Genomic DNA, 115,343 nt, shown 5'->3' on the forward strand with positions numbered 1-115,343 from the left:
GTCGGCGCGATGGTACTGCTCGAGCTGTTCAAGAAAAACCGGGCCGAGCTGGCGCTGATCGTCGACGAGTACGGCGACATCCAGGGCATGGTCACGCTGTCGGACGTCATGAGCGCGCTGGTGGGCGACGTCACCGTGAACGGCGAAGAGACCGATCCGGACGCCGTCCAGCGCCAGGATGGCAGCTGGCTGCTGGATGGCGGCGTGGATCTCGACCGCTTCCGCGACGTCTTCAACACCACGGAGCGCTTCCCGGACGAAGAACTGGGCGCGTACCACACGCTGGCCGGCTTCGTGCTGTACCAGTTCGGGTATATCCCGAAAGCATCCGAGTCGTTCGACTGGAACGGCTATCGCATCGAAGTCGTCGACATGGACGGCAACCGCATCGACAAGCTGCTGATCGAACAGCTCGCGCTGCCCGAACCAACGCCGGCCGAAGAATGATCCTGGCGCGCTGAAGCCAATGGATGCCATCAGGCTGGGCCCGCTGTACCTCCCGATCGCGGTCGCCCTGTCGCTGGCGGCGGTGCTGGCGGCCACGCTGGTTGCCGAATGGTTCCGGCGCCGGCGCGGCATCGACCCGGGCGGCGCGCTCTGGAACATGATCGTGGCCGGCTTCGTCTCGGCCCGTCTCGTGTTCGTCCTGAAGCACCATGCGATCTACCTGGCGGCGCCATTGAGCGTGTTCGACATCCGTGATGGCGGCTTCTCGTCGGTCGCTGGCCTGATCGCAGCGTGCGTGGTCGGGGCCGAGCTGACGCGCCGCCAGGCGGCGCTACGGCGGCCTGTGCTGGCCTGCATGCTGGCCGGCTGCGCCGTCTGGTTCGGCGGCACGTTGCTGAACCAGGCATTCACGCCACCCCATACGCCACTGCCGGACGTGATGGTGCGCCAGCTCGACGGCCGCGAAGTCGCGCTGCGCAGCTTTGCCGACCGCCCGGTGGTACTGAACCTGTGGGCTACCTGGTGTCCGCCCTGCCGGCGCGAAATGCCAGCCTTGATGGCGGCGCAGGCGAAGCATCCGGAGATCGCGTTCGTGCTGGTCAACCAGGGTGAATCCGCCGCCACCGTGGCAGCTTACTTCGAGCGCGAGCGCCTGCCGGTGCAAGCGCAGTCGACCACCGTCGTGCTGGACCCCGGCAGCCAGGTCGCTGCGCGCCTTGGCGCGGCCGGCATGCCGACGACGCTGTTCTACGATGCGGCGGGCCGCCTGCGCACGCGCCATGTGGGCGAACTCTCGCCGGCGACACTGGCCGACAAGCTGGCCGCGATCCGGCCCTGAGTCACGTTTGTGGTACAACATGGCGCTACCGAGGAACCCATCATGCAACTGAACCCGATCCAGCTGTTCGACGCCGAGTCGTCCACCTTCACCTATATCCTGGCCGCGCCCGGCGCTGTCGACGCGGCCATCATCGATCCGGTCGACCGCCATTTCGAACGCGACCTGGCGCATCTCGAACGCCTTGGCCTGCGCCTGACGCATGTGTTCGAAACGCACGCGCATGCCGATCATGTCACGTCGGCCGGGCGCCTGCGCGCGCACACGGGCGCGAAGGCCTGCGCGCCGAGCGGCTGCGGCATCGCACCAGCAGAAATCCAGCTGCAGGATGGCGACCGGATCGGCTTTGCCGACGGCGAAGAGCTTGCAGTGATTCACACGCCAGGCCACACGGCCGGCAGCATGTGCTACCTGTGGCGCGGCAACCTGTTCAGCGGCGACACGCTGCTGATTGGCGGGTGCGGCCGCACCGATTTTCAGGGCGGCAGCGCGGGCGACCTGTATGACAGCGTCACCGGTAAATTGTTCACGCTCGACGCCGCCACGCGGGTGTGGCCGGGCCACGACTACAAGGGTCAGTCGGTCTCGACGATCGGCTGGGAACGCGCGCACAATGCCCGCCTCGCCGGCCGCGAGCGCGCTGACTTCATCGCGCTGATGGCCGCGCTCGACCTGCCACGCCCGGGCCTGATGGATGTCGCCGTGCCAGCCAATCGCAATCTGGGCCTGGCGCACAGCGTGTAATTGCTACAGGCGAAAAAAAGCGCGGCCGAAGCCGCGCTGTTCCAACCGTCACCCGATGAGTGACAGTTCTTGCATCAGTACTTAGTAACGCCAGGTCTTCTTTTGGGCGACCGGCCGTTTCATGACCTTGGTCTGAAACTGTTTCCACAGCAGGCCCGCCAGGGCCATCATGATCATCTTGCGCATGCTTGTCTCCAGTGAGTGTCGGCGAATTGCCATCACCATCAGCATAGCGTGACAAGCAAAACCGTGGCGCGAGTTTGCCGCGCCCGGCCGATGCAGTAGAATCCCTGTCTTTATAGCAAGATCAAGAAACCGATGATGGACGACGGGCACCACCAACTCAAGCGCGGGCTCAAGAACCGCCACATCCAGCTGATCGCCCTGGGCGGCGCGATCGGCACCGGCCTGTTCCTCGGCATCGCCTCGACCATCCAGATGGCCGGTCCATCGGTGCTGCTCGGGTACGCGATTGCCGGCGCGGTCGCCTTCCTGATCATGCGTCAGCTGGGTGAAATGATCGTTGACGAACCGGTGGCCGGCTCGTTCAGCCACTTCGCCGACAAGTATTGCGGGCGCCGGGCCGGCTTCGTCTCGGGCTGGAACTACTGGGTCATGTACATCCTGGTCAGCCTCGCGGAACTGACGGCGCTCGGTATCTATATGCAGTACTGGTTCCCGGAGCTGCCGACATGGGTCTCGGCACTGGGCTTCTTCGTGCTCGTCAACCTGCTCAGCCTGTTGAACGTGAAAGCGTTCGGCGAGCTGGAATTCTGGTTCGCCGTCATCAAGGTCGCGGCCGTGGTCGGCATGATCGTGTTCGGTCTTTACCTGCTGATCGGCGGCGGCGCCGGCCCCGAGGCGGGCGTGTCCAATCTGTGGCGCCATGGCGGCTTCTTCCCCAACGGCGTGGGCGGTCTGGCGATGGCCATGGCGGTAATCATGTTTTCGTTCGGCGGGCTGGAGCTGATCGGCATCACGGCCGCCGAGGCGGACGACCCGTCGCGCACGATTCCGCGCGCGACCAATAACGCGCTGTACCGCATCCTGATCTTCTACATCGGCGCGCTGGCCGTGCTCTTGATGCTGTTCCCGTGGCAGAAAGTCGTCACCGGCGGCAGCCCGTTCGTGCTGATTTTCGCCGCGCTCGACAACGGCTGGGTCGCCAACGTCCTGAATCTGGTCGTGCTGACGGCCGCGCTGTCGGTCTACAACGGCTGCGTGTACGCCAACAGCCGCATGCTGTTCGGTCTGGCCGCGCAAGGCAATGCGCCGCGCGCGCTGATGCGCACCAACGCACGCGGCGTGCCGCTCAATGCCCTGGCCGTGTCGGCCGTGGCCACCGGCTCGGCGATCCTGATCAATTACTTCCTGCCAGAAGAAGCGCTGGGCATGGTCATGAGCCTGGCCGTCGCCTCGCTCGTGATCAACTGGGCGATGATTTCGTGGAGCCACCTGCGCTTCCGGCGCAGCAAGGACCAGGCGGGCGAAGCGACGTTGTTCCGCAGCCCGCGGTTCCCGCTGTCGAATTACGTGTGCCTGGCATTCGTCGCCATCCTGCTCGTGATCATGGCGATCACGCCGGGGCTGCGCATTTCGGTGATCCTGATCCCGATCTGGCTGGCGCTGCTGGGCCTGGGGTTCTGGCTGCGCGAGCGGCGGGATGCAAGCACCCGTGCGTCCTAACCGCGCTAAGCTGCATGTCAGCGCTGGCCATCATTGATGGCGCCTTTAGCAATGAGGCAATCGCGAGATGGCATAATAACGACATCGTGCGATGAGATTGCCGACTCGATAACACAATGCGCCGCTCGTTTGACGATGCCCAGTTCATATGAGTGCAACGAGTCGATTTGCAGGTATGCCTCGTGTTCGGTCAACCTGCCTCTGCTGGAGTTCTTGTTGCGTCACATGCAAGCTCTTCGGAGATGCCAAGAGACACCAGTCTGTCGCTAGCAATCGCCAATTGAAGCAGACCCGCGCTGCTTGAATGGATTTGCTGCTTAGAAAATGTCTTTTTCAGTTCCGCCATGGTCATACTGAAGATATTCGTCGCTTCTGAGCTACCGAGAATCGGATACTTGCTGTACTCGGGATCATCGATCACAATCAAGAATGACAACTCATGGCGCAACACCGTTAAATCCGTGATTACGCCCAAAAATTCGATACTGGCTTTATTCGCGTGAATCAAGCGAACCAAGTGCTCAACGTGCGGTTCAGATAAAACACTACCAGAATCTCTTCCGTCGCTTCGGAAATCTAGTTCCTCGGCTCGGTAAATCTCTTCCGCATATTCCCTTAACAAAGCCATGCTTACATCGAAGCCTTGCGTCAGATGCAGGTCGAGATGGTCATCCTGGTCTCCATACACCTCGAAACCGCCAGCAGGATGAATTTGCCACAACTCAGGCTTTATGGCCACATTTTTACCGCGCTGAGCAACGATTGCCTTCCACTTCACATCGTTGGGAGACTTGTAGTCTTTGTAGATCACAAGCGCCTGTACGCTAATCAGCGGGTAGGCATTGGATGGTTTCAAGATGGCCTCATTGGGAGAGTTGCCACCGTGATAGGCAGAGCGTAGCGCTAGTTTTGAGAGAATATCTCCACTAATCTCCTTATTCTTTTCGTATAGCTTGAACAACTCCCATTCCAAGATGTTAGCTGTCACAACGTTATGCTGATATATTGTCGCTCTGGCGCTGATAGCTATGACCAATCCCGCTGCGTCCAAAACAATTTCCTTCGTTGAAAATCCCCGCATCTTGGGTCGTTTCACTGTATCACGCAGAAACCAAAGATATTCTTTTTGCACACGAGTCAGACGCAACTCGCCGATCTCCGTAGATTCCAGATAGCACAAATCCGAGAAGGGATAGCGAAAATCTTTTCCGGGCCTGAAAATAACGGCTGGATAATTCTTTTTATAGATCGACACAAATTCTGAACCTGCATAGATCGTTTTCAACACTTGCCGCGACCACTCGATATAATCCGGGTCGTTCATTTTCTTTACAATTTTCTCTCGCCTTTTTTTACCATACATGGCTACTAATTTCTTCACCAATTCTACAACTATCTTAATACTCAGCAATACTGAGACAATGGTTACGAGATTGGCGAACCATCCCAAATCATTCAAGAACGCTTTAGAATTACTGATAAGCTCGACCATAATGAGATGATATGTATGTGTTAATCAAGCAATAATAACACCGCAATTAATAGTGACAAACTTTTTCGCGTTTTAACTGCAGCTTTTCCACAATATTGTTTCCGCCTGCCACATGGCTTCAAGACTCCATGCGGACAAACGTATAAGTCGGGTGCGCGGCGATTCGTCTTCCGGCAGGCCTCGGTCAACGTACGCCAGGATCAAAATGCTGCACGGCATCAACGCAAAATTGACATCCGCAACTCATAACGGACTCCACAGAGACCCTAGCTCGTACACAAACTTGGCGCCCCTATGCTGCATAGCAATATGAAAATAACTTGCCGCAGTTGACGTAAACGTCAATCAGCACGTTATGATCTTCATGCTGCACAACACCTCACAAGGGAAGCACATATGAGCCAGAGCAATCCTCTGTCGCTGCACGTACCGGAGCCTACCGGCCGTCCGGGCTGCAAGACCGATTTTACGTACCTCCAGTTGACCCCTGCCGGCGCTGTCCGGCGCCCGCCCATCGATGTGGCCCCGCTCGAGACGAGCGACATGGCCCAGCAACTCATCCGCGTGCTCGACGAGCATGGCAACGCCGTTGGCCCATGGGCCGAAGCGCCCGACCGCGAGCTGCTGCGCTTTGGCCTGCGCACGATGATGAAGACCCGTATTTTCGATGCGCGCATGGTCATCGCCCAGCGCCAGAAGAAAATGTCGTTTTACATGATCAGCCTCGGCGAAGAAGCGATCGGCACCGCCCATGCGCTCGCACTGCAGGACGGCGACATGAATTTCCCGACCTACCGCCAGCAAAGCCTGCTGATGGCGCGTGAAGTGCCGCTGGTCGACATGATCTGCCAGCTGCTGTCGAACGAGCGCGATCCCCTCAAGGGCCGCCAGTTGCCCGTGATGTACTCGGTGCGCAGCGCCGGCTTCTTCACGATCTCGGGCAACCTCGCCACCCAGTACCCGCAAGCAGTCGGCTGGGCCATGGCCTCGGCCATCAAGGGCGACACCAAGATCGCGTCGGCCTGGATCGGCGACGGCGCTACCGCCGAATCCGACTTCTCCACCGCCCTCACCTTTGCCCACGTGTACCGCGCGCCGGTCATCCTCAACGTGGTCAACAACCAGTGGGCGATCTCGAGCTTCCAGGCGATTGCCGGCGGCGAGAGCGTGACCTTTGCCACCCGTGGCGTCGGCAGCGGCATCGCGTCGCTGCGCGTCGATGGCAATGATTTTCTGGCCGTGCTGGCCGCCTCGCGCTGGGCCGCCGAACGCGCGCGCAGCAATCTGGGCCCGACGCTCATCGAATGGGTCACCTACCGCGCCGGCCCGCACTCGACGTCGGACGATCCGGCGCGCTACCGCCCTGCCGACGATTACGCCCGCTTCCCGCTGGGCGACCCGATCGCCCGCCTGCGCCAGTACCTGACCAATCTGGGCTGGTGGTCGGACGAAGAGCACGACGCGACGCACACGGCGCTCGAAGCCGAGATCCTGGCCGCGCAAAAAGAAGCGGAAAGTTTCGGCATCCTGGGCGACGAGCGCGCGCCGAGCGCCGCGACGATGTTCGAGGACGTTTACAAAGACATGCCGGAGCACTTGCGCCGTCAGCGTCAACAGCTGGGGGTATGACCATGGCACGCGACGATTTACCAAAAGATGCGGCCACCGTGCCGATGACCATGATCCAGGCGCTGCGCTCGGCCATGGACGTGATGATGGAACGCGACGACAACGTCGTGGTGTATGGCCAGGACGTCGGCTACTTCGGCGGCGTGTTCCGTGTAACTGACGGCTTGCAGGCGAAGTACGGCAAATCGCGCGCGTTCGACGCGCCGATTTCCGAGGGCGGCATCGTCGGCACCGCGGTCGGCATGGCGGCGTATGGCCTGCGTCCCGTGGTCGAAATCCAGTTCGCCGATTATTTTTATCCGGCGACCGACCAGATCGTGTCCGAAGCGGCGCGCCTGCGCTACCGCTCGGCCGGCGAATTCACGGCCTCGATGGTGATCCGCATGCCTTGCGGCGGCGGCATCTATGGCGGCCAGACCCACAGCCAGAGCCCGGAAGCATTCTTCACGCACGTGTGCGGCCTGCGCACCGTGATGCCGTCGAATCCGTACGACGCCAAGGGCCTGCTGATCGCGTCGATCGAGAACGACGATCCGGTGATCTTCCTGGAACCCAAGCGCCTGTACAACGGTCCGTTCGACGGCCACCATGACCGGCCTGTCGTGCCATGGTCGGGCCACCCGAAAGGCGACGTCCCGACCGGCTACTACACGGTGGAGCTGGACAAGGCGGCCATCGTCCGCCCGGGCAACGATGTCACCGTCATCGCCTACGGCACCATGGTCTGGGTGGCGGAAGCGGCCGCCCGTGAATCGGGCGTCGATGCCGAGGTGATCGACCTGCGCAGCATCTGGCCGCTCGACCTGGACACGCTCGTCAAGTCGGTGCAAAAGACGGGCCGCTGCGTCATCGTGCACGAGGCCACGCAGACGAGCGGCTTCGGCGCCGAACTGGCCGCACTCATCCAGGAACACTGTTTCTACCAGCTGGAAGCGCCCATTGGGCGCGTGGCCGGCTGGGACACCCCGTATCCGCATGCGCAGGAATGGGCTTACTTTCCAGGGCCCGACCGTGTCGGCGCGGCCCTGAAACGCGTGATGGAGGGTTGATCATGGGGATTCATGTCATCAAGATGCCGGACCTGGGCGAAGGCATCGCTGAAGTGGAAGTCGTTGCCTGGCACGTGCAGCCGGGCGATACGGTGCGCGAAGACCAGGTACTGGCCGACGTCATGACCGACAAGGCGACGGTGGAGATTCCATCGCCGGTCGCCGGCACGATCACGAGCCTGGGCGGCGCCATTGGCCAGTCGCTGGCCGTCGGCGCTGAACTGATCCGCCTCGAAGTCGCCGGTGCCGGCAACGTCAGCGCGGACAAGGCGCGCAAGGAGCCCGTGCAATCGGGCGCCGCGACGGCGCCAGCCGAAGAAGTCGCGGAACCCCAGCTCGAGGCCGTGGCGGCACATGCCGCAGAAACATCAGCGCCGGTCGCTGCGCCAGCCAAGCCGGCAACCGCTCCGGCAGCCAAGCCAGCACCAGCCAGGGCCGGGTCCGGGTCCGGAGTCGGCGCACCATTGCGCGCCGACGGCGAAAAACCGCTGGCCCCGCCGGCCGTGCGCCAGCGCGCCTGGGACCTGGGCGTCGAACTGCAGTTCGTGCCCGGCAGCGGGCCTGCAGGACGCATCACGCACGCCGACCTGGATGCTCACGTGGCCGGGCGCCGTGGCGGCGCGGCCAATGGCGCGATGGACGAGCGCTACGCCGAACAGCACGGCGAACACGCCACGCAGATCATCGGCCTGCGCCGCAAGATCGCCGAGAAGATGCAGGAAGCCAAGCGCAACATCCCGCACTTCACCTACGTCGAAGAAGTCGATGTGACCGAACTCGAAGCGCTGCGCCTGCAACTCAATGCCCGCTATGGCCAGGAGCGCGGCAAGCTCACGCTGCTGCCGCTCCTGATGCGCGCCGTCGTGCTGGCGCTGCGCAGCTATCCGATGATGAGCGCGCGCTACGACGACGAGGCCAATACGCTGACGACCTACGACGCCGCCCACATCGGCATCGCGGCGCAGACCGAGTCGGGCCTGATGGTGCCGGTCGTGCGTCACGCCGAATCGCGCGATCCATGGTCGAGCGCCGCCGAAATCGCGCGCCTGGCCGAAGCCGCCCGCAGCGGCAAGGCCACGCGTGACGAGCTGACCGGCTCGACGATCACGATCACGAGCTTGGGCTCGCTGGGCGGCATCGTCACGACGCCTGTCATCAACCGGCCCGAAGTCGCCATCGTCGGTGTGAACCGCATCGTCGACCGTCCCGTCATCCGTGACGGTGCGATGGTGGCGCGCAAGATGATGAACCTGTCATCCTCGTTCGACCACCGCGTCATCGACGGCATGGTGGCCGCCCAGTTCGTGCAGTCGATCCGGGGCTACCTCGAATTTCCTGCCACCCTGTTCGTGGAGTAAGCGATGGAGACGATCAATACGACACTCCTGATCATCGGCGGCGGCCCGGCCGGCTACGTAGCGGGCATCCGCGCCGGCCAGTTGGGCATCCCTACCGTCCTCGTCGAAGGCGCCCAACCCGGCGGTACCTGCCTGAACATCGGCTGCATTCCGTCCAAGGCGCTGATCCATGCAGCCGACGAGTACGCAAAGACCGTACATTACGCGGCGCAAACGTCGCCGCTGGGGATCAGGGTCGACGCGCCCAGCATCGATCTCGAAAAAACAGTGGCCTGGAAGGACGGCATCGTCAAGCGCCTGACCGGCGGCGTGGGCGCGCTGCTCAAAAAACAGGGCGTGCGCGTGATACGCGGCTGGGCGCGTGTCCTCGACGGCAAGACCGTCGAAGTGCAGCCGCACGAGGGCAGCGGGCAAGAGCCGGTGCGTATCCGCTGCGAACACATGCTACTGGCCAGTGGCTCGCATGCGGTCGAACTGCCGTTCATGCCGTTCGGCGGCCCGGTGATTTCGTCGACCGAGGCGCTGTCACTGAGCGAAGTGCCGCGCCGCATGGTCGTGGTCGGCGCCGGTTATATCGGGCTGGAACTGGGTACGGCGTTTCGCAAGCTGGGCAGCCAGGTCACGGTCGTCGAGGCGGCCGAGCGCATCCTGCCGGCCTATGATGCGGACCTCGTCAAACCGGTTGCCAGTTCGCTCGAGCGCCTTGGTGTCGAGGTGCGCCTGGCCACGTCGGTGCTCGGTATGGAGGGCGAGCGGGTCAAGGTGCGCGACGCATCCGGCGTGGAAGCCTATCTCGAGGCCGACCGCGTGCTGGTGGCCGTGGGCCGTAAACCGGCAACCACCGGCTGGGGTCTCGAACACCTGATGCTCGACATGAACGGGCGCGCAGTCAAGGTCGACGAGCAATGCCGCACGTCGATGCGCAATGTCTGGGCGATTGGCGACCTGACCGGCGAGCCGATGCTGGCGCATCGCGCGATGGCGCAGGGCGAGATGGTGGCCGAGATCATCGCCGGCAAGCGGCGCTGGTTCCATCCGGCGGCGATTCCGGCTGTCTGCTACACCGATCCCGAGATCGTGGTGGCCGGTATGTCCCCTGGCGAAGCGGCAGCGGCCGGCATCGACGCCATCAGCGCGAGCTTCCCGTTCAGCGCCAACGGGCGGGCGATGACGATCGAGAGCACCGACGGTTTTGTCCGCGTCGTCGCGCGCAAGGACAATCACCTGATCCTGGGCTGGCAGGCGGTGGGCGTCGGCGTGGCCGAACTGGCAGCGGGCTTTACGCAGTCGATCGAACTGGGCGCGCAACTGGAAGACGTGGCGCGCACGATCCACGCCCATCCCACCCTCGGTGAAGCGGTGCAGGAAGCAGCGCTGCGTGCGCTGGGCCACGCACTGCATATCTGACGCAGGGCGTCGTCCCGTCCAGGGACGGCGCTTCAGCCCCATTCCCTTTTATTGCCGGTAACTGATTACGCACTGGTGGCCGGCGCGACGCGGGGCCGCTTGGACAGCGCGGCGCCAAGGCGCAGCGCCGCCGCGACGGCCTCGTCGATCGGCGGCTCGTAGTTGCATGCGATCCAGCGCATCGCAATATGGATCACACCACCGATCACGCCTGCCTGCAGCAACTCATCGTCCAGCACATCCGGCGCCACCAGGCGCGTGACAGCCAGGCCAAATTCACGCAGCGAATCGTCGAAGGTACGGTCCACGGCAGCACTCACACCACGGATTTCGACGAGGAATACGCGTGCCGAACGGGGGTCGCGCTGGATCGAAGAGAAATAAGCGTAGAGCATGGCTCGCGAACGCGCCACTCGGCCACCGCGCGCCGATTCTCCGGCCAGCAGGACTCTTTCACGCACCAGATCGGTGATGAAATTGTAGCTGTCAATCAGGAGCATTTCGCTGTTCGCGAATGATTCGTAAAAGTAGCGCTCGGTGAGACCCGCGGCGTCGCAAACAGCCTTGACGGTCGCGTTGTGATAGCCCCGCTCGCCATATACGCTGATAGCGCCGGCAATGAGGCGGTTACGCCGGTCGGCGCGACGCTGCTCGGGCGTCTGTCCGCGATAGGAGCGAGTGTTTGATATCTCTTGAGTCATTGCAACATTCTGACACATTATCACTAAAAATGATGACAATCTGCCATGTCAGTCATTGCAACAGGGTCAAGGGTGTGACACTCCCACGGGTATCGGTTTTTCCCCCGCAGAAAGCAGTCAATTGACACGCCTGCTGTTCAATTTCTCTATGCAAACAGGGTACTCGCACCAGTTTCGATGGGCTAACCTGAGTCAATCCGACTGAAGCTGCCAACCGTTGGCATCATGCTCTCGGCGATGGCCGAACACCGTTATCTGGCAGACAAGGTGACCACATTCATTCTAGTCCACCTATGTCACTTCGGCGAGGCTTTACAAAGATCAGACATGGAGGCGGCGGATGCTGTAACGCGATCCGCCGTCCCCGGTCCTGCAGCAGGTCATTGCTTATTTGCTGTCCGCACCTTTGCCAGCGCGGTCGCTGGAACCGGCAGCGGCGGCCTGGCTGCCTTGCGTGCCATTCTCGTCGGTCTTGCCCTGGAAACCCTCATCGGTCTGCTCTTCGGTCGAGCCACCGGCCAGGAGGTCGTCGGTGCGACCAAGCTGTTGCAGTCCGCCGCCGGCCGTCTCGGCCTCGCTCTCGCTATTGGTTCCCGGCGCTGCCTGCTTGCTGCCGCTGCCGGCCACGTCACCGGTCGAGCCAGCGCCCATGGTGGCGACACTGGTCGTGCCAGTGGTGAGCTGGTCCCAGTTACGGCCCTTGACGTCCTGATCCTTGTTGTCGTTATCGATTGGCATGCGGTGCTCCTGATGTGTGATGAATATAGCCATCTTAGGCCGATCGTGCGCCGCCGCCATAGGCGTGTGCGCCCGTTTGCTGTAGGACTGGGAGCGCACTGCATGCATCTTCCAGACCGCGTGGCAATCAGCACCACTACGGAGTTGCGGTTTTGCCTCATAGAAACATCTATGCCATTTGTCGCGTTATACTGGCGATCAACCGCATGCCCGGCGCCGCCCGTGCGAGCCTCGTTTGCGCATTTCATCATCCGCAGCCCGGTCGCCGGCGCTGCACCACTGATTTTCAGGACCATCCCCATGAAGAACCTACCATTAGGCGCCCGCCTCGGGCTGGGCTTTGCCATTGTGCTGGCGCTCCTCGTCGCACTAAGCGCAACCGCCCTCACCCGCATGGACGAAGCAGGCAGCAAGACCCACCGCCTCGTCCACACCAGCATGAAGAACCAGCGCAATATTGCCGAATGGCGTCGCAATATCGAAGTCAACACCGCGATCAACGACACCGTCTACCACGCGCCGGACGCGTCGATCCTGGACGTCATCGAAGAGCGCCGCGCTGCCATCACGGCGCGCTCGAACGTTCTGCAGCAGGAGATTGACGCTGCCCTTGCCAATCCGGGCGTGCGCGAACAGTTCAAGACCGTCAAGGCAGAGCGCCAGGCGTATATTGGCGCGCGCGATGCGCTGTTTGCGGCCAAGCGCGCGGGCGACCAGACCCGGCTCGAGGAACTCTACCGTACCCGCCTGACCCCGCAGACGGATTCGTACCTGGCAACGGTACGCAAGTTTGCCGATATGCAAAGCGCGGCCACCGGCGTCATTGCAACGACCATCCTCGATTCGTACGCCAGGACCAGGGTCATCCTGTTCACGCTGGCCGGGGCTGCGCTGCTGCTGGGCATCGGCTGCGCCTGGTGGATCACCCGCTCGATCACCCAGCCGCTGCGCAGCGCAGTCGCAGTGGCCGAGCGCGTTGCCGCGGGCGACCTGACCAGCAGCATCGAGACGGGCCGGCGCGACGAAGTCGGCCAGTTGCTGGACGCGCTGGGCCGCATGAACGGGAACCTGGCCGGTATCGTCGGCCAGGTGCGAGACGGTACCGCGACCATTGCCCACGTCTCGGGCGACATCGCCAGCGGCAACCAGGACCTGTCGGCCCGCACCGAGCAGCAGGCCGGCTCGCTCGAAGAAACGGCCGCCTCGATGGAAGAACTGACATCGACCGTGCGCCAGAATACCGAACACGCGCACCGCGCCAATAGCCTGGCCGCCACGGCTGCCGGCGTGGCCGGCGACGGCGGGCGCATCGTGGGCGACGTGATCGGCACGATGGGCCGCATCGACGCGTCGTCGCAGCGCATCGTCGACATCATCGGCGTGATCGACGGCATTGCGTTCCAGACGAATATCCTGGCGCTCAATGCCGCTGTCGAAGCGGCGCGCGCCGGCGAGCAGGGCCGCGGCTTTGCCGTGGTTGCCGGTGAAGTGCGTACGCTGGCCCAGCGGTCGGCGGCCGCGGCCCGGGAAATCAAGGGGCTGATCGATGATTCGGTTGCCCAGGTACGCGAAGGCACGCGCCAGGTCGACCTGGCCGGAACGACCATGCAGCAGATCGTGCACAGCATCGGCCAGGTCACGGTGATCGTGAGCGAAATCGCCGCCGCCAGCGAAGAGCAAAGCGCCGGCATCGAGCAGGTCAATACCGCGCTGGTCGAGATGGACCGCGTCACGCAGCAAAACGCCGCCCTCGTCGAAGAAGCCGCCGCAGCGGCCGACGCGATGCGCGAGCAGGCCAGCCAGCTCGCGTCGGTCGTGGCCACGTTCCGCCTGGAACCAGCACCGGCGCGCGCCGCGCGCCTGGCGCCACCGGCGTCCCGTCTCGCTTTGGCAGCCTGAGCCGCTGCTAGAATGCCCGGCTGACGGGATCACGGGAAGGAACAGGCATGGGTATCGGTGTGTTGTGCGGCTTGCTGGCTGGCGCCATGTGGGGCATCGTGTTTATCGCGCCGGCCTATCTGTCCGCGTTCACCCCGCTGCAACTGACCGTCGGGCGCTATCTGGCCTACGGCGTCATCGCCCTCGTGCTCCTGGCCCCGCGCCTGCGCGCCCTCCTCGCCAGCCTGTCCCGGGCCGACCTGTACGCGCTGGTGCGCCATGCGCTGGCCGGCAACCTCGTGTATTACGTGCTGCTGGCGTATGGCGTGCAGTATGCGGGGGTCGGGCCGACCTCGCTGATCGTCGGCATGGTGCCGCTGGTGGTCACGCTGCTCGGTCGTCATGACCATGGCGCCGTGCCGCTGCGGCGCATGCTGGCTCCACTGCTGCTGGTCGCGGTCGGCATCGCCTGCATCAACATCGACACCTTCATGCATGCCCCGGTGGATGCCTCCGGCATCGCCATCGCCGGCGGCGTGCTGTGCGCCACCGGCGCCTTGCTGTGCTGGAGCTGGTACGCGCTCGACAATGCGCGCTACCTGAAGAACAACCCGCGCTTTGGCAGCAGCGAATGGTCGGCGCTGTACGGCCTGGCCACCGGCGTGCTGTCCCTGGTGCTGGCACCGTTCGCGTTCTGGGACATCAGCGGACCCGTAGCGGGCGAGCGCGACTGGACCGTGTTCTGGGCCTGCAATGCCCTGCTGGCGCTGGGGGCGTCGGTCATTGGCAACCATTTCTGGAACGTGGCCAGCCGCCGCGTGCCCGTCACGCTGACGGGCCAGCTGATCCTGTTCGAAACATTGTTCGCGCTGCTGTACGGCTGCATCTATCGCGGCGCCGGGCCACGGCCACTTGAACTGGCAGCAATCGCGCTGTTGATCGCCGGCGTGGCCTGGTCGGTCAGACTGCACGGCGCCGTTGGGAATGACAAAATCATCAGTCCTGGTGCCGAGCTTCATTGACAGACTATTCAGTCAACGCGCTGACCGTTGCGTACAGGTGTCATTTTTGTTCAATTAACTTCCCAGGACTATTTCGCCTCGGTATGTACTGCTAGACTCTCGGGCGTGGAATTGCCTAGCGCAATTTAATTTGCCACAAAGAACAACATTGGACATGCCTTGCCCAGGACGGGCACGCTTTGTCCCACCGGGAGTCTTCGCAATGACAGCATCACCAGTCCGCCCAGCGCACACGCTGCTGGCTGCGGCCGTATCCAGTATGGTCTGCAGTATCGCCACGGCGCAAACCATGCCCGCACACGACAGCGGCCTGGCCGTGCCGGAAGTCGTCGTCACTGCCCAGCGTACTGAATCGCTGGCGTCGCGTACGCCGCTCGCGATCAGTGTCCTGTCCGGCGAAGAGCTGCGCGACCTTGGCGCCGACAGCCCCGGCACCATCGGCCCGCGCCTGCCGAACTTGTATATCGATCAGGCCTTCTCGGGCCTGCGCCTGACGATCCGTGGCATCAGCAACAGCGATACCACCGACAAGGGCGACCCGTCTGCCGCCTTCATGCTCGACGGCGTGTATATCGCGCGGCCTGCCGGCCAGAGCGGCAACTTTCTGGACGTCGACCGCATCGAAGTGCTGCGAGGCCCGCAGGGCACGCTGTATGGCCGCAACACGACCGCCGGCCTGGTCAACGTGATTTCGAACCTGCCGACCGACCGCTTCGAGGGCGCCATCGGGTTCGAGGCGGGCACCTACGACCGGCGCAAGGTCGACGGCGTCATCAATGTGCCGGTCAACGACATGCTGGCGCTGCGCGCTGCCGTGAGCAAATTGACGCATGACCCTTACCTAAATAACGGCCAGGGCACGCTGCTGCGCCCCGGCATGGACCAGGACGACCGTGACGCGCGCCTGAGCGCGAAGCTCGCAATGGGCCGCGACGCCACGCTGGTGCTGCGCTACGATCATGGCCAGGCCAAAGGCAATAACGACCGCTTCGTGCCGGACACGAACTTTTACACCGGCGTTGCCAGCGGCACGCCCGTGTACCGCGACAGCACGACCGACGAACGCCTGACCAACAGCTTCCGCCCGCCGAACATGACGCCCGTGCAGGGCTGGCAAGACCGCGTGGCACAGGGCTGGTCCGCCGACCTGCGCTGGGATCTGGGGCCCGCCACCCTGTATTACCTGGGCGCGCGGCGCAAGCTGGACCAGGAGCTGCGCCAGAATTACTACTACCGCGTGGCCCCGCGACTCGCACTTGGCGTGATCAACAACTACGACAGCCACAACGAGCAGGATTCGCACGAGCTGCGCCTGGCCACCAATGGCGCCAGCCCGCTCAGCGCCCAGGGCGGCTTGTACTATTTCAGCGAAACGTCCGACACGTCGTACGCGTTCCAGGGCCTGCAAGCGGTCGGCCTGCCGCCGTACTACGCGTTTCCGCTCGTAACCGAAGCGCGCAGTCGCGCCGTGTTCGGTCAGCTGACCTGGCGCGTGGTCGACGGCCTGCGCCTGACCGCCGGCGCGCGCCGCACCCAGGACGACAAGGACCGCGTCGGCTCCACCGATTTCCGGCAAGGGCCCGTGTTCAACGCCGCCACCGACCGGCGCCTGCTCAACGCAGCCGAACTGAACACCGCGCGCACGACCTGGCGCCTGGGCCTTGACTACGACCTGCTGCCTACGACGCTGCTGTATGGCAGCCTGGCCACCGGTTACAAGGCGGGCGGCTTCAACGACGGCTGCATCGCCGGCAGCACCGCGCTGGGCATCGCCTGCCCGGCGGCCGTGGCTGTTTCGGAAAGCGCGCTCTACTACCAACCGGAAGAACTGCGCGCCTGGGAAGCCGGCGTCAAGTCGCGCCTGTGGGGTGGCCGCGTCACCGTCAACGCCGCCGCCTTCGTGTACGACTACACGAATCTGCAACTGAGCGGCACCGCCATCGTCTCGGGCGCCCCGCGCATCCTGACCGGCAATGCCGGCGTTGCCCGCTCGCGCGGCCTGGAACTCGACGGCGATATCCGCGTCGGCAGCAACGGGCGCCTCAGCTACGGCGCGACCGCGCTCGACGCGCATTACGTGACCTACAACCCGACCCCCACCGCGTCATGGGCCGGCCGCAAGCTCGATCGCGCGCCGAGCCATGTCTATACGCTCGGCTACGAACACCGCTTCGGCGTGTTTGGCGGGCAGCTGTATGCGGGCGTGTTCTCGCGCCGCAGCGCCGAGTATGTGATCACGATCCCGAGCCAGCTGCTCGAATACCGGATCCCGGCGCACACGACCACCGATGCCACGCTGCGCTACGCCCCGGCCGGCGGCGCCTGGAGCCTGCTGGCGCGCGTGCGCAACCTGGAAAATTCGGTGCGCCCATCGCTGATCGACAGCTTCGGCATGACCACGCCGACCGCGCCGCGCACCGCCGACGTGCGCCTCGATCTGCGCTTCTGATCCGCACAGCCAGCCCCCTTACGCCAGAAGGAACGCCGATGGACCGCATTGCCCCCGAGTTGCTGTCTCCAACCCTGCGCGCCGACCCGCCCGCCGATGACACCGTGGCGCGGATGCTGGCCGGCGCTAGCGGGCCGGCCGAGCTGTCTGCGCGCATCGCGCAGATCAACGCTGAACTGGCGCGCTGGCAGACCAATGGAGCGCTGGCGTCCTGGCGGCCCGGGCCCGGTCTCGATCCGCGCGCGGCCGAGGCGTTGATCGACTACCTGGCCGCCTGCCAGCACTTGCCGGCGTGGACCGACCGGGCGGCCATCGCACGCGCCGAGATGCTGTTCATGGACATGAGCATGCTCTCGTGCACGCTGCTGTTCTGCGCCAGCCTGCCCGAATGCTATGTGCTGCCCGACCTGTCGGCCGTGCTGCACGCGGCCGGCCAGCTCGAGGCGCATACCGATTACCGCGTGCGCTCCACCGCCGCCATGATCTTCCCCGTCATGCTGGCCGGTGGCCTGACCACACCCGAAGGGGGCGGCGTGGCCCAGGCCCTCAAGGTGCGCCTGATCCATGCCACCATTCGTTACCTGATCCTGCGCGGCACCCCGCGTGACGCCATAGACGCCCCACCGGTGCCGCCACTGGCGCCGGCCGGCAGCGGCATCTATCACACGCTGTACGCGCACGGCTGGGACACGTCCGTCAACGGCTTGCCGTGCAACCAGGAAGAACTGGCCTATACCCTGCTCACGTTCAGCTACGTATTCGTGCGGGGCCTGCGCACGCTGCGCCTTGCACTGGCGCCGCAAGATGAAGAGGCCTACCTGCACACCTGGAACGTGCTGGGCCATGTACTGGGCATCGAACAGGGCCTGATGGCGACCACGATGTTGCAGGCGCAGCACGACTTCGAGGCCATCCAGGCGCGCGCCCGCCTGCTGGTGCGCAGCCCCGATCCGCGCCCGCTGCTGGCGGCGGACCTGATGAAGGCGATGGAAAACGAGATCCCGATCCGCCTGCTGAAACCCGTGCCGACGCTGCTCACGCGCCTGCTTTGCAAGGGCGATGCCACGCGCGACCTGGGCCTTGACGCGCGCGTGCCTCTGCTGGCGCGGGCCGTGTTTGCGCTCGGGCTGGCAGGGGTGCGCTGCGTCGACGCCGTGGCGCGCGTGTTTGTGCCTGGGTTTTCGCTCAGCCGCATGCTCACGCGCGCGCTGGGCCAGCGTTTGGTGACGCACTTCCTGCTCGACCAGACCCGGCCGCTGCGCCTGCCCGACGCGCTGCTGGGCAACGTGAATGCCACCGCCACTGCCTGGCGCACGGACCCGAAGGCATCGCACTGGATGCGCCGCCTGGAAGCCCGTCTGGCCGGACGGGCTGCGAGGCCTGATCAGCCCTGATAGCCCTTGTCGCCCTCGCAGCCCGGGAGCCGGCATCATCGGCGCAAACCCGGGCGTGCAAAAATGTTACATTCAAGAATTATAATATTGTTGCTCTCAGGGACGACCTGCTAGACTGTCAATACCGCAACATCCCGTCAACACCCGGGCGCTGACGTCATTTCGACCAAACAGTTCGCGCCTCGCACCGATGAATCCGAAGATGATGCTCACGCCAACTGTCCTGTCCCGTCTCGCTGCAGCTCTCGGCGGCGCCGCACTGCTGGCGCTGCTGCTACGGGGCTGGAGCGCCGGGACCCAGTTGCTGGTGGCCAGTTCGGTGTTGATGTTCCTGGCCTGCCTGGCCAGCGCTGCGCGCGTGCTCGGCCCGCGTCCGGCCCTCTCCCTCGTGCTGATCGCGCTGCCGATCGGCTGGTTTGCCGAAGAAATGGGCGCGAACTATGGCTGGTTCTTCGGCAGTTACGATTACACGCCCGTTCTCGGCCCGCAACTGGGCAGCGTGCCCGTCGTCATCCCCCTCATGTGGTTCGCGCTGTCGTACATCGGCTATGTGATGGCCAACCTGATCGTCTGGCAAGTCCCGGCCGATGGCGCGACCTCGATCCGCCGCAGCATCGTCATGGCCCTGCTTGCTGCACTGATCGTGACCGCCTACGACCTCGGCGTGGATCCGTACATGGTCTACAAGCTCAAGGCCTGGATCATGGTGAAACACGATGGCTGGTGGTTCGGCGAGACGCTGCAGGGTTTTGCCGGCTGGATGCTGGTGGCCTGCAGCATCGTCCTCGTGTTCCGCCTGTTGCTGCGTCTGTTGTCAGGCCAGACGGGAACCCGCCCGGCGCCGGCCACGCGCACCCGCGATGTCCTGGTCCCGCTCGGCCTGTACGGCGCCTTGATGCTGTTCGAAGCCACCCAGGGCGTGCCGGTCGAAACCCGCACCATCGCCCTGTTCGTGATGGGCATGCCGCTGTTGTGCGCCCTGTGCGGGCTGTATCGCTGGCAGCTGGTCACTGCAGTCCGGGGTGCGGCATGACGCGCTCGATGCGGCGCGCCATGTGCGCGCGGATGGCGTCCTTCGCCTGCCTGATGGCGCTGCTCGTGCTGGGCATGATGGCCGCGACGCCAGCCGTAGCCCAGACTTTACAGCTCACGCGCGAGGCTAACGTCGTCGATGCCTGGCCGGCCGTGACGACCCTGGCCGATCCCGCCAATGCGCTCGACGCACCCGCCGCACTGGCCGCCGGGGCGCGCTTTGCCCGACCGGCGACCGCCGACGCCAGCCTGGGCATGCAGCCGGGGACGACCTGGGTCCGGATCCCCGTTGCGGTGGCGCCCGATGCCACCAATGGCTGGGTGATGCAGATCGATTTTGCGCTGCTCGACGAGGTCGACGTCTGGGTGCGCTTTCCGGACGGCCTGCGCAAGGTCGCCAGCGTCGGGCGCATGCAGCAACAGTCGGGCGACGCGCTCAAGGGCCGCGTGCCCGGCGCGGTGCTGCGCCTGACGCCGGGCACGGCCTATACCGTGCTGCTGCGCGTGAAAACCGTTGGCCCCAAGATCCTGCCGATCAGCTTCATGCAGCCCGACGCCGTCCTGCCGGCCGAACTGGGCGAGCAGCTGATGCAGGGCATCCTGCTGGGCCTGCGCCTGACGCTGATCCTGTACGCGCTTGGCCAGTGGTATGCGCTGCGCGAGCCGCTGTTTGGCAAGTACGCGCTGCAGGCCACCGGCGTCACGCTGTATTCGGCCGCCTGGTTCGGCACCGCCGGCCAGTACCTGTACCCGGGCAATGCCTGGCTGCTCGAACACGGGGCCGGCCTGGCCTCGATCATGGCCTCGTGCGGCGCCTACCTGTTCGTCGAGCAGTCGCTCGCGCGGCCCGGCCAGGACCGCATTTTCAGCCGCATGATGAAAACGCTGGCCGCGCTGTGCCTGGTCACAGCGATCGGCTTTGCCGCCGGCGTCATCAACCACAAATACCTGGTCCTGATCGTGGGCACGCTGGGCATCATGCCGATGCTGCTCGGTCTGCCCGGCGCCTACCGGCGCGCACGGGCTGGCGATGCGGTCGGCATTTACTTCCTGGTCGGCTGGGCGGTGGCATTCGCGGCCGCGTTCACCACTGCGCAGCTCATCAACGGCAAGCTCCCGGCGAACTTCTGGACCATGCACGCACTGGTCTTCGGCAGCACCTTCGACATGCTGGTGTTCATGCGCATCCTGGCCCTGCGCACCGAGGCGATGCAACAGGCGATGCTGCGCGCCGAAGCCAGCACCCGCATGAAGTCGGAATTTCTAGCCAATATGAGCCATGAAATCCGTACGCCGATGAACGCCATCATCGGCATGAGCCGGCTGGCGCTGATGAGCGAGCCGGCGCCGCTGCTGCGCAATTACCTGAGCAAGATCCTGGGCGCGAGCGAGCACCTGATGGGGATCATCAACGACATCCTCGACTTTTCCCGCATCGAAGCGGGCAAGCTGCAGGTAGAAGCAGTGCCGTTCGACCTCGACGAGATGCTCGATCATCTGGCGAGCCTGACCGGCGTGAAGACCGACGCCAAGGGCATCGAACTGATCTTCCGGGTCGGCCCCGGCGTGCCGCAGCGCCTGATCGGCGACCCGCTGCGCCTCGGCCAGATCCTGATCAACCTCACCGGCAATGCTGTCAAGTTCACCGAGCGCGGTGAAATCGTGGTGGCCGTCGAAGCGCAGCAGGTCGACGACAGCAGGATCGTGCTGGCGTTTACGGTCAGCGACACCGGCATCGGCATGACGCCCGAGCAGCTGGCGCGCCTGTTCGTCTCGTTCAGCCAGGCGGACAGCTCGACCACGCGCAAGTACGGCGGCACGGGCCTGGGCCTGTCGATCTCGCGCCAGCTCGTCGAATTGATGGGCGGCGAGATCGCCGCGCGCAGCACGCCGCACGTCGGCAGCAGCTTTACCTTCACCGTGCAGCTGGGGATCGCTGAAGGCCATGCGGCCGCCAGTGCGGTACGCAAGGCGCTGTTGCTGGACGTGCGCGCGCTGGTCGTCGACGACAGCGCCACCGCGCGCGACGCGCTGGCCGAAATGCTCGCCGGCCTGGGTGTGCACGCCGATACGGCCGCCTCGGGCGAAGAATGCCTGGCGCTGCTGGCGCGCGCCGCGCGCGACGGGGCGCCGTACCAGATCGTGCTGATGGATTACGTGATGCCGGGCCTGGACGGCATCCAGACCATCCACCGGATTCACCGGCATGCCCACGAACAGGGCGACATGACGCCGCCACCGGCAATCCTGATGATCTCGGCCTGCACGCGCGAGACCGTGATGCAGGAGCAAGGCCAGGGCGACCTGCCGATCGATGCATTCCTGCACAAGCCGGTCGGCCCGGCGCTGCTGTACCACAGCCTGTTGCAGGTACTGCACCCGCAGCTGGGCGCCGTGGAAACGGTCGACAACTACCTGCCGGCGCTGGCCGACCTGCCGCGCCTGGATGGGGCGCGTATCCTGCTGGCCGAGGACAACGACAACAACCGCGAAGTCGCCCTCGACTTCATGGCCGCCGCACGGATGCAGGTCGATGTCGCCTTCAACGGCGTCGACGCGGTGCGCATGGCACGGGCCGGGGATTATGACCTGATCCTGATGGACATCCAGATGCCCGGGATGGACGGCTTGGCGGCCACGCGCGATATCCGGCTCGACCCGCGTCTGCGCGCGTTGCCGATCGTGGCCATGACGGCGCATGCGCTGGCCAGCGACCGCGCCCAGAGCCGGCAGGCCGGCATGAACGACCATGTCGTCAAGCCGATCGACCCCGACCTGCTGTTTTGCACGCTGCTCAAATGGATCGATCCGGTGCGCCTGAAGGGCCGTCCGGTGCCGCAGGCCACCCGGCCCGCCCCGTCCGCCCCGTCCGCCATGCAGCAGGTATCCGGCCGGCCGCTGCCGGCAGTGCCGGGCATCGACTGGCGCATGGCGCTGGAGAATGTGGATGGCCAGCGCAGCCGCCTCGAAAAGCGCGCCGGCAGCTTCATCCGCGAATACGCGAGCGCCCCGCGCATCCTGCGCGACGCCCTGCAGGCGGGCGACCATCCGCGCCTGCAGGCGCTGGCGCACAACCTGAAATCGAGCGCCGCCTATGTGGGCGCGTTTGAACTGAGCAGCGCGGCCGCGCGTCTCGAGCAGGACCTGCGCGCGGGCCAGTTCGACCGCGTCGGCGTCCAGGTGCCGGCCCTCGTCAACGCCGCCGACACGGTGCTGTCCGGCCTGGCCCAGATGGCGGCGCTGGCCTTGCCGCAAGCGGGCGACCCGGAAGCGCTGTCGCAGGTGATCGCGCGCCTGGACGGCTACCTGCGCACCGACGATGCGCGCGCCGAAGACGCCCTGGCGCAGCTCGAATCGCTGCTGGGTGCGGGGGCGCACGCCGATCCCGTCGAACAGGCGCTGGGCGCCGTGCGGCGCGCTGTGGCCGAGATCGAATATGCTGCGGCACTGGGGCCACTGGCGGCCCTGGGCGCGCAACTCGATCCGAGCCTGGAGGAGACCCGATGAATATCGATCAGCAGCAGAAGGTGCTGGTCGCCGATGACGACGCGATCAACCGCGAAGTGCTGGGCGAACTGCTCAAGCCCGACTACACGGTGGTGCTGGCCCGTAACGGCGCGCAGACACTGGAACGCGCCGGACGCCATCTGCCCGACCTGATTTTGCTCGACGTGATGATGCCGGACATGGATGGCTACGAAGTGCTGCGCCGGCTGCGTGGCGATCCGCAGACGGCGCACATCGCCATCATCTTCATCTCGGGCCTGGACCGGCCAGAAGACGAAGCCAATGGTCTCAAGATGGGCGCGTCGGACTACATCGTCAAGCCGTTCAACCAGACGGTCGTGATGGCGCGCGTGGCGCTGCATCTGCAGGTGGTGCGCCAGCGCCGGATGCTCGAGCGCCTCGCGAATATCGACGGCCTGACCGAACTGGCCAACCGGCGCCGCTTCGACGAAGTCTATGAGCAGGAATGGCAGCGCGCCTGCCAGAGCGGGCGGCCGCTGTCGCTGGCCCTGCTCGATATCGACGCCTTCAAGCAGTTCAACGACCGCTACGGCCACCCGGCGGGCGACCGCGCGCTGCGCTCGGTGGCGCGCACCACCGGCGCGGCCATGCACCGGCCGGGCGACCTGGCGGCGCGCTATGGCGGCGAGGAGCTGCTGCTCCTGATGCCCGAGACCGATGCCCAGTCCGCGCATGCGATAGCCGAAGCGCTGCGCGCGGCCATTGCCGGCCTGGCAATCCCGCACGAAGCGTCGAGCGTTGCGCCGGTGCTGACCGTCAGCATCGGCGGCGCCACGTTCGACCCGGCCGGCAACGAGCAACCGTTCGAACTGTTCGAAGCGGCCGACGCCCAGCTCTATCGCGCCAAGCAGGCCGGGCGCGACCAGGTGTGGTGGCGCGCGCTCGCGCTGGTGGCGGCGTCCGCTTAACCGGCTGGCAGCTGGACCGGCGCGTCGACGGTGGGAAGCGCGAGATCGACGCCCACCGTCGTACCGCGCGAAGTGCTGGCGATCGTGAGCGCACCACCGGCCAGCCGCGCGCGTTCACGCATGCCGGGCAAGCCCCAATGACCCTGGCGCGCGCCGCGGGCCAGGATATCGGGCGGGATCCCCTGCCCGTCGTCGCTCACGGCCAGGCGCAGGTTGCCGCCCTGGCACGCGAGTTCAAGCACCACCTGGCGCGCGCCGGCATGGCGAAATGCGTTGGACAAGGCTTCGCGGCCAATGGTAAACAGTTCTTCCTCGACGTCCGGCGCCAGCACGGGCAGCACGCCGCTGCTGCGCACGACGAAGCGCACGCCGGCCGGCGCCGCAAACTGCTTGCCCACCTCGGCCAGCGACTGCGCCAGCATCCCGTCGCGCACCGCCGGCCGCCGCAATTGCGTGAGCCGCTCGCGGCCTTCGTCGATCACGTTTTCGGCGCGCACCAGGACGTCCTCGACATCGGCGCGCAAGCTGCCTTCACCCGGCAGCTTGCCCATCAAAACGTGCATGCGCAGCACCAGCGCCTGGACGCTTTGCAGGAACGTGTCATGCAGCGTGCGGGCGATGCGTTCTCGCTCGAGCATGCGCACCTTGACGTCATGGTGCAGGCGCCGCGCGACCAGCCGCAGGCGCCAGCGGTGCAGCGCCCAGCCGATGGCCAGCAGCACGAACCCGCAGGCCAGCTGGAACGGGAGCGTCTGCGTGAAGGCGGCCTCGATGCGCAGCGCCGCGCGCGCCGGCGTGGGACTCCAGACGCCGTCTTCGTTGGCAGCGATGACCTCGAAGGTGTACGCGCCCGGCGCCAGGTTCGTGTACACGGCCTGGCGCACGTTGCCGGCGTCGCGCCAGTCGCGGTCTTGCCCCAGGAGGCGATAGCGAAAGCGCACGCGCTCGGGCATCGACAGCGCCGTGGCGGTGAAGTCGATTTCCAGCCGCGGCGTGCGCGCCGGCAGCACCACCGGCGCGCCGGCAGGATAGCTGCGTTCGTCCGTGCGGATGATGCACACCAGCACGGTCGGCGGGCGCGGGTTGCGCGGGATGGCGGCCGGGTCGATGTGGCCGACACTGTTCGAGGTGGCGTACCACAGGCGGCCGTCGGTCGCCTCGACCAGCGATGGCAGCGGCCGGATCTGCGCCGGCATCCCCAGGTGGCCATCGAGATGGTCGAACCGTTCGGCCGCGACGTCCGGGCGCAGCCGGGCAGTTGCATCCCCCAGCGCCCGCGCGTCGATGCGCGCCAGCCCGCCCGTGTCGTGCAGCCACAGTTCGCCGCCGGCGCGTTCCACGATGCCCGAGACGCCGTAGAAGGCGCCGCGCCCCGTCTCGGCCAGCGGGACGAAGCGGCGGCCATCGAACCAGGCCAGGCCACGGTCGCCGCCGACCCAGATCCGGTCGCGCCCCTGGACGATGGCCAGCGTATTGCCGACGGCCAGGCCATCCTTGTCAGTGAAGCGCCGTACCTGTCCGGCGTCCAGCACGGCGATCCCGTTATCGACATAGCCGAACCAGATGCGCCCGGCGCGGTCAGTGGTGAGGGTGATCGCGGTCGGCATGCGCAGCTCGGCATGGCCGCCACCGGCGCGCCAGACGCCGTCCTGCAGCACGTGCACCCCCTTGCCTGTCACCGACATCCACAATGCGCCATCCGGCGCCACGGTGATCGCCTGGATGACCTGCGCCGCGAGCTCGGGCGGCAGCGGCGTACGCGTGGTTGTGCCCTGCGCGACGCGCCACAAGCCGCCATCGGCGGCAAACCAGAGCGTGCCATCGGCCTGGCGGTGCGTCGCGCTCGCACGGTAGATCGGCACGTTACGGCGCCCGCCCTGCCGGTCGACGACGAAGGTAGATACCGGGAACGCGTTTTCGTGATGGCGGTTGATGACCCATACGGCGCCGTCGTCGCCCGCAATCACGCCCGGCAGCCCGGTCTGCCCCTTCGGCAGTGTGATCGTCGACAGGCGCGGCTCGCGTACGCGGTCGATGCCATTTTCGGTGGCGAACCACAGATTGCCTTCACGGTCCGTCAGTGAGCTGGTCATCGACTTGCCCGAGAACCCGTTGGCCGGCATGAACTGCTGCACGGGCTTACGTTCATCGTCGAGCAGCTGCAGCGCATCGCCTGCATTCACCCACAGTCGGTGGCGGCGATCGATGGCATACGTCAGCATCGGCAAGCCACCGTTGTTCAGCGTGAACGGGATTACACTGCCGGTATCCGGGTCAAACAGTTGCAGGCCGCGAGCGCGGCTGTTAATCAATACCTGACGCTCGGTCAGGAGGTCGCCCCCATCGACGCCCGCCTGGTCGAGCACACGCCTGAATGTGTAGACGCGGCCCGATGTGCTTTGCCTGCTTTGCTCACCACGTTCGCTCCGGTAGACGCCATCGGCGCCATACACCAGCATGCTGCCGTCGCGCAGAACGGTATGGAATCGTTGCGGGCCCTCGGGTAAGCCCTCGGCCGCCGTGACCAGACGCCAGTGTTCTCCATCGAACGCAAACAGGCCGCGGCTGCCGGTGGCCCAGAAGCTGCCGTCGGGCAGATGGATAAAGTAGTACACCGCACCCTGCGGCCCGCCGCTGCCCGTATAGTGCTGCACGGCGCCAGGCGTGAAGCGGCTGATGCCGCCGAACTGGTAGCCGACCCAGATTGTGTCGCCGACCGCCTTGACAGCGGTGATGGCCGGCGAATGGAGGGGGTGGCCATACACGGCGCGGTTGCGCACGAAGCGCGCGCCGTCGAAGCTGTACAGACCATCGGTGGCGGCGAACCACAGGAGGCCATTGCCATCCTGGGCCATCGAAAACACGTTTGCTGGCGCGCCATCCTTGCGGGTCCAGCCGGTGTGCTGCAGATCGGTGCGCCACGGGGTGCTGGCGGCTTCTAACTGGGACCGGGACGTTGATTGGGACTGAAGTGCATGACTGACGGGGGCATGCGCCAACGACGTGGCGGCCAGCGTCCATGCAACGATACGTAGGCAAAGCGGGGCCATGCGGGCTTTTCGTCGATGTGCGTTCTTTTTATTGGTCGTACCGCACAATCATAGCTGGCGTGGCATAAAAAGCAAGTGCTGCCGCTCGCTTGGCGGCAGCACTGGATGTTTCAGGTCTTGCTGCGCGACTTGAACGTCACCACGCGGTACAGATACCAGCCCAGCAGGCCGATCAGCACTGCCTTCGACACCGGATCGACATACTCGGCCACGCGCTCGTACTGGCTCTCGAGTGCATAGCCGGCGCCGGTCAGGATGCCCGTCCAGATCAGTGAACCGATCGTCGAGAACAACAGGAACTGGCCCATCGACATCTTGGCCAGGCCTGCCGGCACCGAAATCAGCGTGCGGATCGCCGGAATCAGGCGCCCCAGCAGCACCACTTTCTTGCCGTGCTTTTCGAAGGCGTCCATCGCATGCTCGATGTCGCCGTGGGTAACGGTCATCCAGCGTGCGTGCTTGTCGGCGAAGGCTTCGAGCCGCTCCTTGCCATACACCTTGCCGGCGTAATACCAGGGCAAGGCGCCGGCCACCGAGCCGGCGGTACCGGCCAGCAGTACGCCGATCACATTCAGCTCACCGCGCGCAGCGACGAATCCGGCAAACGGCATGATCAGCTCGGACGGAATCGGCGGAAAGATGTTTTCCAGCGCCATCAGGGCAAAGACGCCCAGATAGCCGCTCTTTTGCATGAACTCGGTGATGAACTCGAACACGGGACGTACTCCATATCATTGGGCAGCCTCTACGATACCAAGATTCAAAAAAGACATCTGTTCTGCTGCGCGCGCCAGACGTGAGGTGACAGGCCGATGACATCGTGAAAGCTGCGGGTGAAGTGCGACTGGTCGCAAAACCCGTGCGCATGCGCGATCGTCGTCAGCGGCGTGCTGGACGCGACCATGGCGTCGCAGGCGGCTGCCAGCCGTCGCCGCAGCACATACACGCGCGGCGGCACGCCGACGCTGTGCTTGAAGGCGCGCGTGAAGTGGCTCACGCTCAGGCCAAGGGTGGCGGCCAGGCGCTCGGTGCGCAGCGTGGCCGCGAGATTGGCGTCGATGTAATCGGTGACGCGCTGGATCTGCCAGTGTGGCAGGCCGCCATGCTGGCGCGGCGGCGGCGAAGACAGCTGCATGAAATCCCTCCGGAAAGTTCGGTGACGATCCGGATGGTGCAATGGCGTAGCCGATGGCGACAGACCACGATGGGGCGCTGCTACCCCCCACGAAAGTGGGGGTGCGGCAGAAACGTGCCGCGCCTAGATCTCGAGAAACCCGCGCTCGATGCCGATCGTCACCGCATGCGTGCGGTTGTTCGCGCCCAGCTTGTCCATGATGCTGCGCAGGTGGCCCTTGACCGTGTCCTCGGACAGCGTGAGCAGGCGCCCGATCTCCTTGTTGCCATTGCCGCGCGCGGTCAGCTCGAGCACCTGCAGCTCGCGCACGGTGAGCGTTTCGTGGCCCAGGTGGCGCGCCAGCTCGCCGGCGATCTCGGCCGGAATATACCGGTGGCCGCCCGCCAGCACCCGGATGGCATCGGTGAGCTCCTTGCGCAGCGAGCTCTTGAGCAGATAGCCCTGCGCCCCGCTCTTGATCGCCTGCATGGCGCGCGCATCACCGCGGAACGTGGTCAGGATCGCTAGGCACGCCTGCGGAAACTCGGCGCGGATCGCGACAATCGCCTCCATGCCGTTCAGATTCGGCATCTGCAGGTCGATCAGCGTCACATCGGGGCGCAGCGTGCGGTACAGCGCTACGGCCTCATTGCCATCGGCCGCCTCGCCCACCACCTGCATGTCGGCCTGGCTGTGGATGACGGCGGCGATCCCCTCACGCATGAGCGGATGGTCGTCGGCGATCAGGATGGTGATCGGGGCGGTTCGTTGATGCACGGCGGTCCTCTTCTGGTTGTGGTCACCCGGATGATGCCGTCACCCTGCGGGGGCGTCCAGTCATGGCGTGTGGGGCGCGGTACGGTCCGGCGCCAGCCACATCGCCGCCAGCACGACATGCAGCACGGCGGCGAGCGGCGCAGACCACGGCGAGACCGCGATGGCCAGCGCGTACAAGCCCACCGACACCTGGTTTTTGCGCGCGTGCCAGGCTGGCGCATGGGCCGCGCCATCGCTCGCACCGAGCCGCCACGACAGCAGCAGAAACGACAAAGAGCACAGCAGCAGCACGACACCGTACAGCGCGACCGGCGCCGGTGCCATCGGGTGTTCGCCGGCCCAGGCCGTGACGAACGGAATCAGCGACATCCAGAACAGCAGGTGCAGATTGGCCCACAGCACGGCCCAGTCCACGCGCCCGACCCGTTCCAGCAGCGCGTGGTGGTTCACCCAATAGATCCCCACGTACAGAAAACTCAGCGCATAGCGCAACCAGCCCGGGATGACGCCGGCCACGTCGGCCAGCGTCGTGCCATGCGGCGGCTCGAGCTCCAGCACCATGATCGTGATGATCACGGCGATGACACCGTCGCTGAACGCTTCGAGCCGGGCTTTGTTCATGCAACGGCCTCAAGCGACGGCATGCACAGGTGCAGTACCAGGATCGCCAGCGGCACGGTCAGCGCGACAAAGCCGAGCGCCAGGAACAGCCAGGCGCCACCGGCGCAACCGGCGGCAAACCCGCACAGCGGCCAGAAGAACTTGCTGCAGCGGGCCGCCGTGGCGGCATCGCCCGCGCCGCGCAGGCGGTCGACCGTATCGATCACCAGTTGCGTGACGTTCCCGGTCATCATCGACGTGGGCGCGAGATGCGCCAGCAGCAGCTTGCTGGCAGCGCTGTGCGCGCCCATCGCCGCCGCGCCGAACAGGCCGGCCGCCATCGCCAGCGCTGACATCGTGCGCGCCACCGGCTCGGCCAGCATGCCGCATACCATGAAGCCAGCCAGCAGCGCCAGTTGCAGCAGGTACGATGGCCGGTGCGCGCTGGTGCCACGCCGCTCGCACGACGCGACCAGCAGCCGCGCGGCAACGATGCCGGCGATGAAGGCCGGGAACGCCAGGATCTTCAGCAGCGACGGGATCTGGCCCGGGTCGGCCAGTGACGCGCCCAGCAGCACGAAGTTGCCGGTCACGTGCGCCGTGAACAGGCCGAACAGCGCCATGAAACCGAGCGTGTCGACGTAGCCGGCAAACAAGCCCATATTGAAACCATGCAGCCGGGACGGATGTGGCGGCGGCATGTCAGAACGCGAAGCAGCTGCAACCGAGCGCGCCCCAGAAGCCGCTGTAGCTCGATACGGGAATCGTCGATTGGCGCGCATGATCGTGGCTGTGCGCATGCACGCCGCACGGGCCGCTGCACTGATGCGGCAATGCCATGGTTGGCTGTGCCGCCGTCTTGCGCCAGTGCCCCGGCACGCTCGCCACCGGCGACCAGTCGGGCAGCACGGGAATCGGCGGCAAGCCAAGATCGCTGAACTCGGCTGCGCCGTAGACGATCCGGCCACCGACCACCGTCAGTACCGATTCGATGGCCTTGATGTCTTCGGCATCGACCGTGAAGAAATCGGCCGACAGCACCGCCAGGTCGGCGAACATGCCTTCGCGGATGCGCCCCTTGCCTTCCTGCTCGTTCGAGAACCAGGCGCTGCCGGCGGTCCACAGTTCGAGTGCGACCTGGCGCGGCAGGTAGCCGGCGCTGCCGTACAGGGCCAGGCCGCCGACCGTGCGGCCGGTGACCAGCCAGTACAGCGCTGTCCACGGGTTGTAGCTGGCCACGCGCGTGGCATCGGTGCCGGCGCCGACCGGCACGCCGGTCGCCAGCATCTGCTTGATCGGCGGCGTGGCGGCCGCTGCTTCGCTGCCGTACCGGTCGACAAAGTACTCGCCCTGAAACGCCATGCGGTGCTGGATCGCGATGCCGCCGCCCAGCGCCGCGACGCGGTCGATATTGCGCTGCGTGATCGTCTCGCAATGATCGAACATCCAGTGCAGGCCATCGAACGGGATGTCGCGGTGTACTTTTTCGAACACGTCGAGCATGCGCGAGATCGATTCGTCGTAGGTCGCGTGCAGGCGAAACGGCCAGCGCTGCGCCACCAGGTGGCGCACGACGCGTTCCAGCTCGCCCTCCATGGCCGGATCGAGATCGGGGCGCGGCTCGAGAAAATCTTCGAAGTCGGCCGCCGAGAACACCAGCATCTCGCCGGCGCCGTTATGACGGTAATAATCGCTGCCCTGCCCTGGGGTCACCATGCCGGTCCAGCGCTGGAAGTCTTCCAGCTCGCCGCCCTTGTGTTGCGTGAACAGGTTGTAGGCGATGCGGATCGTCAGCTGGCCGGCCGCGTCGAGCTGCTCGACGACGGCGTAATCCTCGGGATAATTCTGAAAGCCACCGCCGGCGTCGATGGCGCTCGTGATCCCCAGGCGATTGAGTTCGCGCATGAACTGGCGGGTCGAGTTGACCTGCAGGTCGTGCGGCAGTATCGGGCCCTTGGCCAGCGTGGCGTACAGGATCATCGCGTTGGGCCGCGCGATCAGCATGCCGGTCGGGTTGCCGGCGCTGTCGCGCACGATCTCGCCGCCCGGCGGATTGGGCGTGTCCTTCGTATAGCCAACGGCGCGCAGTGCGGCCCGGTTGAGCAGCGCGCGGTCGTACAGGTGCAGGATGAACACGGGCGTATCCGGCGCGGCCATGTTGATTTCGTCCAGCGTCGGCATGCGCCGCTCGGCAAACTGGTATTCGTTCCAGCCGCCCACCACCCGCACCCACTGCGGATTAGGGGTACGGTCGGCCTGCGCCTTGAGCATGCGCAGCGCATCGGCCAGCGATGGCACGCCTTCCCAGCGCAATTCGAGGTTGTAGTTCAGGCCACCGCGAATCAGGTGCAGGTGCGAGTCGTTCAGGCCGGGCACGACGGTGCGACCGTTCAGGTCGATGACCTGGCTGCCTTCTTCGCGGTGGCGCATGACGACATCGATGTCGCCCACCGCAATGAAGCGCCCGTCGCGAATCGCCACGGCAGAGGCTTGCGGCTGTTCACGGTCGACCGTGTGAAAGCAGCCGTTGATCAGGATGAGGGCCGGCGACGCGGCGCGTGGGGTGGCCATGGTCGTTACGCCGGTACGGGCGCCAGGACCTCGTGCGTGCCAGCCGCCCGCGCCGGCGCGTTGTGCACCATCGTGTAGGCATAGTCCACGCCCATGCCATAGGCGCCCGAATGCTCGGTGACGATCTTGATGACGGCGTCATAGGTCTCGCGGCGCGCCCAGTCGCGCTGCCATTCGAGCAGCACCTGCTGCCACGTCACCGGCACCACGCCGGCCTGCACCATGCGCAGCATCGCCATGTCGTGCGCTTCCTTGCTGGTGCCGCCCGAGGCGTCCGAGACCATGTAGATCTCGTAATCGCCTTCGAGCATCGCGCACAGCGCGAACGTCGTGTTGCACACCTCGGTCCACAGGCCCGCGACGACGACCTTCTTGCGGCCATTGGCCGCCAGGGCGTCGCGCACTTTCTGGTCGTCCCACGAATTCATCGACGTGCGCTCGAGGATCGGCTGGCCCGGGAACACGTCGAGCAGCTCGGGATAGGTGTGCCCGGAGAACGAGGTGGTTTCGACCGTCGTGAGCGTGGTCGGGATGTTGAAGACCCGGGCTGCCTTGGCCAGCCCGACCACATTGTTCTTCAGGACCTGGCGGTCGATCGACTGCACGCCGAAAGCCATCTGCGGCTGGTGGTCGATGAAGATCAGTTGCGAGTTCTGCGGGGTCAAAACGTCAAGTTTGGGGTTGGTCATGGTGGTCTCCCTGTGATGGTGGATGGTTCGTCGAATCTGGTTCAGCCCTGGCCCGTGGCGGGCGGCTCGTCGGCTCCCGGCGCAGGGCTCGGCGCTAGTCCTGGCGCGGGCGCCTTGGCCGCAACGCCCGTGATGCGCGGGGTGCACTCGCTGGCGAACCACCCTGCAGTGAGGGGGGCGCCGTCGAGCAGGCGCTTGGCGACCGGCACGATCTGCTCGCCGATCAGCATGCCCAAGAGGCCGATCAGCGCGATGGCGGGCGGCGTGGGCGAGCGCACGTTGATCAGGCCATACAGCAAGCCGGCCAGCACACCGGCGCCCAGCGATATCAGGTACATGGCCTGCTCCTTGACGTACATTGGGTTGTGACCGGGCCGGACGCGGCGCCTGACGGGATGAAGTATCGCTACCCGCCCGACCTGGCGATAGAATCAGACTGCTATTTTTCGCGCCCGGGGCTTGGTGGCGACCGCGCTTGCCGCTACCATGGCTGGATACCGATTCCAGGATGCCTACTTGCTCAAGCTCAGCCTCGACGCCCTACAGATCATCGACACCATCGCCCGCCGCGGGTCATTCGCGGGCGCGGCCAAGGAACTGTTTCGCGTGCCGTCCACCATCTCGTACACGGTGTCCAAGCTCGAGGACGACCTGGGCGTGCGCCTGTTCGACCGCTTCGGGCCGAAGGTCACGCTGACGCCGGCGGGCCAGGCATTGCTCAAGGAAGGCCGCTACCTGCTGCGCGCCGCCGGCGACCTGGAGTCGCGCGTGCGGCGCGTGGCCTCGGGCTGGGAAACGGACTTTGCGATCGGGATGGATTCGGTGCTGGGCGCGGGTGGCCTGCAGCCGGATATCGAAGCGTTCTACGAAGTGGCCGACCACACCCGCCTGCGTATCGTGCGCGAGTCGCTGGGTGGCACCTGGGACGCCCTGCTCGACCGCCGCGTCGACCTGCTCGTGGGCGCTGCCGGCGACGGACCGTCGGGCGGTGGCTACACGGCCGAACCGATCGGCACGAGCAGCTTCGTGTTCGCGGTGGCGCCGCACCATCCTCTGGCAGCGCTGGACCACGCGCTCGACAAGGCCGATCTGCTGCCGTATCGGGCAATCACGGTGTCGGATTCGGCGCGCGTGTTGGGCGCGCGCACCGTGGGCATCCTGTTCGGACAGGCCACGCTGGCCGTGCCCGACATGCGGACCAAGTACGAATTCCAGGTGCAGGGGCTGGGCTTTGGCTTCCTGCCCGAGGCCTGGGCCAGACCGGCCATCGCACGCGGCCAGCTCATTGAAAAACAGGTGGTTGAACCCAAGCCCGACGAAACCTTTTACCTGGCCTGGCGCAGCGCCGAGGATGGCGCGGCGCTCACCTGGTGGATCGACCGGATGCGCACGAGTTCACCGTTCGCCCGTATGGCCGTCGATCCGTGTGCGGCTGCCTGAATCACACGCACACGACACGCCGCCCCGGGTTCGGGACGGCGTTGCTGCCTGAGCGTGTTACTGCGGCAGATCGAACACCAGCACTTCAGCCGCCTCGGCCTGGCCCAGCGTGACCGCCGGCTCACCCGTGATCTTGAGCGCATCGCCACCGCTCAGCGCCACGCCGTTGACCGTGATCTGGCCACGAATCACGTGGACATAGGCCTGGCGGCCATCGGCCAGCGCATGGGTCGCCCCATCGGTGCCGCTGAAGATGCCCGCATGGATCGATGCATCCTGGCGGATCGAGACCGAGCCATCGCGGCCATCGTTCGACGCTACCACGCGCAGCTTGCCGGTCTTCGAGGCCGTGTCGAAGTGCTTTTCTTCGTAGCGCGGTTCGGCGCCGATCTCGTTTGGCTCGATCCAGATCTGCAGGAAATGCACGCCTTCGGTTTTCGAACCATTGAACTCACTGTGCACGACGCCTGTTCCGGCGCTCATGACCTGCACGTCGCCGTAGCGCAGCACCGAGCCGTTGCCCATGCTGTCCTTGTGCGCCAGGGCGCCTTCGAGCACATACGAGATGATTTCCATATTACGGTGACCGTGCGAATCGAACCCGCGGCCTGCCTCTACATGGTCATCATTGATGACGCGCAGCGGGCCAAAACCCATGTGTTTCGGATCGTGGTAATGACCGAACGAAAACGAGTGCTGCGAGTTCAGCCAGCCAAAACTGGCGCCACCACGTTCATTGCTTTTACGGACGTTCAACATCATGTGCTCCTTTCGTGATTGGATCATCGAGCTGCTCGAATCTTGATACCGTTGCGGGCATTTGCTGATTCTTGCCTTGTTCCCGATGCGATGACGCTATTATGCGCGCCACCGGCCATGATGAAAAACGAGTTATCTGCCGTCGTATGATCGATATTTTCGATTATCGAATCCCCATTCCGGATTTGATCGAACCGATAGCGGCAATCGAGCGGCTGGCCAGCAACGGCCAGCCGCCCGACGTTTGACGTGGGGTGCCGCGGATCAGAACTTCACGGCCGCGCGCGCATAGTAGTAACCACCGTTGATGCCATATGGCGAGAACCCCGGGTAGATCGTCACCGCACCGTTGTCCAGATTGGCGCGCTGCTCGGCCAGCGTCAGTGGGTTGACCTTGTCCGGGTACTCGTTGAACAGGTTGTTCGCGCCCAGCGACACGCTCCAGGCCTTGCTGATCTGGTAGCTCACTTCCAGGTCGGTCAACAGACTGGCCTTAATCCGGTTTTCGCGATACACCGCGCCGTCCGTCGAGAACTGTTCGGACGACTTGCCGAAGTAATTCTCGCGCAGGTTCACGGTCCAGTCACCCATGCGCCACAGGCCACCCAGATTCAACCGCACCTTGGGCGAGGCCGTTTCGAGGTGCGAGATCGCGGTGGCGTCGAGCAGCGTCTGCGCGCCCAGCTGCGTCGGCGCCTGGTTGATCTTGATGACCTCGACCTTGTTGTAGTTGGCCGCGGCCGACCAGTCCACGCGGCCGTAAGCGCCGTAGTTGCTGCTCAGGGTGGCGACGATTTCGGCGCCGCGGCTGCGGGTGTTGACCGCATTGGTGAAGATGTTGATGCCGGTTTGCACGACGGTCGGATCGAGCACATTGCCATTGGCCAGGATTGCGGCCGTGACGGCCGGCGAATTGATCGCACCGCCCGAACCGTACAGCGAACCGCTGCCGACGATGCGGTCGCGGATCGTGATCTGATAAGCGTCGAGCGTGACGGACATGCCGGCCACCGGATTGAGCACCAGACCCGCGCTGATATTGGTCGACGCTTCCGGCTTCAGGCCGTCGATGCCCACCAGCCGGGCGCCTGGCGAATTCGGCGCCAGTTGCACAAAGGCGCTGCGTGGCGACACGTTGGTGGCCGAATAGAACGATTCGGCCAGTGTCGGCGCCCGAAAGCCGTTGCTGTAGGTGGCCCGCACGGCCACGTCCGGCGTGAAGTCGTAGCGGCTGGTGAGCTTGCCGACCTTGGCGTTGCCGAAGTCGCTGAAATCCTCGAAGCGTCCGGCGATGTCGACCGTCCAGCCGGTCACCGGCTGGACGGCGATATTCGCGTAGACCGCCTTGTTGTTGCGGCTGTGTTTTCCGGCGTCGGTCAGCGAGAAGCCCGGGAACGATTGCGCCCCTTCCTTGTAGCGCGATGCGGCGTCGCCCGCAACGATCGCGTAGGTGTCGCGGCGATGCTCGAGGCCCAGCGCCAGCGTCAGCGGTGTGGCCATGCCGGCGTCGAACTCGCGCCGCAGGTCGAGGTTGTTGGTCCACTGGCTGGCCTGGAATTCACCTGCCTTGAAGGACAGCGACGTCGCGCGCGTATCGGCAAACAGCGAGATATTGGCCGAATTGGCCACGCCAAGCTTGGCCACGTCCTTGCCGTAGGTGCTGGATACATCCCAGTTCCAGTTGCCGAACACCTTGCCCTTGATGCCGAACGTGAACGCATAGTCTTCTTCGTCGAACGTCTCCTGCGGGCTGAAGCCCAGCGGGTAGATGGTCGGCAGGCGGTTGGGCATGCGGTAGTTCTCGAACGCGCGCGCTTCCTTCTTGCCGTAGGTGGCAAAGCTGTACAACTCGGTGTCGCCGCCCAGGTCCACGCCGAAATTGGCGGCGAAGATGTGCTGGCGGTACTGGGCGTCGCCCTGGATCTTGTTCAGATACGGGTAGCCCGGCGCATTGACGAGCGACGGCATCGCCGCCATCGTCGCCGGATCGACGACACGCGGATCGATCCCGCCACGCTCCGAGAAGCCGTGGTACTTGGTTTCCGCTGTCAGCGACAGGTAAGCGTTGGTGAATGGGGTCAGGCCGATATTGGCCATGCCGTCGCCCGTGTGCCCGCCGCCGTCCATGTAGCCACCGCCATTCACGTTGGCGCTGCCGCCACGGTAATTGGACTTGAGGATGATGTTGATGACGCCGGCAATGGCGTCGGTGCCGTACTGCGCGGCCGCGCCGTCCTGCAGCACTTCGACGCGCTCGATCGCCGCCACCGGAATGAAGTTCAGGTCGGCCGCGGCGCCGCCCTGGAAGGCGCCGGCCAGCACGGCCAGGTTGGCGGTGCCGTGGCGGCGCTTGCCGTTCACCAGCACCAGCGTGTTGTTCGGCGACAGGCCGCGCAGGCGCGCCGACAGCGTCATCGCCGCCATGTCGCTGCCGAAGGACTGGGCATTGAGCGACGGCAGGTTCTGGGCCAGGGCCTGGATCAGGTCGGGCTGGCCGGTGCGGGCCAGCGACGACGCGTCGAGCACCTGGATCGGCGAGGCGCTGTCCTCGACCGTCAGGCCGGCGGCGCGCGTGCCCGTGACGATCACGACGCCGGTACTGGCAATCGCGGGGGCATCGGGAGCGACGGCCGCCGCCGCCGCGGTGTCGACAACTGAGTCGACAGCGGGATCGACCGCCTTGTCGGCGGCGTGGGCCGCCACGCCCCACGACAGCAAAGCGGCTGCGACACTGGTATGAATGATGGTCTTGTACATGGTGGTTCCCTGTTGGCGTAGTTCGTTATTGGTCTGGTTGGCGTGCCCGGCGCGGGCCGCGCCGCTTACTTCTTCGCTGCCACGACTTCGATTTCCACGAGCCAGCCGGCATTGCTCAGGCCCGCCACCTGCATCACCGCGCGCGCCGGCAGGTTGGGCTGGGCGCCGCCGAAGAACTGGGTGTAGCCGGCCATGAAGCCGGTGACGTCGGCGCGCCCTTTCTGCGCCGGGTCCCCCACCAGGAACACCTGCATCTTGACGACGTCGCCCATGCCGAGCCCCATGCCGGCGAGGATCTCCTTGATCTTCTGGAGCACGCCGACCGTCTGCGTTTTGGTGTCACCAAAGGCTGCGATGGTGTCGGGGCCGGCCGCCTTGTCGACGATGGGCGGCACCTGGCCGCTGATGAAGTGGATCGTCGCGCCGGGCGGCACCGACACGGCCAGGGCAATGGGAAAATCCGAGTTCGGGATCTTGTGGCGCACGATGTCGGTGGCTGCGGCGCTGGCGATAACGGGCGCCAGCAGCAGCGCAGCAGCCAGGCACGAGGTGGAGCGGAGAGCGGCAAAGTTCATTGGATCGTCTTTCATGGACATGGGAAGGAAAGGAAAGGAAGAGCCTCAGTGCTTGTTGCCGAAGCGGCTGTCGCCCGCCGGTGCGACCTGCAGCGCCGCGCGCCGCATGGAGACCTCGGTGCCGGTAATCGGCGGCGCGTGGTTGCCCCAGCTGCTGCGCGCATAGGTCAGGACGGCGGCGATATCGGCGTCATCCAGGCTGGTGCTGAAATCGGGCATGCCCCCGCGCCCCTTGAGCAGCACCTCGGCCACGGCATCGGCCGGCCCGATGGCGACCGGGCTGGCCACGAGCGCCGGGAACGCGCCGGGAATGCCACGCCCATTGGCCTGGTGGCAGGCCGCGCAGTTCTTGGCGAACAGCGTCTTGCCGTCGGCCGGCGCGGGTGCCTGGGCCTGAGCCTGGACCGCACCGGCCCACAGAACGGCGCTTGCGAGTGCAACGATCGGGGTCTTCATGCGCTGGCCCTCCGGTGCAGCGTCTCGACCTGCTGCCATGCCGATTCGATGGCGCCGGCCTGCCAGCCCGTCAGGTAGCTCAGGTGTTCGCCGGCCAGCAGCACCCGGCGCTCGCCGTCGAGCAAAATCGGATAGGCGCTCTTGCGCGCGGCGTCGGTCCATTCGGCCCAGCCGCCCAGGCTGTACTGCACGCGGTGCCAGGCAACCGAGAAGCTGCTCTCGTAGCTTGCGCGGTAGGCAGGAAAGATCTTTTCGCCGGCCGCGAGGGCAAACTCGGTCCGCTCGCCAGGGGTCATCCCGCTGACTTCAATGGCGTCGAGTGCGTAGTGGTAGTAGCCCAGCACGACACCCTTTTTCTGCTGCCAGCCGCCGGACGGCAGCGAGATCGTGTTGATCCCTTTCAGGTCGGTCAGCACGTGCCCGCCGTAGATGTGGTCGTCTTCTTCCCAGAAGCGGCGCCCCATCTGCAGGCCGATCTTGCCGACCGGCGCGTACGGGACGGCCTTGATCGCGGCCTTGAATCCGTCGGAGAAATCGGTGTCGATCATGCGCAGCACCGACAGCGGCACCGTGCACACGCAATAATCGGCCGTCACGCGCGAGAGCGCGCCGCTGGCCGTGTCGCGCACGTCGATCGTGACCTTGTCGTCGCCCTGGCGGATGCGCTGGACTTCGGCGTGGTAGCGGATGCGGCCGCCCAGACGGCTGGCGAAGGCGCGCGGGATCGCGTCCATGCCGCCGACCGGCTGGAACATCGTGGCGTGCATCGGGAACTCCTGCACCGCGCTGTAGACCTTGCCGACCCGGGCGGCCAGCAGATCGTGAAACGCCAGCGGATCGGACGGCGTACCGGCGCCCGGCACCAGCCCCGCGCCGGGGTTGGTGGCAAAGCCACGGCCGCTGCGGCCCTTGTAGGCCAGGTCGCCGGCGTCCAGCGCTCCTTCGTGCTTGAGGTAGTCGAGCAGCAGGCGCTGGTCGTCGCCCGTCAGTTGCGTGTCGAGCGCGTGGCCGGTGACCGATTTGGCCAACAGTTCGGCGACGTGGCCGCGCATGTCGGCCTTGATCTGGGCGCCGCGCAGGCGCTGCTTCGACAGCGGCCCGCCATCCTCGAGGTACACGTACGCATGGTCATTCTCGTTGACCATCACTTCGAGCGGCACCTTGAACTGGCGCGCGTAGTACAGCGTGGACTGGTGATCCAGCGGGATGCGCCACGGGCCGTGGTTGATGTACTGGCCGACGTCGAAGCGGCACTGCTGGGCCTCGCCGCCCAGTTCGTGCAGCTTGAAGTCCTTGCGCGCCGTCTGGCAGCGCCCGCCCGCATAGGGCCGCGCCTCGAGCACCTGGACTTCGTAGCCCAGCTTGCCCAGTTCGTAGGCTGCCGTCAGGCCGGCCAGACCGGCGCCCAGCACGACGACTTTCTTCCCCTTGCCAGAGCCAGCGAGCACGGGCGGCGTCGTAGTCCGGGACGCGATCCCCATGCCCCAGGCATTCATCGAGCCCATCAACAGCGCCGAACCACCAACGGCAGCGGCGCGGTACAAAAACTCACGTCGGGTCAACGACGGTGTCAAACGTTTCATTCCTACCTCCACTTGGCGTTACTGAAAGACCGTGCAACTAATGGCCTATCAGCAATACCTGTGCCAAGTGACCGATGAAATCGTCAATACAGAAGAAATTAAAATAAAGTACAGCGCCAGTTATGGCGAACGTAAGCCCGGCGTAAGCGCAATATTTCGAACAAGATTCAGATAACGCGATTTTCCATTCGTATTTACAATCGTGACGCAGCTGGCGGGATGCACGTCGCATGCCGCGCCGATACTTTATTTATCCTGACCGCCCGGGATCCTGCTCGGGCAGCGTATCGGTCCCACGCACGTGCCAGGAGCGTGCCAAATCATCACTGCACCGTTGTGGCGTAAATACGCACTTCATTGGGTGCGATCAATGTCGTCGCGTTCCAGCCAGTAGTTGAACTGGCCATAGCTGGGAATGGCGCCGGGCGCGCAGTCGGCGAAGTGCTCGCGCAGCATCTGGCGATACGCAGCCGGCCGTGAGAAGCGCGGATGATTGGCGGCAAACTGTGCAGCGGCGGCCAGGAACAGCGCCCGCAGCGCGGCATCGGTATTGGTGCCCGCATTGGCGCTGCCCGTCGCACCGTTGCGCGGGCGGCCGCGCTTGACGCCGGCGCTGGCCGCCCGCGTCTTGCCACGCGCACCGGAGTTGGCGTAATCGGGCAGCGACGCGTCGATCGTCTGGCCCCGCTCCCAGTAGCGGCGCAGGTAGCGCATGAGGCTGGCGACGGAGATCCCGTGCGCGCGACTGTAGGCACTGAGCAAGGCTGCGCGCGGGCGCGGCAAATAGAGTTGCGGCAGGTCGTGGTGCAGGGCCGTGACGGCATCCCACGCCTTCATCTGCAGCAGGTGGTGTTTGCCGGATGGGGCGTCGACGCGCGGTGCGCGGCAAGGGTCGGCGAGCAGCAACCGGGCGCGCCGCGTCGACACGTCCGCCACCAGCACGTGCAGCGGCGTGCTGCGCGGTGTCGCGCTTGGGCGCCGCAGTGCAAAGGTATAGGCCACGGAATGCGTGACGTCGATCCACAGGATCCGCACCAGATGGCCCGGGGGATCGCGGTATTCGAGGACATCGTTCTGCAAGAACATCAGCCGCTCCTGGCGTTGAGTTCATTGCTTATATGCAAAGAACGCGCCAGGCACGGTCATGGCGGCCCGCGCCGGGGCCGCCGGTCAATCATTTCTGCGCCAGGATCCATTTCGCCAGCACCTTGGCTTCGGCGTCCGTCACCTGCGGATTGGCCGGCATCGGGATCGGGCCCCAGGTGCCGCTGCTGCCTTTCTGGATCTTCTGGATCAGGCGCGCTTCGGCGCCGGCATCCTTCGCATACTTGGCCGCGACGTCCTTGTAGGCCGGGCCGACCAGTTTGGTGCCGACGGCGTGGCAGGCCATGCAGGCCCGGGCCTTGGCCAGGTCGGCGTTCGCCTGGGCGGCAGGGACGGCGGCGACGGCAAAGGTCGCTGCCAGGGTCAGGGTCAGGTATTTCTTCATGATGCTCCAGTGGCTGGGTTGATCGTAAGGCGCAGGCGCCCTGGCGGGCACCACCTGACATCATAGCGGGAAACCCCATTGGCATGGGCGGCGCGCGCTGCGTGACCAGCCTCCGACACGCTCGTCAATAAATTTGAATGGGAATGATTCGCATTAACGATTAGAATGGCGCCGTTCCGCGACATTTACCTGTTTTTAGGTATTGACGCAGAAATTTGCTTTGAATGATAAAAAAGGACGCCTGAAGAATGACCGATCGTTTGCCTGCCCTCCAATTTGCCCGCACCCTATTGAGCCTGGCCATCGGCGCGCTGCCGCTTGCCGCTGTTGCCGCTGACCCGATTGCTGACGATTTGCCGGCAACTATGCCGACTGTGGTCGTGACGGCAGCCGGCTTCGAGCAGACGATCCGTGAAGCGCCCGCCTCGATCACGGTGCTGACCCGTGAACAGCTCGAGAAAGAGCGCTTCGGCAATCTGGCGCAGGCGCTGGAAAGCGTGGAAGGCATCGACGTCGGCGCGGCCGGTGACAAGACCGGCGGCATGAATATCAGCATCCGGGGCATGCCGAGCGACTACACACTGATCCTGATCGACGGCCGGCGCCAGAACGCGGCCGGCAACGTCACGCCAAATGGCTTTGGCGGCACCTCGACCAGCTTCATGCCGCCTGTCAGCGCCATCGAGCGCATCGAAGTCATCCGCGGTCCGATGTCGACGCTGTATGGCTCGGACGCCATGGGTGGCGTGATCAACATCATCACGCGCAAGGTCGGCAAGCGCTGGGCCGGTTCGGTGGCAGCCGACTACACGCTGCAGGAAGACGACCAGTTCGGCGACGTCAAGGGCGCCAAGTTCTACCTGAGCGGCCCGCTCAAGACCGACGTGCTGGGACTCTCGCTGCGCGGCAGCACCCTGCGCCGCGACGAGGCGAATATCTCGTACGACGAGATCAACCCGGCCCGGCCGCTGGTCCAGAACGCCAACCCGGTCAAGCAGAAGATCGACAACGTTGGCGCGCGGCTGGCGTTCACCCCGCACCGCAACCACGAACTGGTGCTCGACGCCGACAAGACGCGCCAGACCTATGACAACACGCGCGGCCAGCTCGGCACGCTGGGCACGGGTGGCTACGGGCCAGAGCAACAATACAACCGCGAGCAAACCACGCTGTCGTACAAGGCGCGCCTGCCGTTCGGCACCTGGGACAGCAGCTATATGGTGAACAACACGGAAACCATCGGCCGCACGATTCCGCCGGGTACGCCGGGCGCGGTGCCGGGCACGCCCCGCACGCTGGAAGTCGAGAGCAAGGTGTTCGACACCAAGCTCCTGCTGCCATGGGGCACGCACCTGACCACGATCGGCGCCCAGCACTGGGATGCGGAGATGATCGACGGCGTTGCGCCGCAAGCGTTCGCGTTCACGCAAAAAGCCCTGTTCGTGGAAGACGAGTGGCGCCTGCACGAGCGGGTGTCGCTGACGATCGGTGCGCGCTACGATGACCACAGCATCTTCGGCGGCCAGACGAGCCCCCGCGGCTACCTGGTCTGGAGCGCCTCGCCCCGCTGGACTGTCAAGGGCGGCGTGAGCAAGGGCTACAAGACCCCGCGCGTTGAACAGCTCACCCCCGGCATCAACGGCTTCGGTGGCCAGGGCACGATTCCGCTCGTGGGCAGCCCGAACCTGCAACCCGAAACCAGCGTCACCACCGAACTGGGTGCCTATTTCGACAATGGCGCCGGCTGGAGCGTCAACGCGACGGTCTTCAACAACGATTTCAAGGACAAGATCACCAGCGGCACTGGCCTGATTAATTGTACCTTCCGCCCGGCGCCCAACCGGCCGGGCTGCGTCAGCTTCGGCAACTGGCCGAACGTCGACGCCTTCGGCCAGTCGATCAATGTCGACGAGGCGGTCACGCGCGGCGTTGAATTCGCCACCCGCTTCCCGCTCGCGGCCGGCTGGGCCGCCAGCGCCAACTACACGTACACCGACAGCGAACAGGAAAGCGGCGAGAATGCCGGCAAACCGCTGTCCGACACACCGAAGCACGCGTTCAATGCGCGCCTGACCTGGGACGTGTCGCCCGACTGGAATGCATGGCTGCGCGCCGAATACCGCAGCGAGCGCTTCCGCGATCCGGGGACGTCGGCCGCCACCCGCGCGGCGCGGGATGCGCTGGGCGACTTCAAGGGTTATTCGATGCTGCACCTTGGCACCAGCTACCAGGTCACGCCGGCCATCACGCTCAATGCCGCGATCTACAATCTGCTGGACAAGGACTTCATCGACTACCGGCCGTATCGCGCGACGCCGGCGGGGGCGCCGACCTACAGCAGCGTCTACGTCAACAATCTTGACGGGCGCCGCCTGTGGCTGTCGATGAACGTGGACTTCTGAGCGGCGGATGAAGTGGCGCTAGGTATCCGCCAGGCGCAGGTCGGGGTCGGCTTCGAACACCCCGGCCAGCCAGCTGGCAAATGCCTGCAGGCGCGGATTGGCGATGCGCCCGCGCGGATACAGCAGGGACACCGGCATTGGGGTCGGGCACATGGCGGGGAGCACGACGGCCAGCGCGCCCTGCGCCACGTGCGTGCGCACCTGGTAGCGCGCCAGTTGCGCCAGTCCCAGTCCCTGCAGCGCGCACAGCAGATTGGCCTCGGCGTCGTTCACGGCGATGCCGCCATCGATGGCCACCCGGACCACGCTACCCGCGCCGGCTCCCTTCTCTTCACCCGCGAGCGTCCATTCAAAGGCTCGGCCAGTGCGGCCCGAGAAATGCACGACTGCATCGTGCTCGGCCAATGCATCGACGGTTGCAGGCGTGCCCCGCCTCGCCAGATAGCCGGGCGTGGCGGCGATCACGAAGCGCATCAGGCCGATCCGGCGTGCGACCAGGCTTGAATCGGGCAAGTCGCCCACGCGCAACGCGCAATCGATGCCTTCGGCGGTCAGGTCGACCAGGCGGTCGCCCAGGCTGATGGTCAGATCGAGCGCCGGATACGCCTGGCGAAACTCGCCAATGCGCGGCAGCACGATCGCGCGGCCCAGCGAGCCCGGCAGATCGACGCGCAGCCGGCCCTGCATCCGGCCCGCGTGCTCGCCCAGAAAGTCGGCTTCGGCGTCGTCGATGGCGGCCAGGATAGCGTTGCAGTGGGCGTAGTAACGCTCACCCTCGGGCGTCAGTGACAACCGGCGCGTCGTGCGTTGCAGGAGCTGTGCACCCAGATAGCGCTCGAGATTCTGCAGCGTCGCCGTCAGTGAGGCGCGTGGCAAGTCCAGCGACTCGGCCGCGCGTGTAAAACTGTTCGCCTCGACGATGCGCACGAACGTCTGCATCGCTTTCACCTTGTCCATGATTGTTCATATAAAGTGAATGGTATAAGCGTATTATGCCCTGATTATCTTCGCCGGCGAACTGGCTACCATGGCGTCATTCCCTCACTCAATTCCATGGAGTTCGCCATGAACACCCCCAGGTCATCATCCATCTCGTCCGGCATGGTCATGCTGCTGGCCGCTGCGGCCGGCATCATCGTCGCCAACCTCTATTATGCGCAGCCGCTCGTCGGCCCGATCGGCGCCGCGCTGGGCTTGCCGCCCGCAGCGGCCGGGCTGATCGTCACGCTGACCCAGATCGGCTACACGCTGGGCCTGCTGTTCATCGTGCCGCTCGGCGACCTGGTGGAAAACCGGCGCCTGATCGTCACCGGTCTGCTTGTCACCAGTGCTGCCTTGCTGGTCGCGGCCACCGCCACCACCGCGTGGGCGTTCCTGCTGGCCGCGCTGACGATCGGCCTCGGTGCCGTGGTGGCGCAGGTGCTGGTGCCGTTTGCCGCGCACCTGGCGCCGGAAGCCACGCGCGGCCAGATCGTTGGCAAGGTGGTCAGCGGCTTGCTGCTGGGGATCATGGTGGCGCGGCCGGTCGCGAGCGTGCTGGCTGGCCTGGGCGGCTGGCACACCGTGTTCGGGATCGCCGCCGCGCTGGTCGCCGTGCTGGCCGTGGTCCTGCAGCTGAAGTTGCCGCTGCGCCAGCCCACGGCGACACAACCGTACCGGCGCCTGATCGGCTCGCTGTGGCCGCTGCTGGCCACGACCGTGGTGCTGCGCCAGCGCGCGCTGTATCACGCTGGCCTGTTCGGCGCCTTCAGCCTGTTCTGGACCGTGGCGCCGCAAGCGCTGGCCGGCCCCGCCTTCGGCCTCACACAGAACGGGATCGCGCTGTTTGCCCTCGTCGGCATGGCCGGCGCCGTGGCCTCGCCTGTCGCCGGGCGCCTGGCCGATGCCGGTCACACGCTGAAAGCCACTGCCGTCGCCCTGGTCGTCGGCGCGCTGAGCTTCCTGCTGCCCCTGTTTGCACCGGCGTCAAAACCGGTCGCGCTTGGCTTGCTGGCCGTGGCCGCCATCGCGCTGGATGCTGCGGTGGCCGCCAATCTGGTGCTGGGCCAGCGCGCGCTGTTCGCGCTGGGCGCCGACATGCGCAGCCGGTTGAACGGTCTGTACTTCGCGCTGTTCTTTGCGGGCGGCGCGGTCGGTTCCGCGCTGGGCGGCTGGGTGTATGCGGCGTATGGCTGGCATGCGGCGCTGCTGGTCGGCATGCTGCTGCCAGCGCTGGCGCTGCCGGTCTGGATCCACGAAGCCACCAGGCATGCGGCCGCACGCCAGAGCGCATAGACCACGCGCCGGATTGAGATGTGTTTTAATCAACCTTTATCCTGATCTGGAGCACGCAATGCACACCAACGACCAAGCGGCGACGCCGACCAAAGCCGAACTGGACGAAGCCGCGCTGAACATGGCGCGCAATATGTTCCAGTACGCGCGTTCAGGCGACGCCGAGCATCTCGCCGCCTTCCTGTCGCGCGGCCTGCCGCCGAACCTGCGCAACGAAAAAGGCGACAGCCTCTTGATGCTGGCCAGCTATCATTGCCACCTGGACGCGACGCGGGTCTTGCTCGAGCACGGCGCCGATCCGCACCTGATCAACGATGCCGGGCAAACGCCGTTGCACGGCGCGGCGTTCAAGGGCGACCTGGCGGTCACGACGCTGTTGCTCGACAAGGGCGCGCTGCCGGACTTTGCCGGCCCTTCCGGCCGCACGGCGCTGATGTTTGCCGCGATGTTCAACCGGGTCGCCATTGCCAAGCTGCTGATGGAACGCGGCGCCGATCCGGCGGCGCGCGATGGGGCCGGCACGACCGCCTACGATGCGGCAATCAAGATGGGCGCGGCCGACACTGCGGCCCTGCTGGCGCCGGCCAAATGACGGCGCCGACCGTACCCCAGGCGCTGCGCATCAGGCGCTGCTGCGCGCCGGCCGCTGACGACGGCGCGCGCACCAGGCCGCCACGAGGCCGAGGCCGACGATCGCGCCCGTGGCCGGTTCCGGCACCTCGCTCGCTTCCTGCGCCGCAGACACCAGCATGCCGCTGGCGCCGCTGCAGTCGGGGTACTGCCAACCGCAGCCATACGGTTCGTCACTGTTGGCAGTCACCACACTGAACAGTGCGCCCTCGCTCACCATCTGGAAATCGGAGTTGCCGTCCGAAGCGAAGATGCTCCCCCCGAGGAGGCCGCCCGCCAGGAAGGTCACGTCCATGACGATGCGGTCATAATAATTGCGCGGCTGGGCGCGGTAGCCGTAGTCGATCAGGTTGTGCTGGCCACCGATGTACGGGTCGTCGAACCAGTAGCGCATGGACAATAGACTGGACTGAGGGTCGAGGCACGGCGGCCCCATGTGGCAGTCATTGCTGATATCCAGTGACAACGCGCCGGCGGTGACAGCCTCGTCGGAGAACGCCAATTCCAGGTTGAGACCGGTCGGCATCGAACTGGATGTACTCACTTGCTGCCAGCTGAAGGTGACTGCAGCTTGCGCCGGCAGCGCCAGGGCGGCGGCCAGCAATAGGGCGACAGGGGCAATGCGCGTCATTACAGATCTCCTCGGAAAGTTCCTACAATACGTCAGCAAGAATCGCGCCCGTGGATATAGTGCCAGCATCCCATTGATTCTAAACAACATTTATGTTGGGTGCTTAGCCGTCGCAGACAAGGTGTCAAGTTCTTCGACAAAGCATGTCACCTTTGCAATGCGCTGCACCGCCGCTGCGGCGACCTGATGTGTCAGCCACGACGCCCGGTACATCCCCTATAATCGTGAGCGCCCTGACGCCAGGGCGCGATTCCAACTACCCGAAAGCCCCCGATGAAAGCCCTGTCCCTGCCCGTCCTCATGGTTGCACTGCTGACTGTCAGCGGCACCGCACTTGCCGACGATGCCGCGCTGCTCAAATGCCGCACCCTGAGCGACACCGCCTCGCGCGTTGCCTGCTACGACGCGATTCCCGTCGGCATTGCCGGTCCGGCTGCCGCTACCGGGACGGCTGCCGCTGCGCCAGTCCGTACGCCGGAACAGAATTTTGGGATGGAAGCGGTCAAGCAACGCGAAGCGCAGCCTGCGTCGATCCGCAGCACGGTCGTGGGCGACTTCGATGGCTGGGGTCCCGGCTCGCAGATCCGCCTGGCCAATGGCCAGGTCTGGCGCGTCATCGATGGCAGTGACGCCGTCCTGCCGCCCACGAAGGACGCGGCGGTGACCATCGAGCGCAACGTGTTCGGCACGCTGTTCCTGAAAGTCGATGGCGGCAACAGCTCGGCCAAAGTGCGCCGGGTGCAATAAACGCTAGGCCGGCGTACGCACCATGTACAGCGCGCCGGGCGGATAGGTCTGCAGGCCGGCGCACTGCGTCGAGGCGGCGCGCCAGCCCAGTGCATGCCAGAAGCGCTCGCTGTCCTGCACCGATACCAGGGCCGCATGGGCCAGTCCGAGCGTGTGCGCGCGACGCAGTGCGTCGTCCACCAGCGCGCGCCCCATCCCACGTCCCAGTGCGCATGCCTCGATTGCCAGGTCATGCAGGTACAGGGTGTCCGGCTGATCCGATACGGCAAACGGGGCGTTCAGGTCCGTCACCAGCCCCAGACGCGACTGATAGGTGAACAGGTAGCCGCACACAACGCCCTCGTGAAGGCCAACCAGACAGGTGCCGTGCGCCGCCGCTATCCGGCTTGCGACTACCGCGGCCGGCTCCTGCATCGCGGCCGGATAGCAGGCGGCCTGGATGCGCAGCGCGGCCTCGAGATCGGTGGGTAGCATCGGACGCAGGGAGATCGGCATGAGAGATGGTCGGGCGAAAAAACGCGCATCGTAGCATGCGCTTGACGCCCGTCGTGGCATCGCGCATTCTAGCTGTCTTGACAACATCGCCTCATCACCGACAGGAACCAGCATGCGCAGCACCAGCGAAGCCACGCCGCCAGCCCGCCCCGAATACATCCTCCACGCCAGCTGCCCGGCCGGCATCGGCATCGTCGCGGCCGTTGCGACCTTCCTGGCCGAACGCGATTGCTATATCTGCGCGCTAGAACAGTTCGACGATGATTCGACCGCACGCTTCTTCATGCGCGCCGTATTCCGCCAGCAAGACAAATCGCCGGCCATCGACGCCATCCGCGCCGAATTCGACAGCACGGTCGCCACGCGCCTGGACATGGGCTGGAAAATCTACGATCCGCTCGACCCGGTGCGCACCGTGATCATGGTCTCGAAGACCGACCACTGCCTGGACGACCTGCTGTACCGCCGCCGCACGGGCGAACTCAATCTGTCGATCACGGCGGTTGTGTCGAACCATCTCGACCTGCGCCCGATGGTCGAGCGCGAAGGCATCCGCTTCATCTTCCTGCCGGTGAACAAGGACAACAAGGCGCAGCAAGAGGCGCGCCTGCTGGAAATCGTCGACGAGACCGACTCCGAACTCGTGGTCCTGGCGCGCTACATGCAGATTTTGTCGGATGGGCTGGCGCGCCGCCTGGCCGGCAAGTGCATCAATATCCACCACTCGTTTTTACCCGGCTTCAAGGGCGCCAAGCCGTACCAGCAGGCGTTCGACCGGGGCGTCAAGCTGATCGGCGCAACGGCCCACTACGCCACGCCCGACCTGGACGAAGGCCCGATCATCGAACAGGTGCTCACGCGCGTGGACCACAACTACCGGGTCGACCAGCTGACCCGCGTGGGGCGCGACAACGAATGCCTGGCGCTGGCCACGGCGGTCAAATTCCATATCGAGCGCCGTGTGTTCGTCGACGGCAACAAGACGGTGGTGTTCCGCGGGCCGTAATGACACTGACAACAACGTTGGCTTATACCTAACGTAGGTGCGTTAGCTAACCGTCGCAAATGTAACAGGACGTTATGTTCATACCTTCTCACAGAGGGGAAGAACATGGAACATCAACAGCAGCATCCGGTGCGTCTGCGCATCAACGGCCAGGACCGCGAATTCAACGTCGAATCGTGGGTAACGCTGCTTGACCTGCTGCGCGAGCGCGCAGGCATGACCGGCACCAAAAAGGGTTGCGACCAGGGCCAGTGCGGCGCCTGCACCGTGCTCGTCGACGGCAAGCGGATCAACTCGTGCCTGACGCTGGCCGTCATGCAGGACGGTCGCGAGATCACCACCGTCGAAGGCCTGGCCACCGGCGACGACCTGCATCCGCTGCAGCAGGCGTTCATCGACTGCGACGCGTTCCAGTGCGGCTACTGTACGCCGGGCCAGCTGTGTTCGGCCGTGGGCCTGATCAGCGAAGGCCAGGCTACCTCGCGCGACGACGTGCGTGAACTCATGAGCGGCAACCTGTGCCGCTGCGGCGCGTACCCGCAGATCGCCGATGCGGTCATCAAAGTTCTCGACATGCGCGACACGAAGAAAACCACCGAAGGCTTCACGACCGGGGCGGTGCTGTCATGAACCCGTTCGCCTTTACCCAAGCCACGGACGTCGACGCCGCGCTGGCCGCCCTGCTCGACCCTGACACCCGCCCGATCGCCGGCGGCACCAATCTGCTCGACCTGATGAAGGAAAGCGTGATGAAGCCGTCACGCCTGGTCGACATCAACAACCTCGGCCTGGACCAGGTCGAAGAAAAAGACGGCGGCCTGCTGCTGGGCGCCCTCGCCCGCAACGCGGACACGGCCTACCACCCGGTGGTGCGCGAGCGCTATCCGCTCTTGTCGACGGCCATCCTGGCCGGTGCCTCGCCGCAACTGCGCAATATGGCGTCCAACGGCGGCAACCTGATGCAGCGCACCCGCTGCGTCTACTTCTATGACGTCGGCACCGCCTGCAACAAGCGCGAACCCGGCACCGGCTGTCCGGCGCGCGAAGGCCTGAACCGCCAGCTGGCGATCCTGGGCACGAGCGAAAGCTGCATCGCCACCCACCCGTCCGACATGTGCGTCGCCCTGCGCGCGCTCGACGCGACGGTCCACGTGCGCTCGATGAGCGGCGCGCGCGACATCCCGTTCGCCGACTTCCACCGCCTGCCGGGCGACACGCCCCAGATCGACAACACGCTGCAGCCAGGCGAGATGATCACCCACATCACCGTGCCCGAAGCCGACCGTTTCATCGATCACAGCGCCTATATCAAGGTGCGCGACCGGCTGTCGTACGCGTTCGCGCTGGTGTCGGTGGCTGCTGCGCTGGATCTCGATGCCGACGGCACGATCCGCGCTGCGCGCATCGCGGTCGGTGGCGTGGCCCATAAGCCATGGCGTGTCGAAGCGGCCGAAGAAGCGCTCGTCGGCCAGGCCGTTGGCGAAGCGGCCTTCCTGCAGGCCGCCGAGACCATCCTGCAAGGCGCCCAGGGCTTTGGCCAAAACGACTTCAAGCTGCCGCTGGCGCGCAACGCCATCGTGCAAGCCTTGACCACCGCCGCGCGTGGGACCGACCACGCGCGCGGACTCGATGCACAAGGAGAACAAGCATGACCGACCTGATTCCTGAACTGCGCGCGCCGAGCGCGCCGGCCGGCACCGGCCGCGTGAAAAGCGGCATGGCGGTCTCGCGCATCGATGGCCGAGCCAAGGTCACCGGCGAGGCGCAGTACGCCGCTGAATACTTTGCCCCCGACCTGGCGTACGGCGTGGTCGTGAGCGGCACCGTGGCCAAGGGCCGCATCACCAGCATCGACACGGCCGAGGCGCTGGCCGTCGCGGGCGTGCTGTCCGTGATGACGCACGAGAACCGTCCCAAGATGCGCTCTTTCGACCTGGCCTGGAAAGACATGACGGCCCCGGCCGGCTCGCCATTCCGCCCCCTGTTCTCGGACGAGATTTTCTACAGCGGCCAGCCGGTGGCGCTGGTGCTGGCCGAGACCTTTGAATCTGCGCGGTACGCGGCGACGCTGGTGCGCGTGCATTACGATGTCGATGCACACGAAACCAATCTGCTGGAAAGCCTCGACCAGGCTTATGAACCGCGCAAGATGAAGGCGGGCTTCGTGCCGCCAAGCTCGATCGGCGACGGTAAAAAGGCATTCGAGGCAGCCGAAGTACGGGTCGACTCGCAGTACTACAACGGCGTCGAGCACCACAATCCGATGGAGATGTTCGCCTCGACCGTGATTCGCGCTGAAAACGGCCACCTGACCATCTACGACAAGACGCAAAGTTCGCAGAACAGCCGCTGGTATGTCTCGCATGGCTTCGGCCTGTCGAGCGACGAAGTCACGGTGCGCAACCCGTACGTGGGCGGCGCCTTCGGTTCCGGCCTGCGCCCGCAATACCAGCTGCCGCTGGCCGTGATGGGCGCGCTGCAACTCGAGCGTTCGGTGCGCGTCGTGCTGACGCGCCAGCAAATGTTCAGCTTCGGCCACCGTCCAGAAACCTGGCACCGCATCCGCCTGGGCGCAGCGCCGGACGGCACGCTCAAGGCGATCTGGCACGAAGCGATCCAGGAAACCTCGCGCCTCGAGGATTACGTCGAAGTGATCGTCAACTGGTCGGGCCAGCTGTATGCGTGCTCCGACATCAAGCTCGGCTACCAGGTGGTGGCGAACGACCGCTTCACGCCGCTGGACATGCGCGCCCCGGGCGCCGCCCACGGCGTGCACGCCATGGAAGTGGCGATGGACGAGCTGGCCTACGAACTGAAGATGGATCCGCTGGCGCTGCGCCTGAAGAACTACACCGACGTGTCTCCGATCGAGGACAAGCCATTCTCGAGCAAGGAACTGCGCGAGTGCTACCGCCAGGGCGCCGAGCGCTTCGGCTGGGAAAAGCGTCCGCTCGAGCCACGCTCGATGCAGGACGGCGACGAGCTGGTGGGCTGGGGCATGGCAACCGGCATCTGGGATGCGATGGTGATGGTCGCCCGCGTCAGCGCCGTATTGCACAGCAACGGCCGCCTGGTCGTGAGCAGTGCGGCGACCGATATCGGCACCGGTACCTATACCGTGATGTCGATGATTGCAGCCGAGGCCATGGGCTTGCCGATGGAACTGGTGACGTTCCAGCTGGGTGATTCGACGCTGCCGATGGCGCCGATCGAAGGCGGCTCGTCGCACGTGACCACGGTAGGTTCGGGCGTGTTCGGCGCCTGCGAAAAGCTCAAGAAGTCGGTGCTGAAGATGGCAACGAAGATGACCGATTCGCCGCTGGCCAAGGCGCGTCTGCGCGACGTCGAATTTGGCGACGGCGCGATCTTCCTGAAAACGGATCCGTCGCGCCGCGTCGAACTCACGCAGGTTCTGGCCAATGCGGGCGTGGATCAGGTCGAAGAGAAATACTTCATGACGCCGCAGATGCTCAAGCAGCGCAAGTACGCGCGCGCCGTGCACTCAGCCGTGTTCTGCGAAGTGCGCGTCAACGAAAAGCTCGGCATGGTGCGCGTCACGCGCGTGGTCAGCGCGATTGCGGCCGGGCGCATCATCAGCGCCAAGACGGCAGCCAGCCAGATCAGCGGCGCGGTCGTCTGGGGCATCAGCCAGGCACTGCATGAAGAAACCCATACCGATCACAAGTACGGGCGCTTCATGAACCACAATTTCGCCGAGTACCACGTGGCGGCCAATGCCGACATCCACGATATCGACGTGATCTTCGTGGAAGAAGACGACCGTATCGTCAGCAAGCAGCTGGGCGCCAAGGGTGTGGGCGAGATCGGCATCGTGGGTGTGGCAGCGGCGGTCTCGAACGCCATCTTCCATGCCACCGGTACGCGCCTGCGCACGACACCGATGACGCCGGCGAAATTGCTGCTCGGGGATCGGGAACTCCCGGTGCAGCCGCCGGTCTGATAGTTCGGCGCTGCAGCGACCAAAAACGCCATCTTCGGATGGCGTTTTTTGTTTTCGGATGGGCGTTTTTGGTCCATTCGTTCTTGCCGAAAAAGGCGTCATGCATACCACATACGTATTTCCACGTAGTTGCACAACAATATGTTTGCTGGTAAAACATATGGTGCGTAAGACAACGCCACAAGGGAGCACGGCACAGTCATAGTGCCGGTTGCCAAACTAAACCAAAAATGAGATCCGAGGACGACACCATGAAGCTCAAGATGCTGTGCGCAGCCGCCTGCCTGACCGCTTTCGGCACGGGCCTGGCCCATGCCCAGGCCTACCCGACCAAGACCATCACCATGATCGTGCCGTTTGCAGCCGGCGGCCCGACCGACACCGTCGCACGCCTCGTCGCGCAATCGATGGGCACCACGCTCAAGCAGCAGATCATCGTCGAGAACGTCGGCGGTGCCGGCGGCACCATCGGCGCCGCGCGCGCCGCCAAGTCCGCACCCGACGGCTATACACTGTTCCTGCACCACATCGGCCAGTCGACCGCGCCAGCGCTGTACCGCAAGCTGCCGTACGACGCGATCACCAGCTTCGAGCCGATCGGCCTGATCACCGACGTGCCGATGACCGTCGTCGCCAAGGCGAACTTCCCGGCCAAGGACATGAAAGAGCTGATCACGTACGTGAAAGCCAACAAGGACAAGGTCACCTACGCGCACGCTGGCCTGGGTTCGGCTTCGCACCTGTGCGGCATGCTGCTGCAGACCGCGATGGGCGTCGAGCTGACCACCGTGCCTTACAAGGGCACCGGTCCGGCAATGAATGACCTGCTGGGCGGCCAGGTGGACTTCATGTGCGACCAGACCACCAACACCACCAGCCAGATCAAGGGCGGCAAGATCAAGGCCTACGGCGTGACGACCAAGACCCCGGTCGCCTCGCTGCCGAACCTGCCGACGCTGGACAAGGCTGGCCTGCCAGGCTTCGAAGTCGGTGTCTGGCACGGCCTGTACGCGCCGAAAGGCACGCCGAAGCCAACGGTCGACGCGCTGTCGAACGCCCTGCGCACCGCACTGCGTGATCCGAACGTGGTCAAGCGGTTCGCCGACCTGGGCACCGAACCGGTCCCGAGCAATCAAGCCACGCCGGAAGCGCTGCGCACGCACCTGAAGCAGCAGATCGACCTGTGGGGTCCGATCATCAAGAAAGCCGGCGCCTTCGCCGACTGATGCCCTGTTGACGACCTCGCGCCGCGCCGGCCTGTCCGGCTGCGGTGCGGCGTTGTCGCATCTGGAGCCCGGCCGCCGTCGTTGTCATCGTCTTTGCGCGGGGCGCCATCAGTGATCCGCATTCACGCTTTTTCGAACCACTGCATCTGCATCACCGCATCTGCAACACCATAAAGGGGACCACCACCGTGCCAGCATTTATCCGCCATCCGAAAGACTTTTGGAGCGGCATCGTCTTTCTCATCTTCGGTCTGAGCGCCGTGATCATCGGCCAGGAGTATGAGCTGGGCAGTGCCGGCCGCATGGGTCCGGCCTACTTCCCGATCGCGCTGGGCATCCTGCTGTCGCTCGTCGGCCTGGCGTCGTTCGTGCGCTCGTTCTTCCGTCCGGGTGAGGCAATCGGCCGCATCTACTATCGCGAGCTGACTATCGTACTGGTCGCCGTGCTGCTGTTCGGCTTCCTGGTGCGCAATGCCGGCCTGGTGCCTGCAGGCTTCCTGCTGATCCTGATCAGCTCGTACGCCAGCGATAAATTCGAATTGAAGAAGTCACTCGCGCTGGCCGTGGGCATGACGTTGTTCGCAGTTGGACTGTTCGTCAAGCTGCTTGGCTTGCCGATGCCGATCATTGGCCCTTGGCTCGGTGGGAATTAAATCATATGGAACTTTTCAGTAACCTCGCACTGGGCCTCGAGACGGCCCTGTCCATGCAAAACCTGTTCTACTGCCTGGTCGGCGTATTCGTCGGCACGGCAGTGGGCGTCCTCCCGGGCCTGGGCCCGATCGCCACCATCGCGATGCTGCTGCCGGCCACGTTCGGCCTGCCACCGGAGTCGGCGCTGATCATGCTGGCTGGTATCTACTACGGCGCGCAATATGGTGGCTCGACCACCGCCATCCTGGTCAATCTGCCGGGCGAATCCTCGTCGGTGGTGACGGCACTGGACGGCTACCAGATGGCCCGCAACGGCCAGGCCGGCAAGGCACTGGCTACTGCAGCAATCTCGTCGTTCTTCGCCGGTACCGTCGCCACGATCCTGCTGGCCGTGGCCGCGCCACCGCTGGCCGACCTGGCGCTTGAATTCGGCCCGGCCGAATACTTCTCGCTGATGGTGCTGGGCCTGGTGGCCTCGGTCGTGCTGGCCAGCGGCTCACTGCTCAAGGCCATCGGCATGGTGCTGCTCGGCCTGCTGCTGGGCGTGGTCGGTACCGACGTCAACTCGGGTTCGGCGCGCTATACCTTCGACATGCCGGAACTGGCTGACGGCATCAACTTCGTCATCGTCGCGATGGGCATGTTCGGTATCGGCGAAATCATCCGCAATCTCGAGCACAACGAAGACCGCAACTTGGTGATGAAGAAAGTCACCGGGCTGATGCTCAACAAGGAAGACTTCAAGCGCATCATGTGGCCGGTGATCCGTGGCACGGGTCTGGGCTCGCTGCTGGGCATCCTGCCGGGCGGTGGCGCCATGCTGGCCTCGTTCGCGTCGTACTCGCTCGAGAAGAAAGTGTCGAAGAACTCGGCCAACTTCGGCAAGGGCGCCATCGAAGGCGTTGCGGCGCCGGAAGCGGCCAACAATGCTGGCGCGCAGACCTCGTTCATCCCGATGCTGACGCTGGGCATTCCGTCGAATCCCGTGATGGCGCTGATGATCGGCGCGATGATCATTCAAGGCATCCAGCCTGGTCCAGCCGTCATGACCGAGCAGCCTGGCCTGTTCTGGGGCCTGATCGTCTCGATGTGGGTCGGTAACCTGTTCCTCGTCGTGCTGAACCTGCCGATGATCGGTATCTGGGTGCGCATGATCATGGTGCCGTACCAGATGCTGTATCCGGCCATCCTGATGTTCTGCGCGATCGGCGTGTTCAGCCTGAACAACAGCACCTTCGACGTGTATCTGATGGCGCTGTTCGGTCTGCTCGGCTACCTGTGCGCCAAGCTCGAACTGGAGCCCGCGCCGATGCTGCTCGGCTTCATCATCGGCCCGATGATGGAAGAATACCTGCGCCGCGCCCTGCTGCTCTCGCGCGCCGATCCGATGGTATTCATCGAGCGCCCAATCTCGGGCGTCATGCTGGGCTTGGCCGCTGCCGCGATGATCGTCGTGCTGCTGCCATCGCTGCGCAAGAAACGCGAAGAAGCCTTCCAGGAAGACTAAGGCCCTAGCCAAGGTCGACCCGCACCACCCGCGCCGCCCGGCGCCGGCCCAGGCCGGCCCGGGCGGTCGCCGTTTACGCCAGGGAGCATGCTTCACCCCCGTCCCCACGCAGCCACCAGATACTGAACAATTAGGGTCAGAGTCGATTTATTGGGCAATTCCTCAATGTTGTCAAACAATCTGACTCCGACCCCAATTGGAAAGCAATGGCCGCGCGGAATGCTGCCTGAGGGCATTGCAAACAGGCCATGGACGGAGATTTATTGGTCAATAATTCGACTCTGACCCTAATTGGCGGGTCGGATCGGGCGGCGCCAGGCGGTTACTCGCGGCGTTCAGTGTGCAGAGGGAGGAGGACGGTGAAGGTGCTGCCGTGGCCGTTACCGGGGCTGTGGGCGGTGACGGTGCCGTCGTGGGCTTCGACCAGGTTCTTGACGAGGGCCAGGCCCAGGCCGAGGCCACCGCCGGTGCGGTCGGCTGATCGTTCGGCCTGGACGTAGAGGTCGAACAGGCGCGGCATCAGGTCGGGCGCGATGCCCATGCCGTTGTCGGTGATCCGCAGCGCTGCCATCCGGCCCCGTTTTTCGAGAGCGACGTGGATGATGCCGCCACTGTCCGTGTAACGAATCGCGTTGGTCAGCAGATTGCTCACCACCTGGATCAGGCGCGTGCGGTCGCCCAGCACCAGCAGGCTGGGCATGCCCGCTGCCTGCTCGATGCGGTGGCGTTTCTGGTTTGCCGCCGATTGCACCTGCTCGAGCGCGGCGGCAATCACGTCGGCCAGCTCCACCGGCGCTTTTTCCAGTTGCACCAGGCCGCGACTCACGCGCGAGACGTCCAGCAGATCCTCGACGAGGCGGCTCATGTGCGTGACCTGGCGCCGGATGAGTTCACCCATCTGATTGGCGCGCTGCGACGTGACGCCCTCGGGCAGCAGCATGCTCGCCGCCATGGCAGCGGCCGACAGCGGCCCGCGCAGTTCGTGGCTCAGCGTGGCGAGAAATTCGTCCTTGCTGCGATCGGCTTTCTGCAGCGCAGCGGCCTTGTCGTCCAGCAGGTCATTCAGGGCTTCGATATTACGGTTGCGCTCTTCGAGGCGGGTCGAGACGAGTTGCAGTTCTTCCTGCCGCGCCTGGAGCGCGCCCAGTGCGTCGGCCAGTTCGCGGTTCTGGTGCCGCGCTTCCGACAAGGCCGCGTGATTGGGCAGCGTTTCGAATTGCGCAACGAGCGGGCTGAACCCGTCGGCGCTGATGAAACCCGTATTGGCCGGAAAACGCTTGCCGACCGTGATGCGGGTGCCGGAGGGCCCACTGTCGATGTCGAACTGGTCCATCAACCGGCGCGCCGACAGGATGCCGACGCCCATGCCTGATGTCGACCGGTATGCGCCCGACAGCACGTGCCCGACATCGGCGATCCCGGGTCCGCGGTCGGCAAACGTGATGCACAGATGCTGCGGCGCCACCGCACCTTCGGCCACAAACGAGACCGAACCGGCACCGGCATAGTTAATGATATTGCGAGCCAGTTCGGACACGGTCGTGCCGATACGCGCCTGGTCGACCGAACCGAATCCGCACGCGCCCGCAATCTGGCGCGCACGCTGGCGCGCGGCGATCACATCGAATTCGGTATCGACATTGAGCGTCAGGATGGCCTGCGTCATGCGCGCTGGGGAAAGATCATGGTGTCGCTCTACAGAGATAAGTGGCATCTGGAGAGCGCAGAAGCCGGTGGCGGGCCGAATTATACCCCGCCACCATGGCGCATTGTCCTACAAATTGTTACACGCGATCTCGCCGCAACGCGACACTGCCAATTACACGCCCACCATCGAGACGGCCTTCGTATTGAGATACGATTCCAGCGCTTCCGGGCCGCCTTCCGAGCCGTAGCCCGAATCCTTGATGCCGCCAAATGGCAGCTCGGCGCTTGGCGTGGCGGGCTGGTTAATCCACAACATGCCCACTTCGACGCGGTTCATCAGCAACTGCGCGTTCTTGATCGAGCGCGTGAAGGCGTAACCGGCCAGGCCGTATGGCAGGCGATTGGCTTCCGCAATCATGTCTTCCAGGCTGTCAAAGCCGCGGATGCCGGCGATCGGGCCGAATGGCTCGTCGTTGAACATGCTGGCGTCCAGTGGCACGTCGGCCAGGATGGTCGGTGCGAAGAAGTTGCCGCTGGTGCCCACGCGTTCACCGCCCGTTGCCACCGTCGCGCCGCGCGCACGCGCATCGTCGACCACCTTGGCCATCGCATCCAGACGGCGCGCATTGGCCAGCGGCCCGAGCGTCGTGTCGTCGGCCATGCCGTCGCCCAGCTTGAGGCTTTCGGCGTGCTGCACGAGTGCGCGCGTGAATTCGGCCTTGACGGCGTTATGCACGAGGAAGCGGGTCGGCGAAATGCACACCTGGCCGGCATTGCGGAACTTGGCTGCGCCCGCCGCCTTGACGGCCAGCGCCACGTCGGCATCCTCGGCGATGATGACCGGCGCATGGCCACCCAGCTCCATCGTCGCGCGCTTCATGTGCGCGCCGGCCAGCGCGGCCAGCTGCTTGCCGACCGGTGTCGAGCCGGTAAACGTCACCTTGCGGATGATCGGGCTCGGAATCAGGTAGCCCGAAATCTCAGCCGGATCGCCGAACACCAGGCCGACGACGCCCGGCGGCAGGCCGGCATCGACGAAGCACTGCAGCAGCGCCGCTGGTGAAGCTGGCGTTTCTTCCGGCGCCTTGCACAGGAACGAGCAGCCGGTCGTGAGCGCTGCAGCGAGCTTGCGGACGATCTGGTTGATCGGGAAGTTCCAGGGCGTGAAAGCGGCGACCGGGCCGACCGGCTCTTTCAGCACGAGCTGCTGGGCGGCCGGATTGCGCGACGGGACGATGCGGCCATACACGCGCATGCCCTCGGCGGCGAACCAGTCGATGATCTCGGCGCCGGCCAGGGCCTCGCCCTTGGCTTCGGCCAGCGGTTTACCCTGCTCCTGCGTCAGCAGGCGCGCGATGTCGCCGGCGCGCTCGCGCAGCAGCGTCGCGGCGCGACGCATGATCGCGGCGCGTTCGGCAGCAGGCACGGCGCGCCAGGTCTCGAAGCCTTTCTGGGCGGCGGCCAGCGCGCGATCGAGGTCGGCGATGCTGGCGTGGGCGACCTTGCCGATCGGCTGGCCGGTGGCCGGATTGATCACGGGGATGGTCTTGCCGCCGCTGGCGTCGTGCCATTCGTTGGCGATGAGGAGACGGGTATCGGGGTAGCTGGAAGTCGTCATGGTAAGTGGTCCTGTGGTAAGGACGACAATCTTACCGTGGATGGCGACTCCCTGCAGAGGACCCCACCGCTTCGACGGCGCCCGCCTCGGCCATCGAACGGATGCGCGCGGCCATCGCCTCCATCGAAAACGGCTTGGTGAGCACCGCCATCCCCGGATCGAGGTAGCCGTTATTGAGCACCGCATTCTCCGCGTAGCCGGTGATGAACAAGACCTGCAGCCCGGGCCGGACCGCGCGCCCGGCATCGGCCATCTGGCGTCCGTTCATGCCGCCGGGCAGCCCGACATCCGTCACCAGCAGGTCGATCCGCGCATCCGATTGCAGCATCTTGAGACCCGTCGCGCTGTCGGCGGCCTCGATCCAGCCGAAGCCGAGATCCTGCAGGATGTCGATGACGAGCATGCGCACGGTCGGCTCATCGTCGACGACCAGCACCGTGGCCACCTGCCCCGACTGCGTCAGCGCGGTGGGCGCGGCGACATCGGGTTCCAGCTCGGTGGCGCCAGCCCCGTAATGCCGCGGCAGATAGATGCTCACGGTCGTGCCCTGCCCCACTTCGGAATAGATGCGGACCTGGCCGCCCGACTGCTGCGCGAACCCATAAATCATCGACAGCCCGAGGCCCGTGCCCTGGCCGATCGGCTTGGTCGTAAAGAACGGCTCGAACGCGCGCGCGACGACATCCGGCGCCATGCCCACCCCGGTATCGCTGACGGACAAGGCCAGGTACTGGCCCTCTGCCATATTCTGCTGGCGCGCAACGCGCTCGTCGATCCACTTGTTCGCCGTTTCGACCGTGATGGCGCCGCCATCGGGCATGGCGTCGCGCGCATTGATGCACAGGTTCAGCAGCGCGTTTTCGAGCTGCGACGCATCGACCAGCGCCGGCCACGCATCGGCAACGCACACCACCTCGATCCGCACGGCCGGCCCCACCGTGCGCTGGACCAGCTCCTGCATGTCGGTGACGAGCCGGTTCACGTTCGTCGGCTTGGGCATCAGGGTTTGCTGGCGCGAGAACGCCAGCAGGCGATGGGTCAAAGCTGCAGCCCGCTTGGACGCGCCCAGCGCCGTCGCAATATAGCGCTCGAACTCGTTGTAGCGCCCCTGCTGCATGCGCATCTGCATCAGCTGCAGCGCGCCGGAAATACCGGCCAGCAGATTGTTGAAATCGTGCGCCAGGCCGCCAGTCAGTTGGCCCACCGCTTCCATCTTCTGGCTCTGGCGCAGGGCATTCTGCATCGCCTCGAGTTCGGCCAGTTGCTCCTGGTCGCGCGTGATGTCGCGGCCCACCGCATTGATCATCGCATCATGTGCACGCGTGGACCACGAGATCCAGCGATAACTGCCATCCCGATGGCGGTAGCGGTTGTCAAACCGTTGATGGCCGATCCCCTCCGACAATTCCCGCGCACCGGCAATCGTATGGGCGATATCGTCCGGATGAATCAGGTCGAACAGATTCGACCCGACCAACTCGTGCTCGCGCCAGCCCAGCACGGACGACCATGCCGGATTGGTGGCCGTGATCACCCCATCGAACGTACAGCGCAGCATGATGTCCGACGACAGCGTCCACAGCGCATTGCGATCCTGCGCCCGCTCCGCCACTTGGCGCTCGAGATCGAGCAGTATCCGCTTGCGCTGGTCGATGTCATCGAACACCAGGATGATGCCGGCCTGCGTGCCGGCGCTGTCGATCAGCGGCACGGCGCTGACAGCGACCCAGGTTTCACCGCCGTCCGCGGCGCGCCGCAGAAATTCATCGCCCGGCGTCACGAGCTCGCCCCGTAATGCGCGCGCACTCGGATAGTCGTCGGGCGCCAGCAAGCGGCCCTGCGCATCGACCCCGCGCCAGTGTTCCCAGGCCCGCTGCAGACCGTGCGCGGGCGAGAAATCGGGGACAAAGGTGCGGAATACGGGGTTATTCAGGATGGCTTGCCCAGCCATGTCGAACAGGCAGATACCGACTGGCAGGTGCTCGATCACGGTAGCGAGCCGGCTGGCCGCCTCCCTGCGCGCGACGATCTCCTGCTCCAGCGCGATATTGCGCGTGATGAGCTGGGTCTGCGCCGCATCGCGCTCTCTGGCGGCAATGACACCGGCCGTGGTCTCAGTCGCGATATTGAGCAAGCCAGCGATGTGGCCGTTGTCACGCAGCGGGCTGTACGCAAACGACCACCACGTCTCTTCTTCATAGCCACTGCGCGTCATGACCAGCGGCAGATCGGTGAAACTCACCGCCTCGCCGGCCATCACGCGCGCCACCAGCGGACCGATGTCATCCCATATTTCGGACCAGACGTCGGGCAGTGGTCGCCCCAGTGCGTCCGGATGGCGTCTGCCGAGAAACGGCACGTACGCCGCGTTGTAGAGCAACGTCTGCTCCGGGCCCCAGGTGGCGCACATCGCCACCGGCGTCGCCAGCATCATGCCGAAGACGGCTTCGAGTGCCGCGGGCCAGGCTGCGCGTGCACCCAGTGGGGTCCCGCTCCAGTCGAATGCCGCGATGTCGGCGTGCGCCGCGTTCACGCCCCTTCCTCGGTGACACGTGACAGGGTGACGGGCGCCGGGCGACGGTTGACGAGCATGTGATTACGTTGGCGCATGTAAATATGTAGTGTGAAGTGGTATCAATGACCTCCGGAATTCTTGCACAATTTAGCCGTGCGCATTGGACAGTTACGCTCAGCAGTACCGCCGACGCAACGGCGCGACAGAGGACGGCACGCATCAATTTGTTAATCATGCGACAATTCGCCACCGAATTTTCCGGCTGTATGTACCAACACCTTTTCAAGAGAGTGCCGCCCATGTCACCGCCCAAGCCCCGCCACGGCTCCCCGCTATTATTGCTCCCGATCGCGCTGATCATCATCGCGCTGGCCGTCCTCTTCGCCTGGATTGGCGGCTGGTTCGGCAACAAGAATGTCACGCCCCAAACGATGGTCAATACCGCCGAAGCCTCCGGCACGCAGCAACCGGGCGTGCGCCGTGCGCATGCCAAGGGCATCTGCATCGTCGGCACCTTTGCACCAACGCCCGCCGCTGCGCAGCTGTCCACGGCGCGCGTGTTTTCGCAGCCGTCGACGCCCGTCCTCGGCCGCTTTTCCAGCCCTGGCAACGACCCGCATTCGCCCGACAACAAGGCGGCCGTGCGCGGCATGGCGCTGCAACTGAAAACGGACGATGGCCAGGAATGGCGCATGGCGATGAACAGCTTCCCGTTCTTCGCCGCGTCCACCCCGGAAGCCTTCCAGGCGCTGAACGCCGCCCGCCTGCCCGACCCGGCGACCGGCAAACCGGATCCGGCCAAGATGGACGCCGTGCTGGCTGCCCATCCAGAGATCAAGAAGTTCATGGCATGGTCCAAGAGTGCGCCGACGCCCGACAGCCTGGCCAATACGCGCTTTAACGGCGTCAATGCGTTTCGCCTGTCGAATGCCGCTGGCGTGACGCGCGCCGTGCGCTGGTCGATGCGCCCGCACACGCCGTTCGTGGCGGCCGACCCCGAGCAACTGAAAACCGCCGACCGCGATTTCCTGGCGGCCGATCTCGATCGCCGTCTGGCGGCCGGGCCGCTGAAATGGGACATGGTCATGCAGTTCGCCGAACCGGGCGACCCGATCGAAGACCCATCCAAAGCCTGGCCCGACACGCGGCCCGAAACGCTCGCCGGCACGCTCACGCTCGTGCGCGCCGAACCGCAAGTCGCCGGCCCGTGCCTGGATCTGAACTTCGATCCGCTGATCCTGCCGAAGGGCATTGCCGGCACCGACGATCCGGTGCTGCACGCGCGCTCGTCGATCTACTCGGTCTCGTTCAACCGCCGCGAGCGTGAAATCAGCACGGGCAACCTCCACACCGGGAGCGTGCGATGAACCGCCCACGCCACTTCAATCTGCTCGCCCGCGTACTCCACTGGTCGATGGCAGCCGCCATCCTGGCGATGCTGTTCGTCGGCGCCGCCATGGTGGTGTCGCTGCGCCACCGCGAATTCCTGCTCGACCTGCACCGCCCGCTCGGCCTGGCGATCCTGCTGCTGGCGATCGTGCGCCTCGTGAATCGCCTGCTGAACGCACCGCCGCCGCTGCCGGCGGATCTGCCACGCGTCCAGGTATGGGCGGCCACCGCGTCGCACTGGGCGCTGTACGCGCTGATGCTGGCCATGCCACTGATCGGCTGGGCCATGCTGTCGGCCGGCGGCTATCCGATCGTGCTGTTCGACGGCGTGAACCTGCCGGCGATTCTGCCGCACAGCCCCGCCATGTACGGCTTCCTGCGTCCGCTGCATGGCGTGCTGGCGTATGTGCTGTTCTTCACCATCCTGGCGCACCTGGGCGCGGCGCTGTACCACGCGTGGGTTCGGCGTGACGAGGTGTTCGGGCAAATGGCCAAGGGCGACTGAGTTATCGGTGCAGCACCGCACCGAGCGTGCGCACCCATCGACGTATCGTATTGACTCCATCTGCAGCGGACGCACAAGCACCCCCGCTGCGGATTCACTTTCAAGCGAGACGTTATGCAAAAATACACAGCAGCCATCGTGGGTGGCTTGATCGCAGGCGTGGTCACGACGGCCGTCATGGTCGCAGGCCGCAAGTCCGGTGTGCTCACCAAAACGCTCGACCGGGATGCGGTCGACTGGATCGACGATGTGACGGGCTCGCGCGCCGTCATCGGCGACGCCGGCACCAGTGCCGTCGAATTCGTCAATCACCTGGGCGCCTCGGCCGCATTTGCCGCCGCCGTCCCGAAGCTGCGCGAACTGGCACCAAGCCTGTCGCCGGCCGCCATCGGCACGCTGTACGGCACGGCCCTGTACGCCGTGAATATCGGCGCCATCGCGCCGGTCCTGGGCATCACCGAAGGCGAAGTAGCGGCCGGCCCGCGCAAGGCCGGCGAGCGCTGGGCGATCCACGTGCTGCAAGCCGTTGTCACGGCCGTCCTGGCTGACCGCCTGACCGGTCCTTCGCGTCGCGGTTGATCCGGCTCCTCAGTCGAAGCGGCGCTGCAACACCAGCAGCGCCGCGCCACCCAGCCCCACCCACAGTACGATCCAGAACAGGTCCTGGCCTGCCAGCAGGCCCGCTTGCCGTGCCAGTTCGGCGCCGCCATCAAACAGCAGCGACGATTTCTCCGCCAGGCGCGATGCATGCAGCGCCGTGCGCTCCTGCAGCCCGATATTGGTCATGCCCACGCCCAGCGCGAGGCCGGCCTGTCCCAGCATGTTTTTCAGTTGCTGGGCATTCGAGAACACCACATTGTCCGCCTGCAGCTCCTTGAACGCGTGGATCGCCGTCGTCGCCATCCCCAGCGTCAAAAAGCCGCCGAACAGGCCAAGCCAGAAGATCACGGCGTCCCACGCATACGCGCGCGGATCGAGCGTCGCGAAGCGCCAGCCGAGCAAGGCCAGCATCAGAAAACCGGTGACGAAAAACTTGGTCGGATGCGGGCGCCGCTTGACCAGTTCGAGCATCACGAAAAACGCGATGACCGTGGCCAGCAACCCCGTTCCCTGTAGTTCGCCGGCCTGCTCCAATCCGACGCCAAGGCCCTTCTGCACCACCTGCGGCAACAGCGTGTTGACCATGCCGAGCATCGCGTAACAGACGCTGAAGATGACGAGGCCCAGCCGGTAGCGCGGGCTGCGCAGCACGCCCAGGTACAGGAACGGCGCGCTGCGACGCGCATGCAGCAACCCGAACGCAGCCAGCAGCGCGAGCCCCAGCACCAGGTGCGCCAGGAGCGATCCGCGTTCGCCATGCCAGTCATACGTCAGGTGCTGCAACGCGTACAGCGTGATGGCCGCGCCGGCCGCCAGCAGTATCGCGTCGATGGCATGCATGCGCGATGGCGACCCGCCGGAGGCGCGATCGAGCGTAACGGCGTCCTGCGGCATCCAGCGCGCGGCGATCAGCGCGCCAAGCGTTGCCAGCGCGGCGAGCACCAGGAACATCCCGCCCCACGCTTCGTGGCCCAGCATCTTCGCGGCCACCCAGGGCCCGAGCGCCAGCCCGCCCGACAACGCGGCGCCGTACGCGGCGATGCCCTGCAGGCGCTGCGGCGATGGCGGAATCAGGTTGACCATCATGCGCGAGACCGTCATGAACACGCCGCCGCCCAGCGCCATCAGCAGGCGGCCACCGGCAAAGCCGGCCACGCTGGCGCTCGTGGCACACACCCACGCGCCGAGCAGGTAGAACAGCACGGCGCCCAGCAGGTAGTTGCGCCAGCCGAGGCGCTGCAGCAGCACGGTCATCTGCGAAATCGCCAGCACCGCCACGGCGGCGTACAGCGCCGAGACCGTCGCGTACTCTTCGGGCGAGGCGCCGATGTGGCCCATGATTGCGGGTGCAGCCAGCACCGTCATGCCCGTCGACAGAAATTCGATCAGGTTGAACACGAAGATGGCGCCCAGCAGCGCCGGACGCGGCGTCGTGCCGATGGCGGCTGCGGTCAACGCGCCACCACGGCCGCTGGTGCGCCAAGCGCGCGGCGGATCGCCGCGTCGGCGCCGTGCGACTCCGTCTCGAACACGACCGTCTCATACGAATGGCGCACCGCGCCGGCCTGCATCAGGCTCGGACCATCGGCGCGGCTGGTATCGATCGCGACCTTCATCGACAGACCGAGGCGCAGCGGGTGGCGCGCCAGCTCCTGTGCATCGAGCGCGATGCGCACCGGCACGCGCTGCACGACCTTGATCCAGTTGCCGGTCGCGTTCTGCGCCGGCACGGCGGCAAACGCGCTGCCGGTACCGGCTTCCTGGCCGGCCACGCGGCCATGAAACACGACGTCGGCGCCGTACACGTCCGACGTCACGGCCACCGGCTGACCGATGCGCACGTCCTTCAGCTGCGTCTCTTTCAGGTTGGCCGTGACCCACATCTGGTCGAGCGGGACGATCGCCATCAGCGGCGCGCCTTGCGCCACGCGCTGGCCGATCTGTACATTGCGGCGGGCGACGATGCCGCCCACCGGCGCGGCCAGCGTCGTGCGGGCCAGGCCCAGTGACGCATCGCGCACGCCGGCAATCGACGCCAGCACGTCCGGGTGCTGCTCGAGCGTCGTGCCGTCGACCAGCGCGAGCGCCGCATCGACCTGCTGGCGCGCGGCGTTCAACGCGGCGCGGGCGGCGCCCACGGCATCGTCCGCGTGGCGGATGTCTTCGCCCGACACGGCGCCCGTATCGGCCAGCTGACGGCGGCGCGCCAGATCGCTCTCTGCCCGGGCCAGGTCGGACTCTCGCTGCACGACAGTTGAGCGCAATTGCCCGACGCCGGCCAGCTGCGAGCGCACCTGGCGCGCCGACCTGGCCAGCGCCGCTTCGGCGCGGTCCAGCGCCAGCCGGGCGTCGACGTCGTTGAGCTGGACCAGCACCTCGCCCGGCCGCACGAAATCCGTGTTGTCCGCTGCGATGCGCGTGACGGTGCCCGCGACCTGCGGCGTGACGTGCACCAGATTGCCCTCCACGTAAGCGTCTTCGGTCTGCTGGCTGTTCCAGCCGATGCCCAGCACCCCGGGCGAAGACCAGGCAATGCCGGCGGCTGCGGCCAGCACGGCGGCGCAAAGGCCTAGCGCCAGCTTGCGCCGGCTTTGCGGCGTGTGATTCGTTTGTTCAGTCATGTGATTCCAACGTTCTCAATGAATGGCGGCCTGAAAGCCCCCGCCCAGCGCGCGCACGAGATGTACGTCCAGCGTGTAGGCACGGGCCGCGAGGTCGGCCTGGCCCCGGCGCTGCGCGACGACCTGGGTTTCGGCAATCAAGACCTGCACGAAGTTGCCCAGGCCCGCGCGGTAGCGCTGCTCGGCCAGCGCGTAGGCTTCTTCGGCCGCGCCAAGCGCCGCGTCCTGCTCGCGCCGGCGCTCGCCCAGCCAGCGCAGCGACGTCAGTTGCGCACTCACGTCACGCAGCGCTTCGAGCACGGCGCCGTTGTACTGCGCGACGGCGAGATCGTAGTCGGCGTTACGCGCCGCCAGATTGCTGCGCAGGCGCTCGCCGTCGAGCAGCGGCAAAGTCACGAGCGGACCGGCAGCAAACGTGCGGCTGCCACCCTGCACCAGCCGGTCGAAGCCCAGGCTGGCCAGGCCACCCGAGACAGTCAGGTTCACGGTCGGATAGAACTGCGCTTTGGCGACGTCGATGTCGCCGCTGGCCGCTTCAACCTGCCAGCGCAGCGCCACCAGTTCGGGCCGGCGACCGAGCAGCGCGGCGGGTATATCCGCCGGCACGCCCGGTGGCCGGGCTGGCGCCATGTGCGGCCGCGCGATCGTCGCACCGGCATCCTGCCCCTGCCCGCTCAGGGCCGCGAGCTGGCCGCGCGTCAAGGCGAGTGCTTCGTCGAGCGCCGCGATCTCGCCGCGCGCCGACGGCACGCCAATTTCGGCCTGCCGGAGTTCCGCCTTGCTATCCAGTTGCGCCGCCACGCGCTGGCGTACCAGATCGGCGATGCGGGTACGCTGGCGCAGTTCCTGTTCGGCCAGGTCGCGCCGCGTGTACAGGTGATCGAGCTGCAGATAGGCTTGCACGACGGCGCCGGCCACGGCCAGACGCGCTGCCTGTGCTTCGGCCTGGCGTGCATTCACGCGTCCCGCAGCGGCGGCCACGCCAGCCGCGTTCTTGCCCCAGAAATCCAGTTCGTAGCCGAGGCTGACCCCGAGGTCATTCGCCCACTGCCAGCTGCCTGCAAGGGGTTTCGGTACGCTGCCGTTGTCGCTGTAGCGCTGGCGCACCGGGTGCGCCGTGGCGCTGGCCTGCGGCGCCATTGCGGCGGCCGCCAGGCCTTCAAGGGCGGCCGCCTGGCGCACGCGCGCCAGTGCGGCAGCAATCGTGGGACTGGCCGCGCGCGCGCCGTCGACCAGTTGGTCGAGCTGCGGGTCGCCGTAGGCACGCCACCAGTCCTGCGCGGGCCAGAGTGCAGGTGCAGATGCCGGCAGCGCCTGAGCCGAGAGCGCTCGCGTGGAATGGGCCGCCGCGTCGACATTCAGGCGGGCGGGCGTGGGCTGCGGTCCCATCGACACACAGCCAGTCAGTAACAGGATCGCAGCGCCCAGTGCCAGGCGGCATGCGCTCCGGTCCGGCGTGCGTGTGGGTTGAAGCATGGTGTGCCTCGGCGTTTTTCGGGAAGGCCGAAGCTTACGCGGCGCGGCCCGTGCCGGCCATGCCGTCAAACGCATGCAGGTCATGCAGATTCTGCATGACCTGCATGCACCTGATGGCTCAGAGATCCACGGATACGGGGTCCGACGCGGTCAGCGTGGAACGCACGAACGCGCGCAGCCAGACATTGGCCGGATCGCGATGACTGCGCTCGTGCCAGTACAACGCCAGATGCACGGGTGGCAGGTCGATCGGCAGGCGCGCCAGCACGAGACCCAGGTCGCGTGCCAGTGGCCGGGCCAGGCGCAGCGGAATGGTGGCGATGGCGTCGGTATGCAGCGCGATGTGGGCCGCTGACGTGTAACTGGGCACGTGACACAGGATGCGCGACGGCGCGAGCAGCGTCTCCAGCTTGCGCGTGACGGCCCCGTTGTGCTGGCTCGTCTGCTCCATCTCGATCAGCACGTGACGGTGCGTCAGGTAGGCATCGCGATCGAGCTGGCCGGCGCACGGATGCCCGGCCCGCATCACGCATGCGTACTCGTCGGTCCAGAGCTTGCGCCGGCGGATATTGTTGACCAGTTGCGGGAAGCGGCCGATGGCCAGGTCGATGTGACCGCGCTCGAGCTGCGCCTCGATCGCGCCCGGGTCGATGTGCACGCTGCGCAGTTGCAACCCGCTAGCGCCATCTTCCAGGCGCGCCAGTCCGGCCAGCAACTGCGGCAGGATGTTGACGACGGCGCCGTCGACCATGTACAGGCCGAACGAGCGCTGCGCCGTGAGCGGATCGAAGACAGCGGGACCGCTGTCGAGTTCACGCGCTGCGTCGAGCACGGCCGCGATCGGGCCTGCCAGCGCCAGCGCGCGGGTGGTCGCGACCATGCGCTGGCCGGTACGCACGAACAGCGGGTCGTCGAAGTGGGTACGCAAGCGGGCCAGCGCGCGGCTGACCGTGGGCTGGCTCATGCCGAGCAGTTCGGCGGTGCGGGTAAGGCTGCCCTCGCGCAGCAGGCTGTCGAGGATCAGTAACTGGGACAGGTCGGGAATCACGGCCGCATCATAGCACCGGGCCTGCGCGGCGTGATCCCCCCTGAGCTGGCTTACGCGCCCAGTACCTTGCGCAGTGTGCGCGACAGGTCTTCGGCCGAGAACTTGGCGACGTAGGCGTCGGCGCGCACGTTCTTGACGTGTTCCTCGTTGGTGGTGCCCGACAGCGACGAATGGATCACCACCGGCAGGTTGCCGAAGCGCTGGCTCGACTTGATGTTGCGGGTCAGCGTGAAGCCATCCATCTCCGGCATCTCGAGGTCGGTCAGCACCATCGCGACGCGGTCGTACACGGTACGGCCTTCGGCTTCGGCAGCAGTCGCGATCGAACCCAGCTGATCCCAGGCTTCCTTGCCGCTCTTGGTCATGATGAATGGCAGGCCCATCGCGTCCAGACCTTGCTCGATCAGCGCACGGGCGACGACCGAATCATCGGCCGCCAGGATGACGCTGCCTGGCTTGATCGAGATCTTGTTACCCACGGCCTGCGACAGGTCCTGGCGGTCCTGCTCCGGGTTCAGACGGCGCAGGATGGTTTCCACGTCGAGCACCTGGGCCAGACGGGCCGGCTGGCCCTCGGCTTCCGGCAGGCGGGCGATGCTGGTGACCATGCCGGTGCCGGCGGTGTTCTCGGCCGTCATGACCTGGCTCCAGTCGAGACGTACGATTTCTTCGACGCTCTCGACGGCAAACGCCTGCGTGGTGCGCGCAAATTCGGTCACCAGCATGATGTTCAGGCCCGTCTTGGGCGTGACACCGGTGATGCCCGGCAGGTCGAGCACCTGGATGATGTGGCCGCGAAGGTTGACCACGCCCAGCACGTGCTGCGGTGCGCCGGCGACGGCGGTGATTTCGGGCATCGCCACGATCTCGCGTATCTTGAAGACGTTGATCCCGAACAGTTCGTTGTGGTTGCCCTGCGCGTCGCCACCGAGGCGGAACAGCAGCAATTCGAACTTGTTCGTTCCCGTCAGATTGCTGCGCTCATCGACTTCTTGTTGTACCGATTTCATGGCTGATCCTGTCAAAAGTAATGCTGTCCGGAAATCATTGTAGACGGGCTGCAGGTCCTTGGGTCATTACAGACCGAAAGCGTCGCAGATTTAGCGTCGGTCGGTGCAAAAAAACCACGAATTGTCACACCTACCGTTCCGGACTGCCATACAGTCGCTCGCCGTCCGGCGGCCATGTGGCGAAGAATACACCCGAACCTGAGCGCATGCGCCCCTGTCAGCGCGCCTGCGATCCCGCGCAACCGGACCCGGCTGGCGGACTGCCCGCACTGCATAGCGCAGTATTGACAGGAGATTTAGAACAGCGCCAGTATCGTTTGAAGGCGGATCAGGGATGGCGACTGCAGCACCATTAGCGAACTCGTTGGTGGAAGGGACAACCCATGCATCTATTTGGCAAATTCACCGTGTCAGCACTTGCCGCGACGCTCACGCTGTCCTCATGCGTTCAGCGACCGGCAGCCGTCGCCGGGCCGGCGGCACGGCCCATACCGTGGCCAACCACGTTGACGCCCCTCGGCGACGGGTATCCCGCAGTCGGTGCGCCCTGTCGGCGCGTCGGTGAAAGCGCGGCCACCAGCAATTTCCTTGACCACACCGCCCTCCTCGTCGGGTGCCCGACGCAAGGCGACGCGATGCAGCTCGGCGGCAAAGTGATCGCAACCGTCGACGGCATCACGCTGGTGTCGGTACCGTTGCGCCCATGACACGTGTGTCCGGAGCCCCCATGTCACATGCCCTTTTCGCCGCACTGTACGCCATTACCCTGCTGCTGGCAGCGCCCGCCGCAGCCCAGCAACAGACCGATGTCGTGTTTGCCCCTGGCCGCCACACCGTCACCCTGACTGGCGCGATCAAGGGCGATGCCGACCACGGCTACCTCGTCGCTGCGCGCGCAGGACAACTGCTGACGGTGGATTTCAAACCGACCAATGCATCGGCGTATATCAATGTCATTGCGCCGGACAGCACCGGCGAAGCACTGTTCGTGGGCTCATCAGGCGGCAATCACTTCGCCGCCTCGGTGCCGGTCGAGGGATCGTACCATGTGCTCGTTTATCTGATGCGCAATGCCGCGCGCCGCAACGAGGTCGCCCGTTACACGCTGCGCATCGATCTTCGAGACGCGTCAGCAGCCGTCATGTCAGCCGCCACCATGCCAGCCGCCAGCGCGCCGTCCGCTAGCGACGCACTCGTTCCTGGCACCCGCTTCCACGCGACAGCAGAGATTACCTGCACGACGTCGGCCGGCAGCAGGCCCGGTCCCTGCAAGGCAGGTGTCATTCGCCGCGCGGGCGGCACCACGACCATCGAGCTCACCACGCCCGACGGGGGCCACCGGCGCATCTTCTTCACGAACGGGCAGGCAATGGGCAGCGATGCTGCCGCCGGCCTGGAGGTGCAACGGCAAGGCGAGCTCCAGATCATCCGGATTGGCGCCATCGAAGTCTATCGGGTCCCGGACGCGTTCGTCGGCGGCGGGTAAGCGCGCCTTCTGTCATGCCTTACCTCATTGTGCTTCACTGAGTCACTGCCAGCGACTGCCAACCACTGCGGGAGAAGCGACATGAAACACGTGCTCCGTATTCTGTTTGCCCTCACGCTGACGTTCTGCATGGGGCCGTGGGCGCTGGCCGCCCCCGCCGCACAGGCGGCGATCGGTCAATGGGGCGTCGACACGACCGGCCTGTCCACCACGGTGCGGCCAGGCGACGACTTCTACCGCTATGTGAATGCCGGGTGGCTCACGACCGCCACGGCGCCGCCCGGCCTGCCCGCGATCGATTCCTTCGTCGAAGTCTATTTGTCCACCGAACAGCGCGTGGCCGGCATCGTCGCACAGGCGCGCGAAACGACGGGGGCGCCCGGCAGCCCCGAGCAGCTGATCGGCGACTTCCACCGCTCGCATGCCAACCGCGCGCGCCGCGACGCGCTGGGCATCACGCCGATTGCCAGCACGCTCTCGATCATCGCAGGCACCACCGACAAACGGGAACTGGCCCGGATCATGGCCTACCCGTGGATCGACGGCTTCTTCCCGGCCGGCCCCATGACCGATGCGGCCGTCCCGACGCGGCAGATTGCGGCGCTCGGTGTCGGTGGCCTGACCATGCCGTCGCGCGACTACTACCTGACCGAGGCCGAACCGTATATCGGGCACCGCAAGGCCCTGCTGGACTACATCGCCGCGAGTTTTCGCCGCGCAGGATTTGCCGATGCCGATGCCCGCGCCAGCAAGGTGCTGGCGCTGGAAACCGCGATCGCCAGGCGGCACTGGACCGTGGCGCAGCGCCGTGACGTGGTCCGGATGAACCGTGTCATGACGCCAGGCGAGCTGAAAAAATATGCGCCTGGCTTCCCCTGGGACACGTATCTGGCAGAACTACAGTACAACAAGCAGCCAAAATTCAAGGTCACGACCGATACGGCGGTGCGCGACCTGGCCCGGCTGTTTGCCGCCACGCCGGCCGCCGATCTCCAGACTTTCCTCGTCTTCAAGACGCTCGATGCCTGGGCCGATTCGCTGTCGGAACCCTGGGTGCAGGCGCATTTCGATTTTCACAGCAAGCGGCTGCAGGATACGCCGCAGCGGCGCCCCGCCGAACTCGAAAGCATCATGGCGGTGGGGTCCGCGCTGGGCGAAGAGATCGGCCGCATCTATGTCGCCCGGTATTTCGGGGCCGCGGAGCGCGCGCAAGTCGAAGAGATGGTGACGTATCTACGCACCACCTACCGCGACCGGATCAGCAAGCTCGACTGGATGGATGCGCCAACCCGCGCCGCGGCGCTGGATAAACTCGACAAAGTCACGCGCTACATTGGTTATCCCGAACGCTGGCATGACCGGTCGAACGTCCGCATTGCCGCCGATGACCTCGTCGGAAACTATCGCAGGCTGTTCGACTGGATGCGCGCGGACGACCTGCAAAAGCTGAATGAACCAACGCGCAAATGGGAGTTCCCCTACAGCCCCCAGGAAATCAATGCGGGTTACACGCCATCGGCCAATTCCATCACGTTCCCTGCCGGGATACTCCAGCCGCCCTTTTTCGATCCGAACGCCGACGCTGCGGTGAACTTCGGCTCGATCGCGGCCGTCATCGGCCATGAATTCGGCCACGGCTTCGACGACCAGGGCAGTCGCTCTGACGGCGAGGCAAGTTGCGCGAATGGTGGTCGAAGGCGTCGCGCCGCGAATTCGAGAAGCGCACGCAGGGCCTGGTGGTCCAGTTCGACGGGTACGAGGTGCTTCCTGGCCTGAAGATCAACGGCCGCCAGAACCTTGGCGAGAACATCGGCGACCTGGGTGGCCTGTCGGTTGCCTACGCGGCTTACCGCAGTTTCGTGCAAGAGAAACAGGGCGGCAATGCACCGATTCTCGACGGCTACACCGGCGACCAGCGCTTTTTCCTGGCCTGGGCCCAGCTCTGGCGCAACATCACGAGCGAGGGCGAAACACGCCGCCGCACACTGGCCGACCCGCACAGTCCCGGCGAGTTCCGGGTCAATGGCATCGTGCGCAATATCGACGCCTGGTACAAGGCATTCAATATCAAGCCAGCCGACAAGCTGTACCTCGCGCCGGAAAAACGGGTGAAAATCTGGTGAACCGGATCTGGTGAACCGGACCTGGTGAACCGGATCTGGTGAACGACTTGATGCGCTGGCTTTCCTTGACAGATGATTCCTGGGAGATCGCTGATGACGAAAACGATGAAACAGTTTGTCGTGGTATGCGTGGCACTGGCCACCGCCTTGACCCCAACGGCGTCCATTGCCGCCAGCGCCGACGATCTGCGTGACCTGGTCGGCGCCCGCGCCGCCGGTGGCGAGAGCGAGCTCGAATCGCGGGGCTGGGTGTCGATCACCGGCCACCAGTCGGGCAGCGCTTCGTATACCTATTGGTGGAATGCCTCGCGCAAGCAGTGCGTGATGGTCAGGACGAACGATGGCCGGTTCGCGGCAATCTCCGACGTGGCCAACGGCGACTGCAACCAGAAAAGTGACAACAACAATGCGGCAGTCGCGATCGGCGCCGTCGGCGCCATTGCGCTCATCGCAGCGCTGGCGTCACACAAGTCAGGTCACCACGACAATGGCCAGCACTACTCGGACCGGGAGCAGGAAGCCGATTACGAGCGCGGTTACAACGATGGCATCTACAACCAGCCGTACCACAACTATGCACGCCGGGATGCGTACAGTTCCGGCTACGAAAGCGGGGTCCGGCAACGGGGCCAGAATTCGACCTACCGTGACGATCACCGCTGGGGCGGCGGTTATGCGCCGTCAGTGGATGTGTCCGACCTGACCGGCGCCCGCGCATCGGGCGCCGAGAACAGCCTCGAATCGCGCGGGTTCATCCGCGTCGATGGGTTCCAGTCGGGCGGCGATGGCAAAGGCACGATCTGGTGGAATGGCCGTACCCGACAGTGCCTGCAGGCCATCACCGTGGATGGCCGCGTCGACAGCCTGGCTGATATCGGCAGCCATCGGCGTTGCCGCTGACGTTGTACAGCGCCGCCGACGACGACGACGACGACGGCGCCCTCCGGGGCCGAGCGTGCTCTACCGGCAGCGAGGTATACTTGTGCAACTATTTCCACAAGGATACCTATGGCTGCTTCCCCTGCCAAGCGCCTGCATATCGGCGTCATCGGCGCTGGCACTGCCGGCCTGGCCACGGCAATCGCCTTCGCCCGCGCCGGACACACGGTCGACGTGTTTGAAAAACACCCGGCGCTGGCAACGCTTGGCGCCGGTGTCCTGATGCAGCCACAGGGCGTGGCGGCCCTCGATGAACTGGGCGTGGGCGCAGCGTTCAACGCCATCAGCCTGCCGATCGATCGCCTCGTCGGCCAGTGCGAGCGTGGCTGGACCCTGGTCGACATCCCCTATACCGGCCTGCAGGCGCGCGCCGTCAGCCGATCGGCGCTGGGCGGTGTGCTGGAACGGGAATCCCGCGCCCTGGGCGTGCGCCTGCACTTCGGCTGCCCCGTCGGCGCAATCGGCGTCGAGAACGGCGCTGGCACAGTCGATGCAGGTGGCGTGTCGCACCGCTTCGACCTGGTCGTGATCGCCAACGGCGCCTCGTCGATGCTGCCGGCGGCCACCGGCCTGGCGGTGGCCTCACACCAGTACAAGTGGGGCGCGCTGTGGGCCCTGATCGATCTGGACGACTGGCCCGATGCGCATCTGCTGGCGCAGCGCTACGGCGGCACCGAGCGCATGTACGGCATCATGCCGACCGAGCGTGTGAACGGCGCGCTGCGCGTGTCGCTGTTCTGGAGTCTGCGCAGCGACCGCTATGACGCCTGGCGCGCCGCACCGCTGGATGACTGGAAACGAGAACTGCTCGCGCTCTGGCCCGAATCGAAGCCGGTCGTGGACCGTCTCCATTCGCACAGCCAGCTGGCGTTTGCCCGCTACCACCACGCGCGGCCGTCACGGCTGGCATCCGGCCCGATCTGCATCGTCGGCGACGCCGGTCACGCCATGAGTCCACAACTGGGCCTGGGCACGACGCTGGCGGTGCAGGACGCGCTGGTGCTGGCCCGTTGCGTCGATGTACACGGCGCGGCCGCCGGGGTACTGCGTTATTCGGCCAGCCGACTGCGCACCGTGCGCGCCTACCAGGCCCTGAGCCGGACGCTCACGCCATGCTTCCAGCTTGACGGCAAGGGATTGTGGCGCGACCTGCTGTTTGCCGGCGCGCTGAAGGTCCCGGGCAGCCGCTACCTCATGTATCGCAGCATTGCCGCGCCGCGCCGCTGCCTGCGCCAGGCCTGGGCCGCAGCCTAGAACAACGCGCCCTGCCCGCTGGTGATGTGGCGGGTAAGACTAGCAAAACTGTCGCCCAAAAACGGCAAGATCGCGTCGGCGATGGGTTCGAGCTGGCGCGTCAGATAATGCTCGTAATCGATCGGCGAGCGGCGCAGCTCCAGCGGCTCGGGCCCATCGTGCGTCATCACGTAGCGGATCCAACCACCCTTGCGGTATAGCGCGTGGCGGCCGTTGCGCAAGTGGTGTTCGTCGGCCATGCGCGCGGCGCGCACGTGCGGCGGGACGTTGCGTTCGTAGTCGTCCAGCGCCCGCCGCAGGCGCTTGCGGTACACCAGATCGTCATCGCACTCGCCACGCAGCATCCGCGCCACCAGCTCACGCACGAAGTCCTCGTACGGCTCGCCCTTGAAGATCCGTTCGTACAGGCCTTGCTGGAACTGCTGCGCCAGCGGCGTCCAGTCGCTGCGCACCGTCTCCAGGCCCTTGTAGACCATCTCGTCGCCGCCTTCAGGCGTGGTGGCCAGCCCGGCGTAGCGCTTCTTGCTGCCTTCGTCCGACCCGCGCACGGTCGGCATCAGGAAGCGCCGGAAGTGCACGTCGTATTCCAGTTCGAGCGCGCTCTCGATGCCCAGTTCAGTTGCCAGATGCATCTTCCACCAGCCGTTCACATGATTGATCAATGTGTTCCCGATGCGGCGCGCATCGTCTTCGCTATGCGGACTGCCGAGCCAGACGAAGGTCGAATCGGTGTCGCCGTAGATCACCTGGTAGCCCTGCTCTTCGATCAGCGCGCGCGTGCGGTGCATGATGTCGTGGCCGCGCATCGTGATCGACGAGGCCAGGCGCGGGTCGAAAAAGCGGCAGCCGGTCGTACCGAGCACGCCGTAGAACGCATTCATGATGATCTTGAGCGCCTGCGACAGCGGCGCATTCTGCGCCTTCTTGGCCGCTTCCCTGCCCGCCCAGACTTGCGTGACGATGTTCGGCAGGCAGTGCCGGGTGCGCGAAAAACGGCCACCCCGGTAGCCGGGCACCGTGGTCTCCTCAGGCTCGCGCAGGCCCTCGATCAGGCCCAGCGGGTCGATCAGGAAGGTGCGGATGATCGACGGGTACAGGCTTTTGTAATCCAGCACCAGCACCGAGTCGTACAAGCCCGAGCGTGAATCCATCACGAACCCGCCCGGGCTGTCGGCGCCCTCGACGTCGCCGATATTCGGCGCCACCCGGCCCTGACGGTGCAGCAGCGGCATGTACAGGTGCTCGAACGCGGCCACCGACCCGCCGCTGCGATCGGCCGCCAGCCCCGTCACGCTGGCCCGCTCGAGCAGGAAGTCCAGCAGCCGGGTCTTGTCGAAGATGCGGGTGACCAGCTCGCAATCCATGACGTTGTAATAGGCCAGCGCCGGCTTGTCCTCGTTGAACATGCGGTCGATTTCGGCCATGCGGTCATGGGGGTTGTCGATCGCCTTGCCCACGCCCAGCAGCGTGCGCGAGACGTTTTCAAGACTGAACGACGGGAAGGTCCAGGTGGCCGAATGCAGCGCGTCGATGCCGTCGATGACGAGGCGCCCGGCAATGCAGATGAAGTAGTGTTCCTGGCCGCTGCCTTTACCACCGCCTTTGCCACCAGCCTCGCGCCACTCGATCGCGCTGCCGTCGCGACCCAGGCGCAGCGGGCGCTTCATGCCCTCGGCATGGCGCTGCAGCACGCGCATGTCGAACTGGATCACGTTCCAGCCGATGATCGCGTCGGGGTCGTGCTGCACGAACCACGCTTCCATGCGATCGAGCAGCTCGCGCCGCGTGGCGCAGTAGGCGAGATCGTAATCGCGCGGGCCATCGATGCCATTGGGTGGTCCCAGCATGTACACCTGGCGCTGCCCGCACCCTTCGAGCGCGATCGAGCGCAGCTCGCCCTGGAACGTGGTCTCGATATCGAGCGACACGGTGCGGATGGTCGGCCGGTAGCCGGGCGCGGGCTTCATCACGCCATCGACCAGCAGGTGCGGATTGCCCTCGACCGGCTGACCCGCAAATACGACGGGCGCGGTAATGAAACGCTCCATCAGGTAGCGCTCGGGCGGGCGCACGTCGGCCTCGAACACGTCCAGGCCATGCTGGCGCAGGCGCCGTTCGATCTGCATCAGCTGACGGTATTTACGGCAGTACAGGCCGGCGACGGGCCGGTGTTGAAAATCGAGCAGATCGAGCGGGCGCAATTCCCAGCCCCGTTCATCCTGCAGCAGTTGCTCGACGGTGCCGCGCTGCGCTTCGGGAATGAACGCAACCGGGGTCTGCACAGGGATGCGCACGCAGCGCGGGCCGGCGTCGGTGGCGAGCCAGAATTCGACTTCGCAGCCGGCAGGCGTGTCGCGCCAGTGGCGCGTCAGCAGAAAGCCGGTGCTGTCCGGCGCCGCATCGTCCATGTCAGCGATAGCGTTCCAGCTCGGCCTCGGAGAAACCGGCCGCACGGCGCCCTTCGATGTTGAAAGGGCCTTTGAGCACGGGCGCCTTATAGCGCACCGTGAGTTCATCGTAGGTGGCGATCGGCTCAAGCCCGCGTGCCAGGCACAGTTCGAGATACCAGCGGTTGCCGATTTCGACGTGCCCCACTTCATCGACCAGCAGGCGGTCGAGGATCAGCGCCGCAGCGAGGTCGCCCGCCTGCGCGATCTTCTTGCGCAGCGGCGGGATCGCGTCCAGACCCCGCGCTTCGAGCGTGCGCGGCACCAGCGCCATGCGCGCCAGCACGTCGTCACTGGTCTTGGCGACCATCTCCCACAGGCTGTCGTGGCCCGGGAAGTCGCCGTACGCATACCCGAGCGTGCTCAGATGATCGCTCAGCATCGTGAAGTGCAGCGCCTCTTCATCGGCCACCAGCAACCAGTCGCGATAATATTGCTCGGGCATGCCATCGAAACGCCACAGGGCGTCGAGCGCCAGATTGACGGCATTGAACTCGATGTGCGCCAGCGCGTGGACCAGCATCGCGCGCCCTTCCGGCGTGCCCATCGAGCGGCGCCCAACCTGCAGCGGCGGCACCAGTTCTGGGCGCGCCGGACGGCCAGGAATGCCGGGCGGCGCCATCATGACGGTCTGAGTATCGATGACGACCTGACCGGCCTTGCACGCAGCAGACAGCGCGGCGACCGCCCTGGCTTTGGCGGCGGGGTCGTCATCGAGCAGTGCGTGCAGCGCGGCGGCGCGGAGTTCCATGGTGTTTGCTAATCTGACGAAAGCGGGCATTTTACCCAATCTGCCGGCTGTGCTTCGGTGCATGCACTACATCTGCCTGAACAAATGCGCATATACGGGACTGACACGCGGCTTTTCGGGCCGGCCACGCAACGTCAGCATCACCTTGCCCAGATCATCGCGCACCGCGCTGGTAACGCATCCCATATTGACCACCGTGCTGCGGCTTACCTGACGAAACTGCGCGCTGTCGAGCTGCGGCAGCAGTTCCTTCAGGGGTACCCGGATCAGCGCTTCGGCGTCGGCGGTGACCACATTGACATACTTGTCGATCGCCTGGAAGTACACGACGTCTGACACCGGAATCATGCGCACCGCGTTGCCGACCGCCGCCCGGATCACGCCCAAGCGCTCGCTTGGTGCGGCGCGCGGTGCCAGCGCCTGCAACTGCCCGAGCAGCTGGCCCAGTGCATCCGGCGCCAGCGTCGTGCGCGCCTCCAACGCGCCACGCAGGCGCTCGACGGTCTTGCCCAGCCGCGCGCTGCTGACCGGCTTGAGCACATAGTCGAACGCCGCGTGCTCGAAGGCCTGCACCGCGTAGTCATCAAACGCGGTGACGAACACGATGTGCGGAAACGGCGACGGTCCGTCCCAGCGCTCGGCCAGTTCTTCGGCCACTTCCAGCCCGCTCTGACCCGGCATGCGGATGTCCAGGAACAGCACGTCCGGTCGCAGCGCCAGGGCCTGCTCCACGGCGACCACGCCGTTGGGCGCAGTCGCGACGATGTCGAGGCCGGGCCACAGGCCTTGCAGTGTTTTGGCCAGCGTGGCGGCCAGGATCGGTTCATCTTCGGCAATCAGCGCACGGGTCATTCGTCGAACTCCAGAGGAAGGGTCAATCGGGCCAGCGTACCTTGCGGCGGCGCCGGATTCAAGGTCATCGATGCGCGCTCACCATACAGGGCCTCGAGCCGTTCACGCGACGTGGCCACGCCGACGCCACCACCACGCCGCGCAGGCACCTGGCCCAGACCCAGCCCCGTATCGTGGACGTCAAGCACCAGGCTGTCGCCCTCGATCGCCGCGCTGATGGTGATCTCGCCGCCATCGATCTTCGGCTCCACGCCGTGCACGATCGCATTCTCGACCAGCGGTTGCAACAGCATCGTGGGCAGGCGCGCGGTGCGCAGCGCCGGCGGCAGGTCGAGCCGGTAGCGCAGCCGTTCGCCCATACGCACGCCCATCAGGCCCAGGTACGCCCCCATGGCGGTAAATTCCTGCTCGAGCGTCGTGGTCTCGCTGCGCGATACGCTCAGCGTGGCGCGCAGATACTGGATCAGTTGGTCGAGCATGTCGCTGGCCCGCGCCGGGTCGAGCGCGATCAGGCCCTGCAGATTGGCCAGCGTATTGAACAGCATGTGCGGTTCGATCTGGGCCTGCAGCAGGCGCAGCTGCGCCTGTAACGCCTGGCGCTCGATGATCTGCGCGCGCAGGTGCGCCTCGGCCTGCTCTTCCTGGGCCCGCCGCATGCGTTCGCGGTTCCGGATCAGCACGACCATCAGTGTCGTGCCCAGGAAGGTGAAGACGATCATGCTGATGCGGTCGGCGGACGGGTATTCCGCCAGCGTGGGCGTACGAATGCCGAGCAACAGCCCGGCCGTGTACAGGCCGGTGAAGTGGGCAACCGGCGCCGCCAGCACCGCCAGCGCAGCGAACATGGCCCATTCGCGCAGACGCCAGACCGGCCGCTTGATGAACAGCAGCCGCCCGCTGTACACGATCGTGAAGGCCACGATGCCAATCAGGACCGAGACCAGCATGTTTTCGAGAAAGCGTCCCGTGACCAGGCTGATGAAACATGCCAGCAGCGCGCTGATGCCGATCGACAGCGGAAAATCGGTCAGTACGCGCCGCAGGCGCGCACGTCGTTGCTGGTGAATCGGCGGGGAGATGCTGGCCATGTGGACTCGCTTCAGAAAATCACGGTAATAAGGACAGGGACAACCCATTGTGCCGAGCCGGCGTGCCAGCGGCAAGGGACGGTGCGACGAATTGGCAAAAGGCGGGAGTGAACCCGGCCTCGCAGAGCGCGATGATCCGATTCGCTAGCGTGCCGGTCATTCAATTCTCCGAATTCATTTATGCTGGCCGCATCCATTCACAACGCTACAAGGACGCCATGCACCAGTTATTCTCGCCATTCAAGCTCGCTTCTCTCCCTCTCGTCAACCGCGTCGTGATGGCGCCCCTGACCCGGGCCCGTGCGCCGGACGACGTCGCCACTGAAACCGTCGCGCTGTATTACACCCAGCGCGCCACCGCTGGCCTGATCGTCAGCGAAGGCACGCCCATTTCCCGCGAAGGCCAGGGTTACCTGTTCAATCCCGGCATCTACACGCCGGCGCAGATCGCCGGCTGGCGCTTGACGACCCAATCCGTGCATGCCATTGGCGCGAAGATGTTCGCGCAGCTCTGGCACGTGGGCCGCGTGTCGCACCCGAGCATCCAGACCGATGGCATCGATCCCGTCAGCGCCAGCTCGAAAACCGCGCAAGGCGCCATGGCCTATGGTGTCAAGGATGACGGCACGCCGGGCATGGTGGCCACCACGAAACCGCGCCAGCTTGCGACCGACGAGGTGGCGCGCGTGGTGCAGGATTTTGCCAACGCCGCTGCCAATGCCATCGAGGCCGGTTTCGACGGCGTCGAGATCCACGGCGCCAATGGCTATCTGCTGGAGCAGTTCCTCAACCCGCTGGTCAATGACCGCGATGACGAATACGGCGCGGCCACGATGGACAACCGCCTGCGCTTTGCCCTGGCAGTCGTCGATGCCGTCGTCGCCCGCATCGGCCGCGAGCGCGTGGGCATCCGCCTGTCGCCCTACGGCCGCCTGTTCGACATGCCGCTGTACGACGACATCGACGCGACCTACACCGCGCTGGTCGCCGCGCTCGGGGAACGCCGCATCGCCTATGTCCACATCATGGACCAATCCGGCTACGGCATGGGCGACAAGGCGTCCGGGCCGACCGTGTCCGACAAGATCCAGGACTTGCTGCGCGCCTTCCGCCCCACGCTGCCCGAAACTGCACTGATCCTGGCTGGCGGCATGACGCGCGAGCGCGCCGACAAGATGATCGACGATGGCATGATCGACCTGGCGGCGTTCGGCCAGCCGTTCATCTCGAATCCCGACCTGGTCGCGCGCCTGCGCAACGGCTGGCCATTGGCCGAGCCGGACCGCAGCACCTACTACGGGGGTGATGCCAGGGGCTATATCGATTACCCGCCGTACGCCGCGCAGGCCTGATCGTCCAGGGCCCCAGACGTCAGCACTGCGTGCGCTTTCGCGAGACGCTGCTCCAGGGGCCCTTCGAGCAGCAAATACGGCATGCCCAGCCGCTCAAGCGCTGCAAGATACCAGCGGTGCTGGTGCGCGCGAAACGCCGCGTCGCGCCGGGTGCCGTCCTGGATGAACGGGATGTCCGGCGCGCACATGAACGTCACAGCATACGGGCGGCGCGCCAGCGCCTCGAGCGCGGCATCGGCGCGCCCGAATCCATCGAGACTGTAGAACAGTGACGTCAGCGCACTGCCATCGCAGATCAGCCAGCGCTTCGCCTCGCGCGCCAGCAAGTCTTCGCGCGCCACCTGGCCCTGGCCGATGCTGAGCATATCCTCGTAACCGAGCTTGCCGCCCTGCGCATCCCAGCGTTCACGCCCGACCTCCGGCGCCCAGCACGTGCCGAGGCGCGCGGCCAGGCTGGCAGCAAGCGTCGTCTTGCCGCTCGACTCCCCGCCCAGCAGGCACACGCGTTCGATGAAATGGGCGCGCACCGCAGGATGCAGATAGGCATACGCCAGATGCGGCTGCGCGCGCACGGCCGTTCCCGACACCGGCACCGCCAGCCGCTGCCGGTCAACGCAGACATGCTGCACGGGCGCCGGCGCGCCCAGCTGCGCGCCATACCAGGCGCCCAGGTGGGCCGCGAAACCGTCGCCATACGCTTCGCTGGTGAAAACGGCATCAGCCCTGGTATCGCACAATGCCCAGCTGACCCATGCGGTGAATTCGCGCTGAATAGCGGGATCGGCATCGTTGTGCGGCAACCGGCGCTGCGGCAGGCCGCGTTTACGACACAACCGCGCCAGGATCGCGTCGTCGAGCACCAGGCTGCGCACCTGCGGGAACAGCTCGTCCAGCCAGGCCTGGCGCGCGGCCGGCCCGCAGCGGTCGAACCCGGGATTGGTATAACTGATGACCAGCAGCGCGTCGCATCGGGCCAGCGCGGTCTGGATCAGGAACATGTGGCCCCGATGCAGCGGACAGAATTTGCCGACCACCAGGCCTTGCCGGAAGCGGGTCGCGGGAATCGTCATGTGTGCGATCCTTCCAGGCTGGAGGTGTACTGCAGCGTCTTATCCGCCGCGTGCAGCACCTCGACCGCCACCGTCCCCGCACCGAACAGGCGTTCGAGGGAAGCCCGTGCCGGCACTGCGTAGTGCATCGCATTGGGCGCCACTTGCAGCGACACATTGCCGTCCGCGCCCTGGTGCAGATGAAAGTGCGACAACGGAAACGGCTCGAGCGCATGGGTAACGTCGATGTTGTTGATCCAGCCGGCCAGCGCGCGGTAGCGCACGGGCTGCCGGCCGCACAGACCGATCAGCACCGGCCCGTGCGCGCTCGAACGCAGTGACGCGTAGTCGCCTGTGCGGTAGCGCAGCAGGGGCAGGCAGTCGTTGAAGCCACCCGTCACCGTGATTTCGCCCGAGGTGCCGGGATTGACAGGTCGGCCGTCGCGGTCCAGAATTTCGACGTAGAGCTGCGGCTGCAGCAGCAGGTGGCCATCGAGCGCGGCATCGAATACGCCCACCGGCCCGACTTCGCCCAGCGAATAGATGTCCAGTACCGGACAGCCAAAGCGCTGTTCGAGCTGCATGCGCAAGGCCGGCATCAGCTGCATCGAGACCGAGATCAGCGCGCGCGGGGCATGCGTCAATGGCAATGTCAGATACTCGGTGAACGAGATCGGATCGCCGGCCACGATCTCGGGCGCCAGCGCGTCCAGGTAGCGCGCGCGGTCCAGCGGATCGCGCCAGTCGTTCGGGTGCAGGTTCAGCTTCGCCAGGCCCGACTCGCCCATCGTGGGCGTGACCGAGACATAGGTGAAACAGCGTTCCTGAAAGCCGAGCAGCACCACCCCCACCTGGCCAGCGCCATACTGCGCTTCGATGCCGAGCCGGCGCAGCGCGCGCTTGTGAAACGCAGCGTAGCGCGCGGCGACCACCGGGTGCGATGGAATCAGCAGCGGATGGCCGGTCGTGCCGGTCGTGCGAAACTGGATCATGCGTTCGAGCGGGACGTCGTCGGGCACGAATTGCGCGATGTCAGCCGACAAATCGGCGCGCGACACCGGCGCCACCTGGTCGAATGCCCGCGGGGGTGAGCCACGCTGCCGGTAATGCGGCACGGTCGCATGCATCCTGGCGATCAGCGGGTCCACCCACGGCGGCGGTTTGCCCGGCGTCGCGTGCAGCGGCGCATTGACGATCTCGCGCTCGAATGCCTGCTGGGCCTCGACTTCGTGCGCCTGCAGGCGGTTGCCGCTGGCGTTGCGAAACACGGGTGCGCTCGGATGCCGACGCAGGAAGTCCAGCATGCGCTGGCCTTCGGTGGTCAAGGTCGGGAAGCGCTCGCGATCGGCAAGGTCAGTCATCATTCACGCGTCCACTTGTCGGCCGACTCTTCTGCCACCTTGCGCGCCAGGGCCTCGCGAACCTCACGCGCCCGTTTTTCGGCCTGTCGGCTTGCCGCCAGCAAGGCACGCCGCTGGATCGCGCTGATGGCCGACAGCCGGTCCTGCGCCTGGGCCGGTGTCTCGCCCAGCGGCCGCAAGCCAAGCCGGGCAAGCAGTGCGCGCACCAGTTCTTCGCGCCGCTCGGCATCATGCACGAATGCGTGCGCCGGTGTGATCGCCGCCATCTCCGCCACCAGTGCGCCCACGACGTCTTCGAGCGCTGGGTGCGGCAGGTCCACGCCGATCAAAGCCTCGTCGGCCAGCAGCCAGCAGGCGACTGCTGCCAGCGCCAGCCGGTTGCGGTCGGCGTGCGCGCTGCGGCCCTGAAAGCCGGCCAGCAGTTCACCCGATGCATGCAGCCCATGCATGCGCAGCACATCGCCGACGATGGCCGCGACGGCCATCTCGCCGTGCCCGGCCACCGATGGTTCACCGAGAAACTCCGCGGGGATGTCTGCCAGCCGGCGGGTCAGCGCGGCCAGGTCGGCATAGTCGGTGTTCATCGCTGCGCGCCGTAATGACGGGCGCTGAACGCGCGGGCGAAATCGACCAGCTGGCCCATGTCGGTGACGGCGTGGATGGCCCAGCCTTCGCGGTCGCGGGCGCGCTGCAACTGGCCCCATGGATTGTTGCCCGGGGCCCCCGCCCAATCCTCCCAACAGGCCGGCATATCGAGCGCCATCGTGCCGCCACCGCCGGCCGCGCGCAAGGCGGCGGCCGCCACGTCCCAGCCGCTGTTGCCCCGCTCGTCCCGGTCGAACATCGTCGTGATGCCGCTGTCCGAGATCATCAGGATGTGGGTCATGCGCTGGCGCTGGCCCTGCGCCGGGTAAGTGTCGCGCAGGCGGTGGATCGGAAAACAGGTACTCCCGCCGAAGAAGCCGGTCAGCACATGCAGGATCTGGTCGGTGTCGCGCACGAAACCGGTCGTGCCCATCACATCGCGCTTGCCGCTCCATAGCGTGACCTGCACCGACGCGCCGGCGCGCAGCGCCGACAGGGCAACGATGGCGCCGGCCAGCGCCGGAAACGACGTGCTCCCCTGCGGATTCGGCATCGAGCCGGAACTGTGGACATACAGGTCCAGGTCGACCGGAACCGGCCGCTTCTCGAACGCCGGCTCTTCGGTCATGCGGCGCTGCATGATGGTAAAGCCGGGGATCGGGGTCGGCGACAGCGCCAGGCTGTGCAGCCAGTCGACGCGCTCGATCGAGTCCCCCAGTTCCCAGGGTTCGAGCCCTTCCATCTCGGGTTCAGGTGCGCGCGGGCTGGGGCGGCGCGGGAAGTCGACCAGATGCGGCAGTGCGCGTTCGCGGTAGTAGCGCATCGCAATGGCATGCGGGCTCAGTACCACGCCGCCCGCGCGCAGGATCTCGCCGTACTCGAAAGGCTCGCGCGCTTGGCCGGTCGAGCGCGTGGTAGCCGGTTGCGGCTCGGACGTACCCACGTCGTCACCACTGACCGCGGGATCGTCGAGCGGGTGCACGATGTCGTCGTCTTCGTCGGGATCGAATGCATGCAGCCCGTCCGGCAGGCAGCCCTCGGCGGCGGCGCCGGTGTCATGCCAGGCCTGCAGCTTTTCGTGTGCTGCCTCGTCGTTCAGCAGATAGGGCAGCACCAGCGTGGCGAAGCGCCCGGCGCCACGCATCCAGTCGGCGCCGTACACGCGAATCACGCGCGCACCGAGCCAGGCGTCGGTATCGAGTGCGTCAGCGTCAGCAAAGCCGCTGCCGGCCAGCTGACCGGGCGCCAGTTGCCACAGGTGTTCGTAGATGCGCATGTACAGCGTCCACATGCGGCTGGCCGGTCCTGCCGGCGCCTGCGCCAGTGCGCGGTAGATTGCCACCATGCGCAGGCCCGCCTGGCGCTGCAAGCGGTCGTTGATGCACAGGTCCGTGTACAGGTTGGCGACCATCGCCGCATGCTGTTCGAGCGTCGGCAAGGCCCGCCGCATCCGGGCGATCAGGCGAAAATGGTCGAGCGCCGTGGCCGGGGCCAGCACGTGGTGCCCGATTTCGTGGGCCAGGATTTCGACGCCGAAGTCTTCCAGCGCGTACTGGCGCACCGCCTGCAGGTCGATCACGACGCTCTGGTCGAGCAGGCGGATCATCGCGAAGCTGCCGCTCAACCCTTCCCCGGCGGCGCTGACCGTCGTGCTGCACAGTCGCGGATCGCGCAGGCGTGTGTAGCGGCTCCAGACCGCCAGTGCCTCGGGCCAGGCGGCGCGCCAGCGCGCGATCAGCGCGTCGTCGACCGGCGGGGTGCGTGGCCGGCTCATGAGCGCGCCTCCAGTCGGATCGCATGGGTAAACGGCGACGTGATCGCGATGGTCGTGGCGTTCGCACACGCCTGCGCATGGGCGAGCATGGTCGGCACCCGGCCAGGGTCGGCGCGCTCGAACTCGGCCAGCGTTGCCGCTTGCAGCGACGCGCCGTAGGCATCGGCCAGCAAGAAGAATACTCGCCCGCCCGCATGCACCAGGAAGCCGTCGCCATCCGGCTTCACCATGGGCGGCGCATCAAACGGGCCGCCAAAGCCGGTGAACGCGCCGAAGGTGCGGGTCCGGGACGCGTGCGGATCGGCTCCCTGCCACCACGGGTCGCCGGGCAGTTGCCGTAACAGTGCATCAATCTGCATGCCATCGGGCGCGTGCAAAGCGGCCAGCGCCAGCGGTGCGGGCAGCCCTGCCGCCGCGGCGAGCGCACCGGCGCGAAAATGTGCGGCGCCGGCGCGCCAGGCCGCGATCTGTCCCACGGCTCGCAAGGCATCGACCGAGCCAACCTGCGTCGCAAGGCCGCCCATGTCATCCATCCACTGCGTCAGCCGCGTTCCCGGAACTGTCTCCAGGTGCACCACGGCGTTGCTCAGCATTCCGAGGACCTGCACCGGCTCGCGCGCGATCAGCGTGGCAAAGCGGGGAAACAGCGTGCGCCACGCGTGCTGCAGCACTGGCGAGCGCGCCGCTGGCCCGATCAGTGTGCGGCCGGCCAATGCCAGCCCGAGATCGTAGATGCTGTCGACGACCGGCTGCACGCGTTCGGGCGCCACCGCGTCGACGATCGCGCCAGCGTTGTCGAGAAACGCGCGAAACACGTCGTGCGACAGCATCGGATAGCGCCGCTGCGCCTCGCGCATGCGTGCGTTGTACTGGTCGCGCCCTGCTGCGAGGACGCCGGCGTAGGCAGGCTTGAGCATCAGGTGGGCTTGAACATCCTACTGCGCGCGCAGCCACGCCAGATAATTGGTGTAGCGCTGGTGCAGGTACTTCAGCTTGAGCAGGTCGTCGTACAGGTGACCGTACAGCTTCTTGCCCTTGGTCAGACTGGCGATCAGCTTTTCGATCCTGACCAGGCGCGCACGGGTCTCGCGCTCGGAGACGCCATCGAGGCCCTGGGCGAACAGCGCCGCCATCTCGCCGACCGGATCGTCGTGTTCCAGATTCAGGCGCAGGAACTCGGCGTTGGAGAGGTCGAACAGATGCCGCAGCCAGCTGACACGATCGGTGCGATACGGCGCGTGTTCTGGCACCGCAAAGAACGGCGCATCCAGGTCGGGATGCAGCTTGTCGCGCAGGACGAACGGCAAGACCTGGCGCAGGTCTTCCAGCTCGACCGCCGGATTACCCCGGAAATACGCCAGCGCCTTGGCATACACCAGCAGCGTCATGAGATTGCGCACCGAGACGCCGTTGCGGGTCTGGCAGCCCAGATCCTTCAAGCGGTCGCGCCCCGTGTCGGCTGCCGTGATGTCGCGCCAGTCGACGCCCGACAGGCGCGCCGTGTCCTTGGTCATGTACTCGAACTGGCCACCGGCCGCATCGAGCAGCTCGAACTGGCTGGCGAAGAATTCGAGGCGCCGCCGCACGTCCTCGGGCACCGCGATCGCGCGCACTTCCCGGCCCATCGTGTCGACGTCAAGCTCGGAGAAGATCAGTTCGGGTGGCATCAGTTCTTCGGGGCGCACGTCTTCTTCGATGCGCACCAGAAGATCGTCCAGGAAGCGGGGATTGAACGCGAGGGCCTGGACGATCACGTCGATGCGGTCGCGCAGCGCCTCGATCACCTGGTAGGTGCCGCCGCCCTGATCATCGTTGGCAGTCAGGAACCAGCTCGACTCCGGGCACTCGAACACCTGGTCGAGCACCTCGGCGTAGTTGTCACCCATGACGGTCAGCAGCGCGCTCTGGGTGCGGGTCGGAATGCGGTTGTATTCGTCGATGATCTTGACCCGCATCGACAGCCAGGCGCGCCACGAAATACGGATCGCCTCCATGCTTTGCGCGTTGACCATATCGGCTGGCAGCGGGTTGCCGAGCAGGTCGGCAATCGTCATCTGCGGGTGGCCATGCTGCATCGCGCGCCGCACGTCACGCACCGGGACACCGGCCAGCACGCCCATCAGGATCGCGCTGGCCGTCTTGCCGCGCCCGGGCCCGCCTACAAACAGGCACTTGCGGCGCGTGGCAAACGTCAGCAGCGGCAGCAGCACGTAACTGGAATAGCTTTGCCCCGACGGCAGCGTCAATACGCGCTTGCTGTCGCCGACCGTGAACGTCTGCGCCGGCCCGTCGTTGTATTCGATGTCGTAGTGCGGGCTGATGATCGCCTTGTTGACGATCCAGAAGTACGCTTGGCGCAGCTTTTCGTCCAGACCGGGCGCCGCGCCTGGCACGGCCTCGCCCGCATCGACCGGGCCGCGGTACAGGTCGGCCACGTCGAACTCGCGCGTGGTGGGCTTGGCATGCGGATTGGTCGGCGCGCGCGATATTTTCTGAAAGAAGTCGAAAGCCAAAGCACATTCTCCGGTAGGTCACGATGACAGGCGGTGCATTGTGCTCGGTGCTGCGTGCACCGTCGCCATGCTACCTGCTTGCCGCGCCGGGATCAATGCGCCATCGCGCCCGCATTGCGGGCGCGCGCCAGTTGATTCGGCGTGCATATCCCGGTTGACCCGCTTCGCCCCACCATGTCATATTGCCATCCTCATCAATCCACGGAAGTCCTCGCATGCGTCACCTTGCCTCCGCGCTGTCCATTTCCATCGCCCTCGCCCTGACCGGGTGCGCCACCTCGGCCCAGGGGCCGCAGACGTCAGGGCGCGATGCGCTGACCTCCAGCATCTCGGCCGACTCGCTGCGTGGCCACCTGTCGTTCCTGTCGTCCGACCTGCTCGAAGGGCGCGGCACGCCGTCGCGCGGCGTTGACCTGGCGGCGGAATACATCGCGGCGCAGTTCCGCCGCGCGGGGCTCGAGGCGGCGGGCGACGATGGCTACTTCCAGACCGCGAACTGGCAATACGCCAAGCGCAGCCCGCAGGACATCGCATTGACGGTGACGGCCGGCGGCAAGACCATGACCCTCGACGGCACGGGCGCATCGGCCAACTTCGTCGATTCGGTCACGCTGGCGCGCACGCCTGCCGTCTTCATGACCTGGCAGGCGGCGCTGGACGATCCGGATAAAGCCAACGGCAAGGTGCTGGTCGTGCCGGCCGCCGCGATCCCTGGCGCAGGCGCCGCGCTGCAAGCCAAACTGAAAAGCAAGCCGGCGCTGATCGTGCTGATCGACCGCGAGCGGCGCCAGGCGCGCACGCAGGGCGGCTGGCTGATCGACCCGAGCGTGGCAGTGGCGAAAGGTGGCGCGCCGGTCGTGCTGGTGCATGCAGCCGATGCCGCGACCGCGCTCGAACAGGGCGGCGCCACCGTCGCTGCGAAGATCGTCGCGCCCGAGATCGCGCCGACCAAACTGCGCAACGTGATCGGCGTGCTGCGCGGTTCGGACCCGGCTCTGAAAAGCACCTATGTGATGCTCAGCGCGCACTACGACCACCTGGGCATCCGCGACGGCGAGATCTTCAACGGCGCCAACGACGATGGCAGCGGCACCGTGTCGGTGATCGAGATCGCCGCCAGCATGGCGGCGCAAAAGGAACGCCCGCGCCGCAGCATCGTGTTCGTCGCGCTGTTCGGCGAAGAACTGGGCCTGCTTGGCTCACGCTACTATGCAAAGCACCCCGTGTTTCCGCTGAAGGACACCGTGATGAACCTGAACCTCGAGCAGCTTGGCCGCACCGACGACAGCGAAGGCCCGCAACTGCGCTCCGCCACGATGACCGGCTTTGACTATTCGACCGTCGGCACGACGCTGCAACGCGCGGGCGAACAGACCGGCATCCGCTTCTGGAAGCATCCAACCAACAGCGACCGTTATTTTGCGCGCAGCGACAACCAGGCGCTGGCCGATGCCGGCGTGCCGGCCCACACGCTGTGCGTGGCATTCGGCTTCCCTGATTACCACGGCAAAGACGATACCTGGGACAAGGTCGACTACGACAACCTGGCCAGCGTGAACCGCATGATCGCCGTGGCGTTGCAGGACATCGCCAACGATCCGGCCAAGCCGGCGTGGACGGCCGTGCCCAACGCCGCCAAGTACCGCGCTGCGGCAGCCGCGCTGCAATCGTCGAAGTAAGCGTAGCCCGGTGAAGCTGGCCAGCCTGTCGCTCCGCCCGCCCGGCAGCGCCGCGCCGCAGGCGGTGGAGCGGCTCACGCTCGTGGCCGATGCGGGGATCGACGGCGACCGCCACCGCGACCCGGCATCACCGCGCCAGTTGCTGCTGGCGAGCAGCGCGACCTATGCCGACTTCGATCTAACTCCCCACGCGCTACGCGAAAACCTGCTGCTCGATACGCCGATCGACGCCCTGCCCTCCGGCACCGTGCTGCAGATCGGCGACGAAGTCCAAGTGCGCCTGATGTTCGCGTGCGAAGCGTGCGGCCGGCTCGACCTGCATGGCGCACATGTCGCCGCCCGCATCGGCGCCCGGCGCGGCGTACTGGCGCGGGTCGTGCAAGATGGCGTCATCCGTACCGGCGATACGGTACGCGACCTGGGGCCATTGCTGCCAGCGTGGTCGGACGACTGGCATGAGCGCGTCGCGCAGGTGATCGACGCGATGCCGCCTGATACCGTGATCGAATACGCATTGCTGGCGCGCCTGGCCGGCATCCAGTCAACCTATTGCCGCGCCTTCCCGCGCTTTTTGGCGTCGCTTGGGCCGGCGTATGCAAGCCGCGCAATCGCTGCGCGGGCCGTCTCGGCGATGACCCACTGGGATGGCACTGGCTTGTTCGAGGATACGCGTCCGAAACAGGCCTCGGCGGCGGACACAACACTCGATTGTTGTTAAGTTATCTACCGCACAGCCGATGTGTTTTGGAAATGTTTTAATGCTTCTGTCGCGCACGATTGCGGTCGGGGCGTGAGTCAAAAAATTGGCAGCTGGTGTAAGCTGAATGACAACATTTAATTTTAAGGAGCACCCCATGAAAACCACGATTACCATTTCCGCCCTGATGCTGAGCGTCGCGATGCTGGCCGGTTGCAACAAGAACGACAATATGGGCCCTGCACAAGAAGCTGGCGCTGCCGTCGACAACGCAGGCGCCAAGGTTGCCGAAGAATCGAAAGAAGCCGCCGCTTCGGTCGATGCTGCTGCTGAACGCGCTGGCGACAAGATGGAAGTTGCTGCTGACAAGGCTGAAGCCAATATGGACGCTGCTGGTCAGCGTATCGACGCCGCGACCGACCGTGCCGGTGCACGTATCGACGCTGCTGGCGCAGAAGTGCGTCAGGAAAGCCGCGAAGCTGCTGCTGCCGCTAAAGAAGCCACCAGCAACGCAACCGCCGCTGCTGGCCGTAGCGTCGAGCGCGCTGGCGAAAAAATGCAGGACGCTTCGAAATAATTCGCACGAATTAGTTCGACCAGCAGTTCTGTAATGCGCAAGCCGCGACCCGGGCAACCGGTGTCGCGGCTTGTTCACATTGGGCACCCTCAGCGCAACAAACGCATCGCATTTCGCCAGGCAAACTGGTTGGTTCGCCCCTCAAAACCTTGTGTACCGGTTTCGACACGTTTCTCGCCAGAGTGAGCGAACTCTTGGCCCGAACTCGAATACCTGTTGACACTGTCAAACTGAAAAACCTACAGTTTCATTATTGAAGATCTGGTTCCGCAAAGAGAAACCCGCTTCATGGTTCGGATGTCGGCCATTGTGGTGGCCGGCGACGACCCGGCACCATCACAATAATGGAGACAGACCGAGTGAAGAAACACATCATCGCAATGGCGGCGCTATGCGCCTGCGTGTCAGCTGCACCAAGCGCGTCCGCGCAATCGGCCATTACCCTGTACGGCATCATCGATGCCGGCCTGACCCGTCTGACCAACGACGGCCCGCAAGGCGACCAGACCAAGGTCGATACCGGCCAGATGCAGGTGTCGCGCTGGGGCATCAAGGGACAGGAAGACCTGGGCGGCGGCATGAAGGCACGCTTCGGGCTGGAAGGCACGCTGCTCAATGACACGGGCGGCGCCGGCGTCCCGTTTGGCACACCATCCAGCACCAGCCTGTTCGACCGCGAAGCCACGGTCGGCATCGTCACCAACTACGGCGCGATCGACATTGGCCGCCAGAACATCGTCGGCATCATGTCGGTCGGCATGGCCGATCCGCTGGGCCTGGGCTTTGCCTCCAGCAGCCCGAACGTGCTGTTCTCGGCGATGAACAACGCCGCCGTGTATGCCCCCTACGGCGCCAACAATGGCGGCACGGCCCTGCGCCAGAACAACTCGGTCAAGTACACGTCGCCGGTCTTCAAAGGCTTGAGTTTCGCCTTGATGCGCGCATTCGGCGAGCAGGCGGGCAATGCGCAGAAAAGCTCGTACCAGGGTGGCGCGCTGCTGTACAACACCGGCAAGCTGGCCGTGGCCGGCGCCTATGCGCGCATGAAGAACATCACCGACACCGATCTGCTCACGTCGCACGCGTATGGCATCAAGTACGCGTTCCCGGCAGTGACGCTCAAGTCGACCTATTCTTGGAACGAACTGCGCAGCACTGGCCGCAAGATCGCGGTGCTCGGCGTCGGCGCCGATGTGCCGGTAGCGCCGGCCTTCCTGGTCACGGCTGCGGCCTACCAGGTCAAGCGCTCGGGCGACCTGAAGGACGATGCACAGCAATTCATCCTCATCGGCCGCTACCTGATGAGCAAGCGCACGACGGGCTACGTCTCGGTGGGCCACGCGGCGACCGACAGTATCGTCCAGACTGACCAGATCAACCTGGCCCAGAACTTCGTGGCGGTCGGCAGCGACTCGGCCAACCGGTTCACGATGGGCATCATGCACATGTTCTGATGACGACCCACGACGACGCGCATTCCGTACCACCCTCCGCCCCGCCCGGCTTCGAACGCCTCAACCGCGGCGGGCCTTACATGGCCAATCTGGGCGAGCTGTATTGCCGCCGGGGTGAGGCCGAACGCGAGGGCGAGATCGTGTTCGCGATGCGCATCGAGGACAAGCACACCAATATGCGCGGCATCGCGCATGGCGGGATGCTGGCCAGTCTGGCCGATTCCGCGCTTGGTCTGGGCTTGACGTTGTATTGCGAAGGACGCCAGTCATTCGTGACCGTCAACCTGAGCACCGATTTCATCGACGCGGCCCGGCCCGGCGACTGGGTCGAAGCGCATGTCGAGGTGCAGAAGCTGGGCAAGCGGATGGCCTTTGCCAACTGCTTCCTGCAGGTCGGCGCGCGCCGCATCCTGCGCGCCAGCGGCGTGTTTGCGGTGATGAACGCGTTGAATCCTGACCAGCTGACGGCCGGGTATTGAGCGCCGCCTGATTACGACTCGAGGCGGCGGGCCACCTCGATCAGGCGCGGGCGCACTTCATCGAGCAGGAAGGCGGTCGATACGCTCGACGAGGGGCCGCCGCAATTGATCGACATGATCTGGCTGCCACCGATCGGCATGAAGCCGACCGCGATCCCGTTAACGTCCTTCTGCCAGTCGCCGAACGAGGTCGTGCAGCCATACGTCTCGTAGTCGCTCAAGCCCTTGGCCAGACCCGTGCGCATGGCTTCGAACGCGGTTTCGTCCAGCTCCAGCGACCGGCTGAGGATATCCCTGCGTTCATTTTCGGCGGCCCGGGCCAGGTAGGCGCGGCCGATCGCGGACGTTGCCAGCGGCATGCGCGAGCCGACCTGCAGCGCCAGCGCCAGCGCCGCGCTGCTGCGGCACACCTCCACATAAATCATCGACAGCCGGTCACGCATCGCGATCGACACGGTGGTGCCGGAGAATTCGGCCAGCTCCTGCATCATCGGGCGCGCCAGCTGGCGGATATCGAGCCGGGCGAGCATGGCGCTGCCCAGGCCCAGCGTGGCGCTGCCGAGCGTATAACGGCCGCCCGGCTCCTGCGCCAGGTAGCCCAGCGTGGTCAGCGTGTAGGTGATGCGCGTGACAGTGGACTTGGGCAGGCCGCAGCGCTCGGCGATCTGCTGGTTGCTCAATCCCTTGTCGGCTGAGCGAAAGCAGGCCAGGACTTCGAGCCCACGCGCCAGCGCCGTGATGAAGTAGCGTTCTTCGACGCCGCGCGGCGTGTCTGCTGCAAGTGTCTGGATATCATCAGGAAGGGTGTCGCTCGCTGGCATGGGAAAGCCCTGGATAAAAATGGTGGTCAAATTCCATTCTAATCCAGTTCATTTCGCCAAGCAAAACCGGCAGGCAACAACAGTCGTGTTGACGCTATTAAACGACACCGCGCTCGCGCAAGCCGGCCAGCGTGACTGCTGACAAGCCAAGCAACTCGTGCAGCACGTCGTCCGTCCCCTCGCCCAGGCACGGCGGGCTACTGCGTACCGGCAGGCGTTCGCCATCGAAGCGATAGGGCGAGGCCAGCACCGGGACACTGCCCACAACGGGATGCGGCATGTCCTTGACCAGGCCGCCCTGCAGCGCACGGGTCGACGTCAATGCCTCATGCAGCCCGGCGACCTCGCCACAAGGGATACCGACCCGGCTCATGCACGCAAGCAGATCGCTGCGCGTGCGCTGCGCCAGTTCGCGTTTGATCTCGGGCATCAGTTCGTCGCGGTGCTGCGTGCGCGCCAGGTTGGTCTTGAAACGCTCATCCAGCGCAATGTCGGGACGCTCGATCACGTCATTGCAAAAGCGTATGAACTGGCTGTTATTGCCCACCGCAACGACCAGTGGACCATCCTTTGCCTCATACACGCCATACGGCATGATCGATGGATGCGCATTGCCGTAACGCGGCGGATCGTTCCCGCGCAGCAGCGCTTCCAGGCCGTAGTAGGCGGTGATCATCAGGCCGCAGTCGAACAATGCCATGCCGATGTGGCGGCCCTTGCCCGTCTTTTCGCGCTCGTACAGCGCCGCCAGCACGCCCTGCGCCGCATACATCCCCGTCATCATGTCGACCGCGGCCACGCCGAATTTCAACGGCGGCTGGGTCGGCTCGCCATTGAGCGCCATCAGGCCCGATTCGCCCTGGATCACCAGGTCGTAGCCGGGCCGCGCGGCTTCCGGACCGGTGCGGTCGTAACCGGTGATCGAGCAGTAGATCAGGCCCGGCTGCTCGTCCTTCAGGGCGTCGTAGCCCAGGCCCAGCCGCTCGATATCGCCGAACTTGAAGTTCTGGATCACGATGTCGCTCTTGCGGATCAGGTCCCGCGCGATGGTCTGGCCTTCAGGTGTTTTCAGGTCGAGGCACACCGAACGCTTGTTGCGGTTGACGCTATTGAAGTACGCGGTTTCGGTGGCGCCGATGCGCATGCCCCAGTCGCGCGTATCGTCGCCGCGCTCGGGATGCTCCACCTTGATCACTTCGGCGCCCAGGTCGCCCAGCACCATCGCGCACCACGGCCCGGCCAGCACACGGGAGAAGTCCAGCACGCGCACGCCGGAAAGAGGCAAAGCAGATTTGTCAGTCATAACACTCCAGATACCCGGCTGCTCTACAGGGAGCCGGCAAACGTCATTCTTGTGGCCGACCCGTGGCTGCAGCGCTCCGCAGCGCCGCGAAAGCGGGCGCGCGTTTGTCAAAGAAGGCGGCAATGCCTTCCTGCGCTTCGTCGTCGCCCTGCGACTGCACCATCAGCGCGGCTTCCAGGTCGAGCTGGTCGGCCAGGCTTGCGGCCCCGGCATTCTCGCACAGCACCTTGATGCGCCCATTGGCATTGACTGGCCCGGCGGCCACGCGGGCAGCCAGCGCCAGCGCCTCGGCCAGCGCCTGTCCCGGCGCGGCCAGGCGGTTGACCGCGCCCAGCGCATAGAGGCGCGCGGCCGGCAGGCGCTCGCCCAGCAGGCAGAGCTCGGTCAGTAACTGGCGCGACATGCAGCGCGCCAGAAACGCCGTCGCGCCGCCATCCGGACTCAGGCCGACCCTGACATACGCCATCGAAAAGAAGGCATCGTCGGCCGCCACCACCATATCGCACGCCAGCGCCAGGGACAGGCCGGCGCCGGCCGCCCCGCCCTCGACGGCGGCAATCACCGGCTTCGGGCAGGCGCGCAGTGCGCGCACCAGGTCGTGCAAGCGTTCGACCTTTTTGCGTCGCTCGTCCGGCGCCAGTGCCCGGCGCGTGGCCAGCTGGCGCAAGTCGCCACCGGCGCAGAAAAAGTCGCCATCGCCGACCAGCACAATGGCGCCGATGGCCGGGTCCTGCGCCGCCTGGTCGAGCGCGGCCGGCAGCGCGTCGTACAGTGCCGGGGTGATCGCATTCTTCGCCGCCGGATTGCTGTTGACGAGAATGCGCACCGCGCCGTCAGTGCGCATCATGAGGCCGGGAACGTTCATGCCGGGGTGGCCTCACTGGTCTCGCGCCCGAGAGCGATATAGCGCGCCAGATGATGGTCTTCGTCACCCAGCTGATGATCGATCATCACCAGGCGCTTGGCATAGTGCGCCAGCGGCAGCTCCCACGTCATGCCGATACCGCCGTGCAGCTGGATACATTCTTCCGCCACCAGCGTGCCGATCCGGCCGATGCTGGCCTTGGCGGCTGACAGGCTGCGCTCACGCGTGATGCGGTCGGCATTCAGGGCAGACGCGGCATTGATCACCGCCGAGCGAGCCTGTTCGATCTCGAGCAGCAGGTCGGCCATGCGATGCTGCAGCGCCTGGAAGCTGCCGATTACGACGCCGAACTGCTTGCGCGTGCGCAGGTAGTCGAGGGTCGCTTCCTTGGCCGCTTCCATCGCGCCCAGCGCTTCCGCGCACAGGGCCAGCACGCCGCGTCCGACAGCGCGCTCGAGCGCCGCAAATCCCTGCCCCGGCTCGCCGAGCAGTGCGTCGGCACCGACCCGCACGCCGCTGAAGGTCAGCTCGGCCACACGGCCGCCGTCCATCGTCGGTGTACCCACCATCGACACGCCGGCCGCATCGGCAGGAACCAGGAACAGCGAGATACCCGCTTCGTCATCGACCGCGCCAGAGGTGCGCGCCGACATGACGATCCACTGCGCCTGTTCAGCGTTGGCCACCACGGCCTTGGCGCCGTCGATCACCCAGCCATCGTCGTCGCGGCGCGCGCTCGTCGCAACGCGCGCCAGTTCGTAATGCGCGCCCGGTTCATCGTGGGCAAACGCGGCGATGACTGATGCATCGGCGATGCTGGCCAACACTTCTTTCTGCGCGTCGCTGCCGGCTGCCGCAATGGCTTCGGCCGCCAGTACCGCACTGCCCAGCAGCGGCTCGAGCACCAGGCCACGGCCCAGCGCCTCGAACACGACCGCGATGTCAAAACCAGCCCCGCCAAAGCCGCCGTCTTCTTCGCGCAGCAGCATGCCCACCACGCCCAGTTCGGCGAACTGCTGCCACATGGCGCTGGAAAAACCTTCTGGCGAGGCGGCGATCTTGTGCCGCGCCTCGATGTGATATTGCTGGGCGATGAAGCGGTTCAGGCTATCGGCCAGCATGCGCCGTTCTTCTGTATGTTCGAAGTTCATGTCGCTTGCCCTTACAGTCCGAGGATCATCTTGGAGATGATGTTTTTCTGGATCTCGTTGGAGCCGCCGAAGATCGACAGCTTGCGGTTGTTGAAGTATTGCGCCGAGGCGGCGGCCGCGAAGTCGTGCCCGAAGCTAGGGCCATCATTGGCCGCATCGAGCATGTCCTGCGTGAACGGACGCGCATACACGCCCATCGCGCGCCGTGTCAGCGCATTGATCTCCTGACGGATCTCGGTGCCGCGGATCTTGAGCATCGAGCTCTCCGCGCCGGGCACGCCGCCGCCAGCCACCGCCGCGATCACGCGCAGATTGGTGGTCTTCATGTTTTCCAGGTCGATCTCGACAAGCGCCAGGCGGCGCGCAAAGCCCGGATCGTCCGCGAGCGGCTTGCCGCCGCGCGTCTGCTCCTGCGCGATGCGCTTCAAGCGCGCCAGTGCCGCCATCGAGAAGCCGACACCGGCGATATTCGTGCGCTCGTACGTCAGCAGGTATTTGGCGCAGGTCCAGCCGCGATGTTCTTCGCCGACCAGATTCTGCACCGGCACCCGTACGTCGGTGAAGAACACTTCGTTCACTTCGCGCTCGCCATCGAGCAGCGTGATGGGGCGCACGTCGACACCCGGTGACCCCATGTCGATCAGCAGGAAGCTGATGCCCTCCTGCTTCTTGGCGCCCGCATCGGTGCGCACCAGGCAGAAAATCATGTTGGCATGCTGGCCGAGCGTGGTCCAGGTCTTCTGGCCATTGACGATGTAATGCTCGCCCTCGGCGTCCACACCGCGCACGGCGCTGCACTTGACCGCCGCCAGGTCCGAGCCCGCGCCCGGTTCCGAATACCCCTGGCACCACCAGTCCGAGCCATCCAGGATGCGCGGCAGCCAGTAGTCCTTCTGCGCCTGGTTGCCGTACTTGATCAGGACCGGGCCCAGCATGTTCACGCCGAACGGCACGATGCGCGGCGTATTGGCCAGCGCGCACTCGGTCTCGAAGATGAATTTTTCAATGGCGTCCCAGCCCGGGCCGCCGTATGCTTCCGGCCAGTGATTCGCCAGCCAGCCGCGCTCATTCAGGATCGCGTGCCAGCGCTCCATGTCGGCTTTCGACAGGTGCTTGCCATTGGCGACCTTGCTTGAGAGGTCCTGCGGCAGCTTCTCGGCCAGGAATGCCCGTACCTCGTCGCGAAAGCGCTCTTGCTCAGGGGTGAAATGTAAATCCATGATGATCCTTTAGAAAATCTCGAACAGGCCCGCAGCGCCCATGCCGCCGGCGATGCACATCGTGACCACGGCGTACTTCGCGCCGCGGCGCCGGCCTTCAATCAGAATGTGGCCGGCCAGGCGCGCGCCCGTCATGCCGAACGGATGGCCGATCGAAATCGCCCCACCGTCGACGTTCAGGCGCTCGTCGGGGATGCCGAGTTGCTGCTGGCAGTAGATCGCCTGCGAGGCAAACGCTTCATTCAGTTCCCACAGGTCGATGTCGTCCACTGTCAGGCCGAAGCGCTTCAAGAGCTTGGGCACCGCGAACACGGGGCCGATGCCCATTTCATCCGGCTCGCAGCCGGCCACCGCCATGCCACGGAAGGCGCCCAGCGGGGCCAAGCCGAGGCGCTCGGCTTCTTTTGCTTCCATCATCACGCAGGCCGACGCGCCATCGGACAGCTGCGACGCATTGCCGGCAGTGACGAATTTGCCCTCGCCCATGACCGGCGCCAGCTTGGCCAGGCCTTCATAGGTCGTGCCGCGCCGGTTGCAGGTGTCTTCGGCGATCGTGACTTCGCACTGGCTGACTTCCTTCGTCTCCTTGTCGGTGACAGCCATGGTCGTCGTGCAGGCGACGATTTCTTCGCTGTAGCGGCCGGCCAGCTGCGCCGCCTCGGTCTTGCGCTGGGACTCGAACGAGAAGCGGTCCTGCGCTTCGCGGCTGATGTTGTAGCGCGCAGCGACGATGTCGGCGGTGTCGATCATCGGCAGATACAGGTCCGGCTTGTGCTCCAGGATCCACGGGTCAATGCCGGAATCGCCGCTGTCGCGGCTGCGGATGTGCGAGATGCTTTCCACGCCGCCGGCGATGATGGCCGGCGCGCCGTCGACGATGATACGGCCGGCGCCGATGGCGATCGCCTGCAGGCCTGACGCGCAGAAGCGGTTGACGGTCGTGCCGGCAATGGTGATCGGCAGGCCGGCGCGGATCACGCTCTGGCGCGCGATATTGCGCCCGGTGGTGCCTTCCGGGTAGCCGCAACCGAGAATGGCGTCCTCGATCATGGCCGGATCGATGCCGGCGCGCTCGACGGCGGCGCGTACGGCGAAGGCAGCCAGCTGGGCGCCGGGGGTGATGTTGAATTCGCCGCGGTGCGCCTTGGTCAGCGGGGTGCGGGCAGTTGAAACGATGACAGCTTCGCGCATGGCGAGTCTCCTGACAAATTGATGACGATAGGGTCTACGCGGATTGATTCAGGCTGGCGAAATTGGCGCCCTTGTCAACCAGCTCGACCAGCAGCGGCGACGGCTGCCAGAACAGCGGGGCTTCCTTGGCAAACTCGCGGATGTCGGCCAGGATCGTCGGCAGGCCGACCGTGTCGGCATACTGCATCGGGCCACCGCGGTAGCGCGGGAAACCGTAGCCGTGCACGAACGTCACGTCCACATCGAGAGGCCGCAGGGCGATCTTCTGGTGCACGACATTGGCGCCCTCGTTGATCATCGCGGCCAGGTAGCGGCGCACGATCTCGGCGTCGCTGAAGCTGCGCGGCGCTTTACCTGACAACGCGCCCGCGCGGGCCCGTTCGGCATCGATGATGGCCTCGACTTCCGGATCGGGTGTGCCGACGCGGGCGCCGTCCGGATACAGGTAGTAGCCACGCCCGGTTTTCTGGCCAAACCAGCCCCGTTCGCACAGGCGGTCGGCAATCTGCACGTAACGTGCGCGCGGGTCACGCGTGGGGGCGCGCCGCTTGCGGGTGGCCCAGCCAATGTCGCCACCGGCCAGGTCGGACACCTGGAACGGGCCCATCGGATAGCCGAAGTCGCGCAGCGCCTTGTCGATCTGGTAGGGCGAGGCGCCGTCTTCCATCATCGCGTGGGCAGCCTGGCCATACACGGCGAGGATGCGGTTGCCGATGAAACCGTCGCACACGCCGGCGCGCACCGGCACCTTGCGCAGCTTCTTTGCCAGGTCGAAGGCGGTGGCGACCACGTCGTCGGCCACCTTGGCCGGCACGACGATTTCGAGCAGCTTCATGATGTTCGCCGGCGAGAAGAAATGCAGGCCCACGACATCCTGCGGGCGCGAGATAGCGGCTGCAATTTCGTCGATGTCGAGGTAGGACGTATTGGTGGCCAGCACCGCACCGGGTTTGCAGACCCGATCGAGTTCGGCAAACACGGCGTGTTTCACGGCCATGTCCTCGAACACGGCTTCGATCACCAGATCGGCCTGGGCCAGCGCGTCGTACGACGTGCTGCCATTAAAGCGCGCCATGGTGGCGTTTTTGGCCTCCGGCGTGATGCGGCCCTTGGCGATCAGGCCGTCATATACCTTCTCGACATGCTTGCGGCCACGCGCCAGCGCCTCGTCGTCGCGCTCGATCATCGTGACCGGCAAGCCGGCATCGAGGACGGCAACGGCGATGCCGGCGCCCATCGTGCCGCCGCCAACGACGCCGATGCGCTCGATCGGTCGCGGCTTGGCGCTGCGCGTCTCCGGCGCCCGGGCCGTTTCGCGCTCGGCGAAGAAGGCATGCACGAGGCCGGCGCGCTGCGGGCTGTCGAGGCATTCAAGGAACAGCTTGCGCTCGAGCGCCTGGCCTTCATCGAATGGAAGCTCAAGCGCGCCCTGCACCGCGTCCACGATTTTCAGGGGCGAGAACAGGCCGCGCGATTTTTTGGCCGTCTCGGCGCGTGCGCTATCGATCGCGGCGCGCTGGGCTGCCGTGTCGGCGAGCTGCGTGGCGTCACGGGTGCGGCGGACCGGCGCCCCGCCCTGCACCAGCTCCTGCGCATACGCCAGGCCTGCTGCGAGCGGGTCGGCGCCATCCACCACCCGGTCGACCAGGCCCAGTTTTGCCGCTTCGGCCGCGCCAACGTGGCGACCGCTCAGCATCATGTCGAGCGCTGCGGCGGCGCCGATCAGGCGCGGCGTGCGCTGGGTGCCGCCAGCGCCCGGCAGCAGGCCAAGCGCCACTTCGGGCAAACCCAGTTTTGCTGCCGGCAGCGCCAGGCGGTAGTGCGCCGCCAGCGCGATCTCGAGTCCACCACCAAGCGCAGCGCCGTGGATGACGGCAATCACCGGTTTGCTGCAGGCTTCAATGCCGTTGCAGACGTCAGGCAGGAACGGCGTCATCGGTGGCTTGCCGAACTCGCGGATATCGGCGCCGCCGATGAAGGTCTTGCCGCTGCCGACGATCAGCACGGCCTTGACCGCAGTGTCGGCCCCGGCCGCGTCGATCGTTGCAGTCAGGCCGCGTCGGACGTCGACGCCAAGTGCATTGACGGGAGGATTGTCGATGGTGACGACGAGAATGTCGCCGTGCATGGCACGAGCGACCGGGCCAGTTGCGCCGGTGTGCATGAGCTGTCTCCTTGATTTTATGTCGGATGCTACATCGGTTCGCTGTGCGAAACCGTGTTTTGCATTTCTTGTTGCGATCAACGATAACCGATTTTTCGCGAAAATGTAAACGACTTCGCGGTGCCGCTTTTGCGGGAAAAACCGGAAGATCCGGTGATTCGCTGTGCGAAATGCATCGATTTAGCGTAATTACCCATACCAGGTGTTTCGCTCTGCGAACGACCATTTCACAAAAACTGTTGACACCCGCGTTTTCGGTATGTGAATATCCGACTCAAGCCCAGCCGGAGATGCCGGGCATAGGAGACAAGAATGGACTCGATCCAGTCACTGGAAGACCCTTTGCTGGCGGCACCGGCCACCTCGCAAGCGCTACCGCAAGCGCAGCAGGACGACCCGTCCGACGAAGACAACGGCAAGGACCGCCAGTTCGTCACGGCCCTGGCGCGCGGCCTGGAAATCCTGCGCTGCTTCCGCCCGGGCGAGGCATACCTCACCAACAGCGAAATGGCCAAGCGCACCGGCATGCCCAAGCCGACGATTTCACGCCTGACCTACACGCTGACCAAGCTCGGCTACCTCACCTATTCGGCTGACCAGGGCCGTTACCAGCTCGGCGCCCCGGTGCTGGCGCTCGGCTACACCCTGCTCGCCAACCTCGACGTGCGCAAACTGGCCCGGCCTGCGATGCAGGAACTGGCTGAGTACGCCCAGTGCAGCGTGGCGATCGGGATCCGCGACCGCCTGCACATGGTGTATGTCGAGGCCTGCCGTGGCAGCGCTGCGGTCACGCTGCGGCGCGATGCCGGTTCGCGCATTCCGCTCGCCACAACCGCGATGGGCAAGGCGTATCTGTGCGGCTTGCCGCAAACCGACCGCGATTTTTTGATGGACCATATCCGCCTGACGGCTGACACCAACTGGCCCAAGATCAAGACCGACATCGAACAGGGCTTCAAGGATTATCAGGACCGCGGCTTTGTCCTGTCGTCCGGCCTGTGGGACGCGAACATCAGCGCAGTGGGGGTGCCGCTGCTCGACCAGGACATCGCCCGGACGATGGCGTTTAACTGCGGCGGCCCGGCCTTTTTGCTGCCCTACGAAAAACTGGTCGAGGACCTCGGTCCGCGCCTGGTGCAACTGGTGCGCAACGTGGAAATCAGCATGGGCCGGCATATCGGCTAGCGGTGCCGTGGTACCGGCAATCAAGGAGCGACGCCGCTGCACGCGGTGAGGCCCCCGGCTTGCCGTCGTTTTTGACTATTCCTACATTCACTAAAAAATAACGGAGACATGATGAAGGCAAACAAGATCGTCCTCGCCATCCTGGCATTGGGCACCGTCGGCACCGTCGGCAGCATCAACCTGGCCAGTGCCGACGAGTTTCTGGTCGGTGTGCAGATTCCGCTGACCGGACCACTGGCCCGCGTCGGCCTGGGCACCCAGGAAGGCATCCGCGTCGCGGCCGAGGTCTTCAACAAGACCAACGGCAAGCACACGATCAAACTGATTACCGTCGATGACGAATCGGCGCCGGCGAAGGCCGTGGCGGCAGTGGAAAAGCTGGCCAGCCAGAACGTGGTGGCCATCACGGGCGGTTACGCATCCAACAATATCTCGCCAGCCTCGGATGCCGCCGGCAAACTGGGCCTGGCCTATGTGACGTCGGGCGGCGTTGACGATGGCCTGGTCAATGCCGGGCGCAAGAATTTCTTCCGCATCAATAACACCCAGGGTTACCAGAAGGCGCTCGTTGGCCTGCTCACCGACCTCAACGTCAAGTCGGTGTCGATCATCTATTCGACCAAGGATGCGACCCACGGCCTGGCCGCGGACGTCGAGAAAACCCTGGCAGCCAAGGGCGTCAAAGTCGTCACGCACGCGTTCGATCCGTTGATCACCGACTTCAAGCCGATCATCAACAAGGTGAAGCTGCGCGACCGCTCCGAATTCATCGTCATGGTCGGCTACGAAAACGACTACGTCGGCATCCTGCGCGCCGCGCGCGTCCTCAAGCCGAGCATCAAGGGCGTGGCCGGCGTGTGGTCGCTGGCAACGCCGAAGATGGCGGCCGATTTCCCGGACCTGATGCCGAACGTCTACGGCACTGCCGTGCTGCCATTCCCGGTGCAGTTCTCGACCGAAGAAGGCAAGCGCTTTGCCGACGGCTACAAGGCGCTGCTGAACAAGGACCCGGATTACCTGGGCCAGTTCGGCTATGTCCAGTCGATGCTGCTGTTCGAAGCGATCGCACGCGCCGCCGACAAGGGCACGCTGAAAAAAGGTGGCGTGATTGACGAAATGCGCAAGACCGATCGCCAGACCCTGATCGGCCGGGTGCAGTTCGACGCCAGGGGCGACAACCCGAACTTCACGCAGCGCATGGGCCAGCACCAGGGCAAGAAGGTCGAACTGGTGTGGCCAAAGGAATCGGCCACCGCCAAGCCGGTGTACCCGGGCCTGCCCTGGTAAGCCTGTAAGCGCATGAGCGAGACGGGCAGGATCCCCCTGCCCGCGTGAATAATCGATTGGATGCAGAAATGACGGACTTGATTCTACAAGCCGTGTATTCCGGGTTGTTGCAGGGCGGCTCCTACGCCCTGATTGCACTGGGACTGGCGCTCGTGTTCGGCGCCATGAACGTGATCAACCTGGCGCACGGTGAACTGGTATTGCTGGCGGCGTACATCGCCTACACGGTCGAATCGCAACTCGGCTGGAATCCGCTGGCCGCGATTCCCGCCGCCGTGATCATCGTGACCATCACCTCGAGCCTGCTGTATTTCCTGGTCAGCCGGGTGACGGTGCACCGCGAAATCAATTCGCTGACGCTGACCTTCGGCGTCGGCGTGATCCTCACCAACCTGGTCCTGATGATCTGGAGCGCCGATGTGCGCACGACAAGCTCGACCTGGATGCAGGAAGCCTTCATCGTTGGCGAGCTCTACAGCATGCGCAGTGAAGTGCTGTTCTTTGGCGTGAGCCTGGTGCTGATCGTGGCGCTGTGGTGGTGGTTGTCGCGCAGCTGGTATGGCCGCGCCGTGCGCGCCGTATCGAGCAACCGCGACGCGGCCAAGCTGATGGGGATCAATCCTGGCCGCACGGAGCTGGTGTCGTTCATCGTGGCCGGCATCCTGGCCGCCTTTGCCGGTGTCGCTCTGTTCAGCTATGGCGTCGTCACGCCGGGCTATGGCAGCGTACTGACCGTGAAAGCCTTCATCATCACCGTGCTGGCGGGCCTCGGCTCGATCCCCGGCGTGCTGATCGGCGCAATACTGCTGGGCGTGGCCGAATCGCTGACGATCACGCTGGCCAGTTCGGCTTTGCAAGAGCTGGCCGGCATGGGCCTGTTCCTCGTGGTGCTGTTCGTGATGCCCAATGGCCTGTTTGGTGTGGCACGGAGGCGCGGATGAAACTCAACAAACTCCTGATCGCCACGCTGGTGGCGACGTACCTCGTGGTGCCATTCGCGCTGGGCGGCAACAGCTATGTCATGAGTCTGGTCATCGCCTCGCTGATCATTGGCGGCGTCGCGCTGTCGTGGGCGCTGCTGGGCAACCTGGGCGGCATGGTCAGCTTCGGCCATGCGGCGTTCTTTGGCGTGGGCGCCTACACGTCGGCCGTGCTGACGATGCAGTACAACGTGCCGGTCTTCATCGGCCTGATGCTGGGCGGCGTCGGTGCGGTGCTGTCGGCGGTCCTGATGCTGCCCGTGCTGCGCCTGCGCGGCCCCTACTTTGCGCTGGCAATCCTGGCGTATGCGCACATCTTCCGCATCGTGGCTACCGAATGGACGTCAGTCACGAACGGCGCCGGCGGCATTGCCAGGATCCCGGCCCTGCCGACCGTGTTCGACTACAATTTCGGCACCCACACCGGCAATTACCTGGTGATTCTGACGATGGTATTGCTGTTTGCCTGGGCCTATGATCTCATCCGCCGCAGCCCGCACGGCCTGGCCCTGCGCGCCATGCACGACAGCGAGGATGCCACGCGCGTGGTGGGCGTCAACAACACGCTGCTCAAGGGCCTGATGCTGCTGGTGTCGGCCTTCATGTGCGGCGCCGTGGGCGCCTTCAATGCCCACTACATCAACTTCCTCGAACCGGATTACGCCTTCAGTGCGGTATGGGTAACGATCCCGATCGTCGCAGCGATCTTCGGCGGCTACCGCACCATCACCGGTCCCCTGATCGGCGCCGTCGTGGTGTACCTGGTCGACCAGTTATTCATCAAGAACTTCATGCCGACCGGTCACCAGTTGGTTCTCGGCGTGGTGCTGGTCGTGATGATCATTGCCAGTCCGGATGGCCTGCTGGGCATGATCCGCAGGGCGCTAAGGAAAAAACATGCTGCAACTTGAAAACGTCACTGTCCGCTTCGGCGGCCTCACGGCGGTCAACGATGTCACGCTGGCGGTCGGCACGGGGGACCTGGTGGGCCTGGTCGGCGCCAATGGCGCCGGCAAGACCACGCTGTTCAATGCCATTTCGGGGCTGGTGCGCCCGACCACGGGCCGCATCCTGTTCAATGGCGCCGATGTGCTCAAGGCGCCGATGTACCAGCGTGCGCGCATGGGCATCGGGCGCACCTTTCAGATCCCGCAACCGATGCACGAGCTGACCGTGCGCCAGAACCTGGAAGTGGCGCAGCGCTTTGGCACCGGTTCGGTCGACAAACGCCGCATCGACGAGATCCTGGACTTCACCAACCTGGCCGCCAAGGCCGGGCGTGATGCATCGAGCGGCCTGGCGCTGACCGAACTGAAGGCGCTCGAAGTGGCCAAGGCGCTCTCGACCAACCCGAAACTGCTGCTGCTCGACGAAGTGCTGGCTGGGCTGGAAACGAGCGGCAAGCGCAACTTCATGAACATGCTCAAGGACCTGCACGCCAAGTTCTCGGTCGGCATCCTGATCATCGAGCATGACATCGAGACCATCAGCAATCTATGCCAGCGGGTGGCGGTGCTGAACTTCGGCGGCATGATCGCCGAAGGTACGCCGGCCGAGGTCTTCAACAACCCGGCCGTCATCAAGAGCTATACCGGAGGCGAGGTCGACCATGCTTGAGATTCAGAACGTGCGCGCCGGCTATGGCGCGATCAATGTGCTGTGGGATTTGTCGCTCAGCATCGCACCGGGCAAGCTGACCACGATCATCGGCCAGAACGGCGCCGGCAAGACCACACTGCTGCGCGCCATGATGGGCTTGATCCCCGTGTCGCAAGGGACGATCACGCTCGACGGCAAGCCCCTCAACGGCACCCCGACCTGGGACATGCACAAGGTCTCGATGGCGATGATCCCCGAAGGCCGCATGGTGTTTCGCGACATGACCGTCGAGGAAAACCTGATGATGGGCGCCTTTGCACCGCAGCACAGGGCGCATGCGGCGCGCAATCTGGAGCGCTCGTTCGAGATGTTCCCGCGCCTGCGCGAGCGGCGCCGGCAGATGGCCGGTTCGCTGTCAGGCGGTGAAGCGCAGATGCTGGCCATGGCGCGTGGCCTGATGAGCGATCCGAAGGTCCTGATCATCGATGAGCCATCGCTGGGCCTGGCGCCGGTGATGGTCAATGAACTGTTCGCGATCCTCAAACGACTCAAGGACGATGGCCGCACGATGATCCTGGTCGAGCAGAACACCCACCGCGCAGTGGGCGTGGCCGACCACGTCTACCTGATGCAGAGCGGTAAAGTGGTGCTGTCGCAAGCGGCGAGCGAAGTCAGCCTCGAGCATCTGCACGGGCTGTATTTTGCACGCGAGAGCGGGGTCACGGCATGAATCTGATCGAACAATACGGCCCGCGTGAGGCGATGGAATACGACGTCGTGGTCGTCGGCGGCGGGCCTGCCGGCCTGTCGGCGGCGATCCGTCTGAAACAGCTGGCTGCTGAGAAAGGCCAGGAAGTCACAGTCTGCGTACTGGAAAAAGGCGGCGAGCTGGGCGCGCACATTCTGTCCGGTGCGGTTATGGATCCCCGCGCGATCAACGAACTCATCCCTGACTGGAAAGAACAAGGCGCGCCGCTCAACACGGCCGTGACCGAAGACCGCGTCCTGTTCCTGAGCGAGACCAAATCGTACGCCACGCCGGCGTTTGCCATTCCGCCGGCACTGGCGAATCACGGCAACTACGTGATTTCGCTGGCCAATGTGGTGCGCTGGCTGGGCCAGCAGGCCGAAGCGCTGGGCGTGGAAATCTTCCCCGGCTTCCCGGCCGCTGAAATCCTGTACAACGAAGACGGCTCGGTCAAGGGTGTTGCGACTGGCAATATGGGGGTAAAACGCGATGGCGAGCCCGGCCCTGACTTCCAGCTCGGCATGGAGCTGCATGCGAAGTACACGTTCTTCGCCGAAGGGTCGCGCGGTAATCTGGGACGCCAGCTGATGGCCAGGTATGAACTGAACAAGGGCAAGGACCCGCAGACCTACGGCATCGGCATCAAGGAGCTGTGGGAAATCGATCCGGCCAAGCACCAGCCGGGCCTGGTGATCCACACGGCCGGCTGGCCGCTGCCAAACGACACGTATGGCGGCTCGTTCCTGTATCACCTGGAAAACAACCAGGTTGCAGTCGGCTATGTGGTCGGGCTGTCGTACCAGAATCCGTACCTGTCGCCGTATGAAGAATTCCAGCGCTATAAAACACACCCGGCGATTCGCGGCTTCTTTGAAGGCGGCAAGCGCATTTCGTACGGCGCGCGTTCGATCACAGCCGGCGGCCTGCAATCTTTGCCCAAGACCGTATTCCCGGGCGGCGCGCTGATCGGCTGCGATGCGGGCTTTTTGAACACCAGCCGCATCAAGGGCAGCCACGGCGCGATCAAGACCGGCATGCTGGCGGCCGAAGCGGCGTTTGCCGCGCTGGGAGAAGGCCGCACGAGCGACGAGCTGACGAGCTTCCCTGCCGCGTTTGAAAAATCGTGGCTGCACGAAGAGCTGCACGTGGCACGCAACTTCAAGCCGTGGATGAGCAAGGGCCTGGTGCTGGGCACCATCATGACGGGCATCGACCAGATCGTGTTCCGCGGCAAGGCGCCCTGGACGCTCCACCACAAGCACGCCGATCACGAATGCCTGAAGCCGGCGGCGCACTTCAAGCCGATCGTCTATCCGAAGCCGGATGGCAAGCTGACCTTCGACAAGCTGTCGTCGGTGTTCATCTCGAACACCAACCACCGTGAAGACGAGCCCATCCACCTGACGCTCAAAAATCCGAGCGTGCCGGTCGACGTCAATCTGGCCAAGTACGCCGGGCCCGAGCAGCGTTACTGTCCGGCCGGGGTGTACGAGTACGTCAAGCGCGAAGACGGTGGCGACCGCCTGCAGATCAACGCCCAGAACTGCGTGCATTGTAAAACCTGCGACATCAAGGATCCGACCCAGAACATCGTCTGGGTGACGCCCGAAGGTGGCGGCGGCCCGAACTATCCGAATATGTAACGACCATTTTATAAAAGAGACCAACATGACAACCAAAGCTGCTTTCCACTGGGATGACCCGCTGCTGATCAACGGCCAGCTGACGGACGAAGAGCGCATGGTGCGCGACGCCAGCGCTGCCTATTGCCAGGACAAGCTGCGTCCGCGCGTGCTCGAAGCATTCCGTAACGAGTCGATGGATGTGTCGATCTTCCGCGAGATGGGCGAACTGGGCCTGCTCGGCCCCACCATTCCCGAGCAATATGGTGGCCCGGCGCTGAACTACGTCGCCTACGGCCTGATCGCACGCGAAGTCGAGCGCGTCGACTCGGGCTACCGCTCGATGATGAGCGTGCAATCGTCGCTCGTGATGGTGCCGATCTTCGAATTCGGCAACGAAGCGACCAAGCAGAAATACCTGCCCAAATTGGCCACCGGCGAATGGATCGGCTGTTTCGGCTTGACCGAACCGAACCACGGCTCGGATCCAGGCTCGATGATTTCGCGCGCGCGCAAGGTCGAGGGCGGCTACAGCCTGTCCGGCGCCAAGATGTGGATCACCAACTCGCCCGTGGCGGACGTGTTTGTCGTGTGGGCGAAGGATGACGAAGGTGCTATCCGCGGCTTCGTGCTCGAAAAAGGCTGGAAGGGTTTGTCGGCCCCGGCAATCCACGGCAAATTCGGCCTGCGCGCCTCGGTCACCGGCGAAATCGTCATGGACAATGTGTTCTGCCCGGAGGAAAACGCGTTTCCCGACGTGCGCGGCCTGAAAGGTCCGTTCACCTGCCTGAACTCGGCCCGCTACGGCATCGCCTGGGGTGCATTGGGTGCGGCGGAAGATTGCTGGCACACGGCGCGCCAGTACACGATGGACCGCCAGCAGTTCGGCAAACCGCTCGCGGCGAACCAGCTGGTGCAAAAGAAGCTGGCCGACATGCAGACCGAAATCACGCTCGGCCTGCAGGGCTGCCTGCGCCTGGGTCGCATGAAGGATGAAGGCACGGCGGCGCCGGAAATCACGTCGATCATGAAGCGCAATTCGTGCGGCAAGTCGCTCGACATCGCCCGCGTGGCGCGCGACATGCTGGGTGGGAATGGCATTTCGGATGAGTTTGGCATCATCCGGCACATGGTCAATCTGGAAGTGGTCAATACCTATGAAGGCACGCATGATATTCATGCGCTGATCCTCGGTCGCGCGCAGACTGGCATTGCGGCGTTCTGACCATCGCGATCATTGCGTCACCGTAGGGTGGACGGGTTCCCCGTCCACGCGTTCAACGCTCATCGAATGCATCTGAACGCGTGGACGGCATAGCCGTCCACCCTACGTTGGCTACACGGCGAATGGCGCCTCTGCGATCCCTTTTACACCCGGCCGCAGGATGACGACCGAGCCGGCGTCACCGCCAGCATTGCCTGCCCCCGCCGGATCGATCGAGGTCACGAGCAGCAGATCAAGATCCGGCCCGCCAAACGCGCACATCGACGGCTTGGCCATCGGCAGCGCGATTTCCCGATCCAGCTTGCCTTGCGGCGTGAAGCGCTGCACCACGCCGCCATCATTGGCGCAGCTCCAGTAACAACCGTCGGCATCGACGGCTGCCCCGTCCGGCCTTCCGAGTTGCCCGGTCAGGTTTAGAAACACGCGCTCATTGTGCGGGAGGCCGGCTTCGATATCGTAATCGTAAGCCCACACGAGGCGCCGCTGCGGATGCGAATCCGACAGGTACATCGTGCGGCCATCCGGCGACCAGGCCAGGCCGTTCTGCGTCAGCAGATTGCGCACCACCGGCCCATGCAGGCCACCGGCGGCGCTGTAGCGATACAGCCCGCCCACCGGGCGCGCAGCGCCCATGTCCATGAACATGGTGCCGCTCCAGAACCGGCCCTGCCGATCGCAGCGCCCGTCGTTGAAACGCATGCCCTCGCCCAGTTCGGCCGCCACCGGCGCAGCCAGCCGGGAGGCGTCCAGCGTGCCATCGGCATTCAACGCCAGGCGAAACAAACCCGTCTCCATCCCGGCGATCAGGCTGCCGTCGCTGCTCGCCGCAATGCAGGCCACCATCTCGGGCGCCGTCCAGTGCAGCAGCGCGCCGCTGGCATGGTCCCTGCGCCAGATGCGGCGCGCAGGGATGTCGACCCAGTACCAGGCAGCCTGCCCCGCGTGCCACAGCGGGCTTTCACCGGTGGCGCAGTGCACGCCCGCGATACGTTCAACGTCAGCAACCATCGATTACAACCCCTTGATTTCACGGTGCTGCGGCACCAGCATTTTCATGACCGTCCACGCCACCAGGTAGGCCACGGCGCAGATCGAGAACATGATCATATACCCGGTCTGCAGCTGGCCCAGTGCGCCGTAATGGTCGAACAGCCAGCCACCGAGCTTGGTGAGCAGCACGCCACCCAGGCCACCCGCCATGCCGCCGATACCGACGACTGAACCCACGCTGTGTTTCGGGAACATGTCCGAGACGGTGGTGAACAGGTTCGCCGACCAGGCCTGGTGCGCCGAGGCGCCGATGCCAATCAGGATCACGGGGACCCAGAAGCCCAGGTAGCCAAGCGGTTGCGCCAGCAGCACGACCAGCGGGCACAGGGCGATGACGAGCATGGCCTTCA

At 65.4% G+C, this 115,343-nt stretch carries 98 protein-coding genes and 1 pseudogene (2 of these 99 cut by a window edge); 50 read left to right on the forward strand and 49 right to left on the reverse strand.

The genetic code is table 11. The annotated features are described in order from the left end of the window. The 4 genes from HD842_RS06880 to HD842_RS06895 all read left to right on the forward strand — a co-directional run. Nucleotides 1-447: the final stretch of a hemolysin family protein gene (locus HD842_RS06880; RefSeq protein ID WP_183552549.1), read on the forward strand. 879 nt of this gene lie to the left of the window's left edge; only the last 447 of its 1,326 coding nucleotides appear in the window; its start codon lies off the left edge, out of view; its stop codon occupies nt 445-447. A 19-nt stretch (nt 448-466) separates the two neighbouring features. Further along, nucleotides 467-1,285: a TlpA disulfide reductase family protein gene (locus HD842_RS06885; RefSeq protein ID WP_183552551.1), complete on the forward strand. Its 819-nt coding sequence runs from the start codon at nt 467-469 to the stop codon at nt 1,283-1,285. 42 nt (nt 1,286-1,327) lie between these two features. Beyond that, complete coding sequence (locus HD842_RS06890) at nt 1,328-2,029, forward strand: MBL fold metallo-hydrolase (protein WP_183552553.1); 702 nt, start codon at nt 1,328-1,330, stop codon at nt 2,027-2,029. Between the two features lie 321 nt (nt 2,030-2,350). Continuing rightward, nucleotides 2,351-3,715 (forward strand): amino acid permease, encoded by a 1,365-nt coding sequence (locus HD842_RS06895; protein ID WP_183552555.1) that lies wholly within the window; start codon nt 2,351-2,353, stop codon nt 3,713-3,715. A 190-nt stretch (nt 3,716-3,905) separates the two neighbouring features. Here HD842_RS06895 and HD842_RS06900 read toward each other — a convergent pair whose 3' ends face one another. Beyond that, the gene (locus HD842_RS06900; protein WP_183552557.1) at nt 3,906-5,207 is read right to left on the reverse strand and encodes a hypothetical protein; all 1,302 of its coding nucleotides are present in this window, start codon (nt 5,205-5,207) and stop codon (nt 3,906-3,908) included. A 396-nt stretch (nt 5,208-5,603) separates the two neighbouring features. On the opposite strand from HD842_RS06900, the gene HD842_RS06905 reads away from it, so the two are divergent. The 4 genes from HD842_RS06905 to lpdA are packed head-to-tail and all read left to right on the forward strand — an operon-like array spanning nt 5,604 to nt 10,650. Next, the gene (locus HD842_RS06905; RefSeq protein WP_183552559.1) at nt 5,604-6,836 is read left to right on the forward strand and encodes a 3-methyl-2-oxobutanoate dehydrogenase (2-methylpropanoyl-transferring) subunit alpha; all 1,233 of its coding nucleotides are present in this window, start codon (nt 5,604-5,606) and stop codon (nt 6,834-6,836) included. A 2-nt stretch (nt 6,837-6,838) separates the two neighbouring features. Beyond that, on the forward strand, nt 6,839-7,885 hold the full coding sequence (locus HD842_RS06910) for an alpha-ketoacid dehydrogenase subunit beta (protein WP_229424618.1): 1,047 nt from the start codon (nt 6,839-6,841) through the stop codon (nt 7,883-7,885). Between the two features lie 2 nt (nt 7,886-7,887). Beyond that, nucleotides 7,888-9,243, forward strand: a complete 1,356-nt coding sequence (locus tag HD842_RS06915) for a dihydrolipoamide acetyltransferase family protein (protein ID WP_183552563.1) — start codon at nt 7,888-7,890, stop codon at nt 9,241-9,243. Between the two features lie 3 nt (nt 9,244-9,246). After that, on the forward strand, nt 9,247-10,650 hold the full coding sequence (gene lpdA, locus HD842_RS06920) for a dihydrolipoyl dehydrogenase (RefSeq protein ID WP_183552565.1): 1,404 nt from the start codon (nt 9,247-9,249) through the stop codon (nt 10,648-10,650). Between the two features lie 65 nt (nt 10,651-10,715). Here the strand turns inward: lpdA and HD842_RS06925 are convergent, their stop codons facing one another. Beyond that, the gene (locus HD842_RS06925) at nt 10,716-11,351 is read right to left on the reverse strand and encodes a TetR/AcrR family transcriptional regulator (RefSeq protein WP_183552567.1); all 636 of its coding nucleotides are present in this window, start codon (nt 11,349-11,351) and stop codon (nt 10,716-10,718) included. Between the two features lie 387 nt (nt 11,352-11,738). After that, entirely contained in the window at nt 11,739-12,089 is a 351-nt protein-coding gene (locus HD842_RS06930; RefSeq protein WP_183552569.1) for a hypothetical protein, read from the reverse strand. Nucleotides 12,090-12,389: 300 nt separating this feature from the next. On the opposite strand from HD842_RS06930, the gene HD842_RS06935 reads away from it, so the two are divergent. The 7 genes from HD842_RS06935 (at nt 12,390) to HD842_RS06965 (ending at nt 24,300) form a co-directional block, all read left to right on the forward strand. Next, nucleotides 12,390-13,988 carry a methyl-accepting chemotaxis protein gene (locus tag HD842_RS06935; RefSeq protein WP_183552571.1) on the forward strand — a complete coding sequence of 533 codons (1,599 nt, stop codon included), beginning with the start codon at nt 12,390-12,392 and terminating at the stop codon, nt 13,986-13,988. 47 nt (nt 13,989-14,035) lie between these two features. Beyond that, on the forward strand, nt 14,036-14,989 hold the full coding sequence (locus HD842_RS06940; protein WP_183552573.1) for a DMT family transporter: 954 nt from the start codon (nt 14,036-14,038) through the stop codon (nt 14,987-14,989). A 202-nt stretch (nt 14,990-15,191) separates the two neighbouring features. Continuing rightward, on the forward strand, nt 15,192-17,438 hold the full coding sequence (locus HD842_RS06945; protein ID WP_229424619.1) for a TonB-dependent receptor: 2,247 nt from the start codon (nt 15,192-15,194) through the stop codon (nt 17,436-17,438). Between the two features lie 38 nt (nt 17,439-17,476). Further along, complete coding sequence (locus HD842_RS06950; RefSeq protein WP_183552574.1) at nt 17,477-18,832, forward strand: oxygenase MpaB family protein; 1,356 nt, start codon at nt 17,477-17,479, stop codon at nt 18,830-18,832. Nucleotides 18,833-19,022: 190 nt separating this feature from the next. Beyond that, nucleotides 19,023-19,865, forward strand: coding sequence for a carotenoid biosynthesis protein (locus HD842_RS06955; protein WP_229424620.1), 843 nt, complete (start codon nt 19,023-19,025; stop codon nt 19,863-19,865). Next, complete coding sequence (locus HD842_RS06960) at nt 19,862-23,371, forward strand: hybrid sensor histidine kinase/response regulator (protein WP_229424621.1); 3,510 nt, start codon at nt 19,862-19,864, stop codon at nt 23,369-23,371. Before HD842_RS06955 ends, HD842_RS06960 begins: the two co-directional genes overlap by 4 nt. Further along, nucleotides 23,368-24,300 carry a diguanylate cyclase domain-containing protein gene (locus HD842_RS06965; RefSeq protein WP_183552576.1) on the forward strand — a complete coding sequence of 311 codons (933 nt, stop codon included), beginning with the start codon at nt 23,368-23,370 and terminating at the stop codon, nt 24,298-24,300. Before HD842_RS06960 ends, HD842_RS06965 begins: the two co-directional genes overlap by 4 nt. On the opposite strand, the gene HD842_RS06970 is transcribed toward HD842_RS06965, so the two are convergent. The 9 genes from HD842_RS06970 to HD842_RS07010 form a co-directional block, all read right to left on the reverse strand. Next, complete coding sequence (locus HD842_RS06970; RefSeq protein ID WP_183552578.1) at nt 24,297-27,350, reverse strand: sensor histidine kinase; 3,054 nt, start codon at nt 27,348-27,350, stop codon at nt 24,297-24,299. The two genes, HD842_RS06965 and HD842_RS06970, sit on opposite strands and share 4 nt — an antisense overlap. A gap of 110 nt (nt 27,351-27,460) precedes the next feature. Next, complete coding sequence (locus HD842_RS06975; protein WP_183552580.1) at nt 27,461-28,066, reverse strand: DedA family protein; 606 nt, start codon at nt 28,064-28,066, stop codon at nt 27,461-27,463. 44 nt (nt 28,067-28,110) lie between these two features. Further along, complete coding sequence (locus tag HD842_RS06980; RefSeq protein ID WP_183552582.1) at nt 28,111-28,485, reverse strand: helix-turn-helix domain-containing protein; 375 nt, start codon at nt 28,483-28,485, stop codon at nt 28,111-28,113. Nucleotides 28,486-28,608: 123 nt separating this feature from the next. After that, nucleotides 28,609-29,241 (reverse strand): response regulator, encoded by a 633-nt coding sequence (locus HD842_RS06985; protein WP_183552584.1) that lies wholly within the window; start codon nt 29,239-29,241, stop codon nt 28,609-28,611. Between the two features lie 60 nt (nt 29,242-29,301). Further along, the gene (locus HD842_RS06990; protein WP_183552586.1) at nt 29,302-29,862 is read right to left on the reverse strand and encodes a TMEM175 family protein; all 561 of its coding nucleotides are present in this window, start codon (nt 29,860-29,862) and stop codon (nt 29,302-29,304) included. After that, nucleotides 29,859-30,542, reverse strand: coding sequence for a YoaK family protein (locus tag HD842_RS06995; RefSeq protein ID WP_229424622.1), 684 nt, complete (start codon nt 30,540-30,542; stop codon nt 29,859-29,861). The genes HD842_RS06990 and HD842_RS06995 overlap by 4 nt, the downstream gene beginning before the upstream one ends. Before the next feature lies 1 nt (nt 30,543). Beyond that, the gene (locus HD842_RS07000) at nt 30,544-32,412 is read right to left on the reverse strand and encodes an amidohydrolase (protein WP_183552588.1); all 1,869 of its coding nucleotides are present in this window, start codon (nt 32,410-32,412) and stop codon (nt 30,544-30,546) included. Nucleotides 32,413-32,417: 5 nt separating this feature from the next. Continuing rightward, nucleotides 32,418-33,101 (reverse strand): hydrolase, encoded by a 684-nt coding sequence (locus HD842_RS07005; RefSeq protein ID WP_183552590.1) that lies wholly within the window; start codon nt 33,099-33,101, stop codon nt 32,418-32,420. A gap of 41 nt (nt 33,102-33,142) precedes the next feature. Beyond that, a complete protein-coding gene (locus HD842_RS07010; protein WP_183552592.1) occupies nt 33,143-33,439 on the reverse strand; it encodes a XapX domain-containing protein in 297 nt (98 codons plus the stop codon). Nucleotides 33,440-33,617: 178 nt separating this feature from the next. On the opposite strand from HD842_RS07010, the gene HD842_RS07015 reads away from it, so the two are divergent. Beyond that, nucleotides 33,618-34,541 carry a LysR substrate-binding domain-containing protein gene (locus tag HD842_RS07015; protein WP_183553692.1) on the forward strand — a complete coding sequence of 308 codons (924 nt, stop codon included), beginning with the start codon at nt 33,618-33,620 and terminating at the stop codon, nt 34,539-34,541. A gap of 57 nt (nt 34,542-34,598) precedes the next feature. Here the strand turns inward: HD842_RS07015 and HD842_RS07020 are convergent, their stop codons facing one another. Then, nucleotides 34,599-35,300: a pirin family protein gene (locus tag HD842_RS07020; protein WP_183552594.1), complete on the reverse strand. Its 702-nt coding sequence runs from the start codon at nt 35,298-35,300 to the stop codon at nt 34,599-34,601. Nucleotides 35,301-35,401: 101 nt separating this feature from the next. Between HD842_RS07020 and HD842_RS07025 the strand changes: the two genes are divergently transcribed. Continuing rightward, on the forward strand, nt 35,402-35,548 hold the full coding sequence (locus HD842_RS07025; protein ID WP_183552596.1) for a hypothetical protein: 147 nt from the start codon (nt 35,402-35,404) through the stop codon (nt 35,546-35,548). Nucleotides 35,549-35,564: 16 nt separating this feature from the next. Here the strand turns inward: HD842_RS07025 and HD842_RS07030 are convergent, their stop codons facing one another. The 6 genes from HD842_RS07030 to HD842_RS07055 form a co-directional block, all read right to left on the reverse strand. Beyond that, complete coding sequence (locus HD842_RS07030; protein ID WP_183552598.1) at nt 35,565-38,057, reverse strand: TonB-dependent receptor plug domain-containing protein; 2,493 nt, start codon at nt 38,055-38,057, stop codon at nt 35,565-35,567. 65 nt (nt 38,058-38,122) lie between these two features. Next, a complete protein-coding gene (locus HD842_RS07035; RefSeq protein WP_229424623.1) occupies nt 38,123-38,647 on the reverse strand; it encodes a RidA family protein in 525 nt (174 codons plus the stop codon). 30 nt (nt 38,648-38,677) lie between these two features. Beyond that, nucleotides 38,678-39,088, reverse strand: coding sequence for a c-type cytochrome (locus HD842_RS07040; protein WP_183552600.1), 411 nt, complete (start codon nt 39,086-39,088; stop codon nt 38,678-38,680). Further along, nucleotides 39,085-40,671: a flavin monoamine oxidase family protein gene (locus HD842_RS07045; RefSeq protein ID WP_229424624.1), complete on the reverse strand. Its 1,587-nt coding sequence runs from the start codon at nt 40,669-40,671 to the stop codon at nt 39,085-39,087. The genes HD842_RS07040 and HD842_RS07045 overlap by 4 nt, the downstream gene beginning before the upstream one ends. A gap of 354 nt (nt 40,672-41,025) precedes the next feature. Beyond that, the gene (locus HD842_RS07050; protein ID WP_183552602.1) at nt 41,026-41,757 is read right to left on the reverse strand and encodes a hypothetical protein; all 732 of its coding nucleotides are present in this window, start codon (nt 41,755-41,757) and stop codon (nt 41,026-41,028) included. An 88-nt stretch (nt 41,758-41,845) separates the two neighbouring features. Next, the gene (locus HD842_RS07055) at nt 41,846-42,160 is read right to left on the reverse strand and encodes a c-type cytochrome (RefSeq protein ID WP_183552604.1); all 315 of its coding nucleotides are present in this window, start codon (nt 42,158-42,160) and stop codon (nt 41,846-41,848) included. 248 nt (nt 42,161-42,408) lie between these two features. Here HD842_RS07055 and HD842_RS07060 point away from each other — a divergent pair, with 248 nt between their 5' ends. Beyond that, a complete protein-coding gene (locus HD842_RS07060; protein ID WP_183552606.1) occupies nt 42,409-44,562 on the forward strand; it encodes a TonB-dependent receptor domain-containing protein in 2,154 nt (717 codons plus the stop codon). An 18-nt stretch (nt 44,563-44,580) separates the two neighbouring features. Here HD842_RS07060 and HD842_RS07065 read toward each other — a convergent pair whose 3' ends face one another. Beyond that, nucleotides 44,581-45,519 (reverse strand): LysR family transcriptional regulator, encoded by a 939-nt coding sequence (locus HD842_RS07065; protein WP_183552608.1) that lies wholly within the window; start codon nt 45,517-45,519, stop codon nt 44,581-44,583. 108 nt (nt 45,520-45,627) lie between these two features. Between HD842_RS07065 and HD842_RS07070 the strand changes: the two genes are divergently transcribed. Then, nucleotides 45,628-46,836: an MFS transporter gene (locus HD842_RS07070; protein ID WP_183552610.1), complete on the forward strand. Its 1,209-nt coding sequence runs from the start codon at nt 45,628-45,630 to the stop codon at nt 46,834-46,836. A gap of 58 nt (nt 46,837-46,894) precedes the next feature. After that, the gene (locus HD842_RS07075; RefSeq protein ID WP_183552612.1) at nt 46,895-47,428 is read left to right on the forward strand and encodes an ankyrin repeat domain-containing protein; all 534 of its coding nucleotides are present in this window, start codon (nt 46,895-46,897) and stop codon (nt 47,426-47,428) included. Nucleotides 47,429-47,458: 30 nt separating this feature from the next. Here HD842_RS07075 and HD842_RS07080 read toward each other — a convergent pair whose 3' ends face one another. Continuing rightward, nucleotides 47,459-48,097 carry a PEP-CTERM sorting domain-containing protein gene (locus tag HD842_RS07080; protein WP_183552614.1) on the reverse strand — a complete coding sequence of 213 codons (639 nt, stop codon included), beginning with the start codon at nt 48,095-48,097 and terminating at the stop codon, nt 47,459-47,461. 273 nt (nt 48,098-48,370) lie between these two features. Here HD842_RS07080 and HD842_RS07085 point away from each other — a divergent pair, with 273 nt between their 5' ends. Next, on the forward strand, nt 48,371-48,844 hold the full coding sequence (locus tag HD842_RS07085; RefSeq protein WP_183552616.1) for a hypothetical protein: 474 nt from the start codon (nt 48,371-48,373) through the stop codon (nt 48,842-48,844). Between the two features lie 3 nt (nt 48,845-48,847). Here HD842_RS07085 and HD842_RS07090 read toward each other — a convergent pair whose 3' ends face one another. Continuing rightward, nucleotides 48,848-49,339 (reverse strand): GNAT family N-acetyltransferase, encoded by a 492-nt coding sequence (locus HD842_RS07090; protein ID WP_183552618.1) that lies wholly within the window; start codon nt 49,337-49,339, stop codon nt 48,848-48,850. 112 nt (nt 49,340-49,451) lie between these two features. Between HD842_RS07090 and purU the strand changes: the two genes are divergently transcribed. From purU to HD842_RS07125, 7 genes are all read left to right on the forward strand, one after another. Next, entirely contained in the window at nt 49,452-50,345 is an 894-nt protein-coding gene (gene purU / locus HD842_RS07095) for a formyltetrahydrofolate deformylase (protein ID WP_183552620.1), read from the forward strand. Between the two features lie 105 nt (nt 50,346-50,450). Further along, nucleotides 50,451-50,975, forward strand: coding sequence for a (2Fe-2S)-binding protein (locus tag HD842_RS07100; RefSeq protein ID WP_183552622.1), 525 nt, complete (start codon nt 50,451-50,453; stop codon nt 50,973-50,975). Next, the gene (locus HD842_RS07105) at nt 50,972-51,997 is read left to right on the forward strand and encodes an FAD binding domain-containing protein (RefSeq protein ID WP_183552624.1); all 1,026 of its coding nucleotides are present in this window, start codon (nt 50,972-50,974) and stop codon (nt 51,995-51,997) included. Before HD842_RS07100 ends, HD842_RS07105 begins: the two co-directional genes overlap by 4 nt. Beyond that, nucleotides 51,994-54,306, forward strand: coding sequence for a xanthine dehydrogenase family protein molybdopterin-binding subunit (locus tag HD842_RS07110; RefSeq protein WP_183552626.1), 2,313 nt, complete (start codon nt 51,994-51,996; stop codon nt 54,304-54,306). The genes HD842_RS07105 and HD842_RS07110 overlap by 4 nt, the downstream gene beginning before the upstream one ends. A 251-nt stretch (nt 54,307-54,557) precedes the next feature. Further along, on the forward strand, nt 54,558-55,532 hold the full coding sequence (locus HD842_RS07115; RefSeq protein WP_183552628.1) for a tripartite tricarboxylate transporter substrate binding protein BugD: 975 nt from the start codon (nt 54,558-54,560) through the stop codon (nt 55,530-55,532). Between the two features lie 188 nt (nt 55,533-55,720). Next, nucleotides 55,721-56,185, forward strand: coding sequence for a tripartite tricarboxylate transporter TctB family protein (locus HD842_RS07120; RefSeq protein ID WP_183552630.1), 465 nt, complete (start codon nt 55,721-55,723; stop codon nt 56,183-56,185). Nucleotides 56,186-56,190: 5 nt separating this feature from the next. After that, the gene (locus HD842_RS07125; RefSeq protein WP_183552632.1) at nt 56,191-57,693 is read left to right on the forward strand and encodes a tripartite tricarboxylate transporter permease; all 1,503 of its coding nucleotides are present in this window, start codon (nt 56,191-56,193) and stop codon (nt 57,691-57,693) included. Between the two features lie 322 nt (nt 57,694-58,015). Here the strand turns inward: HD842_RS07125 and HD842_RS07130 are convergent, their stop codons facing one another. The 3 genes from HD842_RS07130 to HD842_RS07140 all read right to left on the reverse strand — a co-directional run bounded on the left by HD842_RS07130 (nt 58,016) and on the right by HD842_RS07140 (nt 63,491). Further along, nucleotides 58,016-59,359: an ATP-binding protein gene (locus HD842_RS07130; protein WP_183552634.1), complete on the reverse strand. Its 1,344-nt coding sequence runs from the start codon at nt 59,357-59,359 to the stop codon at nt 58,016-58,018. Between the two features lie 153 nt (nt 59,360-59,512). Next, complete coding sequence (locus tag HD842_RS07135) at nt 59,513-60,958, reverse strand: NAD-dependent succinate-semialdehyde dehydrogenase (RefSeq protein ID WP_183552636.1); 1,446 nt, start codon at nt 60,956-60,958, stop codon at nt 59,513-59,515. A 31-nt stretch (nt 60,959-60,989) separates the two neighbouring features. After that, nucleotides 60,990-63,491: a PAS domain S-box protein gene (locus tag HD842_RS07140; RefSeq protein ID WP_221290140.1), complete on the reverse strand. Its 2,502-nt coding sequence runs from the start codon at nt 63,489-63,491 to the stop codon at nt 60,990-60,992. A 281-nt stretch (nt 63,492-63,772) separates the two neighbouring features. Here HD842_RS07140 and HD842_RS07145 point away from each other — a divergent pair, with 281 nt between their 5' ends. The 3 genes from HD842_RS07145 to HD842_RS07155 all read left to right on the forward strand — a co-directional run bounded on the left by HD842_RS07145 (nt 63,773) and on the right by HD842_RS07155 (nt 65,946). After that, nucleotides 63,773-64,840 carry a catalase family peroxidase gene (locus HD842_RS07145; protein WP_221290143.1) on the forward strand — a complete coding sequence of 356 codons (1,068 nt, stop codon included), beginning with the start codon at nt 63,773-63,775 and terminating at the stop codon, nt 64,838-64,840. After that, entirely contained in the window at nt 64,837-65,367 is a 531-nt protein-coding gene (locus HD842_RS07150; RefSeq protein WP_183552640.1) for a cytochrome b, read from the forward strand. The genes HD842_RS07145 and HD842_RS07150 overlap by 4 nt, the downstream gene beginning before the upstream one ends. Nucleotides 65,368-65,481: 114 nt before the next feature. Next, nucleotides 65,482-65,946, forward strand: a complete 465-nt coding sequence (locus HD842_RS07155; RefSeq protein WP_183552642.1) for a hypothetical protein — start codon at nt 65,482-65,484, stop codon at nt 65,944-65,946. Between the two features lie 9 nt (nt 65,947-65,955). Here the strand turns inward: HD842_RS07155 and HD842_RS07160 are convergent, their stop codons facing one another. From HD842_RS07160 to HD842_RS07180, 5 genes are all read right to left on the reverse strand, one after another. Beyond that, nucleotides 65,956-67,422 (reverse strand): MFS transporter, encoded by a 1,467-nt coding sequence (locus tag HD842_RS07160; protein WP_229424625.1) that lies wholly within the window; start codon nt 67,420-67,422, stop codon nt 65,956-65,958. Then, nucleotides 67,419-68,588 carry an HlyD family secretion protein gene (locus HD842_RS07165; RefSeq protein ID WP_183552644.1) on the reverse strand — a complete coding sequence of 390 codons (1,170 nt, stop codon included), beginning with the start codon at nt 68,586-68,588 and terminating at the stop codon, nt 67,419-67,421. Before HD842_RS07165 ends, HD842_RS07160 begins: the two co-directional genes overlap by 4 nt. Before the next feature lie 15 nt (nt 68,589-68,603). Further along, entirely contained in the window at nt 68,604-70,064 is a 1,461-nt protein-coding gene (locus HD842_RS07170; RefSeq protein ID WP_183552646.1) for an efflux transporter outer membrane subunit, read from the reverse strand. Between the two features lie 118 nt (nt 70,065-70,182). Continuing rightward, complete coding sequence (locus HD842_RS07175) at nt 70,183-71,112, reverse strand: LysR family transcriptional regulator (protein WP_183552648.1); 930 nt, start codon at nt 71,110-71,112, stop codon at nt 70,183-70,185. A 50-nt stretch (nt 71,113-71,162) separates the two neighbouring features. Continuing rightward, nucleotides 71,163-72,122 carry a chemotaxis protein gene (locus HD842_RS07180; protein WP_183552650.1) on the reverse strand — a complete coding sequence of 320 codons (960 nt, stop codon included), beginning with the start codon at nt 72,120-72,122 and terminating at the stop codon, nt 71,163-71,165. A 383-nt stretch (nt 72,123-72,505) separates the two neighbouring features. Between HD842_RS07180 and HD842_RS07185 the strand changes: the two genes are divergently transcribed. From HD842_RS07185 to HD842_RS07210, 5 genes and pseudogenes are all read left to right on the forward strand, one after another. Continuing rightward, nucleotides 72,506-72,829 (forward strand): hypothetical protein, encoded by a 324-nt coding sequence (locus tag HD842_RS07185; protein ID WP_183552653.1) that lies wholly within the window; start codon nt 72,506-72,508, stop codon nt 72,827-72,829. Nucleotides 72,830-72,849: 20 nt separating this feature from the next. Next, complete coding sequence (locus tag HD842_RS07190) at nt 72,850-73,608, forward strand: hypothetical protein (RefSeq protein ID WP_183552655.1); 759 nt, start codon at nt 72,850-72,852, stop codon at nt 73,606-73,608. A 129-nt stretch (nt 73,609-73,737) separates the two neighbouring features. Next, nucleotides 73,738-75,731 (forward strand): annotated as a pseudogene (locus HD842_RS07195) (M13 family metallopeptidase). Nucleotides 75,732-75,824: 93 nt separating this feature from the next. Beyond that, nucleotides 75,825-76,631, forward strand: a complete 807-nt coding sequence (locus HD842_RS07205) for a hypothetical protein (RefSeq protein WP_183552661.1) — start codon at nt 75,825-75,827, stop codon at nt 76,629-76,631. Nucleotides 76,632-76,739: 108 nt separating this feature from the next. After that, entirely contained in the window at nt 76,740-77,924 is a 1,185-nt protein-coding gene (locus HD842_RS07210) for an FAD-dependent oxidoreductase (protein WP_183552663.1), read from the forward strand. Here HD842_RS07210 and HD842_RS07215 read toward each other — a convergent pair. The 4 genes from HD842_RS07215 to HD842_RS07230 form a co-directional block, all read right to left on the reverse strand. Further along, the gene (locus HD842_RS07215) at nt 77,921-80,332 is read right to left on the reverse strand and encodes a DNA polymerase II (RefSeq protein WP_183552665.1); all 2,412 of its coding nucleotides are present in this window, start codon (nt 80,330-80,332) and stop codon (nt 77,921-77,923) included. The genes HD842_RS07210 and HD842_RS07215 overlap by 4 nt on opposite strands. Nucleotide 80,333: 1 nt before the next feature. Beyond that, a complete protein-coding gene (locus HD842_RS07220) occupies nt 80,334-81,122 on the reverse strand; it encodes a ferritin-like domain-containing protein (protein ID WP_183552667.1) in 789 nt (262 codons plus the stop codon). A gap of 66 nt (nt 81,123-81,188) precedes the next feature. Continuing rightward, nucleotides 81,189-81,974: a LytR/AlgR family response regulator transcription factor gene (locus tag HD842_RS07225; RefSeq protein ID WP_183552669.1), complete on the reverse strand. Its 786-nt coding sequence runs from the start codon at nt 81,972-81,974 to the stop codon at nt 81,189-81,191. Then, the gene (locus HD842_RS07230) at nt 81,971-83,062 is read right to left on the reverse strand and encodes a sensor histidine kinase (protein ID WP_183552671.1); all 1,092 of its coding nucleotides are present in this window, start codon (nt 83,060-83,062) and stop codon (nt 81,971-81,973) included. The genes HD842_RS07225 and HD842_RS07230 overlap by 4 nt, the downstream gene beginning before the upstream one ends. A gap of 218 nt (nt 83,063-83,280) precedes the next feature. Here HD842_RS07230 and HD842_RS07235 point away from each other — a divergent pair, with 218 nt between their 5' ends. Then, on the forward strand, nt 83,281-84,414 hold the full coding sequence (locus HD842_RS07235; protein WP_183552673.1) for an alkene reductase: 1,134 nt from the start codon (nt 83,281-83,283) through the stop codon (nt 84,412-84,414). On the opposite strand, the gene HD842_RS07240 is transcribed toward HD842_RS07235, so the two are convergent. From HD842_RS07240 to HD842_RS07265, 6 genes are read right to left on the reverse strand one after another with little or no spacing between them, the layout of a single operon-like run. Next, entirely contained in the window at nt 84,387-85,484 is a 1,098-nt protein-coding gene (locus HD842_RS07240; RefSeq protein WP_183552675.1) for an AAA family ATPase, read from the reverse strand. The genes HD842_RS07235 and HD842_RS07240 overlap by 28 nt on opposite strands. Further along, nucleotides 85,481-86,827, reverse strand: coding sequence for an AMP-binding protein (locus HD842_RS07245; RefSeq protein WP_229424626.1), 1,347 nt, complete (start codon nt 86,825-86,827; stop codon nt 85,481-85,483). The genes HD842_RS07240 and HD842_RS07245 overlap by 4 nt, the downstream gene beginning before the upstream one ends. Then, a complete protein-coding gene (locus HD842_RS07250; RefSeq protein WP_183552677.1) occupies nt 86,824-87,408 on the reverse strand; it encodes a hypothetical protein in 585 nt (194 codons plus the stop codon). Before HD842_RS07250 ends, HD842_RS07245 begins: the two co-directional genes overlap by 4 nt. After that, nucleotides 87,405-89,183, reverse strand: coding sequence for a VWA domain-containing protein (locus tag HD842_RS07255; RefSeq protein WP_183552679.1), 1,779 nt, complete (start codon nt 89,181-89,183; stop codon nt 87,405-87,407). The genes HD842_RS07250 and HD842_RS07255 overlap by 4 nt, the downstream gene beginning before the upstream one ends. Continuing rightward, nucleotides 89,180-90,100: a hypothetical protein gene (locus tag HD842_RS07260; RefSeq protein ID WP_183552681.1), complete on the reverse strand. Its 921-nt coding sequence runs from the start codon at nt 90,098-90,100 to the stop codon at nt 89,180-89,182. Before HD842_RS07260 ends, HD842_RS07255 begins: the two co-directional genes overlap by 4 nt. Before the next feature lie 18 nt (nt 90,101-90,118). Next, a complete protein-coding gene (locus HD842_RS07265; protein ID WP_183552683.1) occupies nt 90,119-91,696 on the reverse strand; it encodes an AAA family ATPase in 1,578 nt (525 codons plus the stop codon). Nucleotides 91,697-91,911: 215 nt separating this feature from the next. On the opposite strand from HD842_RS07265, the gene HD842_RS07270 reads away from it, so the two are divergent. The 5 genes from HD842_RS07270 to HD842_RS07290 all read left to right on the forward strand — a co-directional run bounded on the left by HD842_RS07270 (nt 91,912) and on the right by HD842_RS07290 (nt 96,582). Beyond that, nucleotides 91,912-93,375: a M28 family peptidase gene (locus HD842_RS07270; RefSeq protein ID WP_183552685.1), complete on the forward strand. Its 1,464-nt coding sequence runs from the start codon at nt 91,912-91,914 to the stop codon at nt 93,373-93,375. A gap of 10 nt (nt 93,376-93,385) precedes the next feature. Beyond that, complete coding sequence (locus tag HD842_RS07275) at nt 93,386-94,093, forward strand: MOSC domain-containing protein (protein ID WP_370660797.1); 708 nt, start codon at nt 93,386-93,388, stop codon at nt 94,091-94,093. A 136-nt stretch (nt 94,094-94,229) separates the two neighbouring features. Next, on the forward strand, nt 94,230-94,649 hold the full coding sequence (locus tag HD842_RS07280; RefSeq protein WP_183552687.1) for a hypothetical protein: 420 nt from the start codon (nt 94,230-94,232) through the stop codon (nt 94,647-94,649). Nucleotides 94,650-95,008: 359 nt separating this feature from the next. Continuing rightward, nucleotides 95,009-96,103, forward strand: a complete 1,095-nt coding sequence (locus tag HD842_RS07285; RefSeq protein WP_183552689.1) for a porin — start codon at nt 95,009-95,011, stop codon at nt 96,101-96,103. Further along, the gene (locus HD842_RS07290) at nt 96,103-96,582 is read left to right on the forward strand and encodes a PaaI family thioesterase (protein ID WP_183552691.1); all 480 of its coding nucleotides are present in this window, start codon (nt 96,103-96,105) and stop codon (nt 96,580-96,582) included. The genes HD842_RS07285 and HD842_RS07290 overlap by 1 nt, the downstream gene beginning before the upstream one ends. Before the next feature lie 11 nt (nt 96,583-96,593). Here HD842_RS07290 and HD842_RS07295 read toward each other — a convergent pair whose 3' ends face one another. The 7 genes from HD842_RS07295 to HD842_RS07325 all read right to left on the reverse strand — a co-directional run bounded on the left by HD842_RS07295 (nt 96,594) and on the right by HD842_RS07325 (nt 105,297). Then, entirely contained in the window at nt 96,594-97,403 is an 810-nt protein-coding gene (locus HD842_RS07295) for an IclR family transcriptional regulator (protein WP_183552693.1), read from the reverse strand. 97 nt (nt 97,404-97,500) lie between these two features. Then, entirely contained in the window at nt 97,501-98,706 is a 1,206-nt protein-coding gene (locus HD842_RS07300; RefSeq protein WP_183552695.1) for a CaiB/BaiF CoA transferase family protein, read from the reverse strand. A 43-nt stretch (nt 98,707-98,749) separates the two neighbouring features. Continuing rightward, nucleotides 98,750-99,553: an oxepin-CoA hydrolase, alternative type gene (locus HD842_RS07305; RefSeq protein WP_229424627.1), complete on the reverse strand. Its 804-nt coding sequence runs from the start codon at nt 99,551-99,553 to the stop codon at nt 98,750-98,752. Nucleotides 99,554-99,567: 14 nt separating this feature from the next. Further along, entirely contained in the window at nt 99,568-100,722 is a 1,155-nt protein-coding gene (locus HD842_RS07310) for an acyl-CoA dehydrogenase family protein (RefSeq protein ID WP_183552699.1), read from the reverse strand. A gap of 11 nt (nt 100,723-100,733) precedes the next feature. Then, on the reverse strand, nt 100,734-101,942 hold the full coding sequence (locus tag HD842_RS07315) for an acyl-CoA dehydrogenase family protein (protein ID WP_183552701.1): 1,209 nt from the start codon (nt 101,940-101,942) through the stop codon (nt 100,734-100,736). Between the two features lie 9 nt (nt 101,943-101,951). Continuing rightward, the gene (locus tag HD842_RS07320; protein ID WP_183552703.1) at nt 101,952-103,133 is read right to left on the reverse strand and encodes an acetyl-CoA C-acyltransferase; all 1,182 of its coding nucleotides are present in this window, start codon (nt 103,131-103,133) and stop codon (nt 101,952-101,954) included. A gap of 34 nt (nt 103,134-103,167) precedes the next feature. Further along, a complete protein-coding gene (locus tag HD842_RS07325) occupies nt 103,168-105,297 on the reverse strand; it encodes a 3-hydroxyacyl-CoA dehydrogenase NAD-binding domain-containing protein (RefSeq protein WP_183552705.1) in 2,130 nt (709 codons plus the stop codon). A gap of 312 nt (nt 105,298-105,609) precedes the next feature. Between HD842_RS07325 and HD842_RS07330 the strand changes: the two genes are divergently transcribed. From HD842_RS07330 to HD842_RS07365, 8 genes are all read left to right on the forward strand, one after another. Beyond that, a complete protein-coding gene (locus tag HD842_RS07330; RefSeq protein ID WP_183552707.1) occupies nt 105,610-106,482 on the forward strand; it encodes an IclR family transcriptional regulator in 873 nt (290 codons plus the stop codon). A gap of 111 nt (nt 106,483-106,593) precedes the next feature. After that, the gene (locus tag HD842_RS07335) at nt 106,594-107,769 is read left to right on the forward strand and encodes an ABC transporter substrate-binding protein (protein ID WP_183552709.1); all 1,176 of its coding nucleotides are present in this window, start codon (nt 106,594-106,596) and stop codon (nt 107,767-107,769) included. Nucleotides 107,770-107,837: 68 nt separating this feature from the next. After that, nucleotides 107,838-108,710 (forward strand): branched-chain amino acid ABC transporter permease, encoded by an 873-nt coding sequence (locus HD842_RS07340; protein WP_183552711.1) that lies wholly within the window; start codon nt 107,838-107,840, stop codon nt 108,708-108,710. Beyond that, a complete protein-coding gene (locus tag HD842_RS07345; RefSeq protein ID WP_183552712.1) occupies nt 108,707-109,660 on the forward strand; it encodes a branched-chain amino acid ABC transporter permease in 954 nt (317 codons plus the stop codon). Before HD842_RS07340 ends, HD842_RS07345 begins: the two co-directional genes overlap by 4 nt. After that, nucleotides 109,647-110,366 (forward strand): ABC transporter ATP-binding protein, encoded by a 720-nt coding sequence (locus tag HD842_RS07350; protein ID WP_183552713.1) that lies wholly within the window; start codon nt 109,647-109,649, stop codon nt 110,364-110,366. The genes HD842_RS07345 and HD842_RS07350 overlap by 14 nt, the downstream gene beginning before the upstream one ends. Then, the gene (locus tag HD842_RS07355) at nt 110,359-111,078 is read left to right on the forward strand and encodes an ABC transporter ATP-binding protein (RefSeq protein WP_183552714.1); all 720 of its coding nucleotides are present in this window, start codon (nt 110,359-110,361) and stop codon (nt 111,076-111,078) included. The genes HD842_RS07350 and HD842_RS07355 overlap by 8 nt, the downstream gene beginning before the upstream one ends. A 32-nt stretch (nt 111,079-111,110) precedes the next feature. Further along, nucleotides 111,111-112,739: an electron transfer flavoprotein-ubiquinone oxidoreductase gene (locus HD842_RS07360; RefSeq protein WP_183553706.1), complete on the forward strand. Its 1,629-nt coding sequence runs from the start codon at nt 111,111-111,113 to the stop codon at nt 112,737-112,739. Between the two features lie 25 nt (nt 112,740-112,764). Continuing rightward, the gene (locus HD842_RS07365; protein WP_183552715.1) at nt 112,765-113,943 is read left to right on the forward strand and encodes an acyl-CoA dehydrogenase; all 1,179 of its coding nucleotides are present in this window, start codon (nt 112,765-112,767) and stop codon (nt 113,941-113,943) included. 111 nt (nt 113,944-114,054) lie between these two features. Here the strand turns inward: HD842_RS07365 and HD842_RS07370 are convergent, their stop codons facing one another. Both HD842_RS07370 and HD842_RS07375 read right to left on the reverse strand, forming a co-directional pair. Then, entirely contained in the window at nt 114,055-114,951 is an 897-nt protein-coding gene (locus HD842_RS07370; protein WP_183552717.1) for an SMP-30/gluconolactonase/LRE family protein, read from the reverse strand. 3 nt (nt 114,952-114,954) lie between these two features. After that, nucleotides 114,955-115,343: the end of an MFS transporter gene (locus HD842_RS07375; RefSeq protein WP_183552719.1), read on the reverse strand. It continues 1,000 nt past the right edge of the window; only the last 389 of its 1,389 coding nucleotides appear in the window; its start codon lies beyond the right edge, outside the window — the gene reads right to left on this strand; the stop codon is at nt 114,955-114,957.

Origin of the sequence: Massilia aurea, assembly GCF_014200505.1 — a bacterium.
GTDB lineage: Bacteria > Pseudomonadota > Gammaproteobacteria > Burkholderiales > Burkholderiaceae_D > Telluria > Telluria aurea_B.

Coding starts and splice junctions, on each gene's coding strand:
- lpdA (WP_183552565.1), top strand. CDS start 9,247: ATGGAGACGATCAATACGACACTCCTGATCATCGGCGGCGGCCCGGCC.
- HD842_RS07245 (WP_229424626.1), bottom strand. CDS start 86,827: ATGATGACTGACCTTGCCGATCGCGAGCGCTTCCCGACCTTGACCACC.
- HD842_RS06950 (WP_183552574.1), top strand. CDS start 17,477: ATGGACCGCATTGCCCCCGAGTTGCTGTCTCCAACCCTGCGCGCCGAC.
- HD842_RS07225 (WP_183552669.1), bottom strand. CDS start 81,974: ATGACCCGTGCGCTGATTGCCGAAGATGAACCGATCCTGGCCGCCACG.
- HD842_RS07135 (WP_183552636.1), bottom strand. CDS start 60,958: ATGACGACTTCCAGCTACCCCGATACCCGTCTCCTCATCGCCAACGAA.
- HD842_RS07145 (WP_221290143.1), top strand. CDS start 63,773: ATGTCACCGCCCAAGCCCCGCCACGGCTCCCCGCTATTATTGCTCCCG.
- HD842_RS07240 (WP_183552675.1), bottom strand. CDS start 85,484: ATGACGATTCCCGCGACCCGCTTCCGGCAAGGCCTGGTGGTCGGCAAA.
- HD842_RS07020 (WP_183552594.1), bottom strand. CDS start 35,300: ATGTTGAACGTCCGTAAAAGCAATGAACGTGGTGGCGCCAGTTTTGGC.
- HD842_RS07115 (WP_183552628.1), top strand. CDS start 54,558: ATGAAGCTCAAGATGCTGTGCGCAGCCGCCTGCCTGACCGCTTTCGGC.
- purU (WP_183552620.1), top strand. CDS start 49,452: ATGCGCAGCACCAGCGAAGCCACGCCGCCAGCCCGCCCCGAATACATC.
- HD842_RS07165 (WP_183552644.1), bottom strand. CDS start 68,588: ATGACTGAACAAACGAATCACACGCCGCAAAGCCGGCGCAAGCTGGCG.
- HD842_RS07050 (WP_183552602.1), bottom strand. CDS start 41,757: ATGTTCTTGCAGAACGATGTCCTCGAATACCGCGATCCCCCGGGCCAT.
- HD842_RS07035 (WP_229424623.1), bottom strand. CDS start 38,647: ATGAAAGACGATCCAATGAACTTTGCCGCTCTCCGCTCCACCTCGTGC.
- HD842_RS07005 (WP_183552590.1), bottom strand. CDS start 33,101: ATGACCAACCCCAAACTTGACGTTTTGACCCCGCAGAACTCGCAACTG.
- HD842_RS07070 (WP_183552610.1), top strand. CDS start 45,628: ATGAACACCCCCAGGTCATCATCCATCTCGTCCGGCATGGTCATGCTG.
- HD842_RS07100 (WP_183552622.1), top strand. CDS start 50,451: ATGGAACATCAACAGCAGCATCCGGTGCGTCTGCGCATCAACGGCCAG.
- HD842_RS07105 (WP_183552624.1), top strand. CDS start 50,972: ATGAACCCGTTCGCCTTTACCCAAGCCACGGACGTCGACGCCGCGCTG.
- HD842_RS07325 (WP_183552705.1), bottom strand. CDS start 105,297: ATGCACACCGGCGCAACTGGCCCGGTCGCTCGTGCCATGCACGGCGAC.
- HD842_RS07305 (WP_229424627.1), bottom strand. CDS start 99,553: ATGATGCGCACTGACGGCGCGGTGCGCATTCTCGTCAACAGCAATCCG.
- HD842_RS07085 (WP_183552616.1), top strand. CDS start 48,371: ATGAAAGCCCTGTCCCTGCCCGTCCTCATGGTTGCACTGCTGACTGTC.
- HD842_RS07220 (WP_183552667.1), bottom strand. CDS start 81,122: ATGGAACTCCGCGCCGCCGCGCTGCACGCACTGCTCGATGACGACCCC.
- HD842_RS06935 (WP_183552571.1), top strand. CDS start 12,390: ATGAAGAACCTACCATTAGGCGCCCGCCTCGGGCTGGGCTTTGCCATT.
- HD842_RS06940 (WP_183552573.1), top strand. CDS start 14,036: ATGGGTATCGGTGTGTTGTGCGGCTTGCTGGCTGGCGCCATGTGGGGC.
- HD842_RS07110 (WP_183552626.1), top strand. CDS start 51,994: ATGACCGACCTGATTCCTGAACTGCGCGCGCCGAGCGCGCCGGCCGGC.
- HD842_RS07030 (WP_183552598.1), bottom strand. CDS start 38,057: ATGTACAAGACCATCATTCATACCAGTGTCGCAGCCGCTTTGCTGTCG.
- HD842_RS07190 (WP_183552655.1), top strand. CDS start 72,850: ATGTCACATGCCCTTTTCGCCGCACTGTACGCCATTACCCTGCTGCTG.
- HD842_RS07155 (WP_183552642.1), top strand. CDS start 65,482: ATGCAAAAATACACAGCAGCCATCGTGGGTGGCTTGATCGCAGGCGTG.
- HD842_RS07295 (WP_183552693.1), bottom strand. CDS start 97,403: ATGCCAGCGAGCGACACCCTTCCTGATGATATCCAGACACTTGCAGCA.
- HD842_RS07000 (WP_183552588.1), bottom strand. CDS start 32,412: ATGGCCACCCCACGCGCCGCGTCGCCGGCCCTCATCCTGATCAACGGC.
- HD842_RS07090 (WP_183552618.1), bottom strand. CDS start 49,339: ATGCCGATCTCCCTGCGTCCGATGCTACCCACCGATCTCGAGGCCGCG.
- HD842_RS06900 (WP_183552557.1), bottom strand. CDS start 5,207: ATGGTCGAGCTTATCAGTAATTCTAAAGCGTTCTTGAATGATTTGGGA.
- HD842_RS07040 (WP_183552600.1), bottom strand. CDS start 39,088: ATGAAGACCCCGATCGTTGCACTCGCAAGCGCCGTTCTGTGGGCCGGT.
- HD842_RS07230 (WP_183552671.1), bottom strand. CDS start 83,062: ATGGCCAGCATCTCCCCGCCGATTCACCAGCAACGACGTGCGCGCCTG.
- HD842_RS06970 (WP_183552578.1), bottom strand. CDS start 27,350: ATGGCCCCGCTTTGCCTACGTATCGTTGCATGGACGCTGGCCGCCACG.
- HD842_RS07345 (WP_183552712.1), top strand. CDS start 108,707: ATGAAACTCAACAAACTCCTGATCGCCACGCTGGTGGCGACGTACCTC.
- HD842_RS07255 (WP_183552679.1), bottom strand. CDS start 89,183: ATGAGCCGGCCACGCACCCCGCCGGTCGACGACGCGCTGATCGCGCGC.
- HD842_RS07260 (WP_183552681.1), bottom strand. CDS start 90,100: ATGCTCAAGCCTGCCTACGCCGGCGTCCTCGCAGCAGGGCGCGACCAG.
- HD842_RS07365 (WP_183552715.1), top strand. CDS start 112,765: ATGACAACCAAAGCTGCTTTCCACTGGGATGACCCGCTGCTGATCAAC.
- HD842_RS07215 (WP_183552665.1), bottom strand. CDS start 80,332: ATGGACGATGCGGCGCCGGACAGCACCGGCTTTCTGCTGACGCGCCAC.
- HD842_RS07270 (WP_183552685.1), top strand. CDS start 91,912: ATGCGTCACCTTGCCTCCGCGCTGTCCATTTCCATCGCCCTCGCCCTG.
- HD842_RS07060 (WP_183552606.1), top strand. CDS start 42,409: ATGACCGATCGTTTGCCTGCCCTCCAATTTGCCCGCACCCTATTGAGC.
- HD842_RS06915 (WP_183552563.1), top strand. CDS start 7,888: ATGGGGATTCATGTCATCAAGATGCCGGACCTGGGCGAAGGCATCGCT.
- HD842_RS07360 (WP_183553706.1), top strand. CDS start 111,111: ATGGAATACGACGTCGTGGTCGTCGGCGGCGGGCCTGCCGGCCTGTCG.
- HD842_RS07290 (WP_183552691.1), top strand. CDS start 96,103: ATGACGACCCACGACGACGCGCATTCCGTACCACCCTCCGCCCCGCCC.
- HD842_RS07130 (WP_183552634.1), bottom strand. CDS start 59,359: ATGACGCAGGCCATCCTGACGCTCAATGTCGATACCGAATTCGATGTG.
- HD842_RS07335 (WP_183552709.1), top strand. CDS start 106,594: ATGAAGGCAAACAAGATCGTCCTCGCCATCCTGGCATTGGGCACCGTC.
- HD842_RS07355 (WP_183552714.1), top strand. CDS start 110,359: ATGCTTGAGATTCAGAACGTGCGCGCCGGCTATGGCGCGATCAATGTG.
- HD842_RS06990 (WP_183552586.1), bottom strand. CDS start 29,862: ATGAACAAAGCCCGGCTCGAAGCGTTCAGCGACGGTGTCATCGCCGTG.
- HD842_RS07205 (WP_183552661.1), top strand. CDS start 75,825: ATGACGAAAACGATGAAACAGTTTGTCGTGGTATGCGTGGCACTGGCC.
- HD842_RS07340 (WP_183552711.1), top strand. CDS start 107,838: ATGACGGACTTGATTCTACAAGCCGTGTATTCCGGGTTGTTGCAGGGC.
- HD842_RS06930 (WP_183552569.1), bottom strand. CDS start 12,089: ATGCCAATCGATAACGACAACAAGGATCAGGACGTCAAGGGCCGTAAC.
- HD842_RS07150 (WP_183552640.1), top strand. CDS start 64,837: ATGAACCGCCCACGCCACTTCAATCTGCTCGCCCGCGTACTCCACTGG.
- HD842_RS06910 (WP_229424618.1), top strand. CDS start 6,839: ATGGCACGCGACGATTTACCAAAAGATGCGGCCACCGTGCCGATGACC.
- HD842_RS07320 (WP_183552703.1), bottom strand. CDS start 103,133: ATGCGCGAAGCTGTCATCGTTTCAACTGCCCGCACCCCGCTGACCAAG.
- HD842_RS07185 (WP_183552653.1), top strand. CDS start 72,506: ATGCATCTATTTGGCAAATTCACCGTGTCAGCACTTGCCGCGACGCTC.
- HD842_RS07055 (WP_183552604.1), bottom strand. CDS start 42,160: ATGAAGAAATACCTGACCCTGACCCTGGCAGCGACCTTTGCCGTCGCC.
- HD842_RS06905 (WP_183552559.1), top strand. CDS start 5,604: ATGAGCCAGAGCAATCCTCTGTCGCTGCACGTACCGGAGCCTACCGGC.
- HD842_RS06885 (WP_183552551.1), top strand. CDS start 467: ATGGATGCCATCAGGCTGGGCCCGCTGTACCTCCCGATCGCGGTCGCC.
- HD842_RS07300 (WP_183552695.1), bottom strand. CDS start 98,706: ATGACTGACAAATCTGCTTTGCCTCTTTCCGGCGTGCGCGTGCTGGAC.
- HD842_RS06995 (WP_229424622.1), bottom strand. CDS start 30,542: ATGCCGCCGCCACATCCGTCCCGGCTGCATGGTTTCAATATGGGCTTG.
- HD842_RS06945 (WP_229424619.1), top strand. CDS start 15,192: ATGACAGCATCACCAGTCCGCCCAGCGCACACGCTGCTGGCTGCGGCC.
- HD842_RS07235 (WP_183552673.1), top strand. CDS start 83,281: ATGCACCAGTTATTCTCGCCATTCAAGCTCGCTTCTCTCCCTCTCGTC.
- HD842_RS07065 (WP_183552608.1), bottom strand. CDS start 45,519: ATGGACAAGGTGAAAGCGATGCAGACGTTCGTGCGCATCGTCGAGGCG.
- HD842_RS07170 (WP_183552646.1), bottom strand. CDS start 70,064: ATGCTTCAACCCACACGCACGCCGGACCGGAGCGCATGCCGCCTGGCA.
- HD842_RS07250 (WP_183552677.1), bottom strand. CDS start 87,408: ATGAACACCGACTATGCCGACCTGGCCGCGCTGACCCGCCGGCTGGCA.
- HD842_RS07315 (WP_183552701.1), bottom strand. CDS start 101,942: ATGGATTTACATTTCACCCCTGAGCAAGAGCGCTTTCGCGACGAGGTA.
- HD842_RS06965 (WP_183552576.1), top strand. CDS start 23,368: ATGAATATCGATCAGCAGCAGAAGGTGCTGGTCGCCGATGACGACGCG.
- HD842_RS07080 (WP_183552614.1), bottom strand. CDS start 48,097: ATGACGCGCATTGCCCCTGTCGCCCTATTGCTGGCCGCCGCCCTGGCG.
- HD842_RS07370 (WP_183552717.1), bottom strand. CDS start 114,951: ATGGTTGCTGACGTTGAACGTATCGCGGGCGTGCACTGCGCCACCGGT.
- HD842_RS07010 (WP_183552592.1), bottom strand. CDS start 33,439: ATGTACCTGATATCGCTGGGCGCCGGTGTGCTGGCCGGCTTGCTGTAT.
- HD842_RS07310 (WP_183552699.1), bottom strand. CDS start 100,722: ATGAACTTCGAACATACAGAAGAACGGCGCATGCTGGCCGATAGCCTG.
- HD842_RS07180 (WP_183552650.1), bottom strand. CDS start 72,122: ATGAAATCGGTACAACAAGAAGTCGATGAGCGCAGCAATCTGACGGGA.
- HD842_RS07025 (WP_183552596.1), top strand. CDS start 35,402: ATGCGCGCCACCGGCCATGATGAAAAACGAGTTATCTGCCGTCGTATG.
- HD842_RS06925 (WP_183552567.1), bottom strand. CDS start 11,351: ATGACTCAAGAGATATCAAACACTCGCTCCTATCGCGGACAGACGCCC.
- HD842_RS06890 (WP_183552553.1), top strand. CDS start 1,328: ATGCAACTGAACCCGATCCAGCTGTTCGACGCCGAGTCGTCCACCTTC.
- HD842_RS07045 (WP_229424624.1), bottom strand. CDS start 40,671: ATGAAACGTTTGACACCGTCGTTGACCCGACGTGAGTTTTTGTACCGC.
- HD842_RS07210 (WP_183552663.1), top strand. CDS start 76,740: ATGGCTGCTTCCCCTGCCAAGCGCCTGCATATCGGCGTCATCGGCGCT.
- HD842_RS07125 (WP_183552632.1), top strand. CDS start 56,191: ATGGAACTTTTCAGTAACCTCGCACTGGGCCTCGAGACGGCCCTGTCC.
- HD842_RS07075 (WP_183552612.1), top strand. CDS start 46,895: ATGCACACCAACGACCAAGCGGCGACGCCGACCAAAGCCGAACTGGAC.
- HD842_RS06955 (WP_229424620.1), top strand. CDS start 19,023: ATGAATCCGAAGATGATGCTCACGCCAACTGTCCTGTCCCGTCTCGCT.
- HD842_RS07350 (WP_183552713.1), top strand. CDS start 109,647: ATGCTGCAACTTGAAAACGTCACTGTCCGCTTCGGCGGCCTCACGGCG.
- HD842_RS07330 (WP_183552707.1), top strand. CDS start 105,610: ATGGACTCGATCCAGTCACTGGAAGACCCTTTGCTGGCGGCACCGGCC.
- HD842_RS06980 (WP_183552582.1), bottom strand. CDS start 28,485: ATGCAGCTGTCTTCGCCGCCGCCGCGCCAGCATGGCGGCCTGCCACAC.
- HD842_RS06895 (WP_183552555.1), top strand. CDS start 2,351: ATGGACGACGGGCACCACCAACTCAAGCGCGGGCTCAAGAACCGCCAC.
- HD842_RS07280 (WP_183552687.1), top strand. CDS start 94,230: ATGAAAACCACGATTACCATTTCCGCCCTGATGCTGAGCGTCGCGATG.
- HD842_RS06960 (WP_229424621.1), top strand. CDS start 19,862: ATGACGCGCTCGATGCGGCGCGCCATGTGCGCGCGGATGGCGTCCTTC.